Here is a 111829-nt window from a genome sequence, read left to right as displayed (position 1 = left end):
CCGGCGATGAACAGGAAGATCATCGAGTGGTCCATCCGGCGCATGACCGCGTACCCGCGCGTCGTCCACACCCGGCGGTGATAGAGCGCGCTGGTGCCGAAGAGACCACAGACGGTGAGGCTGTAGACCGCCGCGCTGATCAGGGGTGTCCAGCCGGGGCGGGTGGCGGCGATCGAGCAGAGCACGATGCCGCAGACCAGGGCGACGAAGAACGCGTACGTGTGCAGCCAGCCGCGCATCCGGGGTTTCCCGATGTCGACCGGCTTGAGCCGGGGGCGTGCTGAGGTGGTCACACCCTCAGGTTACGGCACCGTAGGTTACTTTCGGGTAGTGCAACAGGTCACGCTGTCCGACCAGCGGACGACGCGCACGTGTCCCTTGGTCGGAGAGGATGACAGGATGCGGATCAGACCGGCCGGCACGCACGCCCTGTTGCTCGACTTCGCCGGCACCCAGCCCGAACCTGTGGCTTCCGGGCCTGTGGCTTCCGAACCTGTGGCTTCCGGGCCTGCGGGAGGGGCCGGGGCGGACGTCGCCGCGCTGGTGCAGGCGTGGCGGGTGGAGCTCTGGCGTCGTCGGGATCAGGGTGAGCTAATCGCCACCGAGATTGTGCCGGCGGCCAGCACAGTCCTGCTGGACGGCGTGCTGGATCCGGCGGCCACAGCCGCCCGGATCGAAGGCTGGTTGCCGGTGTCCCCCATGGAGCCCGGCAAATCCGGCACCGACCTGGTCGAGGTGCCGGTGTGGTACGACGGGGAGGACCTGTCCCGGGTCGCCGAGTACTGGCAGGTGGACGTGCCGGCCGTCGTACGCCGCCTGCGGCAGACCGAGTTCCGGGTGGCTTTCTGCGGCTTCGCACCGGGCTTCGGCTACCTGACCGGCCTGCCCGCCGCGTTGGCCGTGCCCCGCTTGGCCACACCACGCCCTCGGGTGCCGGCAGGCTCGGTCGCCCTGGCCGACCAGTACGCGGGGATCTACCCGACCGCGTCGCCCGGCGGCTGGCTCCTGGTCGGGCGCACCGCGATGACGCTGTTCGACGTACACGCCGATCCACCCGCCCGGCTGACCCCTGGCACCCAAGTCCGCCTGGTACCCGCGTGACCGCCCTCACCCCCCGCGTCGCCCCCACCCCCACACGCGCCGATCTAGGGAGAATCGCTGCCGGGGGAGATCAACTCATGACGATAGGCCCTAGATCGACGGGTGGGGTGGTGACGGGTGGGGTGGTGGAGGTGCTTCGGGCGGGGGTGTTGACGACGGTGCAGGATCTGGGGCGGCCGGGCTGGGCGCACCTGGGGGTACCACGATCCGGTGCGCTCGATCCGGCGGCGCTCCGGCTGGCCAACCGGCTGGTCGGCAACCCGGAGTCCGCCGCCGGACTGGAGATCACGTTGACCGGCTGCGACCTGCGGCCGACCCGGGCCACCACGGTCGCCGTGGTGGGGGCCGAGGCCGACGTGTGGGTCGGGCAACGGCCCGGCGACACCGGCCGCCCGGTGGCCGTACCGGGCGGGGCGGTGCTCCGGATCGGCCCCGCCCGACGGGGCGTGCGCTGCTGGCTCGCGGTGGCCGGCGGAATCGCCGTCGCCCCGGTGCTGGGCAGCCGGGCCACCGACACTCTCGCCGGGCTCGGGCCGGCACCGCTGCGCGACGGCGACCTGCTTCCGCTGGGTGACCCAGCCGGCCCACCCGCCCCGGTCGATCTCACCGTGCCGGGCACACTTCCGACGGCGCTTCACCTCGCCGTGCGGCTGGGCCCACGGCACGACTGGTTCACTCCGACCGCGCTGGACCGGTTGCTCGGCACGGCGTACCAGGCGAGCCCGCTCAGTAACCGGGTCGGTGTGCGACTCACCGGCGCACCGCTGCCCCGCGCGGTCGCCGGGGAACTGCCCAGCGAAGGGCTTGTCCTCGGCGCGGTGCAGGTGCCGGCCGACAGCCAGCCGTTGATCTTCCTGGCTGACCATCCCACCACCGGTGGTTACCCGGTCATCGCGGTACTGGACGACGTGACCCCGCTCGCACAGGCCCGCCCAGGCACTACGGTGAGATTTCATGGACCTCAACGCTGACCTCGGCGAGGGATTCGGCAGCTGGCGTCTCGGCGACGACGAGGCGCTGCTGGAGCTGGTCACCTCCGCCAACGTCGCCTGCGGCTTCCACGCCGGCGACCCGTCCATCATGCGCCGGGTCTGCGCCGCCGCCGCCGAGCGGGGAGTCGCGCTCGGGGCCCAGGTCGGCTACCGGGACCTTGCCGGCTTCGGTCGGCGGCACATCGCGTACGACTTCGCAGACCTGCGTGACGACGTCCTGTACCAGCTCGGCGCGCTCGACGGGTTCTGCCGTGCGTACCGCACCCGGGTCCGCTACCTCAAGCCGCACGGCGCGCTCTACCACGCCGCGGCCTGCGACGAGACGCAGGCGGCGGCCCTCGTGGCCGCGCTCGACGACTACGATCGGGACCTGCCGGTGCTCTGCCCGCCCGGCTCGGTGCTGGCCCAACTTGCCCAGGGCGCCGGAATCCGGGTGGTGGCCGAGGGCTTTGCCGACCGCAACTACCTGTCCAACGGCCGACTGGTGCCGCGTAGCGCGCCCGACGCGCTGGTAGCCGACCCGCAGGTGGTGGCCAGTCGGGCGGTGCGGATGGCCACCGAACGGGTGGCGGTCACCGTCGACGGCAGCGCCATCCCGTGCCCGGTCGAGTCGATCTGCCTGCACGGCGACAGCCCTGGCGCGGTCGCCGCCGCAGAACTGGTCCGTGCGGCCCTTATCGACGCCGGCATCACCCCCACCGCGTTCACCTGAGGTGTAAGGAGGGGCGCCCTGTCAACGTCTGGTGCAGGTGACGGGCCCCTAAAAGCACTCCGCCGGTTGACCGGCGATCGTCAGCCGGCGTCGAGGCCACGCAGGATCAGCGGTAGACGGGCCAAGCCGCCGTCTACGACGTGTACCGGCACTCCCCAGTCCTGCCGGGTCAGGTGGCAGGCAGCGTGCTCAATGCCGGCATCGCAGGTTGCCGCCTGGGCGGTGACCTGGAGCACCCCGTCGGTCACCGAGCCGTCGAGCACCAGGCGACGGGACAGCTCGGTGCCGGTGCCCGCCCCCTCGACCAGCAACTCCGGCGGGGACGCGGAGACCACCAGCCGGGTGGACGGCCCGTACGTCTCGTCCAGCTTCTGGCCGGGCGCCGGCGTGAAGACGACGTCCAGCACGACCTCGCCGGCGGCCAGATCGGTCGGCGTGCGTTCGGTGCGGTGCCGTGGGCCGTCCACGGTGTCCGCGCCGGCCGCCGAGAGGCTACCCGGGGCCAGCCGGGTGATCCGGTGCGCTGCGGACTCCACCACCAGCACCGAGCCGTCCGCAGTGAGCACCAGGTCGCTCGGCTCGGCCAGGCCCGTGGCCACAGTGGCGACCCGGTCGGTCGTTGGATCGAAACGGCGCACGGCACCGTTGTACGTGTCGGCGATCAGCACCGAGCCGTCGGGCAGCGCACAGACGCCGAGCGGGTGCTGTAGCAGTGCCTGCGCCGCCGGCCCGTCCACGTGGCCGAAGTCGAACAGGCCCTGACCGACGGCGGTACCCAGGACGCTGTTCTCGACGTACCGGATGGCGCTGGTCTCGCTGTCGGCGACCCAGAGCCGGGTGCCGTCGGTGGAGACGGCGAGGCCGGACGGCTGGGCCAGCCACGCCTGCGCCAGCGGCCCGTCCCGCAGCGCCTCCACGGTCGTACCGGCGTACATGCCGGCGGTGCGCTTGATCGGGTCGAACCACCACAACTGGTGGATGCCCGCCATGGCAATAATGATCTTCCCGTCGTACCAGGCGAGGTCCCAGGGGGAGGAGAGGTCGACGGAGAGCGCGTCGTGCGGGTGGTCGTCCACGGTGGACCGCCACTGCCGTCCGGTGCCGGCAACGGTGACCACCTCGCCTGTGGCGAGCCGCACCCCGCGCAGCAGATGGTTCACGGTGTCGGCGACCACCAGGTCGTAGCCGGCGACCTCGGCGACGTGCGACGGGAGCAGGCTCAACCCCTGCGGCTCGGAGAAGCTCGCGGCACCGGCAGGTCCGTCGGTCCGGCCCCGTCCGCCGGTACCGATCGCCCGGACGACGGTCTCACCGTCGGCGGCCAACTCGACCACCCGGTGCCGGGCCGAGTCGGACACCAGTAGCCCGCCGTCGGACAGGGCCACGGCCTTACCCGGAAAACGCAGCGTGGTCTGCGGCTCGTCCGGTGGAACGTAGGGGCCGTCGCCGCGGTGCAGGGTGCCCTTGGCCTCGTGGGTGGCGATCAGGTCGTCGACGAGCCGGGCCAGCCCTTCGGCATGACCCTCACCGGCCATCGTGGCGACCACGTAGCCCTCCGGGTCGATCACCGCGAGGGTCGGCCAGGCGCGGGCCGCGTACTGCTGCCACATGTCCAGCTCGGGGTCGTCCAGTACGGGATGGTGTACGCCGTACCGCTCGACGGCGGCGGCCAACGCAGCCGGGTCCTTCTCGTGCTCGAACTTGGGTGAGTGCACGCCGATCACCACGAGGATGTCGGCGTACTTCTCCTCCAGTGGGCGCAGCTCGTCCAGCACATGCAGACAGTTGATGCAGCAGAAGGTCCAGAAATCCGCTATGACGATCTTGCCCCGCAGATCAGCCAGCCGGATGGCCTTGCCGCCCGTGTTCAACCAGGCCCGGCCGCGAAGCTCGGGCGCCCGCACGCGTGCACTCATTCCCCCATCGTGCCCTACCGCCGGACGCCAGCCGGCCGGACGGGGAGGTGAGAGGTGTACGTGACACTGCCTCCGCCGGTGCCGTCCCGCTACCGACCAACCCCGTGAAGCGCACGTGCAGGCGCGCCGGGCGTTCACCGGAGTCCAGCCTGGCGAGGTGTTCAGCGGCCTCCTCGCGAAGCGTCACGAGGTAGACCATGAGCCCCGGCATGTTGCCCTGATACTCGGCGAGCAGGCGCAGCTTCGCAGCGGAGCAGGGCCACGCCGCCCCGCATGCCGAGCAGCGCCACGACGGGCGACACGCCACGTGCCCGGGATCCCTGTTCACCCGCCGACCCTGACGCCGCCGGAGTTGGCCGGAGAACGACGCCGCCCGGCGTACGGGACCGGCGCGACGGTCACCGGACGCATCCCCGCCGGCATCAGGAACAGCCCCCGCCGCCGCGTCGCGTCCCCGTGCCGGTCGAGCTGGTACACGTCCACCCACGCCCACCCGTCGTACGTGGTCCGGTCCAACCGCCGGATCACCCGGACCAGAATGGGTTGGCAGAACTGTGGGGACGCTTCCCGGGTCAGCAGGTACACGCCGGGGCAGACCTGTGGGGTCCCGTCCGCCCTGCGGCTCACCGGACATCGTGCCGGTCGGGACGGCCGGACCAGCGTGAGGCAGGTGCGGCGTTCGCGGGCTTCTGCATGGGCACGGCTGGCCTCCTCCATCGAAGTTGGAAGGGATCGCCCCGAAGGTGCTCGCCGATGAGGGCGACACCGACGGCAGGGCAGTGGCCATCCAGGGGCCCAATCGGCCGTGCCGTCCAGTGACACTCTGATGGGGGGACGGTTACTCTCGGAAGGTGCTCCCGTGGTCCGGGCGGAGCTGGCGGAACAGCATGGGATCCGCTGCGCTGCGGGTAGTCGCTCTCAGATTTGGGGAGCCCTGAATGCCCGATGTACCAGACCCCGTAGCGGCCTTCATCGTTGGCGAGATCCGCCGTGCGCGGGGTGCTGGCGGCATGACGCAAGAGGCATTCGGCCGCGGTGCTGGCTTCAGCGCGTCCCATGTCAGCGCCGTCGAAAGCGGCACGCGGGCACTGACGGGCGACTTCATCCGAGGGGCTGATCGCGCGTTGAGCAATGGTGGCCTGTTCGAGCGCCTCGCGACGAAGCTCGGCGCGCCCTCCTGGTTCCTGCCGTGGCTCGATGCTGAACGTGGTGCGACTCAGCTCCGGTACTTCGAGCCGAACCTGATTCCGGGCCTGTTGCAGAGTGAGGCATACGCTCGCGCAACCAATGGACCTGAACGGCGCGCGGTGGCGAAAGGCCACCCGTAGCGGCACCAGCGGCGGCAACTGCGTCGAGGTCGCCGACAACCTCCCCGGCGTCGTCGGCGTGCGGGACTCGAAGAACCCGACCGGCCCGGCGCTGGTCTTCGCCCCGGCCGCCTGGCAGGCGTTCGTCGCCGAGGTGGCCGAGCGGGACTGACCCGGACGCGCGACAGCGCCCATCCGACGTGGGACGGGCGCTGTCGCGGCGGTACGTGGGCGGATCAGCCGCCGGTTGCCTGCTTGAGGCAGAGAACCGGGTTGGCGGAGGCGCCGCGAAGGTCCACGTGCGGCATGACCGGGTCGGGGCACTTGTCCTTCGACTCGACCTTCGACACCACGGTGAAGGCCTCTACCTCGGTGCATTCGGCGGCTACCGCACTGTCGCCGGAGCGCTTGACACAGGAGCCGACCGGCGGGTCGAAAGCGTTCGTCTCGTTCGATTCGCCGACCATGCCGAGGAGCATGAGCAGGCCGAGCGGAATTGCCAGGATGAGCACGGCGGCAACCAGCACGGCGGCGAGCACCCGACCGTTGCGTACCTTCGGCACCGGGGCCTCTGCGGCCGGCTCGGCGACCGGCTTGAACGCGTCGAAGCGTCCCTGCTCCGGCTCGGTGCTGGACGGTCCCGGGCTCCACGGCGGAGCCGACTGCGGGGGCGGCGGGAACGCCGAGTTGTGCTCGGCACCAGCTTCCGGACGGGCGGGAGCACCGTAGGTGCCGCCCGGTCGCGCCGGCGGGTCGTTGCCCGGGCCGCCGTACGGGTCGGCCGGTCGTTCGGGCTCGGCGTGCGGCCGTACCCCGTTGAGCGGGCGGTTGGTCGGCGGTGCGTCGACGAAGGACGGCACCCCAGGCGGGAAGGCCGGTGGTGCCGCCAGCGAGGCGGGGGCGGCCGGGCCCGCGAACGCATCCCGCCCGCCAGCCGGCGGCTGAGGTTCGTTGAAGCGCGGCTCCGGGCCCTCGTCGAACCGTTCCGGCCCCTGGTCGAACCGGGGCACCAGAGGTTGCTCGTCCCGCTCCTGAGGCGGTTCCTCGGCCTGTTCCGAGCGGGCCGGCCGGCCGTACACCCGTGGCTGTGGTGCCACCGAACCGGTCGGCCCCAATGGGTGGTCGGCCGGGGGCATCACCCGGCTGGCCACGGGCACCGAGGCGCTCGCGGTGACGCCGCCACCGGTCGGTGGGGTGGGCCGGCCCTCGGCCTCGGGGGAGATACGGGGCGCGGGGATGACCGGCCCGGCGGGCGGCTGCGGTTCGTCGTGCCGCGACTCGGGCTGGCCCCAGCCGGTCGCCCCGGCCGCCTGGTCGGTGCCCGGCCGGGCACCCTGCCCAGCCTGGTCATCGGTGAACGAAGGCGGTTGGCCGTAGTCGGTGGGCGGCGCTCCGCCCAGGCTGGCGCCCGGTACCCGCTGTTCCTGTGGCGGCAGCGGCACCATGTTGGCCGGTGAGATGCCCGGAGCGGGGGCGGGCTGGTAGACCGGGACCTCCTCGGCCCGAGCTGCCTCGGGTTCGGCCTCGGCCCTTGGCGGGGTCGTCTCCGCGGCCCCGGCCCGGCCCCACGCCTCACCGGCCGACCACGGTTCGATGTCGGGCAGCGAGCGATCGGCTGCGCTACGGGACGGCAGCGGCTCTGCGTTCGGACTCCAGGTCGGCGGCGGCCCGGCAGCCGGATTGCCGCCAGCCCAGCCAGTGGGCTCGCCCGACGCGGGAGTGGCCCAGTCGGGTTGTGCCGGCCGGTCGCCGCTGGTCTGCCGGCCCTCGGCCGGCTGCTGCTCGGGGGCCCAGCCGTTGACGGCGGGTTCCCGCCGCTGGCCGGTTGCCCAGCCCGGCTGTTCCTGCTGCTCGGCCTGCCAGGCGTCGGCACCGGCCGCGCTCTCGGTGCCGGGCCGGTGCGGCAGCGCGGGGTCCGCCTGCGGCACCTGGGCGGTGGCCCGCGCCGCCGGTTCGTTGCGGACGGGCATCGGCGGTTCGACGTGGGCCCAGTCCGGCTGCGGTGACTCGGGCTGGCCTGCGGGCGTGGCCCAACCGGGAGCCTGGTCATCGTTGCGCGGCGCGGGAGTCCACTCCGGCTGCTGGCCGCCACCCCAACCGCCGGGCTGGCCGGAGGTGGGCTTGCTGGTGGCCCAGTCGGGTTGTCCGGAGGCGGGTTGGTTGGGCGTCCACTCTGCTGGCTTTCCGGCGTCCGCCGGTGCCGGCTCGGTGGCCCAGGCCGGGCTGGTCTGGGCGCCGTTTGCCCAACTGGGCTGCTCCGAAGTGGACGGGGCAGCCGGGGCCCAGCCCTGGGCGGGCTGCTGCGACTGGTCTTCCTGTGCCAGCCAGGACGGCCGGTTCGCGGCGGGCTGTTCCCAGTTGCCGGGGGTCGGCGGTTCCGCCTGCCTGGTCGCCTGGGCGTTGCTCCACGCGGCACCCTGCTGGTTGGCCCAGCCTGGTGTCGAGGCGTCGGGGCGGGCCGGCGGGGGTGGTGCCCAACCCAGATCGGGGGCGGGCGCGCCGTACCCGTTGTCCTGCTGAGCCGGTCGGTCGCCGTACGGCGCCGGTCCGCCGCCGCCCGGCGGCACCTCGTCCGGCTCCTGGCCGGGGCGGTGCGGGCCCTCGGACGTCATGCGTGCGCCTCCTCCATCACATGTCGGCCGCCGTCGCCGATGTCTCGGCAGGGCAGCCGGCGGTGCCGGCATACCGGCCATGCCGGCTCCCCGCACCGTATCCCGGTGGCCGCCGGGGGGCTTCCGGGGAGCTTCGATCGTCACTGTCCGTCGCAGGTTGGTGTCGAGGTGCTTCTATCGCCCCGACCTGTCCGAGCATGGAGGACGACGACCGAACCCCACCGTACCGGGCGCTGCGCCGGGGCGGTATCCCGGTGTCAGCGCCCGGTCGTAACGCCGACGACCCGCCCGGGTTGCCCGGGCGGGTCGTCGATCTGGAGGAGGCGAATAACGTCTGGTGGCGTCAGTACATGTGACGCTGGGCGATGGCGAGGATCTCGTCGCGGACCGCGGGCGAATTGGCGGAGCGTAGGGCCCGCTCGATGGCGCGGGTGCGGCGGCTGGCGTCGCGGCGGTTGCGGATTCGCTCGATCATGCTCATGGTTCTCCTGCTGGGCTATTCGGTTGTTGTCCCGTCGTTGTCTCTATTGAAGCGCAGGCACACCCAGAATCCCAGCGATTATTAGGTGAGCTGGGCCACCAGCCTAAGAATCTTAGGCAAGCCATGTCTTCCAGCTGGATTTCTTCGTCCAATGGCAACGGCCGGTGTGTCGGGCGTTAACCCGTGACACACCGGCCGTTGCCGTCGTCCGACCGCGTCGTCAGGTCCAGCCGAGCAGCGCCGCCTCCGGATCGGTGAGGAAGTCGCCCACGTCGCGCAGGAACTTCGAGCCCAGTTCACCGTCGACTATCCGGTGGTCGAAGGAGAGCCCGAGCGTCGTGACCAGGCGCGGCTTGACCTTCCCCTTGTGTACCCAGGGCATCTCCCGGACCGCGCCGAAGACCAGGATCGCCGACTCGCCCGGAGGCAGGATTGGCGTACCGGTGTCCACCCCGAACACCCCCACGTTGGTGATTGTCATGGTGCCGCCCGACATGTCGGCCGGTGAGGTCTTCCCGGCCTTGGCCGTCTGCACCAGGCCCGTCAACGCCTCCGCCAACTCGCGCATGGTCAACCGGCCGGCGTCCTTGACGTTCGGCACGATCAGGCCGCGCTCGGTGGCCGCCGCGATACCCAGGTTGACGTACTCCTTGACGACGATCTCGTCGCCGGCCCAGGCCGAGTTGACCATCGGGTGCCGCTGCACCGCCAGCAGCACCGCCTTGGCGACCAGCAGCAACGGCGAGACGCGCACGTCCCGCCACTCCCGCCGCTCGCGCAACCGATCCAGGGCCTTCATCGCGCGGGTCACGTCGACGGTCAGGAACTCCGTCACGTGCGGAGCCGTGAAGGCCGAGCGGGACATGTTCTCGGCGGTGAGCTTGCGTACCCCCTTGACCGGGACCCGCCGCTCACGGTCCGCGCCGAAGCTCGCGGCCGAGGTGGCCGACGCGGCCACCGTCAGCGGCTCGACCGCCACCGGGGCCGCCGCCCGCTGCACGTCCTCCCGGGTGATCGAGCCCAACGGTCCCGATCCGGCCAACGTACCCAGCTCGACGCCGAGGTCCTTGGCGAGCTTGCGTACCGGTGGCTTGGCCAGGACCGGCCCGCCCACCCGGCCGTTGCCGTTGACCGCCGGAGCGGCCGGCGGAGCCTGGACCGGAGCCGGAGCCGGAGCCGGAGCCGGAGCCGGTGTCGGAGCGGCCGGCGACGCAGCGGCAGCCGATGCCGGCGCGGCACCCTTGCGGGGCCGGCGCTTGGCCGCGGTGGTACGCGGGCCGTAGCCGACCAGGACCGCCGTACGGCCACCCGGGGCCGGACCGCCGATCAGGCCCGGCTCCACCGCGCCCTCGGCCGGTGCGACCTCGACCGCGGCCAGCGAGGCGGCCGACGGAGTTGGCAGGTCGGTGGCGGGCGCACCGGTGGTCGAGGTCTCGACCGGCCCGGCGCCCGGATCGGTGTCGATCGCGATGATCGGCGTGCCGACCTCGACGGTGGTGCCCTCCGGGTGGAAGATCGCCTGCACCTGGCCGGCCCACTTGGCCGGGATCTCCACGGCAGCCTTGGCCGTCTCCACCTCGACGATCGGCTGGTTCAGCTCGATGGTGTCGCCCACCTTGACGAGCCAGCTGAGGATCTCGCCCTCGGTCAGCCCCTCACCCAGGTCGGGCAGGTTGAACTCCTTGATCCGAGACATGCCGCTCACCACCCGAAGGAGCGGTCGACGGCGTCGAGCACCCGGTCGAGGTCGGGCAGGTACTCCTCCTCCACCCGGGAGGCCGGGTAGGGCGTGTCGAATCCGGTCACCCGCAGCACCGGGGACTCCAGCGAGTAGAAGCACTCCTCGGTGATTCGAGCCGCGATCTCCGCGCCCATGCCCAGGTTGCCCGGTGCCTCGTGCACCACCACCGCCCGGCCGGTGCGCCGCACCGACTCGTAGACCACACCGAGATCCAGCGGGGAGAGCGTACGCAGGTCGATGACCTCCAGGTTCCGGCCGTCCTCGGCGGCGGCGGTGGCCGCGTCGAGGCAGGTACGCACCATCGGACCGTACGCCAGCAGGGTGACGTCGCTGCCGGCCCGAGCAACCCGGGCGGCGTGCAGCGGGTACGCCTGCGACAGCGGGGCGTCCAGGTCGACCTGCCCCTTCTCCCAGTAGCGCCGTTTCGGCTCCAGGAACACGATCGGGTCGTCCGACGCGATCGCCTGCTGAATCATCACGTGCGCGTCCTGCGGGCTGGAGCAGGAGACGACCTTCAGGCCGGCGGTGTGCGCGAAGTACGCCTCCGGCGACTCCGAGTGGTGCTCCACCGCGCCGATGCCGCCACCGAACGGGATTCGGATGACCATGGGGATGTTCAGGTTGCCCCGCGAGCGGTAGTGCATTTTCGCCACCTGCGACACGATCTGGTCGTAGGCCGGATAGACGAAACCGTCGAACTGGATTTCGCAGACCGGACGATAGCCGCGGATGGCCAGGCCGACCGCGGTGCCGATGATGCCGGACTCGGCGAGTGGCGTGTCGATCACCCGCTGGTCACCGAAGTCCTTCTGGAGGCCGTCGGTGATCCGGAAGACGCCGCCGAGCTTGCCGACGTCCTCGCCCATGATGACGACCTTCGGGTCGTTCTCCAGGGCCCTGCGCAGGCCGACATTGAGGGCCTTGCCGAGAGTGAGCGTCTCTGTGGCCATCAGTGGGCGCTCCCCTCGAACGACTCCAGGTAACGGCTGAACTTTGTGCGCTGCTCGTCCAGCAGCGGCGACCCGTTGGGGTAGACGTGGTCGAACATCGTGACCGGCTCCGGATTCGGCATGGCCAGCACCCGCTCGCGCAGATCCACCGCCTCCCGACGGGCCTGCTCGTCGACCTCGGTGAAGAAGCCGGCGTCGGCGATCTTCTCCCGGTCCAGGAACGCCTTCATCCGGGCGATCGGATCCTTGGCCTGCCAGGCCTCGACCTCGCTGGCGATGCGGTAGCGGGTCGGGTCGTCGGAGGTGGTGTGCGCACCCATCCGGTAGGTGTACGCCTCGATCAGGCTCGGGCCCTGCCCGTGCCGGGCGTTGTCCAGCGCGTGCCTGGTCACCGCGTACGTGGCCAGCACGTCGTTGCCGTCGACCCGGATGCCGGGAAAACCGAAGCCGGCCGCGCGCCGGTAGAGCGGGATGCGGGTCTGGCGCTCCAGCGGCTCGGAGATGGCGTACTGGTTGTTCTGGCAGAAGAACACCAGCGGGGAGTTGAACACACCGGCCCAGACGAACGCCTCGTTTACGTCGCCCTGGCTGGTGGCGCCGTCCCCGAAGTAGGCGATCACCGCCTCGCCGTCGTCGGTGCCGGTCTTGCCGTCCATCGCGACGCCCATGGCGTAGCCGGTCGCGTGCAGGGTCTGTGCCCCGATCACGATCGTGTACATGTTGAACTTGAACTCGTTCGGGTCCCAGCCGCCCTGGTCGACCCCGCGGAACAGGCCCAGCGGCATGATCGGGTCGATGCCGCGGCAGTAGAGCACCCCGTGCTCGCGGTAGGTGGGGAAGGCCATGTCCTGCGTACGCAGCGCCCGGCCCGAGCCGACCTGGGCCGCCTCCTGGCCGAGCAGGCTCGCCCAGATGCCCAGCTCACCCTGGCGTTGCAGGGCCGTCGCCTCGGCGTCCAGCTTCCGCACCAGCACCAGATCGCGATAGAGGCCGCGGTACTCCTCGTCGGTGAAGTCGACGCGGTACTCGATGCCGTCCGGGCCGGTCACGCTCTCGATCCGCTCACCGTCGGGGGTGAGTAGCTGCACCAGCTCCGGATCGCCGGTCGTGGCCTTCCTGGATCGGGGTGCGGCGCGCCGGCCGCGTGTGGGGCCCCCGGGGTCGCCCTTTGCCATCCGTCTCTCCCTGTCGTGTCTGCGTCGGCACCGGGGGGTCACCCGGCCGCGCGACTCGTGCGCCCGATCCCGGCTGGTGCCGGGGTCGGTTACTGGCGACCGCGCCTAGCCCCGGTGGGGGTTGCCGCGCGGCGTGAGCCGGATTCATGGCCGAACCCGGTTCGGGAGCGCCGGTGCCCAGTCGCGCCCTACCGCGTGGGTGCGCGGAGGTCGCGGCTGCGCTGCCGCCGTGGCTCCATACTCGCATCAGAGGTGAGTCGTCCCACACTCCACCTGCCCCGGATCCCTGGGTCGGTCCGCTTCGTTACCTGAATCACCCGAGTTTCCACGCACGCGACGCGCGACCGATCCGGTCAGGTTCACCACCATTCAGCCAGATACGCGTGTCGACACGCGGTGTGGGGTTGGCTGACGCAGAGTTACTGGCCCAGGCTGATCGCGGACCCCCGACGCAGCTGGCGGAGGTCCGCCGGGCCGCACCGAGGCGGTCGGAGTCCAGGGCGACGACGAGGAGTACGTGGTGTCCGAACCAGGTGAAGGTCCCGGACCGCCGATCCTCGGCCGGCACCGAGCATCCGGCGGCTACCGCCGCGTGGTGGGTGCCCACCGGGCGGCGCGCACCACCGGGCCGAGCCGGGGCTACCTGCTGACGGTGGCGCTGCTCGCCGGCACGGCCTCGATGCCGGTCCTGGCGGCGATCAGCACCGGCTCGGCGACGGTCGGCAGCACCGCACTACCGGACGGCAGCACCCCGTTCATCCCGGCGCCCTCGGTGGGCCCGGTGGTGATCCCCCTGCCACCCACCGGTGCCCCGACGGAGACCGTGACGGCGGTACCGTCGGTCGGACCGGTGGTCCCGCCGGTCGACCTGGTGGCGAGTCCGCCGCACCCCATGCCGGCCGCCCCGCGCGGACGGCAGGTGCCGGAACGGCGCCCAGCGACGCCGGTGACGGTCCCCGCGCCCCGGCCGCCCACCACAACGCCTGCCCCGACGCCGGCGCCCACCCCGACGCGTACCGCCACACCCTCACCGGCCCCGACCGGCTACCCGTCGCAGACCGGCGAGCCCACCCCGCCGACGGCCTCGGCCGATCCGAGCGGCCCGGCCGATCCGACCACGTCGGCCGATCCGTCGACGGAGCCGACCGCGTCTACCCATCCGTCCGCGTCTACCCATCCGTCCGCGTCGACGGGCCCGTCCGCTTCAGCCGGCCCGTCCGCGTCGGTCGAGCCGTCCGCGTCCGCCGGTCCGACCGGCAGCGTCCCCGCACCGGCACCCCCTACCGGCATCACCACGGAACCCGTGCTGCCCGGCACGCCAGAGCGCAGCGGCAGCGCCCGTTCCCGGGCGCGAATCCGGCTGCGGGACCGCCGCGGATCCGACGGCAGGTGCTGACCTGCCGACCGCCGCTGAGGCCCGGCCGCTCGTACTCGGGCGGCCGGGCGGACGGCGTCCGCGCGCAGGTCAGCCGTCGTCGGCGAGGCGGTTCCGGTTGGCCTCGATCCAGGCGTCCAGAGCGGCCGGGTCGTCCGGGTCGACGCCGTCGGCCATCAACTGCGCGACGGCGGCGGTGGCCGGGCTGCGCCGCTCACCGGTCGCGTAGAGCCGGACGAACTCCGGCACCATCTCCTCGATCGCGCTGTCCGTCGCCACCACCGCCGACTCGGGCAGCCCGCGTCGGCGGCCCGCGTACCCGGCGAAGGCGCGCAGCACCCGGGGCATCATTGCCGCGTCGTCCATGTCCAGCACGGCCCGGCGGTGCACCCAGTCGAGCAGGAAGAGCCCGGCGACGGTGGGGCTCCACCGCAGTGGATCAGCGTCCGGGAAGGTGGCCGCGTGGTCGAGCAGCAGCCCCAGGCAGAAGTGCAGGGAGGCCAACTCGGCGCCGTCCAGAGTCTCCAGCCCGGCCCGGGTGGCGTCCGGCGAGGCCAGGAAGCGCCGAATCTCCGCGCTCCGCTCGGCGTCCGGCAGTGGCTCGTCGGCCATCCGGGGCGGTGGCGCGGTCGCGGCCGGCAGCACCGCGAGCCGGGCACCGACGAGCGCGCGGTCGGTGGCCAGCGAGGAGGCGCCGGGCAGTTGGCCCAGGTCGTCGGTGACCGCCAGGTGCCGGCTCACCTCGGCGCGCATCCGGGTCGGGCTCTCCTCCCGGAACCAGGTCAACTCGTCGTCGGCACACAACTGCCGGACCTGCTCCAGGATCCGACTGGCCGGCCCGCCGACGAAGACGTCCTTGGTGATGCCGATGTTGTGGTCGACCAGCGCCACCAGCGCGTGTTCCGGCCCTCCGACGGCCTCGTCGTAGGCGAAGGTGGCCAGGTAGGAGGTCTGGTCGCCGTACACGTCGCCGTACGCCCAGGCGCCGGTGACGTGCACCTTGCCGAGCTGCCCGGACCAGGCCGGCGCGGTCGCGCCGGGACGGACCCGGTCCGCGCCCGCCGCATCCGGCACCAGGGCGGCGAAGACCGCCCGGACCGTGGTCGCCGCGGCAGCCCGCCGTCGCGAGGTCGCGGCGAGGAAACCGGCCACGAACTCGCGTACCGCTGCCTCTCGATCCGTCTCCGCGATCTCGTACACGCTGCCCAGCAGGGCCGCGCCGAGCATCTCCGCGTCCAGCGCCGAGTCGAGCTTGGTCACGTCGCGTGCGGCGTGCAGCACCGCGTCGTAGGGGGTCTGTGGCGTGGCCATGACCCGACCCTACGCCGCTCGCCGCTCGATGACGCGGTCGGCGACCGCCGGTGCGGCACACGATCGCGCGGATCTGGCCCGATCCGTCGACGTACCCACCCGTGAGGGCCCGCTACCGGTGCCGGGCTACCTCCAGCACGGTACGCGCATCGGCGTGTGCGGCGATCACCGTACGCACCGGGTCGAGCACGTGCTCTTCGCCGACCTGGGCGACTGCCCTGGTCAGCTGTGCCTCAGCCCGCTGGCCGGTCCACCGCGCGGCCCAACGGATGACCGGGCGGGTCAGGGCGGCCACCAGCAGCCCGGTCAGCAGTCCGCCGAGCAGCAGCAGGGTTGGCACCGGTACCTCACCGACCATCGGGTGCCGTAGCTCCGGCAACCCCAGGGCCCGCATCGCGTAGCCGAGGACCAGCCAGCCCAGCCCGGCCGCTGCGGCGACCGTCACCAGCCACTGCACCGCGCCGACGAGCTGCCACCAGCGACGGGGGCGGCTCATGCCGAGGTCGGTGCTGGCGAGCGCGCCGTCCAGGGCGTCCGGCAGGTCGGCCAGGCGGGACCGGGCCGCTGCGGTCATCGCGGCCGGCCAGGCGTTCGGCAGCCCGGCACCGGCCCGCTCGGCCACGGTACGCAGCGCCAATGCCAGAGCGGACTTGTCCGCCGCGCTGGGTTCGGGCACGGACGTGGCTGCGACCAGGCTTTCCGCCGGGTCGTTCGGGGCGCCCTGCGGCAGGTGCAACCGGCGCAGCGGATCGGAGCGCAGCCGTCGCAGGAGCCGGAACAGCGGCCAGTCGGTCGCCGCCGCCGCGCGGTGCCGGTATGCCTGCTCGACCGCCGCCACGACCGTCGGTACCCCGGCGGCGGTGCCCAGCGCGCGGTCCAGCGTGGCGACCGCCGGATCGTCCGCGGCGAGCGCCGTCCGGGGCTCGCCGACCATGGTGTCCAGGGCGACGACTACCGAGTCCAGGTCTCCGGAGAGCCGGCGTAGCGCGGCCTGCCGCTCGGCGACGGCTCGCTCCAGTGCTGCCCGCAGGCCATCCGGGCCGGCCGGCTCGGTGATCGTGGTGGTCACCAGGGGCACCCCGTCGAGGCCGTCCGCGTCGAGCAGGCGGCGCAGGTCGGCGAGCACCCGGGGCACCTCGGCCGGCGAGAGCCGGTCGGTCTGGTTGAGCACGACCACGGTGACGTCCCGGTGCCGGCGGAACTCGCGGAGGTATCTGCGGTGCATCACCCGGTCGGCGTACTTCTGCGGGTCGACCACCCAGACCACGAGGTCCACCAGGCCGAGTAGCCGGTCCACCTCCATCCGGTGCGCGTGCTGCACGGAGTCGAAATCCGGCAGGTCGAGCAGGATCAGCCCGTGCATCGTGGACTCGTCCTGGCCGTCCAGCAGGCTCTCCCGGACGAAGCGGTGCCGCGGCAGCACACCGAGCCAGTCGAGCAGCCGGGTGCCGCCGTCGAGCGGCCCCCAGACACAGGCGTGGGTCATCCCGGTGGTGGGCCGGCGGACCCCGACGGGTGAGAGGTCCATCCGGGCCATAGCGTTGAACAGGCTCGACTTGCCGCTGCCGGTCGCGCCGGCCAGCGCTACGACAGTGTGGTTCCGGGAGAGCGCCAGCCGAGTGCCGGCCCGTTCGACCAGGGTGCGGGCCGGCACCAGTGGCGTGTCCGGCAGGTGGCCGTCGACGATGCCCAGAAACCGGTGCACCGCCTCCAGCCGGGCGACCAGCTGGTCGGGGTCCACCCGGCTGTCGGCGATCCGCAGCGCCTCGCGGAGGCGGCCACCCATGCCGGTCACGCGCGTTCCCGACCGGTGACCGGGGAGTCCGCGCCCGCCGCCGGCGCGCGGATGCCCGATGTCGCCTCGGCGAATCCGCTGTTCAGTCGCGCCACCTCCACCCGTTCGGCTGCCTGACGCAGCGCATTCGCGGTTCCGGCCGCGGGCCGGGCCTTTTCGGTCCGGTCCAGGAATCGGGCGGCCTCGGCGTCCAGCAGGGTCCGCACCCGCTCCAGCAGGTCCTCCCGGGCCTTGTTGGCCAGCGTACGCACGGCCTGGTCGCCGAAGATGGCCTGGAGCACCGCCTGACCGGCGATGGTGGTGCCGGCCCCGGTGGCGACCTCCAGCCCGGTCGGGATGAACGCGGTCGAGGCGAAGACCGCGATCATCACCACCAGTCCGGTGGCGTTGACCGCGTATGCCGCCGTGCGGGCCACGAAGCGCCGGTCGCCGCCCTCGACCCGGACCAGCTCGAGCACGCCCCGCTGCCAGTCCCGGACCAGCCGCTCGGCCTGTCCGGGCAGGCCGGCGGAGTGGTGGGCAAGGTCGGGTTCGACGAGTGCGGCGCCGGCCGGATGCGACTTCCAGCCGGTGTACGCGTGTTCGGCTGCTTCTGCGGCCACGCCCCGCAGCAGGGTCACCAGCTGGGACTCGATCGCGTCGCGTAGTTCGGTGGCCGGGGCGGGGCGCCCGGTGAACGCGGCCACGACCCGGTCCCGCAGCTGGCCGATCCGGGCCTCCATCGTGCGAAAGAACTCGCCGGTCCCGATGAACTCCTGCCACCGGGCGAGCACCTCGCCCCGGAGTAGCCGCCCGTCGCGTAGCCCCTGCTCGACCGTCCGGTTCGCGGCCCGGTATGCCGCGCGTACCCGTTCGTCCAGCGCGTCGGTGGCGGCAAGCTGCTCGTCGGCGGCCACGGCGAGGGTCTCCACCGATGGTTGCAGGGCGGCCAGCGCGCCACCCAGCGTCTGCCGGACGACCGCGGACCGGGCGTCCGCGTCGACGGCGAGCTGGGCGAACCAGTCCGCCAGCGGTGCCGTGACCCGGCCGGGCAGCAGGCCCTGCCCGTCGACCCAGGTCTCCGGCAGCACGAACAGTGGTGCCGCGCCGAGGCCCTGTTCGGCGAGCATCTCGGCGAGGTGGGCGGCGACCTCGTCGGTCGCCTCGACCGGCACACGGTCGAGCACCAGGGCGATCACCGCGCCCCGGGCCCGAGCGCCGTGCAGCAGTTCCCAGGGGACGGCGTCGGCGTACCGGGCGGCGGTCGTGACGAAGAGCCAGAGGTCGGCGGCGGCGAGCAGTTGGCCGGCCAGCGCCCGGTTGGCGTCGACCACCGAGTCGATGTCGGGTGCGTCCAGGAACGCCAGCCCGGGAGGCAGCGCGGGGGCGCTGACCAGGTGCAGGGTGCGGGGGTCCCCGTCGGGCTGGTTGGTGCGGGTCAGCCCGGGCAGCAAATGGCCGCGGCGGAACCATGCCGAGTCGGCCGGGTTGCAGACCAGGACCGGGGACCGGGTGGTGGGCCGCAGCACTCCCGCCGTGCTGACCCTGGCCTGCACCAGACTGTTGACCAGGGTCGACTTGCCGGCACCGGTGGAACCGCCGACCACCACGAGCAGTGGGGCGTCGAGACGGGAGAGCCGGGGCAGCAGGTAGTCGTCGAGTTGGTCGGCGAGCGTGGCGCTGATCCGTCCGGCCGATTCGGCCGAGGCCAGGGCCAACGGGAACCGGGCAGCCCCGATCGCGGCACGCAGGCCGGTCAGGGCGTCGGGCAGGGCATCGTCCCCGGTGGCCGCGGGCCGGTCCGTGCCGGCGCCGGTGAAGCCGGTGCGGGCTGCGACGGCGGGCGTCCCGGACGCTGAGGCGTTGTCGCCATTCGTCGTCACCGCTAAAGCCTGCCCGACCGACACAAGGTAAGACAACCGATCGCTAGCGACTGGTGAGTTGCGCCAATCTGACTCAACCCTGACTTGACGATCGACGGTGGCGTGGCACTATTGAGCCAAGTTCACTCAACTTGAGGTGGGGTCGCCACGCGCGGCACCCGCTGACCAGGGCGGCAGGGCAGCCTGTCACCTGCTCAACGTTACGAAGCGAGGAAGCGAAGATGGCACGTGCGGTCGGTATCGACCTCGGCACGACGAACTCCTGCGTCAGCGTTCTGGAGGGCGGTGAGCCCACCGTCATCGCCAACGCAGAGGGCTCGCGGACGACCCCGTCGATCGTCGCGTTCGCCCGCAACGGCGAGGTGCTCGTCGGCGAGGTGGCCAAGCGTCAGGCGGTGACGAACCCGGACCGGACGATCCGCTCCGTGAAGCGGGAGATCGGCACCAACTGGTCCGTCGACATCGACGGCAAGAAGTACACCCCGCAGGAGATCTCGGCCCGCACGCTGATGAAGCTCAAGCGTGACGCGGAGGCCTACCTGGGCGAGCAGATCTCCGACGCGGTGATCACCGTCCCGGCCTACTTCAACGACGGCCAGCGCCAGGCCACCAAGGAGGCCGGTGAGATCGCCGGCTTCAACGTCCTGCGGATCGTCAACGAGCCGACCGCGGCCGCCCTGGCGTACGGGCTGGACAAGGGCTCCAAGGAGCAGACCGTCCTGGTCTTCGACCTCGGCGGCGGCACCTTCGACGTGTCGCTACTGGAGCTGGCCGAGGGCGTCATCGAGGTCAAGTCGACCAGCGGCGACAACCTGCTCGGTGGCGACGACTGGGACCAGCGGATCATCGACCACCTGGTGAAGACCTTCCGCGGCGAGCACGGCATCGACCTGGCGCAGGACAAGATGGCGATGCAGCGGCTCAGGGAAGCGGCCGAAAAGGCCAAGATCGAGCTGTCCGCCGCCACCACCTCCAACATCAACCTGCCGTACATCACCGCCGGCGCGGCCGGACCGCTGCACCTGGACGTGACCCTCAGCCGGGCCGAGTTCCAGCGGATGACGCAGGACCTGCTGGACCGCTGCAAGGGCCCGTTCGAGCAGGCCGTGAAGGACGCGGGCATCAAGGTCGCCGACGTCGAGCACGTGATCCTGGTCGGCGGATCGACCCGGATGCCGGCGGTGACCGACCTGGTCAAGCAGCTCACCGGCCGCGAGCCCAACAAGGGCGTCAACCCGGACGAGGTCGTCGCCGTCGGTGCCGCCCTCCAGGCCGGTGTGCTCAAGGGCGAGGTCAAGGACGTACTGCTGCTCGACGTCACCCCGCTGAGCCTCGGCATCGAGACCAAGGGCGGCATCTTCACCAAACTGATCGAGCGGAACACCACCATCCCGACCAAGCGCTCCGAGGTGTTCACCACCGCTGACGACAACCAGCCGTCGGTGCTGATCCAGGTGTTCCAGGGTGAGCGCGACATCGCCGCGTACAACAAGAAGCTCGGCACCTTCGAGCTGACCGGCCTGCCGCCGGCCCCGCGTGGGGTGCCGCAGATCGAGGTCACCTTCGACATCGACGCCAACGGCATCGTCAACGTCCACGCCAAGGACCTGGGCACCGGCAAGGAGCAGAAGATGACCATCACCGGCGGCTCCTCGCTGCCGAAGGATGACATCGAGCGGATGCGCCGGGACGCCGAGGAGCACGCGGAGGAGGACAAGCGTCGCCGCGACGAGGCCGAGAGCCGCAACGTGGCCGAGGCCCTGCAGTGGCAGACCGAGAAGTTCGTGGCCGAGAACGGTGACAAGCTCCCGGCGGAGAACCGCGACAAACTGAACGAGGCCCTCGGCGAGCTGCGCGGTGCGCTGGGTGGCAGCGACATCGAAAAAATCAAGTCGTCGCACGAGAAGCTCGCGCAGGTGTCGCAGGAGGCGGGCTCGCTGCTCTACGCCCAGCAGGCCGAGCAGACCCAGCCGGAGGGCGGTGCTGGTGCGAGCGGTGCCGGTGCTGCCGATGGTGCGGGTACGGCCGGCCCCGGCGCGGCCGGTGGCGCGCGGCCCGGGACGGACGACGTGGTCGACGCGGAGATCGTGGACGAGGACAAGAAGTGACGGTCCTGGCGACACGAGCTCACGGGCAGAGGGATGAGGTAGTCGTATGACGGAGAAGCCACGAGCCGCCGACCCGGGTCGCACCGGGTCGGCGCCGGGTGGCTCGGCGTCCGAGCCGGCCACCGGCGACGCGCCGCGGGTCGTCGTCCGCAACAACCGCAAGATCAGCCAGATCAGCGAGCCGGCGGGTACCGCAGCCGACGCCGGGCCGAACGTGCCGGCGGAGGGCCTGGTCGAGGACGCCGAGGTGGTGGTCGACTCGATCGAGGTCGAGACCAGCGCGCTCAGCGAATCGTCGGCCAGCGAGGACGCGCCGGTGGTGGACTCACCGGCGCAGCCCGTCGGGGAGCCGTCGGAGCCGACCGACGGCGGGCCCGCCGAGCTGGCGGCGCTTCGCGCCGAGCTTGAGGAGCGGACCCGGGACGTGCAGCGGGTGTCGGCCGAGTACGCCAACTACCGCAAGCGGGTCGAGCGGGACCGCGGCCTGGTCACCGAGCAGGCGACCGGTTCGGTGCTCGCAGCCCTGCTACCCATCCTGGACGACTTCGACCGGGCCAGGGAGCACGGCGATCTCGTCGGCCCGTTCGGATCGGTGGCCGAGCAGCTGACCACCGCGCTGGGCAAGTTCGGGTTGACTCCGTTCGGCGTGCAGGGTGACCCGTTCGACCCGACGCGACACGAGGCGGTGGCCCATCAGACCTCGGCCGACGTGACCGAGCCGACCTGCGTGCAGGTGATGCGTCGGGGCTACCAGATCGGTGAGCGACTGCTGCGGCCCGCGATGGTCGCGGTGGCCGAACCGGAATAGTGCGCGACGGTCACCTGGCCGCCCCGCTCGCCGACACCCGGCGGGCGGGGCGACTCGGGCCCGGGGCGGGGAGGAGGTGCACGGGTGAGTTCCAAGGACTGGATCGAGAAGGACTTCTACGCAGTCCTGGGGGTGGCGAAGACCACTCCCGGTGACGACATCAAGAAGGCGTACCGGAAGCTGGCGCGCGAGTCGCACCCGGACCACAATCCTGGCGACCAGCGGGCCGAGGAACGCTTCAAGGCGGTCTCCGAGGCGTACGCGGTGCTCGGCGACGACGTGAAGCGCCGCGAGTACGACGAGTTGCGTTCGCTCTTCGGCTCGGGTGCGTTCCGGCGCGGCGCCCGCCAGCCGGGTCAGCCGGGCGGCGTGCCGTTCGATGTCTCCGACCTGTTCGGCGGCGGCGCACAGGCCGCCGGTGGCCGTTTCGCCGGCGGTGGCATCTCCGACCTCTTCAGCTCGATGTTCTCCGGTGGTGGGGGTGGTGCGGGCGCCCCCGGCCCGGCCCGGGGGCGCGACGTCGAGACCGAGGTGGCGCTCGACTTCAACGATGCCGTCCGGGGCGTCACCCTGCCGTTGACGCTGCGGGCGCCGGGTGTCTGCGACACCTGCCACGGCAACGGCGCCAAGCCCGGTACCCAGCCACGGGCCTGCCCGGTCTGTCACGGTGTCGGCAGGACCAACCGGAACCAGGGTGCGTTCAGCTTCTCCGAGCCGTGCCGTAACTGTCAGGGCGTCGGCACCGTGGTGGACGAGAAGTGCCCGGAGTGCCAGGGCAGCGGCGGGGTCACCAGGACTCGGACGCTCAACGTCCGCTTCCCCGGCGGGGTGGCTGACGGCCAGCGGATCCGGCTGACCGGTCGGGGCGAGCCGGGCGAGCGCGGCGGCCCGGCGGGTGACCTGTTCGTGCTCGTGAGGGTCCGGCCGGACGACCTGTTCGGGCGCGCCGGCGACGACCTGACCCTGACCGTCCCGATCACCTTCACGGAGGCGGTGCTCGGCACCGACCTGCGGGTGCCGACTCTCGACGGCGTGGTGACGCTGCGGGTGCCGCCGGGCACGCCGAGCGGGCGGATCCTGCGGGCCCGGGGCAAGGGGGTCAGCCGCCGGGACGGCCAGGCCGGCGACCTGCTGGTCACCCTCGACGTGGTGGTGCCGGCGAAGGTCTCCGACGAGGCGCGGGCGGCGCTGAAGACGTTTGCCGAGCAGACCCCGCCGGCGGCCCGGGAACATCTCGACGCACGGATGCGTCGGGTCGGTTGATCGGTGAAGCGGTGCGGAGGTGAGCGGGATGAGCGGGTTTCTCGGCTCGGACGACCCTACCTACGAGGCCAAGGTGCTGATGATCTCGGTTGCGGCGCGGATGGCGGGGATGCACCCGCAGACGCTGCGTCAGTACGACCGGCTCGGTCTGGTGCAGGCCGGCCGGGCGGCGGGCGGCGGGCGGCGGTACAGCGTCCGGGACGTGGTGCTGCTGCGTGAGGTGCAGCGGCTCAGTCAGGACGACGGGGTCAACCTCGCCGGGATCAAGCGGATCATTGGGCTGGAGCAGTTGCTGGAGCAGGCGCAGCAGCGGGTCGCCCAGCTGGAGGCCGAGCTGGAGGCCGCGTACCGTCGGATGGCCGAGCTGGAGTCGTTGGCCCGCTTTCCCGGACGGGATCTGGTCCCGACCAACCAGACCTCGACCGCCCTGGTGGTTTGGCGGCCCCGCCGCGGCCCTGGCCGGTGACCCGGGTCGCTCCGGCGGCCGTGCCCACACTTGACGGAAACTCGAGCGCGAGCCAGGTTGGCTCCGTTAGCCTGATGAAATCAGGTTTAACCACCTGAATCCGGACTCCGAGTTGGCGGGGGAGTTATGGCGGAATCGGCGAGGACGGTGGCCGAAGAGGCGGAGCATCGGCTCGACAACCTGGCCGACAACGTCCGGCAGCGATTCGACCGGATCTCCGGCGGACGCTTCTCCGACCAGGTGAAGTCCGGCAGGTTCAGAGGCTCGGGCGACTCGGGTGAAGCCCGCAGGAGCGTCCACGTCGGCCACGGCGCCGGCCGGGCGCGTAGCGAGCAGCATCGTCGCCCGCGGGGCGGACCGGCCCGCTGAGGACCTGCTGACGTGCGGGCCGGGAGCCACGGGGGGTCCCGGCCCGTTCGCCGTCAGACCGCCACGGCTTCGACCGGACCGGAGCTGGGACCTCAGAGCCGGCGGTTCTCCCGCACCAGCCCACCCTCGCACCACTCCCGGTAGACGAACAGCTCCGGCCGGGACAGCAGCACCCGGCTGTTGTGCGCCCACGCCCGCATCATCTCGTCACCACTGCGCTCGGCCTGGTCGACGAGCTTGCGGAAGCGCCGCTTCGGGTGGGCCCGGAAGTTCGTCCGGATCCCGTCCGCGGCGTAGATGTAGAGGCAGTGCAGTGCGAAGCGGCGGGCCGGGCAGCGCGCGTCCATCGCCAGTTCGAACAGCGTCATCACCAGCCGGTCGCCGGAGACCAGCAGGTCCCAGTCGGGCGGCATGGACGTCAACGGGACGGAATCCGGGTGGTACGCCCAGGCCCGCAACTCCGCCGGGGTCGGATCGACGGGGTTGGCAAAGCCGTGGAACGTTGACTCCTGCACGCTCACCGGCCAACCTTCCGCTCTCCACCTGCGGGGGCGTCTGCCCGCCACGAACCCTGGCTGCTGGGGCGAAACGTTAACGCGTACTGGTGAGTCACGGGTAGTCCCGCGGGCGGCAATTCGGCATCTGTCCGCCATCCGGGAGCGGCTGACGCCCGAAAACGTCGGCCGGGTTCATTCGGACACCGGCGCCGGGCGCGCCCGCTGGGCCCTGGCCCGTCCGCGGAGCCACTGCTTGAACCAGTCCAGGTCCGGCAACCGGGCGAGCATCGGCCCGGTCACCACCGTGATGAGCACGTACGCCGTGGCGAGCGCCGCCAACTGAGGCTCGACGCTGCCGGCGGCCACCGCCAGCCCGGCGATGACGATGGAGAACTCTCCCCGGGGTATGAGTGCCAGCCCGGCGCGCCAGCGTCCCGGCTCGGCGATGCCGGCCCGCCGGGCCGCCAGGTAGCCGGTCAGCGTCTTCGTTCCCATCGTCACCAGTGCGAGCAGCAGCGCCGGCAGCAGCACCGGTGGGATGTCCCGCGGGTCGGTGACCAGACCGAAAAAGACGAAGAAGACGGCGGCGAACAAGTCCCGCAGCGGCGTCAACAGTTCCGTGGCGTGGTGGGCGACCGGCCCGGAGAGCGCGATGCCGACCAGGAAAGCACCGACCGCCGCCGACACCTGGAGTTTTGCCGCGATCCCGGCCACCAGCAGGGTCAGGCCGAGCACCCCGAGCAGCAGCGCCTCGGCGTCGTCGGCAGACATCAACTGGGAGATGACCTTGCCGTACCGGACGGCGACCACCAGCACCGCGATCACGGTCAGCACCGCGATGCCCAGGCCGAGGCCGCCCTCGGCCAGACCGACGCCAGCCAGCAGGGCGGTCACCAGGGGCAGGTAGAACGCCATCGCCAGATCCTCGATCACCAGCACCGAGAGGACCACCGGCGTCTCCCGGTTACCGAGCCGGCCCAGGTCGGCAAGGACCTTGGCGATCACGCCGGAGGAGGAGATCCAGGTGATCCCGGCGAGCACCACCGCGGCCACCCAACCCCAGCCGAGCAGCAGCGCGAAGGCCGCTCCCGGCAGTGCGTTGAGCAGTACGTCGATCAGCCCGGCCGGCGCGGACGCTCGGAGGTTGCCGATCAGTTCGGTGGCCGAGTACTCCAGGCCGAGCATCACCAGCAGCAGGATCACGCCGATCTCCGCGCCGACGGCGAAGAACTCCTCGCTGGCGTTGAGTTCCACGATGCCGCCGTGGCCGAAGGCGAGTCCGGCGAGCAGGTACAGCGGGATCGGCGACAGGCCGATCCGGCGGCTCAGCCGGCCGAGCAGACCGAGCAGGAACAGCAGCGCGCCGACTTCGACAAGCAGGGTCGTGGTTTCGTGCATCCGCGTCTCAGCCGTCCGGATCGCCGTCGGCGAAGATGGCCGTCACAGCGTCGAGACCGTGGCGGGTCCCGACGACGACCACCACGTCGCCGGCGATGAACCGGTACGAGGGAGCCGGAGAGACATTCACCTCGCCGTCGCGCAGCACGGCCACGATCGAGGCGCCGGTGCGCGTCCGGGCTTTCGTGTCCCCCAGCTGCCGATTGACGTACGGCGAGCTGGCCGGAATCGCGACCTGCTCGGTGAGCAGCCCGGCGGCCTGCTCCCGCAGCCCGGAGAGCTGGCCGAGCATCAGCGACGCGCCGAGGATGTCGGCCAGCGCCTCCGCCTCGTCATCGGTGAGCGGAATGTCCGCCGAGCAGGCATCCGGGTCATCCGGGTCGTAGAGGACGAGGTCCCGCCGGCCGCTGCGGTGGGAGACGACGCCGAGGCGGCGACCCGACTCCGTCACCATGTCGTGGCGGACACCGATCCCCGGCAAGGCAGTCTGTTCGACACGTACTCGCACCTGGCCAACGCTACCGGCACGGTAGCGGGCACGACCTGTGGGCCACCTGACACGGACGGCTGAGGGGCAGCTCAGGCGAGTTGGGTGAGGCGACAGGTCAGCGCGGGTCGGCCACTCCTGTTGCCGGCCGGAATCAAGCCTGGTATCCGGTCGGTGGCCGATCTGGGTGACCCAGCTCACACCGCAGGACTTGAGTGGAATAGGCTCAAGTCTGGTTGTGTCGGTACCAGTGGACACACCGATCCAGGGGAGCCCATGAACACCGAACGCCTCACCACCAAGAGCCGCGAGACCATTACCGGCGCCGTGGCCCTGGCGAACCAGCGCGGGCACGCCACCGTCGAACCGTGGCACCTGCTGCTGTCGCTGCTGGAAACCGAGGGCTCGACCGCTGCCGGCCTGCTGCGCGCCGTCGGGGCCGACCCCGCCGAGCTGCGCCGGGCCGCGCAACGGGCGGTCGACGCGCTGCCCGCCGCCCGGGGTTCGAGCATCGCGGAGCCGACCCTGGCTCGCGAGTTCGTCAACGCCATCGGCGCCGCTGAGCAGATCGCCCGCCCGCTGGGCGACGAGTACATCTCCACCGAGCACCTGCTCGCCGGCCTGGCCAGGGTCGGTGGTGCCGTCTCCGGAGCGCTCCGGGCCGCCGGTGCCACCGAGGAGAGCCTGGTCGCCGCCTTCCCACAGGTGCGTGGCGGCGACCGTCGGGTCACCACCGCCGACCCGGAGCAGACCTTCCAGGCGCTGGCCAAGTACGGCGTCGACCTGACCGCGAGCGCGCGGGACGGCAAGATCGACCCGGTGATCGGCCGAGACTCCGAGATCCGTCGGGTGATCCAGGTGCTCTCCCGGCGTACCAAGAACAACCCGGTGCTGATCGGCGAGCCCGGCGTCGGCAAGACCGCGATCGTCGAGGGCCTGGCCCAGCGGATCGTCGCCGGTGACGTGCCCGAGTCGCTGCGCGACAAGAAGCTGGTGTCGCTCGACCTCGGCTCCATGGTCGCCGGTGCGTCGTACCGGGGCCAGTTCGAGGAGCGGTTGAAGTCCGTGCTGGAGGAGATCAAGAACTCCGACGGTCAGGTCATCACCTTCCTCGACGAGCTGCACACCGTGGTCGGCGCCGGCAAGGGCGAGGGCTCGATGGACGCCGGCAACATGCTCAAGCCGATGCTGGCCCGTGGTGAGCTGCGCATGGTCGGTGCGACCACGCTGGACGAGTACCGCGGGCACATCGAGAAGGACCCGGCCCTGGAACGCCGCTTCCAGCCGGTGCTGGTCGGTGAGCCCACCGTGGAGGACACCATCGGCATCCTGCGCGGGCTCAAGGAGCGCTACGAGGTGCACCACGGCGTACGCATCACCGACGCCGCGCTGGTCGCCGCCGCAACCCTCTCCGACCGGTACATCACCGACCGGTTCCTGCCGGACAAGGCGATCGACCTCGTCGACGAGTCGGCGTCCCGGCTCCGGATGGAGATCGACTCGCGACCGGTCGAGGTGGACGAGATCGAGCGGGCGGTCCGCCGGCTGGAGATCGAGGAGATGGCGTTGGCCAAGGAGCCGGACGCCGCCTCAGCCGAGCGCCTGGCACGGCTGCGCAAGGAGTTGGCCGACAAGCGTGAGCAGCTCACCGTCCTATCCGAGCGCTGGCAGACCGAGAAGAGCCACATCACCAAGCTCTCCACCGCGAAGGAGGAGTTGGAGCGGCTCGGCGGCGAGGCCGAGCGGGCCGAACGCGACGGCGAACTGGAACGCGCCGCCGAGCTGCGGTACGGCCGGATTCCCGCGCTCAAGGTCGAGCTGGCCAACGCCGAGGAGGAGCTGGCCCGGCTCCAGTCCGCCGGTGCGATGCTCAAGGAGGAGGTCGGCGCGGACGACATCGCCGCCGTGGTCGCCTCCTGGACCGGCATCCCCGCCGGTCGACTGCTGGAAGGCGAGACCGCCAAGTTGCTGCGGATGGAGGAGTCGCTGCGCAAGCGCGTGGTCGGCCAGGCCGAAGCGGTCGGCGCGGTCTCCGACGCGGTACGCCGGGCCCGGGCCGGCGTCGCCGACCCGGACCGCCCGACCGGCAGCTTCCTCTTCCTCGGCCCGACCGGTGTCGGCAAGACCGAGCTGGCCAAGGTGCTCGCCGAGTTCCTCTTCGACGACGAGCGGGCCATGGTCCGCATCGACATGAGCGAGTACGGTGAGAAGCACACGGTGGCCCGCCTGGTCGGTGCTCCGCCCGGCTACATCGGCTACGAGGAGGGCGGTCAGCTCACCGAGGCGGTCCGCCGCAGGCCGTACTCGGTGATCCTGCTGGACGAGGTGGAGAAGGCGCACCCGGACGTCTTCGACATCCTGCTCCAGGTGCTCGACGACGGCCGGCTGACCGACGGCCAGGGGCGTACGGTCGACTTCCGAAACGTGATCCTGATCCTCACCTCGAACCTCGGCTCGGCGCTGATCAGTGACCTGATGCTGGCCGAGGAGCAGCGCCGCGAGGGCGTCCTCGCGATGGTCCGGTCCCATTTCAAGCCGGAGTTCCTCAACCGGCTCGACGACATCGTGGTCTTCGCCGCGCTGCTCGGCGACGACCTGCGGGCCATCGTGGACATCCAGCTGGCCCGGTTGCGCCGCCGGCTCGCCGACCGTCGCCTGTCACTCGACATCACCGACGCCGCCGGTGGCTGGCTCGCCGAGCACGGGTACGACCCGATCTACGGCGCCCGCCCGCTACGCCGCCTGGTCCAGTCCGCGATCGGCGACCAGCTCGCCAGGGCACTGCTCGCCGGCCAGATCCGCGACGGCGACACGGTGCGGGTCGATCTCGCCGACGGCAAGGACGGCCTGTCGGTGACGGCCGCCCGTTCACCGAGCGGGAACGGCCGGCCCGGGTGAGGATGGAGGCATGTTCGGCATGCGGCGCAAGGAGGAGTCGGAGCTGGCGAGGGCGGTATCGGAACTCGCCCACGCCGGCACCCTCGCGTTCGGCGGGGTGGGGATCGCGGGTTCGGTGCTGGCGGAGACGGAGGCGTACCAGCGGATCGTCGCGGCACTGACCGACCAGCCCGACGAGGTACGCGACCTGCTCGACCGCCTGCTCACGACCGGCACCCCGGCCGGCCGGGTGTACGCCGCCAGCCTGCTGGAGCGACTCGACCCGGTGAGAGGGCGGGCGGCCTGGACGGTGCTGCGTGGCGATACTACGCAGCTGAGCACGGCCACCGGCTGCGTCATGGGGAGCACCACCGTCGGCGAGTACGCCACCGAGCGGATCGCCACGGCCTGATCCGTCCGCCCGGTCAGGCCGTCCGGTCGACAGTGCCGGGGCTCGCGGTCGGACGCCGATCGGGGCGAGTGCGATCGGTAGTCCGATGGCGGGACGTCCGCGTCGCGCGGATCATGGTTAGCGTATCCGCGACCTGTCTCGGAGGTGACCGGGTGGACGGTGCATCGGGATACCTGGTGGCGCTCGGGTGCCTGGCCGGGTTGGTCGTGGTCGTGGTCGTGGTCGTGGTCGTGCTGCGGTGGCGGCGGCGCGACCGTTCGCGGCGACCGGTCGGCCGGCGGCAGCCGTACGGCGGCCCGCGACGTGATCCGCGTCGGATCGCGGTCGGTGACATCGTCGAGATCGGCGACCTCGCCTACCGGGTGCGTGGCTCGATCCGGCTGGTCGAGGGCGGATGGAGCTGGGCACAGCATCTCTTCGACGACGTCGACGGCCGGCACCGGCTGTCCGTGGCGGAGGATCCCGGCTTCGACCTGGTGCTGTGGGAGCCCGCGTCGCGCACCGTCGCCGTCGATCCGGGCGCTCCGGTCGTGGAGCTCAATGGCCGCCGGTACAGCTGGCACGAGTCCGGCCAGGCGCGCTACACCGCCTCCGGCGGCACCGGCCTCGCGCCGAGCGGCACCATGCGCTATCACGACTACCGGGCACCGGGTGGGGCGCGGCTCACTTTCGAGGCGTACGGCGAGGCCGGCTGGGAGATGGCCCGTGGGGAGCGGCTCGATCGCGGCGACGTGACCGTCCATCCGCAGAACGGCTCCTGACGCTGCCGAAAATCCGTTCCGCCACTTGGCCAGCCCGGATGGCCGATGACGCGCCGACCAGTCGGCGTCCTGTCATGCCAGGACGGCCTGTTGCAGATACGGTGAAGCGCACTTGAGGGAAGGAAAAAAGTGGTCGATCCCCAGAACACGCCCACCCGGTCCCGGCCGGGCGTGGTCACGATATCCACCTACCTGCTGTTGCTGTTCGCGATCTGCCAACTGATCAGCATGGTCATCTCGCTGGCCACCATCGGCACCGTCCGCGAGGTGATGGAGGAGGCATACGAGGGCTCCACCGTAGAAGGAGCGGAGAACGTCGCCGGTCTGACGGTCGCCCTCGGCGTGGGCTCCGCCATCTTCCTGCTGGCGGTGTCGTTCGCACTGTTCGGCCTGGGTCTGCTGAACCTTCGGGGCAAGAACGGCTCCCGGATCGCCACCTGGATCGTCGGCGGCATTCTGTTCTGCTGCGTGGGCCTCAGCCTGCTCAGCGGGGTGGCCGGCGGCTTCAGCGCGCCGGGCGGAACCAGCGGCGACATGCCCAGCGGCGAGGAGATCCAGCGTCAGCTGGAGGAGGCGCTGCCGGGCTGGGTCACTCCGGTCAGCATCCTACTCGGCGTGATCAGTCTGATCTCGCTGCTGGTCGCGCTGATCCTGCTGGCACTGCCGAAGGCCAACGAGTTCTTCCGCAAGCCGACCGCGCAGTGGGAGCCGCCCGCGCCCGGCGGCACCTACCCGGGCCAGCCCGGCTACCCGGCGGCACCGGGTCACCCGGGCGCCACGCCCATCGTGCCCGGCTATCCGGGCACCTCGCAGCCACCGGCCGAACCGGTTCACCCGGCCTCCGGTGGCCAGCCACCGGCCGGCGACCCGGGCAGCCAGCCTGGCGGGTTGAGCGGGCAGACCCCTCCGGCCAGCGGCCCAGAGCAGTCCGGTGAGCAGCCACCCACCGATCGCCCTGGCTGACCGCCGGTGATTTAGGCACGACTGCGGCGGTCCCTCCGAGTAGGTTGCTTCCGAACGCCTACCGGAGGGACTCGTCGTGTCGTACCCAGAACAGACACCGGTCCGCCGGCCGGCCGTGGTCGTGCTGGCCGTGGCGGTGCTGGCGGTGCTGGCGCTCGGCGCCCTCGGGTACGCGGTGGCCGGCCTGAGCGCCGTCGGCGGCACCGTCAATCGCTTCCGGGAGGCGGCCGCCGGCATCTCGGCCCCCGCCCCCGACGTCGACGCGATGGTCGCTCTGCTGTGGGCGTCGTTCATGCTGTCGGCGGTGGTGAGCGTGCTCGCCGGTGTCCTACTGGTCGGCCTGGCGCTGGGCCTCGCCGCCCGCCGCCCCGCAGTTCGGGTGGGCACCTGGGTGGTCGCCGGGTTGGGTGTGTGCTGCGGCTGCGGCAGTGTCGCCGCGCTGGGCGTGCAGCGCGCCACGCCGCTGGACTTCGGTGAGGACCGGACCACGGCCGAGTTGCTCGACCTGGTTTCGCAGGCCCACCCGTCGTGGTGGATTGCCCTCACCGCAACCCTTTCGGTCGGTCAGGTGCTCGGTTACCTTGTGGTAGCCGTGCTGCTGGCGATGCCCGGAGCCAACGCCTGGTTCCGTCGCCGCCCCGCACCACACCCGCCCACACCTGGGCACCAGCCACCCGCATCGCCGTACCAGCACTACCCGCCGTACCAGCACTACCCGCCGCCGCCCGGGGCGCCGACGTCGTCCCCGTACCCGCCGAGGTGAGCAAGCCCGTGCCGTCCGACCAGCCGAGCACCGAGCGATGGGCGTTGATCACAGGGGCAACCGCAGGAATTGGTGCCGCCTTCGCCGGGCGGCTGGCCGCCGACGGCTGGCACTTGGTGCTCGTCGCCCGCGACACGGACCGGCTGGCCGCGCAGGCCGCCGAGTTGACCGGCCGGCACGGCATCGAGACGGAGACGGTCGCGGCCGACCTGTCCACCGACGACGGATGTGCGGCGGTCGAGCGGCGACTGGCCGACGATCCTGCCGTCGAGTTGCTGGTCAACAACGCCGGGATCAGCCTGAACAGTCCGTTCCTCCGGTCGTCGCCGCAGGATGAGGCCCGGCTGTTGCGGCTCAACGTGCACGCGGTGATGCGGCTGACCCTCGTCGCGCTGCAATCGATGACCGAACGGCGCAGCGGGGCAGTGATTAATGTCTCTTCCGTCGCCGGTTTCGGTGCGGTGATGCCGGGTTCGACGTACTCGGCCAGCAAGGCGTGGGTCACAAATTTCAGCGAGTCCGTCGGTCAGTCCGCCCGCCCGTTCAGCGTACGCGTGATGGCGCTCTGCCCCGGTTACACGCGGACCGAGTTCCACCAGCGGGCCGGCATCGACATATCCGGAACTCCTGGGTGGATGTGGCTCGACGCGTCCACAGTGGTCGATGAAGCTCTGCGTGACCTGGGGAAAGGCCGACTGGTCAGCGTTCCGTCGTGGAAGTACAAGCTGGCCGGGGCGGGCCTTCGGCACGCCCCGCGCCGGCTGCTGGACGTTATCGCCCGCGACACCCGGGGACGCATCGGCCGTGATCGCGGCTGACTGGCGACCGACGACGGCGGTCCGGTGGATTGCGCGGGTCAGCGCGACTGTCGACGTAGCGTGATCGGGCATCGCCACTCATCGGTTCCCCTGAAGGGTTGACCCAGGCGGCCCGCACAGTCGCCAGATAGATTCGCGCAGTACGCTCTATCGCCATGGGGGACCATGACGACCTGCGTAAATTCATCTCCGACCTGGCTGTGGTCCATGGCCGGGTGGTGCTCTCCTCCGGGCGGGAGGCTGACTGGTACGTCGATCTGCGACGCGTCACGCTCCATCACCGGGCGGCACCGTTGGTGGGTCGGGTGATGCGGGAACTGACCGCTGACTGGTCCTACGATGCGGTGGGTGGTCTGACATTGGGTGCCGACCCGATTGCCCTGGCGATGCTGCACGAAGGCGGACGTCCGCTGGATGCGTTCGTGGTCCGCAAGGCGGGCAAGGCGCACGGGCTGCAGCGACGGATCGAGGGACCTGATGTGGCCGGTTGTCGAGTGCTGGTGGTGGAGGACACCTCCACCACCGGAGCAAGTGTGTTGACCGCCGTCGAAGCCCTTGGCGAGGCCGGGGCCGAGATCGTGGGGGTGGCGGTTATCGTTGATCGTGGCGCCGGCGACGCGGTGCGAGCCGCCGGAGTGCCGTATCGGGCGGCCTATACGTTGGCTGACCTCGGCCTTGTGGCGTAAAAGTCTGCCGATTCGTACCTGCTGATATGCAGGCGGATCGATGCTGCTGGTGGAAGGATGGAATACGTGGGAACTGCGTTGGCCGAAATGACTATGCCTCAGATCTCGCCGCTTGCCGGCGAGCCGATCGAACGCGCCGACGCCGAGCGGCTGGCGGGGGTCCTAAAGGCCCTTGCCGACCCTGCTCGGCTGCGGCTACTCAGCCTGATCCAGTCGGCGCCCGAGGGCGAGGCGTGTGTGTGTGACCTCACCGCACCGCTTGGCCTCTCGCAGCCGACGGTCAGCCACCATCTGCGCATCCTGACCGAGGCCGGTCTGCTGGAGCGGGAGAAGCGCGGTGTGTGGGCCTACTACCGGCTGGTGCCGAGTGCGATCGCTACGATCGCCGACCTGCTGACCCCTCCGCGTAAGCGGGCCACCAAAAAGGCTCGTTGAACCGGAACCGCTTGGTGGCCGCCCAGAGTCGGCAGCCACCAAGCGGTGGGCGTTAGCGGACGTGTGGCGTCTCGTATGTCTCCTCGGTGAGATCCCGGGCGGCCCGGCGCAACCGACGACGCTCGGCGATGATCATTGCCGTGACCATGACGACGCCGAGTAGGAACAGCGCGACGATGGACGGGATGCTCTCGCCCGGTGCGTGCAGGGCGCGATCCTCGGACTGCCACGGCCACAGCGCTCGTAGGCTGCCCAGGATCACTCCGGCCATCACCGCCAGAGTCACCCGGCGATGCTCTTCGAGCAGCCACTGAAGCAGCTTGACGAAGAGCGCCAGGCCGATGACCATGCCCGTCGCGAAAATCGCGAGATAGCCGAAGTCGCGGTCGTTGACGGCGCTGATGGTCGGCTCGTACAGGCCGACGGTCAGCAGCAGGAACGATCCGGACACGCCCGGCAGGACCAGCGCGCAGACCGCGACCGCCGCCGCGACCAACACGATCAGCGGATGCGGTTCGATGGTGGCCTGCGGAAGCCCGGTCAGCACGAACGCGGCCACCGCGGCGGCCACCAGGGCGAACACCTCAAGCCCGCGCCACGGCTTGCCGACCATCGAGATCGGCACCAGCACCGAGGCGAGTACCAGCCCGAGGAAGAGCCCTCTGGTCTGCTCCGGATGGTCGGCCAGCAGCGGTTCCAGCACCTTCGCCGCGATCAGCAGGCCGGGCAGCATGCCGATCAGCAGCGGGAGCACCACCTCCCAGTGCACCTGCCGGAACTGGTGCCCGGCGCGGGTCCAGCCGCGCCCGCGTGGTACGTCGGAAGCCGCGTACCGGACGGTGTTCACCAGATGCCCGGCAGATGCGATGACCCGCTCGTACACGCCGGTGACCAGCGCGATGGTCCCGCCGCTGACGCCCGGTACAGCCTCGGCCACGCCGATGGCCGCGCCGCGCAGGACGTGGCCTACCCGTTCGCCCAATGCCATGAAAGTTCCGTTTCGTGAATCGTTCGACCAGTCGCGTGTGGCGTCCGCCACGGCCATTGAGGCTACCGGTGTGTCCACTGCCGGCCCGGTCAGGTCATGGTGGTGCCCCCGCCGCTTGCGCGACGGGGGCACCACGAAAAGGTCGGGCTGCGCCCGGGTCAGACCGTGAAGTGGGTACGGCGACGGCGGGCCAGCACGAAGCCGGCCACCCCGGCGGCGAGCAACACGCCGCCGACGCCAGCGATCAGGGCGGCGTTGGCGCCGGTGATCGGCAGTTCTGAGCCGTCGCCCCCGTCGCCCTGGCCGCCCCCGTCGCCCTGGCCGCCACTCGCGTTGACGACGAGCTTGGCGACGTCGTTGGCGGGCTTCAGGTCGGCATAGAAACCACCGTCACACTGACACGGCACGTTGACCTTGACATCGCCGGCGGAGTCTGGGACGACCTTGTCGATGCGGAGACCGAAGTCCATAAGCTCCTCGTCGCCCGCCTTGATGAAGGTCCCGGCATAGCAGCGGTAGGTGCGGCCACCGGCCTCGCCCGGCCCACCCCACTCGTCCTCGCCCTTGATCGGGGAGCAGTTGTCCGGGGCCGTGACGGCACTCGTGCCGGTGGGGATCTGGATCTGCAGGTAGGTGACCGAGGAGCCGCTGCGGCCGTGGTCCAGGGTGGCCGGACCGTTGTTGCGGAAGCCAACCGTCGCGACGACCTCGTCACCGGCCGCGCCGGAGACCTTGGCGCCGATCGCTTCGAGGTCCGTGCTGTTCTTGCCGGTCACCGTCAATCTGAGGCTCGACCAGTTGTTGTCCGGCTCGGTGTCTGCCTGGAAGCCGCGCGCCGCGATGCTCGCGCCGACCTCGCTCAGCGTCAACTCGTCGCCGGTTCCCGGCTCACCGACCGTGGCACCCCGACTCTTCAGGTACGCCTCGAAGTCCTCGAACTCGGCCGGCGTCATCCAGCCGATCTCGCCGTAGTCGAAGCCCGGGGCGAACGCGTCCTTGGCGACCTGGTAGGCGAGGGTGGCGCTGTAACTGGCACCCGGCGCGAGATCGTCGGCAAAATGGCAGGTGCGCAGCTCGGTACCGACGTAAGTGCAATTGCGGTACTTCTTGCCGGCCCGGATGCCGTAGTCGTTGTAGAAGATCACGGTGACGCCCTTGGCGACCGTGGTGCCGGCATTGCTGACCTTCAGCGGTGCGGTGAACGCCTTGCCCGGAGCGGCGGACCGCTCGGTGGAGGGGCCGGCAGCCAGGTCGACGCCCTCGCCGACGCGTACCCGCGCCTCGTGGGAGACCGGGGCGAACCCGGCGGCGCTGAGACTGACCTTGATGGTGCCCTCGTCGCCGTCCTTCGCGTCCGCGGCCGGCTCGATGATCACCGGGAAGATGCCGCCGTAGCCCCACTCGTCGAGGTCCACCTCCCACGGGTAGGCGCAGATCAGCACGCTCGGCTCGGGCGTCTCACATGAGCTGGGGCTCTCCGGGCTGACCGTCGCCGTGTCGGCCAGGCCGGCGAAGTCGTACCGCACGGTGAGGTCGCGCAGGACGACCGGCGACGAGGCGTACCCGATGGCGCCTTCGATCTTTCCGGTGGAGCCGGCGGCGATGGTGGTGTCGCCGAAGTAGACGCCCAGCGAGATCTCGGCCTGCTCGGCCGAGGCAGGGTTGGCGGGTATGGCGATGGCGGCGACGAGCGCGCCGGCCACGCCCAGCCCGGCTAGCCGGCGCCGGGTGCGGTGGGTTGGCATGAAGGGGGTCCTCCCGTGAGGTCGCAGGTGAAGCCCCCGGATATTAAGGAACGCCTAAGTCTTTCGCTGCCCGGGTCGAATGTGCTGGCCGAAGATCAGCCGAACGGTTGGTAGATGGACCGATGCGGTAGGGGGCGCAGCCCGCCGACGCCGCCGGTCAGCGGTAGTCGTCCTCGTCGGCACTCACGACGCGGGCCTGCTCCATCGCGTCCCAGTCGTCGACCTCCAAGCCGCGGTGCGGCTCGGCATCCAGCCCGGTTGGGTTGACCACGGCGGCCTGCTCGACCGCGTCGGCCGGTTCGGCCTCCGGGTCGCGCTCCTCCGGACTGAGGTGGTCGCCGGGGGCGAAATCCTCGTCGGGCTGGCCCATTCGGTGCCTCCGGGTAGTCGGTGGACGGTACCCACCCACGGTACGGTCTGTGTCGCTGTCTCGCTGGGAAGCGGGTGGGCCGCCGGCCCGGCGATGGCCCGGCGCGAGCGTTGCCGAGTCGGGCCGAACCACACACCGGCGCCAGCGACCGGTGCCAAACTGGTGCCGTGGGCTTTCTCATCCGGTTGGCGGTGACCGCCGTCGCCCTGTGGATCACCACGCTTGTCGTACCCGGGGTCGAGGTGACCGGCCGGACCGGCTACGACACGGCGTTCACCCTGATCGTCGTAGCGTTGATCTTCGGTGTGGTCAACGCGGTGCTGAAGCCGCTCATCAAGGTGGTGGGCTGCGTCTTCTACCTGTTGACGCTCGGCCTGTTCGCGCTGGTGGTCAACGCCCTGTTGTTCCTGCTGACCGACCGGATCGCCCGGGCCCTCGATCTGCCGTTCGAGGTGGACGGCTTCTGGGCGGCCTTCTGGGGCGCCATCGTGATGGCGGTGGTGACCTGGCTGATCAGCGTCGTGCTACCGGACTCCGCGGACCGACGGTGAACCGGCCCGGTTGTGCCCGGCCGGCTCAGCTACGGGATACTGCCCGCGGAGGACAGCGCGGTCCGGCGTACCCAGGGGAGCTGGCGGCTATCCGGCCGGCTCCCCGGCGAGACCAGCCGGCCGCGCGGCCGGCCCCTCAAGGGTGACCAGTCGGTCGCACGGCCGGCACCAGCCGGCCACCCGGCCGGCCACCACGGAGAACAGCGGCCGCACGGCCGACAGCGGCAAGTAAGGAGCGTTCGACATGCCCATCGCTTCCCCCGAGGCTTACGCCGAGATGCTGGACCGCGCCAAGGACGGCCGGTACGCGTACCCGGCGATCAACGTGACGTCCTCACAGACGCTGAACGCGGCGCTCAAGGGCTTCGCCGACGCGGAGAGCGACGGCATCGTCCAGGTCTCGACCGGTGGTGCCGAATACCTTTCCGGCCCGTCGATCAAGGACATGGTCACCGGCGCCGTGGCGTTCGCCGCGTACGCGCACGAGGTGGCCAAGAAGTACCCGGTGAACATCGCGCTGCACACCGACCACTGCCCCAAGGACAAGCTGGACAAGTTCGTCCGGCCGTTGATGGCCATCTCGCAGGAGCGGGTCAAGCGCGGCGAGCAGCCGCTGTACCAGTCGCACATGTGGGACGGCTCGGCCGTACCGGTGGCGGAGAACCTGGAGATCGCCGCCCAACTGCTCGACGAGGCGGCCAAGGGCAAGATCGTCCTGGAGATCGAGGTCGGTGTCGTCGGTGGCGAGGAGGACGGCGTCGAGAACGCCATCAACGACAAGCTCTACACGACCGTCGACGACGGCCTGGCCATGGTCGAGGCGCTCGGTCTGGGTGAGAAGGGTCGCTACATGGCGGCGCTGACCTTCGGCAACGTGCACGGCGTATACAAGCCGGGCAACGTCAAGCTCCGGCCGGAAATCCTCAACCAGATCCAGGAGGCGGTCGGCGCCAAGCACGGCAAGGACAAGCCGCTCAGCCTGGTCTTCCACGGAGGCTCCGGCTCGCTGCTCTCGGAGATCCGCGAGGCGCTCGACTACGGCGTGGTGAAGATGAACATCGACACCGACACCCAGTACACCTTCTCCCGCCCGGTCGCCGACCACATGCTCCGCAACTACGACGGCGTACTGAAGGTCGACGGTGAGGTCGGCAACAAGAAGATGTACGACCCGCGGGTGTGGGGCAAAGCCGCCGAAACCGGCATGGCCGCCCGGGTGGCGGAGGCCTGCGAGCACCTACGCTCGACCGGCACCACGATGACCAAGTGACCCACTCACGCTGATCATCCGGCGGCCGGTCCCCACCAGGGGGCCGGCCGCCGCGCTGTGCCGGGCATTGATAGGGGACCCTCCTCCACCGGAGGCGTTGACAGGGGCCCTTCCTTACTCGGTCAGCAGGCGGACGGCCTCGTGGACGTCATCGGTCAGGTGCACCGTGCCCGACAGGTCGCCGAACGGCGAGCCGACCAGCAGCGGGCGCAACAGCGACTCCACCGGCAGCTCCTTCGTCCAGTACGCGCGGTCCAGGAAAACGTACGCGCCGCTGATCCCGTCGGTGCCGTAGTAGGTCTTGGTGGCCGCCTGGAACACCTCCTGCACGGTGCCGGCCCCGCCGGGAGCGAAGACGATGCCACCCCGGGCGAGCCGCAGGATGGTGTCCTCACGGATCGCGTTCGAGAAGTACTTGGCGATCCGGCCGGCGAACAGGTTCGCCGGTTCGTGACCGTAGAGCCAGGTCGGGATGGCCAGTCCGCCGCAGCTCGCCCAGTCCAGCCCGCCGGTGGTCAGCGCGGTCGAGTCCGCCCGGTAGGCGGCGACGGGTTCGGTCTCGTTTCCGGGCGGCAGCACCGACCGGCCGAAGGACTCCCTTACCCGCAGCGCCGCCGCCGTGTAGCGGTCGTGGTCGGTGAAGTCCGGTGCGGTGGAGAGCACATCGATGGCGGCGGTGAGATCCTCGGCCGGCCGGGTCGACAGGTACGCGCCGAGGTTCGCTGCCTCCATCACCCCGGGCCCGCCGCCGGTCACCACCAGCCGGTGGGCCCGCGCCAGCTCCCGCCCGAGCACCGCCGCCATCCGGTACGGAGCGCTGCCCCGACGTACCGCGTGGCCACCCATCACTCCGACCACGGACTGCGGCCCGTGGGTGGCCAGCCAGGCCCGGGTGGCGTCGGCTAGCGCATTGTCGATGCCGTGGTCGTGCAGGCGCTGGCCGAGTGCCTCCCGGACGTCCGGCAGCGCCCCGCCGTGGGCGCGAAAATGCGCGTACACCCGGGTGTCGTACATGGCGGCGGAGCCGCCCTCGGTGAAGCCGGCGGCCAGATCCTGCGGGGTGTAGAGGTGAGACGGCTGGGTCGGGTACGGGAGCCCGGAGAACGGCGGCACCACGTTGGCGCCGCGCCGGACCAGGTCGGCGCCGACCTGCCGGGAGGCGAAGCGGCAACCGACGAAAAGCGTCCCGGTAACCGCTACGTCGGTGAAGTCGGGAAACGGGTCCAGATCCAGCCGGAGCCCCTGGACGGTGAGCCCGACCAGGCTGCCGGTGGCCAGCCGCCGGTCGAACTCGGCCCTGGTCTGAATCTCGTCTGTCCAGGTGTGCGGCTCGATGACGTCCGCAGGGGGTGGAGTCGGCACCCGATCATCCTGCCCGGCCGGCGTGGCCACGCCGGACGCGGCCCGGCGGGTAGGAAACGGAGTTGGAGAGTCGGGCGGGAGCCCGGCGGCCTGGCCGGGCTCCCGCATCCGGTTCCTGGGGAGGCTCCGGATCCACAGTTGTAGTGGAAACGGTCCGATTCCGGCATGGGCCGCAGGCGTGACAGGCCTCTCGGCCGTTCAGCCGACCCGGTTACCCGCCCCGCGCGCGGGCCCGCCAGCGAAGCGGGTTGAATGAGACGATGCAGAACCTCTTGCCTGAGCCGCCCGCCACCCTCCTGCCCGCCCACGTCGAGGCCGACGACGCTCTGGCCGCGGCCGAGCAGGACGGCAGCGAGGAGGCATTCGCCTCGGTGGCAGCCCGATTTCCTACGAACAGTGCGGCCTGGGCCGCGCTGGCCACTCGGGCCTTCGCCCAGGGGCAGGTCGTCGCGGCGTACGCGTACGCCCGCACCGGCTACCACCGAGGTCTGGACCAGTTGCGCCGTAGCGGCTGGAAGGGACACGGGCCGGTGCCGTGGTCGCACGAGCCGAACCGCGGCTTCCTGCGCTGTCTCTACGTGCTGTCCCGGGCGGCCGACGCGATCGCCGAGGCGGACGAGGCGGCCCGCTGTGCCCAGTTCCTCCGCGACTGCGACCCGGCTGCCGCCGATGCGCTGGCCAGCAGCTGACCCACCCGGCGGCGGTCCCGGCCGGCCGAGGAAGCCGGCCGGCCGCGCCGCCCCTCCGGCCAGCGTCACAGTCCCTCGGCCACCGCCGCGGCAATCTTGAGCCACGCGTCCCGGGTCGCCGCCGAGAGTTGGGCGTACCGGAGCGGCTCGCCGGTGTCGATGAGCCGTTCGTACGGAGCCAGCAGCACCGCCCGGGTGCGGGCGGCGAAGTGTTCCTGGATCGCCGGCAGGTCGATCTCCTTGCGGGACGGCGGCATGGAGACCACGGTGACCGCCTGCCGGACCAACCGGTGCCGCCCGCTCTGCTCCAGGTGGTCGAGCATCCGCGCGGCGGTCTCGGCCGAGTCGTTACGGGCCGACATGGTGACCAGCAGTTGGTCGGTCGCGTCCATCGCGGCCTGCCAGTTCTGCGCCCGGACGTTGTTGCCGGTGTCCACGAAGATCAGCTTGTAGAAGCGGCTGACCACCTCGCGGATCTCCCCGAAGGCGGCGGCGGTGAGCATCTCACCGCCGGTGGCCGACTCGTCGGAGGCGAGGACGTCGAACATCCCCTCGCCCTGCGAGCGGACGTACTGCGACAGGTCGCCGACCCGCCCCTGTGCGCCGTGGAACTGGCCGAGATCCCGGAGCAGATCACGCACCGTACGTGAATGGAAGTCCTGCTGGGCGCGCATACCGAGGGTGCCCTGGGTCTCGTTGTTGTCCCAGGCCAACACGTAGCCGCCGCGATTCTGACCGAAGGTCATCGCCAGCAGCAGGATGGCGACGGTCTTGCCGGCGCCGCCCTTCGGGTTGACCACGGTCACCTGCCGTAGCCCACCGAAGTTGCGGCGGACCATCTCGATGTCCCGCTTGCGTTCCAGCTCGTACCGCCCCGGCGGGAGCTTCACCAGTCCCGTCTTGTTGACAACGGCGCGGAGCCCGGTCGTGGCGACCGGATCGGCCGGGCGCACCTGCCGTCGGCGGGCGAAGTCCTCCGCGGTGGGCGCGGCACCGGTCTCCGGGCTCCAGGCTGGCTCGGCGTACCCCGGGGGTACCCGGGACGTCGGGTTCGCCGGCTGGTGGGGCTGTGGCGGCACCGGTTGGTTGACCGGCGGCGGCGCGTTCTGCTGCCAGGGTGCCGGTTGCCAGGCCGGCTGCGGCGGGAACGGACCGGGCGGTGTCGCCGCGTACGGCGGCTCGGCCTGCGGCGGCATCGGCTCCGGATACTGCGGCGCAGGTGGGCCCGCGTCCGGCGGTGGCGCGTGGGGGTTCGGCGGTAGCACAGTCGGCTGGCTCCCGGGACCGTGCTGCGGTACGGGCGGACTGCCGTGCTGCTGCGGGGGCAGGAAGGGGGGTGGGCCGGCCGGCTGGGGAGTCGGCGTTTTGGCAACCGGCCGGGGCATCGGTGGCAGCGGCTGGGCCGGCCCGGCCCAGCCGGGGCGCGCGGGGCGGTCGGTGTCCTCGACGGGTGCGGGTGTGTCGGAGACGGTACGCTGCGGCGGGTAGGCCCACGGCGACTCCGTCTGCGGTCGGGCCGCCGCGGGTGCGTCGCCCTCGCAGTTCTCTGTGCCGTCGGAGCCGCTCGGGCCGGTGGCTGCCGCAGCGTCTGCCACGGTGCCGGGCTCTTCGTCGGCCGCTGAGCGGAGCGACCCGGTCCCGGGCACCCCCACGTCGCGGGCGGGGGCGAGCGAGGTGGGCCGGTCCAGGGTGAAGGGTAGGTCGAGGTCGACCCGGCCGGACGCCGGCCGCGGTGCGGGCGGGCCAGGCGGGGTCGACACCCCGACGGCTGACTCCGGCGAATCCGGCTTCCGGACGGGGGTGGTGTCCGGCTCCCAACCGGTGACGGGCGGTCCACCACCGGTCAACGACGGATAGTCGGCTGGTGACGGCGGGTAGCCAGTCGACTGGTGGTGGCCGGCCGACGGGGCAGGCGGAACCGGCGGCGGCGCACCCCAGGCCGGCGGTTCGGAGCCGTCGATCTGGTCCGGTGGCCAGAGTGGTTCGATGTCCCGCTCCGGCACCGCATGCTGGCCGGGCATGTTCACCCGGTCGGCGTTCTCGTCCACCACGGATCCTCCCCATTCCTCCTGCCGAGGATAGGCCCACCGGCCGATCCCGGCCGCCGGCGCGTCGGCGGGGGGTCAGACCTGCCAGACCGCCCAGGCGCCCGGCTCGGTCCACCAGGACCGCTTACGTGTCAACTGCCCCTGCACCCCGTCGTCCAGGTACGGCAGCGGGGCCGCGTCCCGGGGCAGTACCGATACCGCCCGACCGCGTGCCCGACGGACCTCCAGCCGGATCCGGCGTCGCCCGAAACGCGACCGGGTGACCACCGGCACGGCCACCGCCACCTCGACCAGCCCGTCGGTCGGGTCAGGTGCGGCTAGCAGGGTCACGTCGTCGAGCCGGGCGTACCTGCCCGCGTTGCCGATCGCACAGGCCAGCAGCGGATCGTCGCCGGCGGAGAGGATCACGTCGTCCACCTCCACCCGGCCGCGCCAGTGCAGCGGGCGGCCGTCCTCGGCGGCGGCGCCGAGCAGCGCACCGTCCATGGTCACCGAGCCGCCGTCGTTGCGCAGCAGGTCGAGCCGGCGCGCGGCGCCGTCGAGCACCGCGGCGGCCACCGCGGCCGGATCCCGGGGCAGCCCGAGCTGCGCGGCGAGGTCGCTGCGCGCCGCGCTGCGCGCCGGGTCGAGCGGCAGTACGCCGATCGGGGGCAGGTCCGGCACCGTTCGGTTGTCGGCCAGGTCAGCCGGGCGGCGGCTGGGCGGCGGCGCGTATCGCCGGACCAGTCGGCGTAGCACGGCCCGCAACTGTGCGTCACCGGCCACGGCGAGCACGAGGCGGGTCTTGGAGTCGGGGTCGGGCCAGGTGAGGCCGTCCGGTCGGGGCGGTCCGTCCAGCCGGGCCAACACCTCGTCAATTTCCGCATCTGAGCGGGCGGTCAGCGTCTCGACTCGTGCACCACGGGCGGTTAGCGCGTCCGAGCAGGCCAGTACGGGCACGCGCGGCGTCTCGCAACGCTCGTCCCGGGCGTGGGCGGCCTCGGTCGCACCGCCGCAGCAGGCATCGCCGCTGCCACACCCGGCTCCTGGAGCGTCGCGCTCCGCGCCCAGGGTGAGCAGCACCACGTCGTACACGGGTAGCTCCCTCTGCTCCTCTCGACGCGACCCCTGCCGGTCGTGCCGTCACTACTTGTTAACCTGACACCCCGGGCTCGCTGACCGGTCGCCACCTGGCACCCGAGCCTTCTGGAGGCGAGAAGATGCCAGCGATCGTGCTCATCGGCGCTCAGTGGGGCGATGAGGGCAAGGGCAAGGTTACCGACCAGCTGGGTGAGCGGGTCGACTACGTCGTCCGCTACTCCGGCGGCAACAACGCCGGCCACACGGTGATCACCCCGGACGGGCAGAAGTACGCCCTGCACCTGATGCCGTCGGGCGCGCTGTCCCCGAACGCCGTGATCGTCATCGGCAACGGTGTGGTGGTCGACCCGAAGGTGCTGCTCAGCGAGATCGACGGGTTGGCCGAGCGCGGGGTCGACGTGTCCCGGCTGCGCATCTCCGGTGACGCGCACCTGATCATGCCGCATCACCGGGCGCTGGACCGGGTGGTCGAGCGGTACCTCGGCAGCTCTCGGATCGGCACCACCGGCCGGGGCATCGGCCCGGCCTACGGCGACAAGGTGGCCCGGATGGGCATCCGGGTGCAGGACCTGCTCGACCCGGGCATCCTGCGCAAGAAGCTGGAGCTCGCGCTGCGCGAGAAGAACCAGGTGCTGTTCAAGGTCTACAACCGCAAGGCCATCGACGTCGACGCGACCATCGAGGAGTACCTGGAGTACGCGGAGCGGCTGCGGCCGTACATCGCGGAGACCAGGGCGATGCTCTGGGACGCGTTGGACCGTGGCGACACCGTGCTGCTGGAGGGTGCCCAGGCCACCATGCTCGACATGGACCACGGCACCTACCCTTTCGTCACCTCGTCGAACCCGACGGCCGGTGGGGCGTGCGTGGGCGCGGGCATCCCGCCGACCGCGATCACGAAGGTGATCGCGGTGAGCAAGGCGTACACCACGCGGGTTGGTTCCGGCCCGTTTCCCACCGAGCTGTTCGATGACAACGGCCAGCACCTTCGCAAGGTCGGCCACGAGTACGGCACCACGACCGGACGGGAACGCCGGTGCGGCTGGTTCGACGCGGTCGTCGCCCGGTACGCCTGCCGTCTGAACGGGGTCACCGACCTGGTGATCACCAAGCTGGACGTGCTCACCGGCCTGGCCACGGTACCGATCTGCGTCGGCTACGAGATCAACGGCAAGCGGGTCGACGACATGCCCATGACCCAGACCGACTTCCACCACGCCACCCCGATCTACGAGGAGCACGACGGCTGGTGGGAGGACATCACCAAGGCGAGGACCGAGGCCGAGCTTCCCGAGAACGCCCGCCGCTACATCGCCAGAATCGAGCAACTCTGCGCCACCCGCGTCAGCGTGGTCGGTGTGGGCCCCGGCCGAGAAGAGAACGTGACCCGCCACCCTCTCCTCCCCTGAATCCTCCACCCACGGCCAACCTCATGATCAACAGAGTGGGGGAGGGGGTGGGTAGGATGCCGGGTTGTGCGGGTTCTTTTGCTTGGTGGTGGAGGGCGGGAGCATGCGCTCGCGCTGAGGCTGGCCGACGATCCGTCCGTCGAGGTGCTGATCGCGGCACCGGGTAATCCGGGGATCGGGGCAGTGGCGGAGTTGCGGGCCGTCGATCCGGCCGATCCGGCGGCGGTGGCCGGGCTGGCGGTCGAGGTGGGCGCGGATCTGGTCGTGGTCGGGCCGGAGGCGCCACTGGTCGCCGGAGTGGCCGACGCGGTCCGGGCCAAGGGCGTCGCGGTCTTCGGGCCGTCCGCCGAGGCGGCCCGTCTGGAGGGCTCCAAGACGTTCGCCAAACAGGTGATGTCGGCTGCCGGTGTTCCCACGGCTCGGGCGTACACCTGTGTCGACGAGGCGAGCACGGCCGCCGCGTTGGACGAGTTCGACCCGCCGTACGTGGTCAAGAACGACGGGCTCGCCGCCGGCAAGGGCGTGGTGGTCACCGATGACCGCGGTGCGGCCGAGGCACACTCGCGGGAGTGCGGCCGGGTGGTCATCGAGGAGTACCTCGCCGGGCCCGAAGTGTCGCTGTTCGTGGTGACCGACGGCGAGGCGGCGGTGCCGCTGCTGCCGGCGCAGGACTTCAAGCGGGTGGGCGACGGCGACACCGGCCCGAACACCGGCGGCATGGGGGCGTACGCACCGCTGCCGTGGGCGCCGCCCGGATTGGTCGACGAGGTCATGCGCGACGTGGTGTACCCGACGCTGGCCGAGATGCGCCGCCGGGGCACGCCGTTCGCCGGCCTGCTCTACGTCGGCTTGGCGATCACCGCCGACGGGCCCAGGGTGATCGAGTTCAACGCCCGCTTCGGTGACCCCGAGACCCAGGTGGTGCTCGCCCTGCTGGAGACGCCGCTGGGCGGCCTGCTGAACGCCGCGGCCACCGGCACGCTCGCCGACCACCCGCCGCTGCGGTGGCGTGCCGGTGCCGCAGTGACCGTCGTCGTCGCCGCCGAGGGCTATCCGGCGAAGCCGCGTACCGGTGATGTGATCATCGGCGCGGAGCAGCCGGGCGTCATCCACGCGGGTACCGCACGCCGGGGCACCGACGGCGCCCTGCTTTCCGCCGGCGGCCGGGTCCTCTGTGGCACGGCGACCGGTGCTGACCTGGCCGCCGCCCGGGACGCGGCGTACCAACTGGTGCGCGACATCACGCTGGCTGGCTCACACCACCGTGGCGACATCGCCGCCGCCGCGATCGACGACCGGATCACCGTCCCCGGCTGACTGGTGACACGGTCGCCGTCACCGCCACGACCAGCGGATCCAGCACCTCCGCACCGGCCCGCCTGATCTTCGCCAGGCCGCCGCTGGCCGTCGCGGCGTCCACCTCCATTCCTGTCGTGACTCGCTCCCGCCCCAGCGATGGACCAACGTCGACCAAACTTTTGGGCGGCAACGCAACGGGACGCACCTCCTCCAGCGTCTTATCGCCGAGGGAGGTGGGATGGACACCGACAAGGTTTGCACCGTCGATCCCGGATATTCGGGCCGGGATCCGCTGCCGGCGGTGCGGGTCCGTCTACGTCGCCGTCGGCGGATCCGGACCACCGCCGCCGTTGTGGCGCTCTGCTCCGTCGTCGGTACGGCGATGTTCGCGGTCGCGACGGCGCAGCACGGCGACCCGCCCGCCCTCCTCGCCGGCCCGGTGGCGCCCGAGCTGCGCGGGCTGCCGTCCTACCTACGCCCGGTGGATCCCACCGAAGCGGTGCTGCGGATGGCCCGACCGCAGATCGTGCCGATCGGGGCGAGGACGGCGTACGAGGGTGTCGGCCCGGTGGCCCGGGTGGTCGTGGTGTTCGACTTCGAGGCACCGCTGGGCCTGCCCGGAACGCCGCGCGAGGCACGTGCCCCGACCGGTGCCCAGGTGCTGGCCACGGACGACGCGGTGACGTCCACCGGGTACCTGTCGGCGTGGGCGCCGGACGGGCGAAGCTGGTTCATGGCGGTGACAGCGGACGAATCCGAGGTCCGGTCATCGACGTTGGACCTGCTCGTCGAGACCAATCTCGGCTGAGGCTGGTCGGTCAGGTCGGCGGGACGAGCCGGCCGGTGGGGGTCGCCGTCGTTCCTTCGACACCGGCCGTTCCGTGGGGTGCCCGGCGACGGCTCCGATCGCGACCGCCGGGCGGGCAGCGACCGCCGTCAGCCGTGGTAGCGGCGTAGTTCGCGGGTGAGCACCTTGCCGGTGGCGTTGCGCGGCAGGTACCTGACGAAGACGACGGTCCCGATCAGGTCGGGGTGGTTGCGGCAGAGCACCGCGACCCGGTCACCAGGCTGGACACCGAGGCCCGTACGCATCGCGCGGGCCAGCCGCGTCGAACGGTCCAGCCGTTCGGCGTACGTCAGTTCGGTGTCCTGGTCGTCGATGACGGCGACCCGCCCAGGATCCCGGGCCGCGGCCTGGCGCAGTTCGCCGGCGAGGCTCCAGCCCCACTTCCGCAGAGCGTTGAGCTGCGACGCGACGCGGATCGGGCGGCCCGGGGTGAGTAGTCCCCCGTCGGGTCAGCGTGGCAACGATGAACGGCAGGTCCATGCCCGCGGGCCTCCTGCGGTCAGCGGATCTGCATCCCCGAGATCGCCCGGGAGATGACCAGCCGCTGGATCTCCGACGTGCCCTCGAAGATGGTGTAGATCTTGGCATCCCGGTACCAGCGTTCGACCGGGTGGTCGCGTAGGAAGCCGGCCCCGCCGAGCAGTTGGACGGCCTTGTCGGTGACCGAGACGGCCACCTCGCCGGCCTTGAGCTTGGACATCGAGCCCTCCCCGGCGGTGAACGGCCGGTTGTTGCGGCCCATCCAGGAGGCCCGCCAGACCAGCAGCCGGGCCGCGTCGATCTCCATCTTCATGTCGGCCAGCGCGAAGGCGACCGCCTGGTTGGTGATGATCGGCCGGCCGAACTGGACACGCTGGGACGCATAGTCCAGGGCGTACTCGTAGGCGGCTCGGGCCACGCCGAGCGCCTGCGCGCCGACGGTGGGTCGGGACAGCTCGAACGTACGCATCGCCGCCTGGCCGGTGGCGCGCTGCCCGGAGCGGGCGCGGGCCAGGCGCTCGTCCAGCGCCTCCTTGCCGCCGAGCAGGCACCGACCCGGTACCCGGACGTCGTCGAGGAAGACGTCGGCCGTGTGCGAGGCCCGCAGGCCCAGCTTGCGCAGTTTGCGGGTGGCGTCGAGCCCGGACGTGCCGGGCGGTACGACGAACGCGGCCTGCCCTCGCGAGCCCAGCTCGGGCTCTACCGAGGCGGTCACCACGTGCACCCCGGCGATTCCGCCGTTGGTGGCGTACGCCTTCTGCCCGCGTAGCACCCACTCGTCGGTGGCCTCGTGGTAGCTGGCGCGGGTGCGCATGGCGGCGACGTCGGAACCTGCCTCCGGTTCGGATGTGCAGAACGCGGCGACGGTGGGCGAGTCGACGTCGCCGAAGCACTGCGGAACCCACTCGACGAGCTGGTCGGGGGTGCCGGCGCCGTAGATGGCGGCGACCGCGAGGGAGGTGCCGAAGATGCTCAGGCCGATGCCAGCGTCACCCCAGAACAACTCCTCGCTGGCGATCGGCAGCGACAGGCCGGAGGGGTCGGCCCAACAGGTGGCGAGGAACTCGAAGCCGTACAGGCCGACCTTCGCCGCCTCCTGGATGATCGGCCAGGGCGTCTCCTCGCGGGTGTCCCACTCTGCCGCGGCCGGGCGCACGACCTCGCTGGCGAAGCCGTGCACCCAGTCGCGTAGATCCCGCTGTTCCTCGTTCAGGTCGAGCGAGAACTCACCCATGTCAGGCCTTGGGGATGTCGAAGAGGTTCGCGATGTTCGCGGCCAGGCCCAGGTCACCCTTTGCCTTGAGCTTGCCGGTCATGAACATCATGACCGGGTTGGCGCCACCGGAAACGATCTTCAGGAATTCGACCGGCCCCAGGGTCAGGCTCAGTCGAGGGTCGTGCTGCGGGGTCTCGTTGACCGTGCAGGCGCCGTCGGCGACGACCACCTCGTAGGTGTCGGTGCCGCCGTCCGGGGCGCCGGTGATGTTCCAGTGGATGACCGCGTTTGTCGATCCGGCCCGGTCTGCGCGGAACAACTGCGGCATCCGCCCGAAGACCTCGCCGAGAATCTTGCCGCGCAGGTCGCCCGACATCACCTCGGTGAGCTTGTTCTCCGGGGTGTTCTTGACGAGCTGGGCGAACTCCTTCGGGCCGACGTTGGCGAATGTGGCCGGGTCGAAGTCAGTCATGGGAAGCACCTCTCGGACAGTGGTTACTCTGGCGTAACCTTACGCACGAGTAGGTATGCTTGCAAGGTGTCCACCGGTCCTGCCTTCAAGCGCCTTCCCCGCGCCGTACGCGAGCAGCAGATGCTCGACTCCGCCGTACGAACCTTCTCCCGGCGCGGCTACCACGGCGCCAGCATGGACGAGATCGCCGAGGTCGCCGGGATCTCCAAACCCATGGTGTACGCGTACCTGGGACACAAGGAAGACCTCTTCGTCGCCTGCCTGCACCGCGAGGGCACCCGGATGATGGAGGCCATCGCCGGGGCCGCCGCCCCACACCTGCCGGCCGACGAGCGACTCTGGCGCGGACTGCGGGCGTTCTTCGGTTTCGTCGGCGCACACCGCGACGGCTGGGCGGTGCTCTACCGGCAGGCCCGCGGCGAACAGCGGTTCAACCACGAACTGGCCGTCATGCGGGCACGACTGATCGAGGTTGTCTCCGGCATGCTCGACCACGCGCTGCGCGCCGAGGGGCGTGAGGTGGCCGATACCGAGCTGGAGGTCGTCGCGTACGCCCTGGTCGGCGCGACCGAGTCCCTCGCCGACTGGCTGGCCGACCGGCCCGACGCCGACCCGGAGAAGACCGCCACCCGGATGATGAACGCCGCCTGGCTCGGCGCGGGCCAGCTGCTGACCGGCGTCACCTGGCATCCGCCTGCGGCGTAGGGAGGGGCGCCCTGTCAACGCCTGAGGTAGAGCAGGGGCCCCTCCTAACGCCGATGGCGACGCGGCGCCGGTGACTCGGTGGCACCGGAGGGCGCGGCGGTGCGGCGGTGCGCGCGGCGTCGCAGCCGGCGTCCCAACCCCAACAGCGCGGTCACCACGACCGACAGGCCGATCCCGGCCAGGATGCCGCGCAGCGGGTCGCGTTCGAAGGCCAGCCCGCCGACGGTGCCCAGCAGCACGCAGTACAACGACCAGGAGGCGGCACCGATCAGGTCGTACAGCAGGAACGGCCGCAGCGGGTAGCGGACCGCGCCCATGGTCAGGGTCACCGCCGTCCGCCCGCCGGGAATGTAGCGGGCGGCGGTCAGGATCAGGCCGCCCCGCTGATCCACCGCCCGGCGGGCCCACTGCGACCCGGCCCGCCGCCGGCTGTCCTGCGGAGATCGGTCCAGCCGCCCCGACCCGCCGCCACGCCCGATCGCGTACGAGACGTGGTCGCCGACGGTGGCACCGAGCATGGCAGCCAGTACCACCAGCACCACGTTCGGTTCACCGCCGGTGGCCAGCACGGTGACCGTGATGACCGCCGCCTCGGCCGGCACCAGCGGGAAGATCGCGTCGACTGCGGTGAGCCCGATCAGCAGCAGATAGACCCACGGTGAGGTGAGGGTGTGCCGGATCAGATCCAGGGCGGCCTCCATGACTCCATGCTCGGGGCACCGGCTGTCATGAGGTGGCCCTTCCCCTACACCGAGGCCAACTACTCGGCGTGGACGCGACGCAGTGGCTCGCCGAGACCGGTCCCTCTCGGCCGGGTGGGCGCGTGGGTCGTAGGCGGCGACCCCGCTCAGCGGATCGTGCCCGTCAGATGTGGACGCCCACGCTGGTCGTGCAGGCTGAAGTCCCAGCCCGACCCCGACTTCCTGGTGCTGAAGGCCACCGTGCCGGGCAGCGGGACCGGCAGCTTGAACGCCACGTCCACGGTGTAGGTCTCGGGCAGCCGGTTCTCCAGCGCGGCGAGACAACGGGCCTTGCTCCACATCCCGTGCGCGATCGGCCGGGGGAAGCCGAGCAGCCGGGCCCCGAGCTTCGAGGTGTGGATCGGGTTGTGGTCGCCGGAAACCCTGGCGTAGTCCGTACCCACCCGGGGTGCCACCCGCCAACTGCCGGTGGTGGCCGGCGGCGCGGACCGCTCACCCCGGTCGCGCCGCTCGCCGTCGCCGGGGGTGCCCTGCCGGCCGAGATACGTCGAGACGCCGCGCCACACCTCCTTCCCGCCCACCGACGCCACAAGCACCACATCCACCTGCCGCCCCCGGTCGTGCGGACGCAGGTTCTCCGCCCAGGTGGTGAAATTCAGCCGGTCGGCGACGGTGACCGGCCGGTGCACGGAGATCCGGTTGCCGACGTGCACCACCCCGGTCAGTGGGATCGGGAACTCCGGCGCGGTGATCAGGCGCAGCGCCAGCGGAAAGCCCATGACGTGCGGAAAGGTCCCGGGCAGTTGATCGGCGAGCCGGAATCCGCACACCCGGTCGTAGGCGGCCAGCCGCTCCGGGTCCACCGGCTCGCCGCCGACGGCCAACTCGACCGCCGGCACTCCGTCGCTGCGCCGACCGCCCAGCCCCGGCAGTGCGTTCAGCAGGGCCCGCCGGTACAGCGGCCCGGCCGCCGGCATCCGGGACAGCTCCACCCGGGCCCGCGTGGCCGGGACGGGCTGGCCGGTCGCCGTCCGAGACGGGTCTTCGCCCGCCCGCCGCTCGCCGGTCAGGGCGGCGCCCGGGCCGGACAGGTCGCGGGTCGCCTCCGGATCCGGGTCGGCGGGCACGGCGGCCCGGATCACCGGCGTCAGGGCCTGGGTCGGCCCGTCGATCAGCTCACCGACCGACAGGTCGTCGGCTGGGTCGTCACTGCGGCTGCGCCTGGCCATCACGCCCCCAACAGGCTCTGGCCGCAGACCCGGACCACGTTGCCGCTGACCGCACCCGACGCCGGCCAGGCCAGCCAGCCGATGGTTTCCGCGACGTCCACCGGCAGCCCGCCCTGGGACAGGCTGTTCATCCGGCGGCCCGCCTCACGCAGCATCAGCGGGATCCGTGCGGTCAGCCGGGTCTCGATGAAACCGGGAGCGACGGCGTTGACGCTGATCTGCCGTTCACGTAGCGCCGGAGCGAGCGACTCGACCAGCCCGATCACCCCCGCCTTGCTGGTGGCGTAGTTCGCCTGGCCCCGGTTGCCGGCGATCCCGGCGATCGAGGAGACGCCGACGATCCGGCCGCCGGCCGGGATCAAGCCCCGCTCCAGCAGCACCGCGTTGATCCGTTCCTGGCTGGACAGGTTGACGTCGATGACCTGGTCCCACCGGTCGGCGTCCATACGGCCGAGGGTTCTGTCCCGGGTGATACCGGCGTTGTGCACCACCACGTCCACCCGGCCGTGCCGGCTCTCCAGGTACTCGGCGAGCCGGGCCGGCGCGTCGGCGGCGGTCAGGTCGAGCTGCACGGCGCTGCCGCCGATCTCGTTGGCCACGCCAGCCAACTCGTCTCCGGCGGCCGGGACGTCCAGTGCCACCACGGTCGCGCCGTCGCGGGCCAGCACCCGGGCCAGCGCCGCACCGATACCCCGGGCCGCCCCGGTGACCAGCACGACCTGTCCGTCGAGCGGGCGGTCCCAGTCGACCGGCGCGGTCGCCTGGCCGGCGCCGACCCGAATCACCTGACCCGAGACGTACGCGGACCGTCCGGAGAGCAGGAATCGCAGGGTCGCCTCCAGGCTGGTCCAGGTACCCGCGTCGGCCTCGCGGGTGACGTGGGCGAGTTGGGCGGTGATGCCCCGGCCGAGCTCCTTGCCGATGCTGCGGGTCAGTCCTTCCAGGGCCCGTTGGGCGGTCGCCTCGCGTGGCGTGGCGCACTCGGCGGGCGGGGTGCCCAGCACGATCACTCGCCCGCTGGACTGCACGGCTCGGGCCTGCGGGTGGAAGAAGTCGTAGAGCTGCCGCAGTCCGGACGAGTCGGTGATGCCGGTAGCGTCGAAGACGAGGGCGGCGCTCTCCGGCGTTCGGCCGGTGGTCGGGTCCGGCACGGCGGTGGCCGGATCACGCATGGCGAGCCCGGCGGCGGCCAGCATCTTGCCGACCGGATCGGCGAGCCGGCCCCCGGCGGCGGCGCCGAGCAGGGCCAGCCCGGGCAGGATCGACTCGCCGGGCGCGTGCCGGCGCAGTCGAGGCGGATCGGGCAGCCCGAGGCGCTTGACCAGCGCCCGCCCGGCGCCCGACTGGACGAAGCTCGCATACCTGTCGCTCATAGGCGTAGCCTACTGGTGAGTAAGGTGTGGGCAACACATTCGAGGAGGCGGGATCGTGCAGAACGTTCGACGAGTGGCGGTCATCGGCGGCAACCGGATCCCCTTCGCCCGCTCCAACTCACGTTACGCCAGCGCCACCAACTCCGACATGCTCGGCGCCGCCCTGGACGGGCTGGTCGCCCGGTTCGGACTGGCCGGACAGCAGGTCGGCGAGGTGGTCGCCGGCGCGGTGCTCAAGCACTCGAAGGACTTCAACCTCACCCGCGAGGTGGTGCTCGGCTCGAAGCTTGATCCGCGTACCGCCGCATACGACATCCAGCAGGCCTGCGGCACCGGCCTGGAAGCGGCGATCCTGGTGGCCAACAAGATCGCCCTCGGCCAGCTCGACGTCGGGATCGCCGGCGGCGTCGACACCACCTCCGACGCCCCGCTCGCGGTCAACGAGGACATGCGCCGCACGCTGCTCCAGCTCAACTCCGCCCGTACCCTCGGCGAGCGGCTGCGGATCGCCGCCAGGCTGCGCCCGGCACAGCCCTTCAAGCCGGAGGTGCCACGCAACGCCGAACCTCGAACCGGACTTTCCATGGGTGAGCACGCCGCACAGACGGCGCTGCGCTGGAACATCGACCGGCAGGCCCAGGACGAGCTGGCGCTGCGCTCGCACCAGCGGCTCGCCGCCGCGTACGACAAGGGGTTCTTCGACGACCTGATGACCCCCTACCTCGGGCTGACCCGCGACGCGAACCTCCGCCCCGACACCACGCTGGAAAAGCTCGGCGCGCTCAGGCCGGTGTTCGGCGCCAGGGGGCCGGATGCCGAGCGGGCCACCATGACTGCCGGCAACTCCTCGCCGCTGACCGACGGTGCCTCGACCGTGCTGCTGGCCAGCGAGGAGTGGGCGCGCGAACACAGTTTGCCGGTGCTGGCCTGGTTCTCCTGGTCGGAGACGGCCGCGGTGGACTTCGTGCACGGCGACGAGGGCCTGCTGATGGCCCCCGCGTACGCGGTGCCCCGGCTGCTCGCCCGGGCCGGGCTCACCCTTCAGGACTTCGACTACTACGAGATCCACGAGGCCTTCGCCTCGCAGGTGCTGGCCACCCTGGACGCCTGGGACTCGAAGGAGTTCTGCGTCGACCGGCTGGGCCTGGACGCCCCGCTCGGCACCATCGACACCGACCGGCTCAACGTGAACGGTTCGTCGCTGGCCGCCGGGCACCCGTTCGCCGCCACCGGCGGCCGCATCGTGGCCACCCTGGCCAAGCTGCTCGCGTCCAGGGGCAGCGGGCGCGGACTCATCTCGATCTGCGCGGCCGGCGGCCAGGGCGTCACCGCCATCCTGGAACGCTGACTTTCCGGACGGCCCTCCAGGTCACCGAGGGCGGGCCCTCGTCATTGCGTGCCGGGCGGCGTCTCGCCGTGTCGACTCTCACCAGGCAGCGCGCTGGCCGAGGCAGCTGCGGTTGTCGGCTGCCGTCACGCACCGGCGGCAACCGCGGTGACAGCCCTGCCGACCAGGGTATGCACATAAGTGAGCAGACGCCTACTTGCGTGGCAGACATCGTTGTCCTGCCAGATATCGCGAGGAGGTGATCTCATGAAGAAGCTCACGGTTCGCCGGCTGGAGTCGGTGAAGACCAGCGCTGTCGCTGCTGCGTGTGTCGTCTCCTGACGGTGACGCCACCAACCTGAAGGCCGGCACCCGGACGGCAACGCCGGGTGCCGGCCTTCATCGAACCGCCTGCGAAATGAGCGAAAAGGACGACGATCCATGGCCGGCTACCCGTCAGACACACTTGTCAGAGTGCGCCCCTTCGACCACCGACCGGAGGGCGACACCGTCATCATCGGCGATGTCGAACGGCAGGTGTTCCTGTCGATCCCCGCCGAGGGGCTGGACCTCCTCCAGTCGCTGGCCGCCGGCAAATCGGTGGGCGAGGCGGTCCGCCAGTACGAACAGAAGTACGCCGAGACGCCCGACATCACCGATTTCCTGGACGCCCTCGGCGACGAGGGCTTCATCGAGATCGACGAGAAGGTCGCGGCTGCCGTCGCCGGTCCGGTCGCCGCCGCGGATCCGACTCGCCGGCCCCGGCGTAGTTTCGGCCTGAACTGGCTCAGCCCCACCGTCGCCCGCCGCCTGGTCAGCCTCCCGGTGCTGATCGCCTGCGTCCTGATCATCGCGACCGGTGTGTACCTCGCCACGGACGATCCGGACGTGCTGCCGACGCCGGGCGAGACGCTGCTGTTCCCCATTCACTTCGCTGCCCTGACCTGGGCGACGTTCATCCTGACACTGGCCGGGGTCGCCGTCCACGAAGCTGCTCACATGGTCGCGGCGCGTGCGGCCGGAGTGCCGTCGAGGCTCGTCATCGGCAACCAGCTTTACGTGTTGGTGGTCCAGACCGACATGAGCGGCATCTGGATGGCACCGAGGCGCCAGCGCTTCGTCGCGTTCATCTCCGGCACGCTCATCGACGGGGTGCTGGCCTCGTCCTTCGTGCTCGCCCTGTGGGGAAATAGGCACGGCTACCTTCAGCTGCCGGAGTGGGCCGCGCTACTACTGACGGCGCTGCTGTTCACGTACCTGGTCCGGATCATCTGGCAGTCGTTCCTGTTCATGCGGACCGACGGCTACTACATCGTCGCCACGGCGCTCGGGTGCCGCAATCTTATGGCGGACACCGAGAATTTCCTGCGCAACGCGGTCGCGTGGACGCTGCGGCGCAAGACCCGGGTGGACCAGTCGGGCGTGCCCAAGCGCGAGATGCGGATAGTCCGGTTGTACTCGCTGGCCTGGCTGAGCGGGCGTCTGATAGCGCTCATGATGCTGATCTTCGTTGGTATCCCGCTGCTGTGGGGTTTCCTCTACCAGTTCATCCTCTTCGCCTCCGGCCAGGATTCCCTGATGGGTTCCCTGGACTTCGCCACCATTGCGATCATCGGCGTGCTCCTCGACGGTGGCGGTCTGCTGCTGTGGGGTCGCAGCCTCTACCGGGGTGCCCAGGAGCGGCGTCGCCGGCAGGCCATCCTGTCGGCCCGGGCCACGGCCCGAGCGGCAGAGCCCGTAGCGCCGGCGACTACCACCGGGGCGCTCGCGGCGCCGGTCGTGGAGCCGAGCGGCCAGCAGTGAACCTCGCCGACTCCGCTTGCGGCCCGTCGTGGTCGCAAGCGGAGGCCGGGGGGCGTGGCCGGGCAGGTCGGTCGGCCGGACGCAGGCCCATCCGTTCCATGATGTACCCGACGATGAGGCGGGGGTTGACGACGATCGCCCCGCACGACGCCCGCCGGATCATCTTGCGATCGGTGAAGCGCTGGAGGAACAGGCCGACCCGGGAACGGGTCGTGCCGATCATCGCGGCGTAGTCCTCGTGGCGGAGTTTCAAACCGATCTGAATGTCCTGGCCGGTTCTCGTGCCGAAGCTCTGGGTCAAGTCGAGCAGGCGCATCGCCAGTCGGGCCTCGCTGTCGGAGGTGACATGCTGTAACAGCAGTGACCGGTGACGGCGGGCTTTCAATATTTGACTGTGCTGCCACACGTCGAGGACATTTGCCTCACGCAGAAGGCTATGTAGGACGCTGCTCTCGATCGCGATCAATATGGTGGGTGTGATCGCGGCGGGGGTATACTGGCTTGGCATGCCTGGAAGCGAATCCTCGCCGAAGTACTCGTTTGCCGACAGCACGTCAAGAATGGTCCGCCGCCCGGTCGGGGAATAATGTTCCAGGCAGATCGCACCGTTCTCGATGAGATAAACGCGGCCATCGGTCGCCCCCGGCTGGTGGAGTAATTCACCGTCGGCGAGTTCGATCCGGCGGGTCGGGACGGGCCACGTGTAGAGGGTGGACTTTATGCCCCTCATCAGCCGAGAAGAGAGCTCCGATCCTCGCGGAACGAGCATGTCGTCGAGGACGCTCGTGGTGGTCTCCGTGCTGGCCATGGTCATCGCTTCTTCACCGTCCAGACATGTCGTCAGCTCGGAACCGGTAGCGAGAAGGCTGCCCCACGGCGGGCGGTGGGGCCGTGCGGGAGGAATCGGCGGAGGGATCGGGGAGTTTCTGTGCAGCGACAGGTGCCATCGACCCCGATTCGGTTTCATCGATTCCGCTGCGGCTACTAGTGGCTGCTAACATACTGCGACGGTGAATGCCGCCACATCGGTTGGTTGGTGTGTTCGGTGTCAGACGCACAGCGGTCCCCTCAGGCATCCATGCCGGACAGCTAAGTGATCTTCACCCCGTTCCCGTAACGCTAGCGAGTTGATCGCCTGTCCGTCTGTCGCGCGTTTAACCTGCTCCGCCGGGCCGAACGGTTCCCGAAATGTGTCCGCCCGGTCAGAATCAGTCGAACTCTGTGGATTGTCTCATGCGCGATTGATGCCGTAATGCCCCGACTTGTCGGCGGGGTCAGCCAGCCCAGGTGTCCGGTGTCGCTTCTGCCGTGTCGCTTCTTCGGTGTAGAATCTTGGGTGTCTCGGGTGTGAGGTCTTCGGTGTCGCTTCCTGGGTGTCGGGCCCTTGGTTGTCCGGCAGTGGTGGGCCGCATCCGGCAGCCGTACCCGAACGGGGGGGCCGGACGCCGGTGCCGGAGAATGGGCGGGTGACGACGATCCCGAACGTGCTCGCCCACCGGTACGCCTCGCCCGAGTTGGTCGCCCTCTGGTCGCCAGAGGAGAAGGTCCGCCTGGAGCGGCGGCTCTGGCTGGCCGTACTCCGGTCCCAGCAGGACCTTGGCGTGCCGGTTCCCGACGGGGTGGTCGAGGCGTACGAGCGGGTGCTCGACGACGTGGACCTGGCCTCCATCGCGGAGCGGGAGCGGGTCACCCGGCACGACGTGAAGGCCCGGATAGAGGAGTTCAGCGAGCTCGCCGGGCACGAGCACGTGCACAAGGGGATGACCTCTCGTGACCTCACCGAGAACGTCGAGCAGTTGCAGGTACGCAGGTCGCTGGAGCTGATCCGGGACCGGGCGGTGGCGACGCTTGCCCGGCTGGCCTGGCACGCCCACGAGTACTCCGGCGTGGTGATGGCCGGCCGGTCGCACAACGTGGTGGCGCAGGCCACCACCCTGGGCAAGCGCTTCGCGTCGGCCGCCGAGGAGCTGATGATCGCCTACGAGCGGCTGGAAGACCTGATCGCCCGGTACCCGCTGCGGGGCATCAAGGGTCCGGTGGGCACCGCCGCCGACCAACTGGACCTCTTCGACGGTGACGCCGACAAGGTCGCCGAGTTGGAGCGCCGGGTCGCCGAGCACCTGGGCTTCAGCCGGGTGCTGGGCAGCGTCGGGCAGGTCTACCCGCGCTCACTCGACTTCGACGTGCTCTCCGCGCTGGCGCAGGTGGCGGCGGCACCCTCGTCGCTGGCCACCACGATCCGGCTGATGGTCGGTCAGGAGTTGGCCACCGAGGGCTTCAAGCCCGGCCAGGTCGGTTCCAGCGCCATGCCGCACAAGATGAACACCCGCTCGTCCGAGCGGGTCAACGGCTTCGCGGTGATCATCCGCGGCTACCTGTCGATGGTCGGCGAGTTGGTCGGCGACCAGTGGAACGAGGGGGACGTGTCCTGTTCGGTGGTGCGCAGGGTGGCCCTGCCGGACGCGTTCTTCGCGGCCGACGGGCTGTTCCAGACGTTCCTCACCGTGCTGGACGAGTTCGGGGCGTACCCGGCGGTGATCAACCGGGAGTTGGAACGTTTTCTGCCGTTCCTGGCCACCACCAAGATCCTCGTGGCGGCTGTCCGTAGGGGCGTCGGCCGGGAAACCGCGCACGAGGCGATCAAGGAACACGCGGTCGCGGTGGCGCTGGCCATGCGCGAAAAGGGCGCCTCCGAGAACGACCTCTTCGACCGCCTGGCCACCGACACCCGCCTCGCTCTCACCCGTTCGGAGATCGACGCCCTGGTAGCCGACCGCGCCGCCTTCGTGGGCGCCGCCCCCACCCAGATCCAGGCGGTAACCGCAGGAATCACCAAAATAGTCCAATCCCACCCCAACGCTGCCACCTACACTCCACCTCCGATCCTTTAACTCACCTCCGGCCACAGCTTCGGTATTCCGATATTGGGCAGAATCCCTTCCGATCTCGCCCAAGGCCGCGATCGATCGGGACGAGATCGGGTGGGGGTGGTCAGGTGTCGCGGGTGGGGGTATCGACAGAGGATGAGAGGTTGGGGGCGCTGCCCGGCTCCGCGATGCCGCCGGGTTCCTGCGCGAAGGCCGGCTCCTGGGCTGTCTCGGCCGCGACCAGGGGTTGGTCGGCCGGCATGACGTCGGGGACCTTGGGCACCACGATCACCGCCGTGCCGTAGGCGCAGATCTCCATCCACATCTCGCCGCAGTCGCGGCTGTCGAACCTCATCCCGATCACGGCGTTGGCGCCGAGGCGCTGGGCCTCCTCGCCGAGCCGGGCCACCGAGTCGGTACGCCACCGGGTGAGGTTGTCCGGCGCCATCGGGTCGTACGCGCCGCCGCGCAGGTTTTTCACCCCTTCGCGATAGGGGTTGCGGGTTCTGGCCATGGAGGAAACCACCTCACCGAGGATCTGGCGGATCTCGTAGCCGGGAAGTTGATCCGTCGTCACGACCAGCACGGTTCCGATGCTGTCAGTCGATCGTGTCCCACATCGGTGGGCCTGTTCACCTGGCCGGATGCTGCAAAACGACGCGGCACGGACGGCGGGCGCGTAGCCCACCATCCGCGCCGCGCGGGCGCTAACCGTCAGACACCGGCCACCGAGGCGATCCAGGCCCGGTTGTACGCGACACTGCCGTAGTTCTGGATGCTCTGGCCGTCGGCGGTGGAAGCCACCCCGACCTGCGCGCCGTTGTAGAACTGCGGGCCGCCCGAGTCGCCGCGCCAGGCGTTGCCGTTGATGCGGGTGCTCCGGATCGCCTGGCCGCCGTACGCATCGGTAACGCTGTTGCTGGTCACCCGGACCGACGCGGTCTTCAACTGGGTCGAGGCGGAGCAGCCGCTGTAGCAGGTCATGCCCCAGCCGTAGATCGAGTTGGTCGAGTTGATCGGCGGGTTGCTGCTGGCCAGGGTCACGTAGCTGGTGCTGACTGAGCTGGACAGCCGCATCAGGGCCAGGTCGTAGCGGCCGTAGGTGGCGCTGACCGTGCGGGTGACGCCGCCGGAGGTGCGGTTGACGCTGCCCACCCGGACGGACATCGTGCCGCCGAGGCAGTGCCGCGCGGTGAGCACCCACTGCGGCGCGATGATCGTGCCGGAGCAGGTGAACGAGCCGTTGCTCAGTACCGCGGCGGCCCACGGGGCCGAGGAGACGGTCCCGCCGCCGATGATGTACGGGCTGACGGGTGAGGCGACGGCGCCGGAACTGGCGCCCATCACGCCGGCCAGGGCTGCGGCGAAGACAGCGATCAGGGGTCGGATGCGCATCGGTGTGGCTCCTTCGGAGTACGCGGGACCCGGGTTTGCCGGGCCGACCTGCGGTGGCGGACGGGGGTGTTCCGCCACCGCGACGCCAATAAATCGACGTATGACGATGTACCGTAGGGGCTCATGAGGTGTTTCACAAGAGGTTCATTGAAACATCCCGATGTAACAGCCGGATCGCCCGGAGTGACCGTCGGACCCGACCCGTCACCGACTCCGGCAACGAACCCATATCGGGATCGCAACAAACCCATATCGGTCCCGAACGGGCCCGCAGGGGGCGCGGAGCGCTACCCGCACAGCCTCCGACCGGTGCGTCCCGCGAGGTATCTGCCAGGTAGGCTGGCTGCGCTCGCCCGTTGTGGGTCGGCACCCAACTGCGTACACAGTCAGGAGTGCCCAGTGCCTCGCGTCGTCGTCGACGTCATGCTCAAGCCCGAGATCCTCGATCCTCAGGGTCAGGCCGTCGCAAACGCGCTGCCCCGGCTCGGCGTCAACGACGTCGCCTCGGTACGGATCGGCAGGCGAATCGAGATCGACTTCACCGGTGAACCGGATTTGGACCGGGCCCGGGAGATTGCCGACAAGCTCCTCGCCAACCCGGTCATCGAGGACTTCACCGTCCGCCTGGTGGAGGCCGACGAGCCCGCGGACGCCCGGTCGTGACCGCACGGGTCGGTGTGGTGACGTTTCCCGGCTCGCTCGACGACGGGGACGCGGCCAGGGCCGCCCGGGTCGCCGGCGCGGAGCCGGTCCGCCTCTGGCACGGTGATCCCGAGCTGCACGGGGTGGACGCCGTCGTCCTGCCCGGCGGTTTCTCGTACGGCGACTACCTGCGCTGCGGTGCCATCGCCCGGTTCGCGCCGGTGATGGAGAAGATCATCGACGCCGCTGCCGGTGGCCTGCCCGTGCTGGGCATCTGCAACGGCTTCCAGATCCTCTGCGAGGCCCACCTGCTGCCCGGCGCACTCACCCGTAACCAGCACCTGCACTTCCGCAACCGCGACCAGATCCTGCGCATCGAGGCGACCGGCACCGCCTGGACGAACACGTTCCAGCCCGGCCAGGAGGTGCTGATTCCGGTGAAGAACGGCGAGGGCTGCTACGTCGCCGACACCGCGACGCTGGACGAGCTCGAGGCCGAGGGGCGGGTTGTCGCCCGCTACCTGGGTGGTAACCCCAACGGCTCGCAGCGGGACATCGCCGCCATCACCAACCCTGCCGGCAACGTGGTCGGCATCATGCCGCATCCCGAGCACGCGGTGGAGGAGCTCACCGGCCCCTCTCTCGATGGTCTCGGCTTCTTCACCTCGGTGCTCAAGCACCTGGTGGGGACGCCGGCGTGACCGTTCGCGGCGGGACCACCGGTCGGCTCACCCGCCAGCTCGGCGGCGAGCGCAACGAGGAGAGGTCATGACCACGCATCCGGATCCGGTACGGGAGGCCCCGGAGGCATTCTCGGCGCAGCCGCCCCCGGCTGCCGCGCCCCCGGCTGCCGCGGCCCGGCACGCCGCTGCGTCGAAGGCCACCGACTGGACCGACGGGGTGGACACGGTGCCGCGTGCCGATGGCACGCCGGAGGAGCTTCAGCCGTACACCGAACTGGGGCTCGCCGACGACGAGTACGAGCGCATCCGGCACCTCCTGGATCGTCGGCCGACCCAGTCCGAGCTGGCGATGTACTCGATCATGTGGAGCGAGCACTGCTCGTACAAGTCCAGCAAGGTGCACCTTCGGCAGTTCACCGAGAAGGCCCCACCCAGCGACCGGCTGCTCGCCGGCATCGGTGAGAACGCGGGCGTGGTGCAGGTCTCCGACGAGTTGGCGGTGACCTTCAAGGTCGAGTCGCACAATCATCCGAGCTTCGTCGAGCCGTACCAGGGCGCGGCGACCGGCGTCGGCGGCATCGTCCGGGACATCCTCGCCATGGGTGCCCGCCCGGTCGCGGTGATGGACCCGCTGCGCTTCGGTGCCGCCGATCACCCCGACACCGCCCGGGTGCTCCCCGGCGTGGTCGCCGGTGTCGGCGGGTACGGCAACTGCCTCGGTCTGCCCAACATCGGTGGCGAGGTGGTCTTCGACCCCTGCTACCAGGGCAACCCCCTGGTGAACGCACTCTGCCTCGGCGTACTGCCGGTGAGCCGGCTGCAGAACAAGGCGGCGGTCGGCCCGGGCAACGTCGTGGTGCTGATGGGCGCGAAAACCGGCCGGGACGGTATCGGCGGCGTGTCGGTGCTGGCCAGCGCCAGCTTCGACGAGGGCAGCGAGCAGCGTCGCCCATCGGTGCAGGTCGGCGACCCGTTCATCGAGAAGTTGCTGATCGAAGCGTGTCTGGAGCTGTACGACGCGCAGTTGATCGCCGGCATCCAGGACCTCGGCGGTGCCGGGCTCACCTGTGCGCTCACCGAGACCGCCGCAGCTGCCGGCACCGGGATGCGTGTCTGGCTGGAGCGCGTGCCGCTGCGGGAGCCGTCAATGCGGCCGCACGAGATCCTCGCCAGCGAGTCGCAGGAGCGGATGCTCCTGATCGTCGAGCCGACCAAGCTCGACGCGGTTCTCAAGACCTGCGAGAAGTGGGGCGTGCTGGCCACCGCCATCGGCGAGGTCACCGCGCCGGAGCCGGACGGCCAGCCGGGTCGGCTACTGATCACCTGGCGTGATCACGTGGTGGTGGATGTGCCGCCGGGCTCGCTGGTGGACGACGGCCCGGTCTACGCCCGGCCGATGCGCGAGCCGGCCGACCTGATCCTGCTCCAGGCCGACCGGGCCGAGACGCTGCCCCGACCGAGCGACCCGGACACGCTGCGCGAGACCGTGCTGCGCATGATCGCCTCGCCCAACCTCGCCGACAAGACCTGGGTCACCGAGCAGTACGACCGCTATGTGCTGGGCAACACCGTGCTCGCCCAGCCCGAGGATTCGGGCGTGATCCGGATCGACGAGCGGACCGGCCTGGGCGTGGCGCTGTCGGTGGACGGCAACGGCCGGTTTGCCCGACTCGACCCGTATCACGGTGCGAAGCTGGCACTGGCCGAGGCGTACCGGAACGTGGCCGTCACCGGCGCGACGCCGATCGCCGTCACCAACTGCCTGAACTTCGGCTCGCCGGAGGACCCGGGCGTGATGTGGCAGTTCGCCGAGGCCGTACGCGGGCTGGCTGATGGCTGTGCAGAGCTGGGCATTCCGGTCACCGGCGGCAACGTCAGCTTCTACAACCAGACCGGGGCGGCGGCGATCCATCCGACGCCAGTCGTCGGCGTGCTCGGCCTCCTGACCAACGTCGCCGACCGGGTGGCGTCGGGATTCGTCCCGCGTCCCGGTGGTGAGCACGAGCAGCTCTTCCTGCTCGGCGAGACGAAGGTGGAGCTCTCCGGCTCGGAATGGGCCTGGGTGACCCACGAGCACCTGGGTGGCGTACCTCCGCAGGTCGACCTGGCGCGCGAGAAGCAGCTCGCCGGGCTGCTTGCCGAGGCGGCGCGGGTCGGGCATCTCAGCTCCGCGCACGACCTCTCCGACGGTGGGCTCGCACAGAGCCTGGCGGAGTCCTGCCTGCGGCACGGCGTCGGGGCGCGGATCGCGGTGCCGGAGCGCTTCGAGGGCGGCTCGATGCCGTTCGTCTTCATGTTCAGCGAGTCCGCCGGCCGCGTGCTGGCCTCGGTGCCGCGCGGCCACGAGAAGGCGTTCACCGCACTCTGCGCCGAGCACGGCGTGCCGTGGGAGCTGATTGGGGTCACCGACCAGGCCGGCGGGGCGCTGGAGGTGCACGGCCAGTTCCGGATCGGCCTGGACGAGCTGGGGGAGGCGCACACCGGCACGTTGCCCAGCCTCTTCGGTGGCGTGCAGCCGTTCGAGGTGACCGCCCCCGAGTCCGTCGAGGTGAACGCGGTTGGTGTCGAGGCCGAGGCATCCGGTGCCGGCGAGGTGCCGTTGGCAGAGCCGGTCGCTACGGCACTCGTCGACCCCGCACCGGCTGCTCCGGCTCCGGCAAGCGAGCCGACCGGGAGGCAGCCGGCCGAAACTGAGCCGGCCGAAATCGGGAAGGTCGCGGATCCTGCCGCCGAGGTGCCCGATCGGCCGGCCGACCGGGCGACGCCGCCGGTGCGTACCGGCCGTCCCAAGGCCGTCACGCCACCGGCCGGGGCCACCGGCCAGTCAGCCGATCCGACCGGTGACGACACCGGGGCAGCGGCCCCGCAACCCGGTGCCACCGAGCAGCCCTCCGCGCCTGACGAGCGCTGAGGCGTTGGCCGCGGCCGTCTACGCCCAACCTGGATCGGGAGCCCGGTTCGACTGGGGGTGCTCGGGAGCGGCCGAACTCGGCCGGGTATGCGCGGTACTGGTGGTGGTGGACGTCCTGTCGTTCACCACCACCGTCGAGGTGGCGGTAGGCCGGGGCATGCGGGTACACCCGTTTCCCTGGAACGAGCAGGCCGCCGACCATGCGCGGCGGGTCGGCGCGGTCGCCGCGACCGGCCGCAGGCAGGTCACCGCGGAACACCCGTGGTCGCTGTCGCCGGCCGCGCTGAGTCGGGCGCCGGCCGTACCCGATCTGGTGCTTCCCTCGCCGAACGGCTCGGCGATCAGCGCGGTCGCCAGCGCTACCGGGCTACCGGTGGTCGCGGCCAATTTGCGCAACTCCCGCGCCGTCGGTCGCTGGCTGATCCGTCATGGGTACGGCTCGAACGGCGCCCCCATCGGTGTGGTGGCTGCTGGCGAGCGCTGGCCGGACGGCTCGCTAGGTCCAGCAGTTGAAGATCAACTCGGTGCGGCCAGCGTGCTGGACGCGCTCTCCGGAGTGCCCGGTGGCCTGTCGGTGGAGGCGGCCATGGCGTTCGCCGCGCTGGCCAGTACTCCGAACATGCCGGCGGCGGTCCGGGGCTGTGTGTCCGGCCGTGAACTGATTCAGGACGGCTTCGCTGAGGACGTCGAGATCGCGGTGCGTGTCGCCAGTTCCGAGGTGGTCCCCCCTACTCCGCCAGGGTGTCTTCGCCGCGGCGTGACCGCGCCGGTGAGGCCGGGTGCGGATTGTGGCGTCGAAGTCACGCCTACTCAGGAGACGTGGGTCGCCAGCCAGCCAGGCGGCGGCATGTCCGGCTGGAGACGGCGGGTCAGTCGGCGCGAGGCTGGACGGCGCGAGGCCCTAGTCGTCCAGCCAGTCCAACCGGCGACCGCCCCGGTCCTGGGCGGGGCCGTCGGGTAGGCCGCGTCCGGCCTGCGCCGGGTCGCCATAGCCGCCCTGCTCGTGGCCGCCACGCTGGCGCGGGGGTTCCTGGCCGTAACCGGCACCGGGCTGACCGTACCCGCCCGACGGCGGTGGTTCCTGACCGTAGCCGCCCGACAGCGGCGGCTCCTGACCATAGCCACCACCCTGACCATAGCCGCCGCCCTGGCTGTAGCCGCCCGGCTCGTAGGCGCTTTCGTAGCCGCCACGCTGGTGTGCCGGCCCCTGGCCGTATGCACCGGCCGGGTCCTGACCGTAACCACCGGCCGGCTCCTGCCCGTAGCCGGCAGGCTCACCTTGCCCGTAGCCACCAGGCTGGCCATAGCCCCGAGTCGGGTCACTCTGGCCGTAGCCACCGCCGGGCGCCTCGTTGCGGCCGTAGCTGCCGACGGGCTCACCCTGACCGTAACCAGCGGGCTCACCCTGACCGTAACCAGCGGGCTCACCCTGACCGTAGCCCCGGGTGGACTCGCTCTGGCCGTAGCCGCCGGGCTCGCTCTGGCCGTAGCCCGGGTTCGCCTCTGGCTGGTAAAGGCCGGTCGCATACGGGTCGGCGGGAGCTGGGTACCGGGTTTCCTCACCCCTGTAGCGGCCGGTCGGCTCGTCGTACCGCTCGCCATAGCCGGCACCGGCACCCGCTGGCGGATAGTCCGCCGACCCGCCGCTGCTGGCACCGTAGTCCCGGCTGCCGTAGCCGGCGGCCGGTGGCGGGCCGCTGCCGTAGCCGCTGCCGGAGGAAGGGGCGCTGCCGTAGCCGCTGCCGGAGGAAGGGGCGCTGCCGTAGCCGGGGGCACCGTAGCCGGGCGGCTCGTCGCCGTAGCCGGCACTGTTCCAGGCGCCGGATCCACCTGGCGCGCCGTACGGCTGGGGCGGAGCGCCGTAGGGATCCGGCGGGATGTCGTCCAGCACCGGTTTGTGCATCATCGTCGGGGCGTTGCTCAGCGCAGGTCCGCCCAACATGGTCGGGTCGGGCCCGGCGCCGACCCGGTTCACCACCCGGGTATGGTCGTCCGCGCCGCCGAAGGAGCCACGGGCAGCCGGAACAGCGCCGGCCGGCACGCCGTCGGGTAGGTCACCGTCGGCCTCAGGGTCCTCGTTCTCCTTGCGCTTCATCCAGAGCAGCACGATGGTGCCGACGCCGACGGCTACGAAGAGGCCGCCGAGCAGGATCAGCAGCCAGCTGCCGAAGCCACCGGAGTCCTCGTTGGAGGCCGGAGCCTGAGCGGCGGCGCTCTCGCCCGGAGTCTCCTCCTCCTCGGTGAGTTCGTCTTCGAACGGGTCCTCCGTGGCTACCACCGACTCGCTCGCCGACGGGGTCGGGCTCGGGCTGGCCGAGGCCGCGATCGGCAGGGTGAGCCGCCGTTCGGTGACGTTCTGTCCCGCATTGGCGGTGAAGCTGATTACCGCGTTCTTGTCGTCCTTGCTCGCGCCGAGATCCATCCGACCCGGGGTGATCGGGTTGTCGCTGCTACCGGTGAACCGGAAGTTGCCGTTGCCGTCGGTGGTGCCGTCCCGCTGCTTGCCGGCGCTGTCCTTCAGCAGCACGTACGCGCCCGGCACGGCGTCACCGCCCTGGTCCACGACCTTGCCGGCGATCGACCGCACCGTCTGCGGCGCCTGCGTGGTCGGCGGCGGTGGAGGCGCCTGCGCCTTGACCGCGAGTTGAAAGGTGTCGACGGCGGGATCGGAATTGTCCGGCTGAACTCGGACGGTCACCGACACGCTGGCATCACGCGCGTTGTTGTTCGCGCGAAGTGTTAGCAACTGGGTCTTTGGTGACAGCGGTGAACCGGTGAACTCGAAGCTGCCGCAGCCACTGGCGCAGGTCACGCCCGATGGCAGACCGGTCAGGCTGATCTCGCCACTCTCATCGTTGACGCCTGGTGTGACTTGCACGGTCACCGTGGCGTCACTGCCGGCGTTGACGTTCACCGATTTTGGCGAAACGGAGACGTTAGCGGCGAAGGCTGGTGTGGCGGGGACGGCGAGCAGGGCGCCGACAATCAGCGCCACGACCACACCGGCCCGCTCTTGCCAGGCTCGTCGGTGTGTTGACACGTCCACCGCCTTCCGGACTGACCTCCCCTGACCGACCGGTGCCGGTTCAGCGAACATCACGGTACGAATACGCCGTCGGCAACTATGCCTTGTCGGGCCGGATCGGCGCGACCCAGGGCCAGAGTGACGCACAGCGCGGTCACGCCGTATCGTCCCGTCGTGTCCTCTCCGTACATTAAGTCCGCCGCGGTGGCGACGGCACTGGCGGCGCTCGATGAGGGGCGTGCCGCCGAACGTCCGGTGCTCAGACAGGCGGTCAGGGCCCTCTTGGTCATCCTCGCGGACCGCGCCCCCGGCCGATCGGTGGAGGTGCGTGTCCCACCTTACGGCGCAGTTCAGTGTGTTCCGGGGCCACGACACACCCGCGGTGCTCCCCCGAACACGGTGGAGATGGATCCGGAAACCTGGCTCGGGTTGGCCGCGGGGCGACTCGACTGGACGCGGGCGGTTACGGAGGGTCGCGTGCGGGCTAGCGGGATCCGCGCGGACCTGTCCGCGTACCTGCCGCTGGAACTGGGATGATGTTGCCGCCCGATGAACCCAAAGCAGCGGTGCTGTGACTGTATGTGGCGACATGGATTCGCGTACACTGTCGTCCGACAACAGTGTGGTCCCGGCCGAGCAGTGCGGAGCAGCCCCCCGTGGTTCCGCCAGGCCAGTCCAGACCAGCAAGAGGGAGCGGCAGGTGCCCCGAGGCGACGGCCGGCTGAGCCACGACCTTGATCCCCAGCGACCCGGCCCCCAGGACGCGTGTGGCGTCTTCGGCGTCTGGGCCCCGGGGGAGGAGGTTGCCAACCTGACCTACTTCGGGCTGTACGCGTTGCAGCACCGGGGGCAGGAGGCGGCCGGCATAGCGGTCAGTGACGGCTCCGGCGTGGTGGTCTACAAGGATCTCGGTCTGGTGGCCCAGGTCTTCGACGAGCCGACGCTGGCCAGCCTTCGTGGTCATGTCGCGATCGGGCACGCCCGCTATTCGACTACTGGCGCGTCGACCTGGGAGAATGCCCAACCGACCATCCGCGCGACCAGTTCCGGCACGACGATCGCGCTGGCTCACAACGGCAATCTCGTCAACACCGCGGAGTTGCAGCGTGAGGTTGCCGAGCGTGGGCTGGGTACGGGCACGGACGGCTCCACCAACGACACCTCGCTGGTCACAATGCTGCTGGCCAGCCGGCCGGATCTCTCTGTCGAAGCCGCCGCCCTGGAGGTGCTGCCGCAACTGCGGGGTGCGTTCAGCTTCGTCTTCATGGACGAGTCGACGCTCTACGCCGCGCGTGACGCGCACGGGGTGCGCCCGCTGGTGCTCGGCCGGCTGGATCGGGGCTGGGTGGTGGCCAGCGAGACCGCCGCGCTGGATATCGTCGGCGCGAGCGTGGTCCGCGAGGTCGAGCCCGGCGAACTGATCGCCATCGACGCCGACGGGCTGCGGTCCGCCCGGTTCGCCGCGCCCGAACCCAAGGGCTGCCTCTTCGAGTACGTGTACATCGCCCGACCGGACGCGACCATCGCCGGCCGCAACGTGCACGCTGCCCGGGTGCAGATCGGTCGCCGGTTGGCCAAAGAGCACCCGGTCGAGGCCGACATGGTGATCCCGGTGCCGGAGTCGGGCACCCCGGCGGCGATCGGTTACGCCGAGGAGTCCGGTATCACCTACGGCGCTGGCCTGATGAAGAATCCCTATGTTGGACGCACCTTCATCCAGCCGTCGCAGACGCTACGTCAGCTCGGGATCCGGCTCAAGCTCAACCCGCTGCGGCAGAACGTCCGGGGTAAGCGTCTGGTCGTGGTCGACGACTCCATCGTGCGGGGCAACACCCAGCGCGCCATCGTGCGGATGCTGCGCGAGGCCGGCGCGGTGGAGGTGCATGTACGTATCTCCTCGCCGCCGGTCTCCTGGCCCTGCTTCTACGGCATCGACTTCGCCACCCGCGCCGAGCTGCTCGCCAACGGCCTCGACAACGAGGGCATCCGGCGGTCGATCGGCGCGGACACGCTGGGCTACGTCTCGTTGACGGGCCTGATCGCCGCGACCGAGCAGCCGAAGACCCGGCTGTGCCGGGCCTGCTTCGACGGGGAGTACCCGATCGAGCTTCCCGTCGGCAACCTGATCGGCAAGCATGTGCTCGAAGGGATCGGTCGTCGGGTCGCGAATAGCGCGGTCGACGACACCGACGACAGCGAGCAGTTCCCTCCGCTCGTCGCCACTCCGAGTGGCGACAGCTTCAAATCGTCGGCGACCACACACCGCCCGTAGCACCACCCGTCTGCCGTGTCGGTCACCGTCGACGTGGCAGACGAGGATCACAAAGGGGAGAAACGTGACGCACGTGTCCGAGCGCAGCGGTGCAGGAAGCAGCCCGAGCGGCGCCGGCGGCGACCGTCAGCCCTGGACGGCCGGGGCCGGCCGTTCGGCTCGCAAACGCTCGGTCTCCTACGCGGACGCCGGCGTTTCGATCGAGGCGGGTGACCGCGCCGTGGAACTGCTCAAGTCCAAGGTGAAGCAGACCCGTCGTCCCGAGGTTATGGGTGACCTCGGTGGCTTCGCCGGCCTGTTCCGGCTGGACACCACCAAGTTCAAGAACCCGATCCTGGCGTCGTCCACGGACGGCGTCGGCACCAAGCTGGTGATCGCCCAGCAGATGAACATCCACGACACCGTCGGTATCGACCTGGTCGCGATGGTCGTCGACGACCTGGTCGCGTGCGGCGCCGAGCCGCTGTTCCTGCTGGACTACATCGCGACCGGCGAGGTCGTGCCGGACAAGGTCGCCGAGATCGGCGCCGGCATCGCCGACGGCTGCCGGTACGCCGGCTGCGCGCTGCTCGGAGGCGAGACCGCTGAGCACCCGGGCGTGCTGCGGCCCGACGAGTACGACATCTCTGCCACCGGTGTCGGTGTCGTGGAGGAGAGCAAGATTCTCAGTTCGGAGCGGGTCGAGGTTGGCGACGTGGTGATCGCCATGCGCTCGTCCGGACTTCACTCGAACGGCTACTCGCTGGTCCGGCACGTGCTTCTCGGTGCCGGCCGGATGCGGTTGGACGTGGTGATCGACGACTTCGGCCGGCAGCGCACCCTGGGTGAGGAGCTGCTCACCCCTACCAAGATCTACGCTCAGGATTGCCTGAAGCTGATCACCGAGGCCGAGGTGCGGGCCTTGGCCCATGTCACCGGCGGTGGCATCCCCGGCAACCTGGTCCGGATCTTGCCGGAGCACGTGGATGCCGTGGTCAACCGCTCGACCTGGAAGCCGCAGCCGGTTTTCGACCTGATCCAGTCCAAGGGGCGGATCGAGGACCCGGAAATGGAGGCGACCTTCAACCTGGGCGTCGGCATGTTCGCCATCGTCTCGGCCGAGGACGCCGACCGCGCGTTGGCCACGCTGACCGGACGTGGCGTGGACGCCTGGCAGGTCGGCGAGATCATCGAGGGCACCGGTGAGGTGCGAATGGTCGGCCAGCACACCCGCGGATGATGATCACACTGCGCTGATCCGCTAGCCACCTGATCAGGGGTTCACCCGAGTAGCCATCTCCGCCTAGCCTGAAGGGCACCCTCAGAGCTGTGGGGCGTGCCCGCTGCCGGGGTGCCCGGCAGCCTTCAACCGCTACGGAGGAGGGCGATGGCTGCGCGGGGACGGTCATTGCGCGGGATGCGGGGCCTGTCCAGCGTCCCGTCGTACGTCGTCATGCAGCCCACCACTCTGTGTAACCTCGACTGCGCATACTGCTATCTTCCGTTCCGGGCGGCCGACCGGCGGATGCCGGTCGGGGTGGCTGAGGCGGTGGCCGAGACGGTGAACCACTGGGCCTCCACGGCGAGGTTCTCGGTGGTCTGGCACGGCGGCGAGCCGCTGGCCGCCGGTCGGGAGCAGTTGGCGGCGCTGATGGCGCCGTTCGCGCCCGGGGTGGAGCACCATGTCCAGACCAACGCGACGTTGATTGACGACACCTGGTGCGAGTTCTTCGTCGCGCACCGGATGCGGGTGAGCGTCAGCGTGGACGGGCCGCGGGAGCGCAACGGCGAGCGGGTGACCCGGGCTGGCCAGCCGGCGTACGACCGGATTGTCCGTGGGGTGGCGGCGCTGCGCCGGCACGGGCTGCCGTTCTCGGCGCTCGCGGTGGTCAACGACCCGTCGCCGGGGCGGGCCACCGAGCTGTACGACTACTTCCTCGACCTCGGCTGCGAGGTGCTCGGCGTGAACATCGAGGAGACCGAGGGCGTCAACATCCGGGCCAACGCCCACGACGCGGCGGCCGTGACCGGGTTCTGGGCCGAGTTGGTGTCGGCCTGGCGGCGTGATCCCCGAATCCATCTGCGGGAGGTCGAGTGGTCGCTGCGGTACGCCGGGGCGGTGCTGGACGGCACTGCGGACGCCCTGCTGCCCGGCCGGCTCGACCCGATCCCGACCGTGGCGTACGACGGGTCGGTCGTCGTGCTCTCTCCCGAGCTGGCGGGCTTCACCGATCCGCGCTACGGCGATTTCACCAGCGGAAACGTGCTCACCACTCCGTTGCACACGATCCTGGCCGGCGCTGATCGGACGGCGTGGGTGGGCGAGTTCGTAGACGGCGTGGAGGCGTGTCGCGCGTCCTGCCCGTACTTCGGCTTCTGTGGTGGAGGTCATGCCGCCAACCGCTACTTCGAGCTGGGGCGTTTTGACGGTACGGAGACCGAGCACTGTCGCAACAGCAAGATCCGCCTACTGGAGGGAGTGTTGGAGCATGCCCGAGACCACCAGTCACCGGGAGCCTGAGACTGTGGCGGGAGACGAGCCGGATCGGGTCGCCGACCGGGTGCGCGAGGCGGCCGACGGGCTTACCGCCCTGCTCCGCGAGGCCGAGGCCGCGCGCCAGTTGCGGGCGGAGGTGGCGGGTGGAGACGGTGCGAGCGCTGTCTGCGCCTGGAACCACTTCGAGAACATCCCGACGTTCTACAACTGGAACAACCGTCCCCGCTGAGGTGTAGCTGCCGTGGGCCCGCCAGGCCGCCGGAGCATTGTCCGGGTATGGCGGGCCCACGGCTCGTCGGTGGTACGCCGCCCGGCGAACACATGCGTGAGCACGCGGGGGGTTACCGCGTGCTCAGATGCGACCAGGGGTCAGCGGGTTGGACGGACCCAGGTGTCTGGATCGTCCCCGGCGTGGTCCTCGTCGTCGTCGTCGACGTACTCTTTGTAGTCGTCGTCGAAGTTGTGGTCCGACTTACCGCTGCCGCCGAGTTCTCGCTGCAAGGCGGCGAGGTCGGTGGTCGGGGAGTGGTACTTCAACTCCCGGGCCACCTTTGTCTGCTTGGCCTTAGCACGGCCGCGCCCCATGGCTCGACCCCCTCGCACAGAATGCGGGGCAGCCCGAAGGCGGGCCCCGATGACGTCAGGCATCTCTCGTGGCTCTTACGGTACATGGGGATGCCACCGTTCGGCACCTCGGGTTACCACCGACCGGGACCGCGCGTTCCAGTCGTACGCTCGTCACCCATTGTACCGGGTAAGGACCGAGGCCGGGAACGGTCGTGACACGGGGTAAATCTCCATGAACGCGTCGTATCTTCAGCTTAATCGGGAATGACCGTCGGGGGCGGGACCAGCCCACCCGCGCCCCGACGGCGCGTCGTCAGCGCAGGTGGATTGCGCGCAACCGGCCGATCTCGGCCATCCGTCGTTCGGCCAGTCGGTCCGCAGCCACCGCCGGAGGCACGCCGTCCGCATCGGCGAGCCGGAGGATCTCCCGGGTGGTGTCGTAGATCCGGGTGGCCCGCAGCTTGGCCCGCTCGAAATCGAAGCCTTCGATCTCGTCCGCGACCTGGATCACGCCGCCTGCGTTCACCACGTAGTCCGGGGCGTAGAGGATGCCCCGGTCGGCGAGCAGCTTCTCGACGCCGGAGTGGGCAAGCTGGTTGTTGGCCGCCCCGGCAACCACCTTCGCCCGCAGTGCGGCCACCGTGTCGTCGTTCAGAGCGCCCCCCAGGGCACACGGGGCGTACACATCGATGTCGGCGGCGACCAGCCCGGTCACGTCCTCGACCAGCGTGATCGCGGGGTGGCTGGTGCGCGCCCACTCCAACGCCCGCGGGTCGACGTCGGCGGCGACCACCTCGGCACCGTCGTCGACCAGATGACCGACGAGGTACCGGCCGACCTTGCCCAGGCCCGCGACGCCGATTCGCCGGCCGTGCAGTGTCGGTACGCCCCACACGTGCTCGGCCGCCGCCCGCATGCCCTGGAAGACGCCCCAGGCGGTGAGGACCGAGGAGTCACCGGCGCCGCCGTGCTCGACGCTGCGCCCGGTGACGTACCGGGTCTCGCGGGAGATGACATCCATGTCGGGCACGTAGGTGCCGACATCGCAGGCGGTGTAGTAGCGCCCGCCGAGCGACTCCACGAAGCGGCCGTACGCGCGTAGCAGCGCCTCGCTCTTGATCTGCTCGGGGTCGCCCCAGATGACCGCCTTGCCGCCGCCCAGGTCCAGGCCGGCGAGCGCGTTCTTGTAGGCCATGCCGCGGGAGAGGTCCAGCACGTCGGCGAGGGCGGCCTCCTCGTCGGCGTACGGGTAGAACCGGGTGCCGCCGAGCGCGGGGCCCAGCGCGGTGGAGTAGATGCCGATGATCGCCTTAAGGCCGGTCTGCTTGTCCTGGCAGAACACGACCTGTTCGTGACCTGTGGACTCCGGGTCGTCCGTGCTGGCGAATACGCCCATGACTGGCTCCTGTGTCGGCGGGCGCCCTTGTGGGGCGCGGACCTGGTCAGCACCGGCGGGATGCCGCCGGTGCTGCGAGCCTAGTATCGGCCGACCTCGCACCGCCCTCCCCGGCGCCGCCGTCCCGACCTCCGGGCGGCCGCGACGCCGTCGCTCCCGGCCCAGCAGGGCCCGTCGCCAGCCGACCGAGGTGGCCCGCCCGGTCCCCTGGAGCGCGCCGCGCACTGTTGCGGAGTGACGCCGAGCAACGCTCGGCTTGCGGTTCGTGGGAGGATCGCGCCGTGCCGTCGCTCTTCGCCTCATACCTGCGCGTGTACGAGCCGCTGACCGCCTTCGACCGCGACCGCCAGTCGTACTGGCGGCGTTACGTCGAGCAGGGGCGGGCGGTGGCGCCGGTGGAGGGGCCCGGCCGGCAGCGCACATCGGTCATCGAGGCGCTCGGCGCCGGCTGGACGCGGCTGCCCGACCTGCCGGACGAGGCGTACGTGCTGGAGACCGACGAGACCCTGCTGGTGTGCCCGTGGAACCTGCGGATCCGGGTGGCCGAGGCGGCGTTGAGCGCGCGGGACGGGGTGCCGCCGGTGCTGGCCGACGCCTTCGTCCCGCCGGTGCTGGCGGGCCAGGCCAAGGCGGTCGTGGAGGACTGGCGCAGCGGGGCGCGGGTGCTGGAGCACGGCGTGCCTCGGGTGCACGAGCAGGTCGCCACCTGGGGTGTGCCGCTGCGCTGGTTCGTGCTCTTCGAGGCGCAGGAGCGTCACCATGTGACCGCGCCCGCCCGCCGCTCGCTGCGCTTCCGGACCGAGATATCCAAGGCCCGCCGGCGGTCGTCGCGCGCGCTCGTCGTGTTGCGCAAGTCGGTCGGTGACGCGCCGATCACGGAGGCGGTCGAGGAGGCCGCCCGCTGGTTGGAGGAGTTCCATCCGCGTTCGGTCGTCGAGCTGGACTACGGGGGGCTGGTCGATCTGCTCTCGGACGAGACGTTGGCCGAGGACGACTCGCCGGAGCTGGTCGCGGCAGGGCTTGCCGGGCTGTCCCGCAGCGAGGCGGAGGAGGCGTCGGAGGCGTACGACAAGCTTGTTGCCCGGTGGCGTGCGGTGCAACTCCTAGAGCGCTGCAATTAGTCCGTTATAAGCCTAATTTGAGGGCGTAACGCGAGGCTGCTTCGTAGTTGACGCATCACGAACCGTGATCATGAGTCCGATTAAGGTAGTTTCTGGAGTATAAAAGTCGTATAAATCGGGCATGGTTCATCCGTCCGTCTAGGGACGTTCGGCCGTTCGGCCCATGTCGGACATCGGGGACTAGCCGGACCATGGGAGACGCGTCGGCCGGCGGGACCCCGGCCGATGTCTATACATGTGGAGGAGTGACCGATGGCATCGCGAACGCATGAACCAGAGCCGCTACTCACCCCGGCCGAGGTGGCGTCGATGTTCCGTGTCGACCCGAAGACGGTGACCCGCTGGGCGAAGGCTGGCAAACTGAGCGCCATCCGAACCCTCGGTGGCCACCGACGGTACCGCGAGTCCGAGGTCAGGGCGTTGCTGCAGGGGCAGATCCCACAGCAGCGTCAGGGGGACTGACTGGGTCGGTATAGATAGCAGAAGCACATGGAAGGCGGCGGATTTTTCGCCGCCTTCCGTCATGCCCGGGGTCGGTGCGGCCTGCGACCGACGCCCGCAGGCGGCTGTCCCAGGGCAGCGGTTCACTCGATGAGCTGGACCCGTATGCCCACCGTGCCGCCCTCGCCCCGCCGCAGCCGGCTGCCGAGCAGGGTCAGTCGGCCGATCACCCGGTACTTCTGTTTGATCAGGTTGCGGATCCGCCGGGTCGCTCCGGGATCGTAGAGACTCGCCCGGGCCGGCACGGCCTCGCCGTGCGGCCGGCCGCGCACGTCGCAGGGGGCGACCGTGGCGTTTCCGCTGCGCCGGATCCGCTTCACCTTGCCGGCATCGGCCGCTGACCACACCGCCAGGGCATCACCGTCGAGGACCGCCCAGACCGGGGTCGGCACTGCGCTGCCGTCCTTACGGAAGGTCGTCAGGAGTACGTACTTTTCGGCCGAGAGGCGGTCCAACGTCGTCACGCCGCCAGGATACGGGCGTCGCGGCAGGCTGGGCAGCCCGTTAGCGTTAAGGTCGTGACGGGGGAACCACGGATCGGTGACGTCTTCGGTGAACTGCTGCGCGACGCGCTGGCGGTGGCGACCGGAATCGGCCCTCGGCCGCTGGCCGGCGGTCGGTTACCCCGCCCGGTCATCGAGATCATCGAGCGGGACGACGGGCTCGTCAACGGCGCACCGGCCGCCCAATACCTCGACGGGCCGCAGGACTGGCAACCGCACGACCATCGGGCGGTGGACCGGGTACGCGGCGCGACGCTGGACATCGGTGTCGGCGCCGGCCGGATCGCATTGCTGCTCCAGGAACGCGGCACGCCGGTCACCGGGCTGGACGTCTCGCCGGGTGCGTTGCAGGTGTGCCGTCGTCGGGGCGTCCGGGAACTTGTGAACGGCACGGTCGACGAGCACGCCGCGAGCGGTCGCCGCTACGACACCTTTCTGCTGCTCGGCAACAACTTGGGACTGGTCGAGGGCCGGGAAAGGGCCTCGACCTTTCTTGCGGCACTGGCCGCGATGGCCCGTCCCGGGGCTCAGTTGATCGCCCAGGGGACCAACCCCTATGGCACCCGTGACCCCGTGCACACCGGCTATCACGAGCAAAACCGCCAGCGGGGGCGCCTCGGCGGGCAGTTGCGCCTGCGGCTGCGTTACCGCGAGCTGGGTACGCCATGGTTCGACTACCTGGTCTGCTCGCCAACCGAGCTGGCCGAGCTGGTCTGTGGTTCCGGGTGGCAGCTGACCGACGTGGACGACCACGACGCCCCGTACTACCTCGCCACCCTGCGGCTGGCCGGCTGAGCCGGCGGCTGGGCTGCCGGGCTCAGCCGGCGTGAAGAAGGGCCCCCTCGCTATACCGCAGGTGTTAACAGGGGCCCTCCTCACATCTCAGACCTGGACGGTCGGGGGGAACTGCTCCGGGGGAAGTCCGCCGTCGCCGTCGACGATCTCGTCGGGCTGGCCGTCCTCGTCGATGTCGACCATGGTGACGTCGACCTTGCCGTCCCCGTCGGTGTCGAACTGGAACAGGTCGGCCTTCCCGTCACCGTCGGTGTCAACCACCCACACGTCGGTACGGCCGTCGTTGTTGGTGTCGGCGCGCAGCAGCTCGACGCGTTCGTCACCGCGCGTCTCCACGGTTTCCTGGGTGCCCGTGCCGTCCACCGTCTCCGGTGCCTGACTCATCTGCTCGTCCTTCCCTCGGTTGTCGGCGATCTGTACCCGATCCCGTCCGCCCCCACGCATCGGACCGGGGCTGGCGCTGCATAGGGTCGCAGCATGACTGAGCGGAGCGTACGGCCTGAATCCGGCGCGGCGGCGATCCCGCATGCCGGCGGCGTCAGCGAGCGATCCACCGTCACTGTCCGGTGGAGTCGTCATGACTGAACGATTCGTGGTGGTGGGCGCCGGCACGATGGGCGTCGGCATCGCATACGTGGCGGCCGGCAGCGGTCACGCGGTGGAACTGGTCGAGGTGGACCGGGAGCGCGGCGGTGCGGCGGTGCGGCAGCTGACCCAGCTCTGGGACCGGGCCGTGCAGCGCGGCAAGCTGAGCGCCGAGCAGGCCGGGGCCAGCCGGGAGCGGCTCGCGCTGCGGGCGGGCCTCGCCGAGGTGGCCGAGGCGCCGGACGTCCTCGTGGAGGCGGTACCGGAACGGCTGGACCTCAAGCGGGCCGTGCTGGCCGAGGCGGAGGCGCTGCGCCCCGGGCTGCTGGGCAGTAACACCTCCAGCATTCCGATCGCCGACCTCGCCGCAGCGCTGGCGCGGCCGGAGCGCTTCTGCGGGCTGCACTTCTTCAACCCGGTCTGGGCGATGGCGCTGCTGGAGATCGTGGTCGGGTCGGCCACCGCGCCGGAGACCACGGACGCGGCCGTCGCGCTCGCCGGACGGCTCGGCAAGGACCCCGTCGTGGTACGCGACATGCCAGGTTTCGCCACCTCCCGGCTGGGCGTGACTCTGGGGCTGGAGGCCATCCGGATGGTCGCCGACGGGGTGGCCAGCCCCGCCGACGTCGACAAGGCGATGGTGCTCGGGTACCGGCACCCGATCGGGCCGCTGGAGCTGACCGACCTGGTGGGTCTGGACGTGCGCCTCGACATCGCGCGCACCCTGCAGGCCGCGTACGGCGACCGGTTCGCCGCACCGCCGCTGCTGGCGGAATTGGTGTCCGAGGGCCGGCTGGGCAGAAAGGTTGGACGGGGTTTCTACGACTGGACCGACGGCATCCGCTCAGGAGGCACCGAGATACTGGGGACGGCCGGCGGAGCGTCGGATGGTGCCGGGAGTGCAGCGGGAGCGGCACGATGAGCGGGCTGCGTGTCGAGGAGCAGCCCGACCGGCTCGTCGTGACGCTGGACCGGCCGGAGAAGAGCAACGCCATCGACGCCGACCTGATCGCCGCGCTGCACGAGGTCTGCGCCGAGTTGGAGACCCGACCCCGGATGCTGCTGCTGACCGGCGGCACGGAGGGGATCTTCGCCGGTGGGGCCGACATCGCCCAGCTGCGCGAGCGGGGGCGGCTGGAAGCCCTGGCCGCGATCAACTCGGCCGCGTTCGCCCGGGTCCGGGCGCTGCCGATGCCGAGCGTGGCAGCTGTCGACGGCCCGGCGCTGGGTGGCGGCGCCGAGCTTGCGTACGCCTGCGACCTTCGGGTCTGCACCGGCCGGGCCGTGTTCGGCCAGCCCGAGGTGCGGCTGGGCATCCTGGCCGGCGCCGGCGCGACACACCGGCTGCCGGCGCTGGTCGGGGAGGCCCGGGCCAAGGAACTGCTGTTCACGGGCCGCCGGGTGGGCTCAGCGGAGGCGCTGCGGATCGGACTGGTCAACCGGGTGGTGGCGGCTGCCGACGAGCTGCTGCCCACCGCGCACGGCCTGATCGACGAGATGGTTAAGGGCTCGGCGCTGGCGCTGCGGTTGACCAAGCTCGCGGTCGACGCACCGGCCGCCGCGCACCCGCACCTGGATTTGGTCAGCCAGGCGGTGCTCTTCGCCGACGAGGAGAAGCACCGACGGATGACGGAGTTCCTCCAGCGGCGGCGCGGCGGCTGACCAGAGCTCGCGGACGGGCAGCCGGAGACACGGCTCGGAAACGACGACGGCCGCACCGGACTCTGGTGCGGCCGTCGTTGGTCCGGCCGGTCAGCTGCCCAGGGCCGTCAGCGGTACGTCGGCCTCGGCGAGCGCCCGGATCACCGCGGCGGACTCGCCGAAGCCGACGATCAGCACGGCGTCGGCCCCGAAGTCCTTGATCTGCTTGGCGCCGTCGGTGAAGTCGATCGGCGCCGCCTCGGCGTCCTCACCGGGCGCGTAGCCGAGCAGCTGCACGGTGTCGCCGCCGAAACCGGCTCGTTCCAGCTCGGCCCGGACGGCCTCCTGGAGGCCCTCGCCGTAGGAGTCCTTACGAGCCACGATCGCGATCTTGTGTGGGCCGTCCCGGAGGATCACGTCGGCCAGGGCCCGACCCTGGAGGCTGTCCGGCGGTGCGGTCCGGAAGTAGAGCCCGTCGTCGTTCGCCTCGGTCAGGGTCGCGGCCGTGTTCGACGGCGAGAAGAGGATCAGGCCGGCCGCCACCACGTCCTCCAGCACGGCGGTGGAGATCCCGGAGGCGCCAGCGCCGATGATCACGTGCACGCCGGCGGCCACGTGGCTGGCCACGGTGGCCTTGGCCACCGCCGGGTTGGTGCCGTCGTCGCCGTCGATCCAGACCACGTCCTCGGCAAGCACCCCACCGGCCGCGTTGATCTCCTTGATCGCCAACTCGGCGCCGGCGGCAATCGGCGGGTAGGCCAGCGCTAGGTCGCCGGTCCTGGGCAGCAGACCGCCCAGGACGAGCGGGGCGCCGCTCGCCGGGTCGGGGAAGTTGCCGGTCTGCCGCTTACCCGCCGGTGGTTTCTTGGTGCTGGCGGTGGATTCGTCACCGGCACCGACGAACTCCGTCTTGGCGTCGTTGAGCTGCTGGCCGTCGAAGTGCAGCGTGGCGTAACTGGCGGTGGCCGGCTCACCCGCGTCGGTGAAGCCGGCCCGGGTGATCGAGACGCTGCGGTACTCGATGTCCGTCCCCTCGCGGGCCAGGCGCAGGCACTGGTTCACGGTGCCGCATCGGGTGCCGTCGTTGGTGACGCCGACGATCTGCTTGGCGATGTCCGCCGGATCGGTGCTACCGGCGAGCTGTGCCGCCAGCGCGCTGATCACCACGGCGTCGTACGCCTCGGCGGCGTAGAGGTAGTCGGTCAGCTTTGAGTCCACGGACCGTAGCCGGTTCTTGAAGTCTTCCGGCAGGGGCGTGAGCGGTGTGGTGCCTTTCATCCCGTCGACCAGGTTGGCGCGATCCTTCAACTCTTCCGGGTACGAGTTGAGCATGTTGCCGTCCGTGCCGTAGAGGCGCACCTGTTGGGTGGTCGCCTCTTCGGGCTGGTCATCCCCGCACGCGCTGGTGGCGAGCAGGACCGTGGCACAGACTGCCAGAATGGCTGTCCGCGAGCCGCGTGACATGTACATGGTCGTCCTTCCTCGGGCGAAGGTCCGCTGCGCAGACTAGCGTGCCGCGCCGGGCCGCGGGACCGTGGAGGGCGGTCTATCCGCAGGTCGCCTCCACCATGTGCGGAGAGTAACCAGCGGTGGTGCCTTGACCGGCACCCCTACCGTGCGGTGGGTGACCGACTCGCCACAGCAAATGTTCGACGACGCCGCCGCCATCCTCAGCTCGGCGCTCGACGGAGACTCCGACGCGGTGGCGGGGACCTTCGATGCAGTCGTCGACCGGGCCGGCCTCACCGGGGCGTACGACGTGGCGTGGTGTCTGGCCGCGACCATGATCGGTGATCCCGTACCGCCGGGAGCGTGTGCGCTCGACTTTCCCGGCATCGAGCAGGCCGGATACGACGCCCGGTGGGTGGCCCGCTTCGTCAGCGCGTACGCCAACGCAGACCTCGACACCGCCCGGGCGCTGTTCGGTGCGGCGGTCGCCGACGGCCTGCTGCCCGAGTGTCTGCTCACCCTCGCCGGTTCGACCGTGGCGACGCTGCGGCACCGGGCCGCCTGACCGTACCCACCGGTCGCGGCAGCCGTCGGGCCGATGCTCATGCCGGTTCGTGCAGCAGTGTCGCGGCATAGCGGGAGAGCAGCTCGTGCCAGCCGGCGGTCAGCGCCCGCCGGTATCCCTCCGCAGCCGTGCCATGCCGATCGAAATGCCGGTGGGCGACCTCGACCAGGGTGCCGGAGCCGTCCGGAGTGAACAGCACCTCGACCTCGCTGGCTCGCGCCGGATCGGGCACGGGCGCCCGATCCGCGCCGATCTGCCAGGTGAAGACCAGCCGGCGGGGCGGATCCCAGGTCAGCACTCGTCCCCAGTCGCTGCGGAAACCGTAGGGGCCGATCTCGTAGAGCATCCCGCCCGCCCGGGGCTCCATGCCCAACTCGGCCAGCAGGTTCGGGCCGGACCAGGTGTACTCGGTGACCCACCAGTCGGCGAGCCGCTCGGTGAACACCCGGTACGCCCACTCGGCCGACACCGGGACGAGCAGGGTGTTGTGGAGCGTGAACCGTTCGTGGTCCTGACGGATGTCGGTCGGCTCGGCCATCCCCTGTCCCATAGGCCCGGACCATACCGGCTGATGCCTGGGTGCGCAGCTTCCACCGATGCCTGTCCCGCCTGATGAACGCCGTTCAGGGGGGCGGTAGCCGATCAAGGAGTGTCGATGCCGCCCCGGCTTCGCAGACAACGCGAACAAGCAAAGCGCCGACCTGCGTTTCCGCTGATCGGCGCTGCAATAGCCCGGCGAAAGGCTATGTGGCCAGGGGCGGGGTCGAACCGCCGACCTTCCGATTTTCAGTCGGACGCTCGTACCAACTGAGCTACCTGGCCGTGGTGCTCGGGCTCATGATACCCGGCCCGCCGGATCACCGCCGAGAGGGTCCCATGCCCCGATAGGCAGAACGCCGCGCAAATCGCGCGGCGTCAGCACTTGCGGTCCTGACGGGACTTGAACCCGCGACCTCCGCCTTGACAGGGCGGCGAGCACTCCAACTGCTCCACAGGACCTTGCTGTTGTTGCACCCGGCCAGAGCCGGACCGTGCCCCCAACGGGATTCGAACCCGTGCTACCGCCTTGAAAGGGCGGCGTCCTGGGCCACTAGACGATGAGGGCGGCCCCGCCATCATTGCACACTCGCAACGTTGAAACGGACTTGCTCCCATCCGGCCCCGCCGGAGGCTCCGAAAGCATACGTGATGTCGCAGCGGTCGACCAAACCGGTATCGCTCCGGCTGGCTGGCCTGGAAGAACCCCAGCTCAGCAGCGCCTCAGGTGAGTCTGGCGATGCCGTGGTCACGCTTGAGTGCGGCGATCAACTTCGGGCAGGCCGCGAGGGTGGCCGCCCGGTTGCCACCCCCGTCGTGCAGCAGGACGACGCTGCCGGGCCGGGCGGCCCGCTGCACCCGCTTCTGGATCACGGAGGCGGTCGGCCTGGCCCAGTCCTGCGGGTCGACCGACCAGTGCAGCGACCGCATGCCGAGCTGCCTGGCGACTGTCACCACATGGGCAGTCCACCGGCCGCCGGGCTGTCGGTAGAACGGCACCTCCGCGTCGGGTACCGCCCGTCGAATCTCCTTGTCGGTCCGTACCAGATCTGCGCGGATCACAGCGACCGGCCGGCGGCCCAGATCGAGGTCGTGGTTCCAGCTGTGGTTGCAGAGCTGGTGCCCCTCCCGGACGATCCGCCGTAGTAGCCCCGGGTGCTTGCGGACCTGGATGCCCAGCACACAGAAGGTGGCGGTCACCTTGGCCGCCTTGAGGCGGTCGAGTAGCTGGGGGGTCCAGGCCGCATCCGGGCCGTCGTCGAAGGTGAGGGCCACCCGCCCGGTGCCGGTCGTGCGGACCAGACCGGCCGGAAGCTTGGCCGGCAGCGGGCGCAGTGCGGGCTCCGGCGGCACCGTGCGGGTCGGCGACGGTGTCGCCTCCGGCGGTAGGGCGGCCGACGGTGGTGGACTGGAGGGCGCGTTGGCCTCCGGCGGGCCGTCACTGCCTCCGCAACCGGCGGCGAGCAGGACGACCAGGCAGAGCAGGTACCCGAGCGGGGCACGAGGACGCATCGTTCGCTCCCGAGAGGGGTTCGGGGCACCCGGACTCCCCAGACGCTAGCTCACCCGCTTCGGGTGCACCGACTGCGGGTCAGGACGCGACCGCCGTGCGTGCCCGCCGGAGGTCAGGACGCGGCGGAGCGAGCTGCCGAGTGCTGGGCGGCGACGGCGAGCGAAACCGCCTCGGAAAGGTCGGCCGGGCGCGTCACCCCGGCGGGCAGTGTGTCCACCCGCCAACCCGGGCCGGCGGCGAGCACCAGCAGCGGTCGCCGCGGCGTGGCGAGCAGGGCGGAGAGCTGGGTCGGATCGCCCGTGGCCCGGCTGTGTGCCCAGAGCACCACGGCGGCCGGCCCGGTCCTCTCGACCGTGGCCAGCAGCGCCGCCACCGGCACCCGGGCGCCGAGCATCCGGGCGCCGACACCGGCCTCGGCGAGAGCAGCGTCCAGCGCCTCCAGCGGCAGGCTGTGCTGCTCCTCGTCCGCACAGGAGAGCAGGATGCGGGGTGGCCCGGTGGCGGTGCGGGCGCTGGCGACCTGGGTGAACGCCGCTGAGACACACCGGGACACCAGGTGCTCCACCTCGATCAGCGCCCCGGTTGCGGCGTGTCGGTCACCGATACCGGCGAGCACCGGGCGCAGCAGCCGGTCCCAACTGCCGACGACCCCATCGGCGGCGATGGCCCGGGATATCGCTTCGCTGATCGCCGCACCATCCAGCCGCATGGCGGCCCGGGCCAGGCCGCGGGCGGCCGGTCCGGCCCGGCCGACCGGGATGGTGTTGCCGCCACCGTCGCGGGCCCTCCGGCGGGGCCGGGAGCCGCGGTCGGTGGGCAGGGTGTCGGGCGGCTGCCGGGCCCAGCGGGCCGCGTCGGCTGGGCTGAGCCCTTCGGCGGTGAGCCGCCGCATGACCTCCAGCCGGGCCAGGTCCGTCGGACCGTAGCGTCGGTGGTGGCCCGGGACGTGCTGGCTGGGCCCGAGGCCGTACCGCTGATGCCAGGTGCGCAGCGTGGTCACCGCGACTCCCAGCCGCCGGGCGACGGCCCCTGCGCTCAGCGCCTCATCGACCACCCGGCCGCTCCGACGCGTCGCTGGCGGGCTGCCCTGCCGGTTCGGACGGGTGCAGCAGCCGGTCCAGCACGCCGCTCAGCCACGGCGCGTACGCGTCGGGTTCGCGGTCGAGCGCATTGGTCAGCTGCGCCGGGTCGACCCAGCGCACTTCGGCGACCTCCGTGGGTTCCGGGCTCAGCGGCTCACCGGTGCCGAACTCGCCGAGCAGGATGTGGTCGTACTCGACCTCGACCCGCCCGGTGGCCGGATCCTCGGCACGGTAGACGTACACCCCGATCTCGGTCAGCGACACCGGGCCGGCGCCCAACTCCTCCGACAGCCGCCGGTTGGCCGCCTCGGCCAGGGACTCGCCGGGCAACGGATGCCCGCAGCAGGAATTGGCCCAGCGCAGCGGAAAACGGGTCTTCACCGCGGCGCGACGCTGGAGCAGCACCCGGCGGTCGGGTGCGACGAGCAGCACGGAGAACGCCCGGTGCAGTTGGCCAGGGGGCTGGTGGGCGGCGGCCACCGTGGCCGTACCGATCGGCCGGCCCACGTTGTCGACCAGCTCGACCAGGTGGCCTTCCCGCGACTGCGGCATCAGCGCCGTCCTTCGTTCGTCACCGCAGGCTCCTGCTGCGTCGCACCACCCGCGTTCACCGATCCTCCCCGGTGATCCGGCCGGCGGCGAGCTTTCCGGAGATGAGCACCATCGGAACTCCGACACCCGGCTGGGTGCCCGATCCGACGAACACCACGTTGGACAGTGACCGGTGCAGGTTGGACGGGCGGAACGGTCCGGTCTGGAAGAGGGTGTGCGCGGCGGCGAACGGTGTGCCGGCCGCCATGCCCTGTTCGACCCACTCCGCTGGGGTGACCGCGCGCAGCACCTCGACGCCCGCGCCGAAGCCGACGTACCCGCGGGCTTCCAGGGTGGTGACGAGTTGGTCGGTGTAGCGGGCGGTGAGGTCGCCGCGCCAGTCGAACGGTGCCCGGTCGAGGTTGGGCACCGGGGCCAGCACGTAGTAGGTGTGCCGATCGGCGGGGGCCACCGCCGGATCCGTCCGGCTCGGGTTGGTTACCAGCAGTGACGGGTCGGACATCAGGTTGCCGCGTCGGATGACCTCGTCGAACGTGCCCTTCCAGGCCCGCCCGAAGTGGATGTTGTGGTGGGCGATGCGGCGGTATCCCTGGGTCGAGCCGACGTGCAGGACGACGCAGGAGGGCGAGTAGGTGAGCCGGCGGGGACGGGTCGGCGGGAGCAGGTCGCGGTAGGCCACCGGCAGATCGGGGTTGAGCACCACCACGTCGGCCGGGACGAACTCGCCGTCGGCGGTCACCACCCCGGTGGCGCGGCCGTTCGCGGTCTCCACCCGGGTCACCGTGGTGCCGTACTGGATCTTCACGCCGTGCTTCTCGGCGGCGCCGGCCAGCCCCCGGGAGACCGCGTGCATGCCGCCACGCGGGAAGAAGACCCCGGCGACCGAGTCGAGGTACGCGATGACCGCGTAGATGGCCAGCGCATCGTGTGGGGCGAGGCCTGCGTACATCGCCTGGAAGGAGAAGATGCGGCGGGTGCGTGGATCTCGGAAGAATTGGTCGATCTTGGTTTGGAGGCGCCGGAAAGCACCGGTGGCGACCAGCTTGAGCAGGTTGGCGGTGAGCAGATCGGTGGGCGCGTCGAGGTTGCGTTCGATGAAGTCGACCCGCTCCATCCGCCAGAGGTCGCGGGCGAAGTCGACGAACCGGAGGTAGCCGTCGGCCTCCCGGGGTCCGCACACCCGGGAGATTTCCGCCGCCATCGCCGCGGTGTCGGTGATCACGTCCAGGGTGGACCCGTCCGGGTAGTAGGCCCGGTAGGCCGGGTCGAGCGGTACCAGGTCGAGCCAGTCGGTCATCTCCTCACCGACCGCGGCGAGCGCCTCGGCGATGAGGTCGGGCATGGTGAGCACGGTCGGGCCCGTGTCGAACTCGTAACCCTCCACGCTGAGCCGGCCGGCCCGGCCACCGGGCACCGGCTCGCGTTCCAGCACGGTCACCTGCCGCCCGGTGCCGGCCAGATGCAACGCGCAGGCCAGCCCACCGAGTCCGGCCCCGACGACCACCACCCGATCTGTACGTCCGTCAACGGTCCGCACCGACGACCACCTCTCTGCGCAGGGAGCCCATCATGCCCTCCGGTGAGTGGCGGCGCTCGCGAGGCCGGCCAGCGCGCTGCGGGCGGTCTCGTCGATGCCGGCCGTGTCGAGCGCGGTCAGCGCGTCCTCGACCCGATCGTCGATCATCCGCTCGATCCGCCCGACCGCGCCGGTGTCGGCCATGACCTCGGCGACCTGGGTGAAATCCGGCACGGCGGCCAGGCGGTCGGCGCGATCGAGCACCCGTAGCTGCGCCGGGGTGGCCAGTTCCCGGGCCAGCATGAGCAGCGCGGTCGGTTTGCCGGTGCGCAGGTCGTCACCGGCCGGCTTGCCGGTGGTGGTCGGGTCGCCGTAGACGCCGAGCAGATCGTCGCAGAGCTGGAACGCCTCGCCCACGGCCAGCCCGTAGCGGGTGTAGGCGGTGACCAGCCGGCTGTCGTCGCCGACGCCGGCCAGGCTGGCGCCGAAGAGCAGTGGGCGCTGGACGGTGTAACTGGCGGTCTTGTAGCGGGCCACCCGAAGGGCCCGGTCGACCGACCAACTTTCCGGGTCGGTTTCGCTGAGGACGTCGAGGTACTGCCCGGCGACGGTCTCCACCCGCATCCGGTCGTAGCCTCGGCGGACGTCGAGCAGCCGGTCCGCCGGCAGGTCGGCGCGGGCCAGCAGCTGGTCGGCCCAGACCATGCAGAGGTCGCCGATGAGCACCGCGACCGCCTCGCCGAAGCGGCCGGAGTCGCCGTTGCGGCCGGCCGCGGCGTGCTGGGCGGCCATCGCCACATGGGCGGTGGGTCGGCCGCGCCGGGTGTCGGAGGCGTCCATCACGTCGTCTTGGACCAGCGCGAAGGTGTGCAGCAACTCCAGGGTGGCCAGTGCGGGAAGCACCGGGGTGACCGGCGCGTTGCCGCGGACGGCGCCATGCCATCCCCAGTAGGCAAACGTCGGACGGACCCGCTTGCCGCCTGCCAGGACGCAGTCGCGCGCTGTCGCGGCGAAAGCGCCCATCGCCGTGTCTATCTCGGTCAGTGCGGCGACCTCGGTGGCCAGGAAATCGGCGAGGGTCCGGTCGACGGCCGAGACGAGGCCCCGGGTGAAGGCGGCCAGCACGGCGCGGATCGGGTCGTCCCCGTCGACCGGCTGCTCAGGCGCCACCCGAAGGAGGTTACCCGTTGGTCGGTCGCTGGCCATGGTGTCGAGCGTACCCTAAGGTTGCAAGTTGCGTCGATTGGTGAGTCGATCTGGAGGAGGGTCGGTGGACCTGGATCTCGCCGCTGCCTACCTGAGGTGTCGTGAGCTGCACAGACGCCATGGCCGCACCTACTATCTCGCCACCCGACTGCTGCCCGCATGGAAACGGCGGCATGTGCACGCCTTATATGGATTCACCCGGTACGCCGATGAGATAGTCGACCAGACCGATGCGCTGCCACCGACCGAGCGTGCGGCGCGGCTCGACGACTGGGGCGGGCGGTTCGTCGCCGGGCTGCACGGCGAGCGGGTCCCCGACCCGCTGCTTCCGGCGGTGCTGCACACCATCGCCGTCTTCGACCTCGACCGGGAGGACTTCGCCTCGTTCCTCAAGAGCATGGCGATGGACCTGACGGTCACCTCATACCGCACCTACACCCACCTGCTGGACTACATGGAAGGCTCAGCCGCGGTCATCGGCACGATGATGCTGCCCGTCCTGGGCAGCTCCGACCCGCTGGTGGCCCGCGAGCCGGCCCGCCAGCTCGGCTTCGCGTTCCAACTCACCAACTTCATCCGGGACGTCGCCGAGGACCTCGACCGAGGCCGGACCTACCTGCCGGACGAGGACCTGGCCGCCTTCGGTGTGAGTCGCGACGACCTGGCGGCCTGCCGTGCCGCCAGCCGGGCCAGCGAGCCGGTGCGGGACCTGATCCGGTACGAGGTGACCCGAGCACAGGCGCACTACGCCGCCGCAGCAGCGGGCGTCGTCCTGCTCGACGGCACCTCGCAGGCCTGCATCCGCACCGCCTACCTGCTCTACGGCGGCATCCTCGACGAGGTGGCCGCCCAGCGTTACGACGTCTTCGCCCGGCGGGCCACGGTGCCGCAGCGTCGCCGCCTGGCAGTAGCCGCCCGTGCGCTGCTCACTCCGGCAGGCAGCCCGGTAGCCGTCCCCGGCCCCCCGCCGCCGCGGTGAGCGGGCGTACCGCCGTCGTGCTGTTCACCCGCGACCTGCGGGTGCACGACCACCCCGCGCTGGCGACCAGCTGCGCCGCCTTCGACCGCGTGGTGCCGCTGTACGTGCTGGATCCGGCGCTGGCCAGGCTGTCGCCCAACCGCACCCGCTTCCTGCACCAGAGCCTCGCCGCGCTCCGTGCGGCGCTGCGTGGGCTCGGCGGTGACCTGGTCGTGCGGCAGGGCGACCCGGTGGTGGAGACGATCCGGCTGGCCGGTGAGGTGGGCGCCGAGGCTGTCGCCCTCTCGGCCGACGTCTCCGGCTTCGCCGGGCGCCGGGCCCGGCGGTTGCGTACCGAATGCGAGCGGCAACGCCTGCACCTGCGGTTCTTTCCCGGGCTCACCGTGGTCGAGCCGGGGGCGCTGCAGCCCGGTGGCGGCGACCACTACCGGGTGTTCAGCCCGTACCACCGGGCGTGGAGCGGGCAGCGGTGGCGAGACGAACTGGTCCGGCCGGCGCGAGTGGTGCTGCCGGTCGGGGTGGCCGTCGGACGCCTGCCGGCGCTGCCGGCCGGCGACTCGCCGGACGTCGTCACCGGCGGTGAGGACGAGGCGCGGCGGCGGCTGACCTGGTGGCTGCCCAAGGTGGCGGACTACGCCGACCGGCACGACGACCTGGCGGGGGATGGGACCTCCCGGCTCAGCTCCTACCTGCGCTTCGGCTGCGTGTCACCGCTGACCGTGGTCAACCAGGTCGGTGACCGTGATTCGTCCTTCGTCCGTCAGGTCTGCTGGCGGGACTTCTACTACCAGGTGACCGCCGCCTTTCCCGACATTTCCCGTACGGCGTACCGGCGGGGCGCCGACGAGCAGTGGCGGTACGACGGTGACGCCCTCACAGCCTGGTCACAGGGGCGCACCGGGCTGCCCGTGGTGGACGCCGGGATGCGCCAGCTGCGGGCACAGGGGTGGCTGCACAACCGGGCCCGCCTGATCACCGCCGGCTACCTGACCAAGACGCTCGGCCTGGACTGGCGGGATGGGTTGGCGGTCTACTCCCGGTGGCTGCTCGACGGCGACGTGGCCAACAACCCGGGCAACTGGCAGTGGGTCGCCGGCACCGGCAACGACACCAAGCCGTACCGGGGGTTCAACCCGGCACGGCAAGCCGAACGGTACGACCCGGACGGGGCCTACGTGCGGCGGTGGGTGCCCGAGCTGGCATCGGTGGCGGGCAAGGCGGTGCACCAGCCGTGGCGGCTACCCGGCGCGGTACGCGGCGCTCTCGACTACCCGCCGCCGCTGGAGATGCCGGGGCCGCCGCCGGTCTGGCTGCGATGAATCTGCATCCGCGTGGCCGAGTGGCCGGCGGCCGGACGGTGCGCGATGCTGACGGCATGGTGGAGCCGGAAAGCGTGGACGTGGTGGTGCTCGGGCTCGGGGTCGGCGGCGAGGAGGTGGCCGAGCGGCTCGCCGAGGCCGGCCTGACCGTGGTCGGGATCGAGCGCAACCTGGTCGGCGGTGAGTGCCCGTACTGGGGGTGCATCCCCAGCAAGATGATGATCCGGGCGGCGAACACGATCGCCGAGGCGCGCCGGGTCGACGTTCTGGCCGGAACCGCCCGGGTCAGTCCGGACTGGACGCCGGTCGCGAAGCGGATACGCGAGGAGGCCACCGACGGGTGGGACGACCGGGTCGCGGTGCGGCGTTTCACCGACAAGGGCGGGCGGCTCGTCCGGGGCAGTGGCCGGCTCGACGGGCCGGGCCGGGTCCGCGTGGGCGAGCAGGTCTTCCAGGCCCGGCACGGCGTCGTGCTGGGCACTGGCACGAGCCCGTCGGTGCCGCCGGTAGACGGGCTCGCCGGCACCCCCTACTGGACCAACCGGCAGGCCATCGAGGTCGAGGAGCTGCCCGGGTCGCTGCTGGTGCTCGGCGGCGGGGCGATCGGGCTGGAGCTGGCGCAGGTCTTCGCCCGTTTCGGCGTACGGGTCACCGTGGTCGAGGCATCCGACCGGGTGCTGGCCGTCGAGGAGCCGGAGGCCTCCGAGGCCGCCGCCGCGGCGCTGCGAGCCGACGGGGTGGAGATCCGCACCGGGGTCAAGATTGCCCGGGTCGAGCACGGCACCGAAGGCTTCACCCTGTCGGACGCCGAGGGCGAGGCGTTCACCGCCGAGCGGCTGCTGGTGGTGACCGGCCGTCGCGCGCACCTCGACGAGCTGGGGCTGGACACGGCAGGTGTGGATGCCGGACAGCGGTACCTCGCGGTCGACGACCGGTTGCACGTGACCGACGGGATCTGGGCGGTCGGTGACGTGACCGGCGAGGGTGCGTTCACCCACATCGCCATGTACCAGGCGTCCATCGTCGTCGCCGACGTGCTCGACCACGTGCGGCGGGCCCAGGGCGGCGCGGATCCGAGCGGCACCGCCAGCGTGGTCGGCGGCGCGGTTGGCGTGGCCAGCTCGCTGGCGGTCACCGGGTCGAGCGGTTCGGCGGGTTCGGTGCCCCGCGCCGACTACCGGGCGCTGCCCCGGGTCACCTTCACCGATCCGGAGATCGGCGCGGTGGGCCTGACCGAGCAGCAGGCCAGAGTGCGCGGCATCAACGTGCAGGTCGGCTTCACCCGGCTCGCCTCGTCCACCCGGGGCTGGATCAACAAGACCGACGAGGTGGGGTTCATCAAACTCGTCGCCGACGCCGACCAGGGGGTGCTGATCGGCGCCACGTCTGCCGGCCCGGCCGGCGGTGAGGTGCTGTCCGGTCTGGTGGTGGCCGTGCACGCGGCGGTGCCGCTGGCCCAACTCCGCCACATGATCTACGCGTATCCCACGTTCCACCGGGCGATCTCCGAAGCGCTGCGGGCGCTGCACTGAGGTTCGGGCACCTGGTCGCCTACCCGAGGTGGTCGGACCGGAGCGGCAGGGGTTAGATGGCGTCCGCCTCCTGCGCCGGTACGGCCCGCCCGGTGAGGATCACGTCCATCGCCCGGCTCTCGCCGATCAGTCGGGGCAGCCGGACCGTGCCGCCGTCGATCAGCGGCACTCCCCAGCGTCGGCAGAACACCCCGAGCACCGCGTCTGACTCCGCGACCCGCACACGTCAGCGAGCCCGGCCGGCCATTCGTCACCGACGACCGGTTTGGGTCGACGTACGGCGGGAAGTCGGTGTCCGTGCGAGCGTTCTTGACGAAGATCGAGCAAGCCTCCGGCCTGGACGGGTTCGGTGACCGGTTGCAGCGTGCCGTGCAGGGCACCCTCAGTGGGCAGCGGGTCCGGGACCTGCTGCACGGTGTCTGGTTGGGCCACCCGCTGCACCCGGCGATGGTGCAGGTGCCGGTCGGTGCCTGGATGAGCGCGGCCGTGCTGGACCTGATGCCCGGTCAGCGGAGGGCCGCCACCACGCTCACCGCACTCGGCACGCTGAGCGCGGTGCCGGCGGCGGTCGCCGGGCTCAACGACTGGGCGGCGCTCGCCCGTGACCAGCGCCGGGTCGGCCTGGTGCACGCCGCGTCCAACACGGTCGGCTTGGCGTTGTACGGCGGCTCACTGGCCGCCCGGCTGTCCGGCCGGCACGGCGTCGGCCGTGCCTTGGGCTGGCTCGGGCTCAGCGCCGTCAGCGCCGGGGCGTACCTCGGCGGACACCTGGCATACAAGGAGGGCGCTCAGGTCAACGTGAGCGTCTCCGACCTGCACCTGATCAGCGACGGTTGGCACTCGCTGGCCGAGTTGGCCACGCTGCCACAACGGGAGCTGGTCACCCGCGAGGTGGACCAGGTCTCGCTGATCCTCTACCGGCACGGCGACGAGGTCACCGTGATGCTGGAGCGCTGCCCGCACCAGAGCGGCCCGCTGGGCGCGGGCGAGGTACGTGAGATCGACGGCCACGCGTGCGTGGTGTGCCCCTGGCACGGCAGCACTTTCCGGCTCAACGGCGGCGAGGTGGTGCACGGACCGTCTGCGAACGACCAGCAGATCCTGCCCACCCGGATCGTCGACGGCGTGCTGGAGACCCGGCTGCCCTGACTCGTGTCGGGAGACGTGTTCGCCCTTCCCGGCGGCCGTGCTGCTGCACCCCCGAACGTTCGTCAGTCCTTGCGGTGTCGGCCCGTCGGCAACCCGCGAGGCAGGTTGACCTGCGGGTGCTGGCCCGTCCCGGCGCGTGCCACCGTCGGCCGACGGCGCAGGCCGAGGACCGCGCCGATCTGTGCGCCGACGATGCTGGCCACGGCCAGTACGGCAGAGACGGCGAGCGGACGGTTCACCCGGTCGGGATCGCCGGCCCGGGCCGCACCCACTGTCACCACCGGTGGATGGTCGTCCGGCGTTCCTCCTCGTGGCGGTGCCGACTGTGGTCCGTCGGGCGTGGCCTGCTCGGGTGCGGGCGTGACCGTGCCCGGCTGTTCCGTCGTGCCGCCCGGTGTCGGACGGGTGTCGCCGGCCCGCTCCGGTGTGCCCGGTCCGGGTGCGGGCCGAACCTTCGGTGCGACCAGACGGCCGGTGGCGTGTCGCCGGGAGCCCTGGTCCTGTGCCTGGGCCGGCAGGCTGATCAGTTGTCCGGGGTGGATCTGATCCGGGTCGCGGAGCTTGTTGAGCGCGGCCAGCTTCCGGTAGTCGTCGAAGTCGTCGAGGTACCGGTCGGCGACCCCACCGAGGTAGTCGCCCTTGGCGACCTGGTACACCGGCGCGTCGGTCGGTGTCGGGGCCCGGTCCGCCCGCGCCGCAGCCACGGGTGCCGTAGCCGGTGCGAGCGCGACGTCCGCAGTGGCCGGAGACGCATACGTCGGGCCGGCGTATGCCGTGCTGGCGGCGGTGGCGGCCGGACTGGCGGCGAGGATCAGCGTGACCGCCCCGACCAGCGCGGCGGCGACCCGTTGCTGCCGGCCCATGCCGGGCAGCCGGGGAACCGGCCGGCGTACCGACTGGGCACCGAACTCCACCAGGACGGAGAGGGCGAAGGTGGCCCAGCCGAACCAGCCGACGATCGCCAGTGCCCGCAGGAAGAGCTGCCCGTCGTCGCGGCTGGTCAGCGTCGTGCCGATCTCCGCCAGCGTCGGTACGTGGTCGGGGAGCGGGTTGCCGGCGAAGGCCAGTAGCGCGATCGGTCCGCCGGCCAGCAGCCCGATCAGTACGACCAGCGCACCGAACCCGGTCAGCATCCGACCGGCCCGTCGTACGGCGGTACCACCCGATGCGGCCATGGCTACCTTCCTTTCCCTAGGAGACCCCGGTCAGCGCCCGTGCGGTCGCCTCGCCGGAAACGGTGACGGTGTTGGAGAAGCCGAAGAGGCCGAGCATGGCCCGGTCGTAGGTGACCGAGACCCGTACCCGGATGAGGGTTTCGCCGTCGACCACCGGGAAGTTGACCGTATGGCCGCTGGCCCCGGCGGCCGCGAGGTAGTCCCGGACGGCGCGGCGGGCCTGGCGCTGGTCGATCCGCTTGGGGCCGCCCTCGATCGCGGTCGCCCGGTCGATGGCCTGGCCGCCCGCGCGGGCCGCCTCGGCGGCCAGGTTCTCGGCGCGTTGCAGCGTCCGGAGCTGCCCAGCGCCGTCGAAAGCCATGCCGATGACGGCGAGTACGCCGACCATGGCGACGGCGAGGAAGATGCTCACCCGCCCGGCGTCGCCGCCCCCGGCCTTCATCCCCGACTCCGGTAGCGGTCCAGCGGCGAGGTGAACGACGCGGAGATCCGGTTTCCGTCCTTCATCGTCAGCGCGGGCAGTTTGATGTCGGCGTAGGAGACGACGCAGGCGATCTCGACGGTGACTGTGGCGTCCTGCCCGACCTGGCTGCTGAAGGCCCGGTTCAAGGTGGTGGACCGGCCGTCGACCGAGCCACGGAAGGTCACCGCCGGGGTGCCGGAGCAGGACACGCCCCGCCAGTCGAGCTGTTCGCGGGCCGCTTGACGGGCCTCTCGGCGGGCGGTGGGGGCGTCCCGGGAGATCGAGGCGGCCCGGGCCGCGTCGTGCGCGGCGGCCTCCAACGCCTCGGTGGCGACCGCGGTACGCCCGGCGACGCCGGCCAGCACCATCATCGCCACGAAGGCCGGCGCCAGCACCGCGACCTCGATCGAGACCGAGCCTCGGCTCATGGTGCGGTCCACCGTTCCACCGTTCCGTGTGCCGTCTGTCGGACGGAGAAGCTGACACCCGGCACGACCGAGAGGGACCGGCCGGTCACCGTACAGGTCACGTCGGTGGCCGTGGCGACGCAGCTCGGGCCCGGCTCGTCCCAGTCGACCAGCCAGTCACCGGCGGCCTGGAGGAACTCGGCGGCGCGGTCCTCGCCGGCACCCGTCGGGGCCTGGTGCAGCCGCTGGGCGTTGACTCCGCTCTGCGCAGCGTTCAGCGCGGTGGACCGGGCGACGAACACGACGGCGACCTGGATCGAGGCGAAGAGCATCACCAGGATCGTCGGTAGTGTCACCGCCAGCTCGACCGGATTGCCGCCCCGCTCCCCGCTACCGGCCAGCCGCAGGTGCCGGATGGCGGCGGCCATCCGGCACCAGCCGGTGGAGAGTGTGGGCAGCATCGGTCAGTCGGCCACGGGGTCCTGGTGGGTCGGGATGTTGTCCATCCAGTCGTTGGCCGCGCCGAGCGCGGCGGCGGTCACCGCCATCGCCACCGCCACCAGGCCGAAGATGATCACAGCGGTCGGTACGGGGCTGTCGCCGCGATCGCCGCGCAGCTCGGCAAACCGCACGCGCAGCGCAACGTGCACTCTGGTCAGTCGCGCCATCGGCGCGCCGTGCAGGTGGGTCAGGACGGACATCGGGGGTGCTCCTTCACTCGGGGTCGGCCTAGAGGCGGGCCAGGAACGGATAGATGGCGAAGCCGAGCAGGACGAAGACCAGCAGCGCCCCGGGGATGTCCAGCCGGCTGGTCACTCCCTCGGCGCGGGCCAGGTTGTCGGTGCGGATCTGGTCGCGCAGCGAGTCGGCCCGGCTGCGCAGCGTCTCGTGTACCTGCGCGCCCTCGCTTCCAGAGGAGCGCATGATCGCGCCCACGTCACCCAGCTCCGGGATGCCGATCCGGTCGGCGAGATCGCGCAACTCGTCCCACGGGGAGTGCATCTGCATCTGGGCCATCCGCAGCGCCTCCGAGATCCGGTCAAAGACCCAGCCCTCGCAGACGGCCGCCGCCCGCTCCAGCGACTGCACCGGGCCGTGCGCCGCGGACAGCTGGAGCGCGACGAGGTCCAGGTAGGTGCAGACCGCCTGGCGGAACTCGTCCCGCGCGGAGTCGGCCCTGGTCAGCACCGCCCGGTGGGCAACCAGCGCGCAGAGCAGCGCCAGGCCGACGCTGCCGAGGACCGGCACGGCCAGCGGCATCGAGATGCCGACGGCGAGGAGCGTGACGCTGAGCAGGGCCGGTGCGGACAGCCCGATCAGGGCCGACAGCAGCAGGGAGAGCGCGTACTGCTCGGGCGTGCGGTCGAGTAGGGCCAGTTGCCGATGCGGTGGGCGTAGCCAGCGGGCCAGCTCGGTGAGCCACTCCAGGCCCCTGTTCGCTGGACCGGTCTGGGCGGCTCCGGGCGGCTGGTGCAGCCGGCGCAACGCCGGGCCGAGCGCCGGCGTCGCCGGTACCAGCTCGCGGACCACCAGGAACACGCCCAGCCCGACCGCGGCTCCGGCGACGACGGCGAGAGTCAGATGCAGGTTCACGCCACCACCTCACCGTGATCGGGTGCGGGCAGGAACCGGGCCGGCCGGGGCGGCTGGCTCATCGAGCGCACCCAGGCCAGCAGGCCCACGAAGGCGGCGCCGAGCACCGCCATCACCAGCTGACCGAACGGCGTGGCGTACGGCTGGACGTACTCGCGGTTGAGTAGCCCGTACGCGATCGTCGCCAGCGTCATCCCGGTGAGGAAGCGGACCGCGAACCTGGGTTGGGTGCGCTTGGCCTCGATCTCCCGCCGGGTGGCCACCTCGGCCGCGGCGGCCGAAGCGATGGAGCCCAGTACGTCGCCGAGCCGTTCACCCCGGTCGCTGAGGTGGAGGATGAGTGCCGCGACCACCTGGTCGCAGACCGGGTCGCCGATCTCGTCGGCAAAGGCCAGCAGGGCGGGGCGGGCCAACCAGCCGGCCTGGAGCCGGGCGGCGAGCAGGCGTACCTCCTCCTGGATCTCCTCCGGCGCGGTGACGACCGTGCCGATGATCGCCTGCTGAAGCCCCTGGCCGGTGGCGGAGACGTCCTTGAGTCGGCGGGTCCACTCGCCGACCGCCTCGATTCGGGCGATCGCCCGCTGCTCGGCCCGGCCCACCGAGAACAGCCACGGGGTGCCGGGCACCGCCACCGCCACCAGTAGCCCGACCACGGGCAGACCGGTCAGCAGGAACGCCAGCGCGCCGGCGACCACCGCGCCGAGTAGCAGCGCCTGGTGTGCCCGCCGCTCGCGCTCGGTGCTGCCGGAGCCGTGCCAGAGCCGCCCGATCCCGGGGCCGGCACCGGGTGCCGGGCCGGGCGGGCGGCGGGTGCCGAGCAGCGCGACGATCGCCAGTACCACACCGGCCGCGCAGGCCGCCCCGGAGACCACGGCGATCAGCTCGATGTTCGTACCCATCGCCTCCTCACCGCCGACCGAGGCGGGTCTGCCGGGGTCGACGCCAGGCACCCTGGCCGGCTTCGATCCACCGGCTCAGCAGCCGGGCGTCGTAGCCCACCCGCAACAGCTGGTCCCGGACCCGTTCGGGCAGGTGCCGGGGCACCGCCCGGCCGTCCGGCCCGGGGCCGAACACCTGCGTGGTGGTGATCCGGCTGCTCTCGCCGATGCCCAGCACCTCCTCGACGTGCGAGACGAAGCGGTGCTTGCGCCCACCGATGCCGGTCTCGTCGTCGACGGTGACGTAGACGATGAGGTCGAGTGCGTTGCCGGCCATCCGGCGGGCCTGGTCGACCGTCATCTCCCGGCCGTGCGCCAGCGCCAACTCGATGATCCGCTCGTTCACCCCGGCCGGCGTACGCGCGTGGATCGTGCACATCGATCCGCGGCTGGTGGTCATCGCCTGGAGCATCGGCACGATCTCCCGGGAGCGGACCTCACCGACGATGATCCGCAGTACGCCCATCCGCAGCGAGACCGGGATCAGGTCGGCGATGCTCACCTCGCCGGCCGGGCGGCCGTCCGGCCCACGTTCGCCGTGCCCCTCCCGGGACTCGAAGCTCATCACGGCCCGGTGCCGGTCGCTCCGGCGGGCCGGCAGCAGCTCGCGGCTCTCCTCCAGCAGCACGTACGGCTCGTCGGGCGGGATCTCGCTCATCAGTGCCCGGATCACGGTGGTCTTACCGGCACCGGCCAGTCCGGCGACCATGATGTTCAGCCCGGCCCGCATGGACGCCCGGAGGAAGTCGCGCAGCAGGGGGTCGACCATCTCGTCGAGGTCGCCTCGGGCGCCGGCCAGGTCGTCCAGGGTCACCTCAAGCGTGTTGTGCTTGCGGATCACCGCGTACGGGCGGTGGCTGACCAGGAACACCGCGGCCAGCCGGCTACCGTCGGGCAGTTGCAGGTCGAGGGTGGGTTTCGAGGTGGACAGGGAGCGTTCCGTCGCGCCGGCCCGGCGGGCCGCCGCCTGGAGAATCTCCACCAGCTCGTCGTCGCTGTCGGCGATCGGTTCGGCCCAGTCGACGCCGCCGCCGTGCCGGGTGATGCGTACCTGGTCGCAGCCGAGGATGTGCACCTCCTCGATGGTGCCGTCGACGAGCAGCGTCTGGAGCCGCCCGAGGCCGGCCAACTCGGCGGTGACCTGGTCGAGCAGCACGCGTTCCTCGCCGGCGGCCATCGGCGTGCCGGCCCGGCGTACCGAGTCGGCGTACTCCGCGACCATCTCCACCGCGAGCCGGGCCCGCTCGATGTCCTCCTCGTCGACGCTGAACTCCCGGCCACGCTGCCAGCGGGTCAGCCGCTCGCTGAGCTGCCGGCGAAGCTCGCGGACCACCTGGAAGTCCACCCGGGGCCGTGGCGGTGGTGCCGGTGCCGGTGGCGTCGCCACCTCGGGTACGGGTGCCGGCGCGGGATGGTGCCGGCCGTTGGTGGGCGGCAACGGTGGTGCCGTGGAGGTGGCTCCGTTCGGTTGCCGACGGGGGTCGGACGAGACTGCTTCAAATCGCATCCGACACCTCCGGCGCGACCGGCCACGCCAGCCGTGCCCGGCGGCGCTCCAGCAGCGTTCCGACCGGCACCTCCAGCCCACGGGCCGCGCGCAGCAACGGCCGTCCGGCCCGCACGGTGCCGCCGAGGCTGAGCACCCCGGCGGTACGCGAGTCATGCGGCAGCCGGCCGATCACCGGTGTCCGGAGCGCCTTGCTGATCTCGCTCTTGCCGTGGCCGTCGCCGACCAGCAGCAGTCGTAGCGTGCCCGGCGGCACCCGATGCTCGGCGAAGTCGCGTTCGATGCTCCGGAGCATGGCCCGGGTGCCGGAGAGGTCGGGCAGTTGTGCCCGGGTCACCACCAGCACCACCGAGGCGGCGCGCAGCAGCGGCCAGGGTGGGCCGAGGACCTGGAGACGGCCACAGTCGACGATCACGTCGTACGGCGGGTCGCCGCGTTCCAGGCCGGTGAAGAAGTCGGCGAACCGCTGCCAGAGTGGGGTGACGCTGCCAGCCTGGGCCGGGTCGATCACGCCGGGCAGCAGCAGCCGCTCGCGTCTGGGTGCGTCCAGGTCGACCAGCTGCGACCAGAAGGCGCTTTCCAGGTTGCCGTCGCGCAGCTCGCCGACGGCCAGTTCGCCGATGCCCCGCGGGCCGTCCAGCGCGCCGCCGAGGTAGCCGGCGAGGACCGAGCCGCCCGCCGGGTCGCACTCGGCGAGGATCAGGCGCCGGTGCCAGCTCATCGCGCAGGCCAGCGCGGTGGTGGTGACGCCGGGCGAGCCCTTGGCCGAAACCAGGGCGACGATCGCCATACTCAGGCCGCCCTGGTCAGCACGACCGCGATCCGGTCCTGGGCGGCCAGCGCCACCACGGCCGGTACGTCGCGGACGGCCAGCGCCAGGTAGACCACGACCTCGTCCCGGCCGTCGGTGGAGACGGCGTCGGTGACGGTCGCGGTGAACCGGGTGGCGCCGGAGGCGGGCCCGCTGTCGTCGTTGCTCGGGGTGCTGACCAGCAGCACCTCGTCGCCGGGACGCAGCTTCGGCGCCGGCACCTGAGCCGCGCGCAGCCCGAGGGCGAGCTGCTGCTGCCCGGGGCCGAGCAGCGGGTCGTTGGTGAGCTGGGCCATGGTCAGCAGTGTTCCGGGGGCGAGCGCGACGGCGGCCCGCATGCCGACCACGTCGGCCAGTCGGCCGGCCGGCACCGGGGCGAGCCCCTGACCACCGGCCACCTGTACCGACACCAGGTCGTCGGCGCGTACCACGCTGCCGACCTCGACCGCGTGGGCGACCGCCAGGTAGCTGCCGGTCGCCCGGACCGAGGTGACCGCGAACGCGGAACCGAGCCCACCCAGGGCGATCAGCAGGACGGCGAGGCCGAGCAGTCCGGGACGTACCCGGCGCTGCCGCACCACCCGGGGCGGGGCGACCGGTGCGTCCACCGAAGGGTTTGCGTCACGGGTCGCCACACTCATCGGTTCTCACCTTTCGTTCCCGACTGCGGGACTCGCCGGAGCGACTCACTCCTCGCGCTCATCGGGTCACCACCTGAAGTTCGTCGATCTGGATTTCGACGGTGCCGGTGGTGCGGGTGACCCCCGGGATGTCGCCGCTCTGGCCACCGGTGCCGGTCCAGGTGACGGACCAGTGCGTGGTCGCCTGCACCCGGTACGTCCCGGCCTGCGGGTAGCCGTTGGGGTAGCCGCAGTCCGGCGAGGGCCGGCCGGCGTGCCGCCCTCCGGGGTTGTACGGGGTGCCGGGCCCGGTGCAGGTGACCATGTCGCCGTTGCCCATGTCCCAGACCGCCCGGTCGACCTCGGCCCGGATCGTGACGGTCAGGCCTCGATCCGAGGCGGAGGCGCTCAGTGGGCCGAAGTAGTTCTCGCCCTGACTGGCCCACATCCAGACCGGCAGGCCGACCAGCCCGGGGCCGACGGATTTGCGGGGCGCGACCGCGGCGCGGGGCGCCAACAGGGTGATCGAGGCGAATGCCCGGCGGGCCAACTCCTCGGGGTCGGGCGGGGCGCCGAAGCCGGGCGGCGGCGCGTCCAGCAGCATGGTCCGGCTGTCGCCGAGGGCGCCGTCGACGCAACTGCGTACGTACCACTGTTGGCCCTCGGGCGCCTCCGGCTGGGGCTCGGCGAGCTTGTAGTAGCAGCCGTTGTCGTTGTTGAACCAGCCGAGTACGTCGTCGTAGCAGGGCAGAGTGCGGCCGTTCCACTGGCAGCCACCGCCGCCGCCCCCACCGTTGTCGCCGCCACCGTTGTCCCCGCCGCCGTTGTCGCCACCACCGGGGGTGCCCGGGTCGTCGTCCCACACGTTGCAGTTCGGCTGAGCCGGTGGGCATTCGGCGCCGGGGTCGGCGGCCGTCGCCGGCACCGCTCCGGTGGTCGCCAGCAGCACCGCCAGGGTGCCGCCGAGCAGTGCCCGCCGCGCGGTACGGGCACCCCGCCGGCCGTCCGGGCGGTGCCGCGTCGCGGCCCGGGTCAGCACGGCTGGTCCTGGTGGGCCGCGCCCGTGCTGATCAGCCAGCGGCCGTCGGGATAGCGGGTGGCGGTGGCGGTGGCGAGGTGGCGGGAGCCGCGGGTGCCAGGCACCACCTTCTCGTCGTCGAGATAGACCAGCCGGTAGCCGCTGGCGTCGACGCAGTCCTGAATCTCCACCGTGGGCGGCTCGGCGTCCAGGTCCACCGAGACCACGGTGGGGTCCTCGGATCGCAGGGTGCCAGTACTGACCGCGCCGTGCTCGCGGGCCTGACGAAGGTTCAGCCGGACCCGGGTCAGCAGTGGGTCGGCGAGGAACCGGGTCAGCTCGGGCTCCTGCGGGTCGCTGCGCCGGCTCGCCGAGCGGGACGCCGTGAGGTAACCGGCGTAGGCCGCCAGGGCCGCCTTCTCCGCCGCCTCGTCGGCGGCCCGATGGGCGCCGACGGGTCTGCTCCGTTCGGTCCCGACAGGGGTGGACGCCTCCTGCGTACCGCCGCAGGCGGTGGTCGTGCCGACCGTGGCCACCGCGACCAGACCGGCCGTCCAGCGGCTCAGCTGCCGTGCTCGCACCCTCGTGCCCTCCTCGGTGCCGACCCGGCGACCGCCGTCACCGGCGTTTCCGGGCGTGCGGCAGCACGACCGGAAGACGATCTCCGGTCCTCTCCAACACGCGGCCGCATTTACCTCGATGGATCATCTACAAATGCACTGCCCTGGTTGGTCGTGGGCCGTGGACGTGGGTTGCGTCACATCCAAGGGGCGAGCATAGGCTGACGACGGCAAATGCAACAGAGGCAATCCAACCGAATACTCTGAGTTATGAACGGTGGTGGCGCCGGATGGTTACCGGAGGGTTGCGGGGGTCGATCGGCAGGGGGTGGCGGCCGGTGGGGTGCCGGTGGCCTAGCGGCCAGGGTCGGCGCCGGTTGGGCATTGGAGCGGGCGGCCGTGATGAGGTGGGAAATGGCAATCGGTCCGATCCGTCCCCCCGGAAAAGGGTGCCAATCGGGCGTCAATTGCATTCTATGGGAATTGCGTCTACCTGTTCGGTCCATCCCGGCTGGTGCCGTCTGGACAGGACGGCGGCTTCCGGGCAACATTCGGTCCACCACCCGAAACGACCGGACAGACTACCGTCCGTGTTGGCGACAGGCGAGGGGCAGCCGGCGTGAGCCGACCCGACCTCCCGCATTCGGTGCGGGACCTCGCCGAGGCCGGCCACCCGTCACCGGAGATCGCCCCGCCGACCCGTCGACCGTGGCACCGTGCCGTGACCCTGCTGACGCTCACCCCGCTGCTGCGGTACGCCGTCGCCCGGCACGCCGTACCCCCGGGAACCGACCGCCGGACCGGCTGCGACGCCTGCGGCGCACCGATCGGCCCCGACCGGCCGTGGCCGGCGTTGGGCCCGACCGCACGCTGCGCCGGATGCGGCGCCCGGGTCGGCGCACCGCCGGCCTCCGTCGAACTGGTCGCCATGGCGGCCCTGGCCGCGCTGCTGCTGGCCCGTCCGCCCGGCGTCGAACTGGTCGTCGCCGCCTGGTGGTTGGTCTTCGCGGTGCCGCTGATCTTCGTCGATTTCGCCGTGCACCGGCTGCCCGACCGGCTCACCTGGCCCGCCGCCGCCGGCACCTGGCTGCTGCTCGGTGGCGCCGCGCTCGCCGGCGCCGGACCGGCACCGTGGCTGCGCGCCACGGCGGCCGGTGTCGGGCTGGCGCTCTTCTTCGCCGCGAGCACGCTGCTGCTCGGCGCGCGGGGCTTCGGCATCGGCGACGCCAAGCTCGCGCTGAGCGCCGGTACCCTGCTCGGCTGGTACGGCTGGAGCGTGTCCGTGCTCGGATTGGTGCTCGCGCTGACGCTGTCCGGAGTGGTCGCCCTGGGCCTGCTGCTCAGCGGTCGAGCCCGCTGGTCGAGCCACCTGCCGTTCGGGCCCTACCTGGTCCTCGGCGCCATCGGCGCGTTGCTGCTGGTGTGGTGAGCCGGTCGGCGGGGAAATGTCAGCCCGCAGGGACGTCTTAGTCTTCTGGAGGCGCTGTGCATCCCACCCCCGATCGGCCGGCCCGGCAGCCCGACGAGCGCTGGCGGATCCGGCGGACCCGGGACGACCTGGACCGGCTCGGCGAGACCGAGTCGATCTTCGCGTTGAGCAACGGCTGGCTGGGCTGGCGCGGCACCCTCGACGAGGGCGCGCCGTGCGAGATGCCCGGCAGCTACCTCAACGGGTTGCACGAACGGCGCGAGCTGACCTACGGGTTGCACCTCGCCTCCCTGGGCGGGGAGTGGCTGGCCCTGGTGCAGGGCTTCGGCGGCCTGCGCGACGATCGGGAGCTGCTGTCCTTCGACCCCCGGCTGCCCCGCCGGATCGACCGGCTGGCGTTCAGTCTGCGCTGGCACGGCCATCGGCTGCTGGTCATGCTGACCGCCGACGAGGTCCGCTACGAGCTACCGGACGCCGCACCCGGCGCCGCCATGGAGCTGTGGCACCACGGCGAGCGGGTGCGGGTGACCGCCGGTGGCCCGGTGGGACGGCCGATGCCCACCCTGCCCGCCTTAGGCGACGAGCCGCCCTCGCCGCCCGGCCGCCGCCCCACCCGTCGCTGAGGGGAAGGAGGGGCCCCTTGTTAACGCCTGGGGTAGAGCAGGGGCCCCCTTTTAACAAAGATCACGCCGCCTCGTCGGCGGTGCTGCGGCGCACCGGGTTCACACCGGTCGGTGAGGTGTCACTCGACGGCCGACCCGGGCCGCGGTACGCGCTCACGCTGGTCGCCGAGGACTGAGCCGCCGGACATCCGCTGCCGCACGGACTCCAGCTCCTCGAAGGCGTACGCCCAGTTGTGGCATTTGAAGCTGCGTAGTCCCTCGATCGGCGAGCGGCAGTCGGCGCAGCGCACTCCGGGGATCGCGTCGGGCAGGCCGGTGTTGACGTACCGGCGGTCGCCGAGGATCACCGTGGCGATCGTCATCGGGTCGTGTACGCCCTTCAGCGCCGAGGCGACGATGTCGTACCAGGTGATCCGGCGACCGCACTTCGGGCAGTCCGGCTGGTCGCCGCTGACCCACAGGGGTGCGCCGATGGTGCGCGACGGCATGCCCAGCAGCTTCTCGATCCGCCGTACGTCGGGCGCCGGTGTCGTCCAGCGGTGCCGGCCGGGTAGCGAGGCGGGTGAGTCGTAGACGGCTTGGAACAGGGTGGAGTCGACCTCGACGGTCTCGCGTTCGCTGGTCATCGGCGTCCTTCCCGGCTTCTCGGTGCCCCCACCGTGGTCACCGGCGGGTTGCGGGCACAACCGGATCAACGACATGGCAGGGCCGCCGGCCCCGGGTCAGGCGTAACTCCGGCGTGGCGCGCGTCCTGGCCGGGGCCGGCGGGGACGTCACGAGGGTGACGGGACAGCGGTCGGCGTGGCCTGCGGGGTCCCGGCGAGCGCCGGGCTGCGTACCCCAAAGATGATCAGGTAGCCGAGGATCCACAACTCGCCCACGGTGGCGGGGACCACCAGCAGGTCGACGACCACGCCGGCGCTCGGGGCGAGGTACCCGAGGAAGGCGCTGAGCACGTAGCCGGGGCCGCCGACGAGGAGGATCCAGCCGAGGGCGCGGGGCAGCCAGCCCGACCGGAGCACGCACCAGCCCATCGGTACGAGCCAGAGGCCGAAGAACAGCCCGCCCACCTGCCACAGATTCTCGCTGACGAGGTAGAGGAGCTGGACGGTGTCGGCCGGGTCGCCGTGCCGGCCGGTCGCCACCTCGACGGCGGTCCCGAGCATGGCGGCGCTGCCCAGGATCGCGACGGCGTTGACGATGCCGAAGGCGGCGATGCTGCCGGCGGCGATGCTGTCGATGGTGCGGAACAGACGGTAGAACCACACGGCGGTGAGCGTCTGGGCCAGCACCACGAGCAGTTCGAGGGCGACCCCGACGCGCGCGAGCGTCTCGTGGGCCACCAGGTTGGCGGTGGTCGCGCCGGCGTCACCGGCTACGAAGAGCATCGAACGGATGGTGAGGAAGCCCAGTGCGCCGGCGATGCCGAGCCCGAGGTAGAACAGCCCGGTCGTTCGGGCGGTGCGGATCAGGGGATGCATTTTCGCTCCTTCGGTCACGTCAGTCTTGGCCGACGCTCCACCCATCGATGGGCATAGTGTCGCCTTACGTCGTAAGGCCAACCATACGTTGTAAGGTCAAGGGGATGGTGAGTCGAATGGGCGCGAAGAAGCCGCGGGAGCCGCTCAGTCGTGATCGGGCGCTGGCCGCCGCGATCGGCCTGGTGGACGCGGAGGGGATGTCGGCGCTGACGATGCGCCGGCTCGCCGCCGAGCTTGGCGTCGAGGCGATGTCGCTCTACCACCACCTGCCCGGCAAGGAAGGCCTGCTCGACGGCCTCGTCGACGCCGTCGTCGCCGAGGTCGCGGCGGCCGGCGACCTGGCCGAGGCGGGCGTGGCCGGCGGAGACTGGCGTAGCCGTCTGCGGCTGCGTTTCCTCGCCGCTCGTGCGGTCATGCTGCGGCACCCGTGGGCACCCGCGCTGCTCAGCTCCCGCCAGACCATCCCCGCCGACGTGTACGGGTACTACGAGGGCATCCTCGCCGCCCTGATCGACGGCGGATTCTCGTACCGGATCGCGCACCAAGCCCTGCACGCGTTCGGCAGCCTGGCGCTCGGCTTCGCCCAGGAGGTCTTCCGGCCGGCGTCGGCGGGCGGGGAGGACGACGTCGAGGCGGCCGAGGCGCAGTTGGCCGCAGTGGCCGAGCGGCTGCCCCATCTGGCCTCGATGGTGGCTGCCGAGATGCACGACGCCGAGGACCCGACGCTGGGCTGGTGCGACGGCCAGGTCGAGTTCGAGTTCACCCTCGACCTGCTCTTCGACGGCCTCGAACGCGCACGGGAGTGACGATACTGCTTGCATATTGCAACCAAGATGCCTACGGTCTTGGCTACTGCTTGTGAGACGCAGACGGTTGAGCGGTCGAGAAGACGGAGGAGCGGCATGGGGCGGGTCCTGCTGAACATGAGCGTCTCCCTCGATGGCTTCGCGGCCGGGCCTGACATCAGCGCCGAACACCCGATGGGCCGAGGCGGTGAACGGCTGCACGAGTGGCTGTTCCCGGACGACGCCGACCGGGCGGTCGCTGCCGATGGCATCCGGCCGGCGTCGACGCCGAGCAGGCACGGGAACTGCATGTGAGCACGGGTGCCGCGGTGATCGGCAAGCGGATGTTCGACATCGGCGTAGATCTGTGGCAGGACACGCCCTACCCGGCGCCGACCTTTGTGGTCACCCACAACCCCCGCGAGCCGCTGGCCATGCACAGTGCCGCCTTCACCTTCGTCACCGGCGGCATCGGGGAGGCGCTCCGGCAGGCGCGTCGCGCGGCAGGTGACCGCAACGTCCTGGTGATGGGCGGCCCGACGATCGCGCAGCAGTACCTGCGGGCCGGGCTGGTGGACGAGATCCGGCTCCAACTCGTCCCGGTGCTGCTCGGGGCCGGCACCAGACTCTTCGCCCACCTCGGCACCGACCACGTCGAGCTCGAACGGACCCTGGTGCTTGAGCCGTCGCACGTCGTCCATCTACGGTTCGAGCTGTCGGCGGGCCGGCCTGTGCGGGAGATCCAGGGCTGAGATCGGCCGTTCGGACCGCCATGATTCGCCGTTCGGACCTCGACAGTCCCGCGTTGTTGTTGGCGACCGTGTGGCATTCAGATCGCTTTCCAGTATTTCGCCCTGCCGGCGGGGTGAAACCGGCCGATTCGCCGCCAGGGTGCACCGATCAGGGAATTCCTCGACCTAATACTCCCGAATCAGTCGAAGTGCCGGCGCATCGACACGACTAGGGTCGTACGTCGACGCGGTGACCGGTTTGATCGCTTGCTGCAACGCATCCCCCCTGCTAGAGTGGCGCTTCGGGAGCGCTCCCATGAAACATTGCCGTAATCGAATCCGTTCACATGAGAACGTGGTTCGAAATATCTAATCCCTATCAGTGGAAACGAATACGAATCCGGGGACGGCGTGGGTCATCACTCGCACACGAATGTCGAGCTGGCCGAGGAGATCTTCCGTGAGCACTACCGGCGGCTGGAGTCCGCCTCGGTCGCGTTGACCGGCAATGCTCCGGTGCTCAGCCAATTGCGGCGCAACGTCCACGCGATCGTCACCGACGTGACGGAACAGCTCGATCTGCCGGCGTCGTCCGCCCAGCCCGTCGGCGACATCGACGAGGTGGTCGACGACGCACTGCTGTCCACCGAGATCGGCGTGGACCGGGCGCTGCGCAACATCCATCCGATCGAGTCGCTCCGCGCCGCCGCGCTGCTCTTCGAGGTCGCGCTCCCGATCATCCTGCGCCGGCACGCCATCACCGATCCGGCGCGGGTTGCCGCCGTCAGCCTCTCCCTGCACGATGCCATCGCCCGGCGGGTGTCGCTCTCCTCGCTGGCCTACGTCAACTACCTCATCGAGAAGTTGCAGGCTTCGCGCCGCGAGGAGCGCCGCCGGATCGCCCGCGACCTGCACGACCGGCTGGGCCACTCGATCGGCCTCGCCCTGCAGAACCTCGACCTCTCCCGGCACTACGGCACGCAGGAACCGCAGCGGGCCGCCGTCAAGGTCGACGCGGCGATGGACGACATGCGCGAGGCGATGCGGACCGTGCAGGAGTTGACCGCGGAGCTGCGCCGCTCGTTCGGCGCGGACGGCATCGAGCCGGCCCTGCGCGGCTACCTTTCGTCCAGCGTGCCGGTCACCATCCGGACCGGGCTCACCGTCACCGGAGACGTCAAGGTCATTCCCCGCGAGGTGGGCGAGGAGCTTTACCTCATCCTGCGGGAGGCCGCCCGCAACGCGGTGCGGCACGGCGAGGCCACCGACCTGCGCGTCACGATCGTCGCCACTGAGGAGGCGATCAACGCCGAGGTGGTCGACGACGGCCGTGGGTTCGACCTGATCACCGCCCAGAACGCGGGTTTCGGACTGCGATCCATGGCGGAGCGCGCCGACCTGCTCAACGGCCGGCTCACCATCAACTCCGCACCCGGCAGCGGCACGATCGTCGCGGTCGAGGTGCCGTTGTACGGCACGGAAGGATGAAGCGCCCCGGCCCCATCCGGGTGGTGCTGGTCGACGACCACACCCTGTTCCGGGAGGGCCTCAAGGAGGTCCTCGGCACCGCCTCGGACATCGAGATCGTCGGTGCGGGCGGCAGCGGCCCGGAGGCGGTCGAACTGGCCGCCGAGTACGAGCCGGACGTGCTGCTGCTCGACGTGGAGATGCCCGGAGCGGGGGTGACGGCGACGATTCGGCAGGTCCTCGGGCAGCGGTCGGACATCCAGATCATCGTGCTCACCATGCACGACGACGCCGAGCTGGTGCGCGAGGTGCTCGAGGCGGGGGCCAGCGCGTACCTGCTGAAGACGATCCTGCGGGACGAACTGCTGGCGGCGGTCCGGTCGGTCCGCTCGTCGGCGAACATCCTGCTGGCGGTCTCGCGGAGCACCGTCGAGCAGCTCGATCGGCGGCCACTCGGCTCGGGTGGACCGGTCGAGGCGCTGACACAGCGGGAACAGGAAGTCATGATCCTCGCGTCGGACGCGTTGAGCAACCAGCAAATCGCGTCCCGCCTGCACATTACCGAGGCCACCGTGAAACGGCATCTCACCAACGCGTACGCGAAACTCAACGCCGTCTCCCGGGTGGACGCCATCCGCAAGGCCGTGGCCCGCCGGATCATCCCCGACGGTCGCCGGCTCTCCCGCTGACTCAGATCGCGAGGCACTGGGCGATCGCGGTCAGGTGCACGGCGTACTGGGTCAGCATGAAAGCTCGGTAGGGCCGGCGTCGGCGGCTGCGGTTCCCGTCGCTGATCCGGGTCAGCACGCAGCAGCTCAGCAGGACCGCGCCGGTGAGTAGCAGTCCGGCCAGTGGCAGCAGGGTCGGTTCGGCCGCGCTGACCACGGCCAATCCGCCCGCGACGATCAGCGCGCCCAGAGCCAGCAGGATTCGCGCGGTGCGCTCGGGCAGCACGATCGGCAGGGTGTGCCGGCCGGCCAGCCGGTCGCCCGCCACGTCCGGCAGATCCTTGGTCATCCCGACCAGGCCCATCCAGAACGACAGCGCCACGGCCACCGCCAGCATCCGCGGATCCGGCACGCCACCCCCCGCCGCGTGCCAGCCGGCCAGATAGGTGACCAAACCGCCGGCCACCACCACGCCGACGAACCCCGACAGGCTGGCCTTCTGCGGGCGGGGGGCCGCCGAGTACAGCCAACCGAGTGCCAGCATGACGACCACCAGCATCGCGAAGCCGGCGGAGACCAGCGCGCCGAGGGCCACCGCCGCCACGCTCAGGGCCGTCGCGATCGTACGGGCGGCGGAGGCCGGCAATGCGCCCGTGGCGACCGGCCGGCCGGAGCCGTTGCGCCGGTCCTCGGTGCGGTCGCAGAGGCCGTTGAGTAGGTAGACCTGCCAGGTGGCGCAGAGCCAGGCCAGCGCACCGAGGGTCAGGTCCCGCACCGCGGTGGCCTGTGACGGCGGGGCGGCCAGCAGCCCGCCGGTCAGGAAGCGGAGCTGGAAGACGACCTGCACCACCGGCCGGCTTTCCGAGAACGAGAGACCGACGATGCGCGAGAAGGATCCGATCGGTACGGGTTGCGTAATTGATGGACTCGACATCTCCGACCCCCAGATGGTGGCGCGAATTCGTTGAGTCTATTCTGGGTGTCGCAGGTGGCATTTGGCTCCGACAATAACGGGAGATCTGCCTGCTACTTTCGTCGTACACCTTCTTCCACCTTCCGTTCAGTAGTGCTCGACCTCTGGGTCTACCACTACTTTCGAGCGCGCCGAGTGTTTAGGGTGGTCCCGGGACGCAATTTTCTATTCGAGGGGGAGTGTGGCGGGGGAGATGACGGCTCTTCGAACTTAAGCGGGGTGCGTTGATCGGCCCGCCCCGAAGACCAGGGCTCGCAGCCCTTCGGTGATCATCTGAGTGTCTAGATCGGATGGTCACAAGTAAAGAGCTGCGAGCATGGTCAACGATACGACCCGGCTGCTGGGCCTGAACGGCCTGGTAGCCGATCGGGTCGAGCTGCACCCGGACGGTTCCCC

At 71.1% G+C, this 111829-nt stretch carries 110 protein-coding genes, 3 tRNA genes and 3 pseudogenes (1 of these 116 cut by a window edge); 56 read left to right on the top strand and 60 right to left on the bottom strand.

The features are described from left to right. Positions 1 to 293, bottom strand: partial view of a PAQR family membrane homeostasis protein TrhA gene (gene trhA / locus ACFHWY_RS16125; protein WP_416581002.1) — the 5' end (the start) only. 385 nt of this gene lie to the left of the window's left edge; only the first 293 of its 678 coding nucleotides appear in the window; its start codon is at positions 291 to 293; its stop codon lies beyond the left edge, outside the window. A gap of 106 nt (positions 294 to 399) precedes the next feature. On the opposite strand from trhA, the gene ACFHWY_RS16120 reads away from it, so the two are divergent. The 3 genes from ACFHWY_RS16120 (at position 400) to ACFHWY_RS16110 (ending at position 2805) form a co-directional block, all read left to right on the top strand. After that, positions 400 to 1101, top strand: a complete 702-nt coding sequence (locus tag ACFHWY_RS16120) for a 5-oxoprolinase subunit B family protein (RefSeq protein ID WP_416581001.1) — start codon at positions 400 to 402, stop codon at positions 1099 to 1101. Between the two features lie 77 nt (positions 1102 to 1178). Next, positions 1179 to 2072 carry a biotin-dependent carboxyltransferase family protein gene (locus tag ACFHWY_RS16115; RefSeq protein ID WP_416581000.1) on the top strand — a complete coding sequence of 298 codons (894 nt, stop codon included), beginning with the start codon at positions 1179 to 1181 and terminating at the stop codon, positions 2070 to 2072. Continuing rightward, complete coding sequence (locus ACFHWY_RS16110) at positions 2056 to 2805, top strand: LamB/YcsF family protein (protein ID WP_416580999.1); 750 nt, start codon at positions 2056 to 2058, stop codon at positions 2803 to 2805. Before ACFHWY_RS16115 ends, ACFHWY_RS16110 begins: the two co-directional genes overlap by 17 nt. Before the next feature lie 80 nt (positions 2806 to 2885). Here ACFHWY_RS16110 and ACFHWY_RS16105 read toward each other — a convergent pair whose 3' ends face one another. Further along, positions 2886 to 4721, bottom strand: coding sequence for an NHL domain-containing thioredoxin family protein (locus tag ACFHWY_RS16105; RefSeq protein WP_416580998.1), 1836 nt, complete (start codon positions 4719 to 4721; stop codon positions 2886 to 2888). A gap of 324 nt (positions 4722 to 5045) precedes the next feature. Next, a complete protein-coding gene (locus tag ACFHWY_RS16100) occupies positions 5046 to 5348 on the bottom strand; it encodes a hypothetical protein (protein WP_416580997.1) in 303 nt (100 codons plus the stop codon). 311 nt (positions 5349 to 5659) lie between these two features. Here ACFHWY_RS16100 and ACFHWY_RS16095 point away from each other — a divergent pair. Both ACFHWY_RS16095 and ACFHWY_RS16090 read left to right on the top strand, forming a co-directional pair. Next, positions 5660 to 6001 (top strand): annotated as a pseudogene (locus ACFHWY_RS16095) (Scr1 family TA system antitoxin-like transcriptional regulator); the annotation flags it as partial. Between the two features lie 7 nt (positions 6002 to 6008). Further along, positions 6009 to 6200 carry a DUF397 domain-containing protein gene (locus ACFHWY_RS16090; protein WP_416580996.1) on the top strand — a complete coding sequence of 64 codons (192 nt, stop codon included), beginning with the start codon at positions 6009 to 6011 and terminating at the stop codon, positions 6198 to 6200. 64 nt (positions 6201 to 6264) lie between these two features. Here the strand turns inward: ACFHWY_RS16090 and ACFHWY_RS16085 are convergent, their stop codons facing one another. Further along, on the bottom strand, positions 6265 to 8640 hold the full coding sequence (locus tag ACFHWY_RS16085) for a hypothetical protein (RefSeq protein WP_416580995.1): 2376 nt from the start codon (positions 8638 to 8640) through the stop codon (positions 6265 to 6267). A gap of 197 nt (positions 8641 to 8837) precedes the next feature. Between ACFHWY_RS16085 and ACFHWY_RS16080 the strand changes: the two genes are divergently transcribed. Then, positions 8838 to 8996 (top strand): hypothetical protein, encoded by a 159-nt coding sequence (locus ACFHWY_RS16080; RefSeq protein ID WP_416580994.1) that lies wholly within the window; start codon positions 8838 to 8840, stop codon positions 8994 to 8996. On the opposite strand, the gene ACFHWY_RS16075 is transcribed toward ACFHWY_RS16080, so the two are convergent. From ACFHWY_RS16075 to pdhA, 4 genes are all read right to left on the bottom strand, one after another. After that, positions 8984 to 9121 carry a hypothetical protein gene (locus tag ACFHWY_RS16075; protein WP_416580993.1) on the bottom strand — a complete coding sequence of 46 codons (138 nt, stop codon included), beginning with the start codon at positions 9119 to 9121 and terminating at the stop codon, positions 8984 to 8986. The genes ACFHWY_RS16080 and ACFHWY_RS16075 overlap by 13 nt on opposite strands. Positions 9122 to 9341: 220 nt before the next feature. Next, positions 9342 to 10817 carry a dihydrolipoamide acetyltransferase family protein gene (locus tag ACFHWY_RS16070; RefSeq protein ID WP_416580992.1) on the bottom strand — a complete coding sequence of 492 codons (1476 nt, stop codon included), beginning with the start codon at positions 10815 to 10817 and terminating at the stop codon, positions 9342 to 9344. Between the two features lie 5 nt (positions 10818 to 10822). Next, entirely contained in the window at positions 10823 to 11812 is a 990-nt protein-coding gene (locus tag ACFHWY_RS16065) for an alpha-ketoacid dehydrogenase subunit beta (protein ID WP_416580991.1), read from the bottom strand. Continuing rightward, positions 11812 to 12987: a pyruvate dehydrogenase (acetyl-transferring) E1 component subunit alpha gene (pdhA, locus tag ACFHWY_RS16060; protein ID WP_416580990.1), complete on the bottom strand. Its 1176-nt coding sequence runs from the start codon at positions 12985 to 12987 to the stop codon at positions 11812 to 11814. Before pdhA ends, ACFHWY_RS16065 begins: the two co-directional genes overlap by 1 nt. Positions 12988 to 13507: 520 nt before the next feature. Here pdhA and ACFHWY_RS16055 point away from each other — a divergent pair. Next, positions 13508 to 14383 (top strand): hypothetical protein, encoded by an 876-nt coding sequence (locus ACFHWY_RS16055; RefSeq protein WP_416580989.1) that lies wholly within the window; start codon positions 13508 to 13510, stop codon positions 14381 to 14383. Positions 14384 to 14452: 69 nt separating this feature from the next. Here the strand turns inward: ACFHWY_RS16055 and ACFHWY_RS16050 are convergent, their stop codons facing one another. The 3 genes from ACFHWY_RS16050 to ACFHWY_RS16040 all read right to left on the bottom strand — a co-directional run bounded on the left by ACFHWY_RS16050 (position 14453) and on the right by ACFHWY_RS16040 (position 19330). Further along, positions 14453 to 15673, bottom strand: coding sequence for a hypothetical protein (locus ACFHWY_RS16050; RefSeq protein ID WP_416580988.1), 1221 nt, complete (start codon positions 15671 to 15673; stop codon positions 14453 to 14455). A 112-nt stretch (positions 15674 to 15785) separates the two neighbouring features. Beyond that, positions 15786 to 17459: a GTPase gene (locus ACFHWY_RS16045; protein WP_416581024.1), complete on the bottom strand. Its 1674-nt coding sequence runs from the start codon at positions 17457 to 17459 to the stop codon at positions 15786 to 15788. A gap of 5 nt (positions 17460 to 17464) precedes the next feature. Next, complete coding sequence (locus tag ACFHWY_RS16040; protein ID WP_416580987.1) at positions 17465 to 19330, bottom strand: ABC transporter; 1866 nt, start codon at positions 19328 to 19330, stop codon at positions 17465 to 17467. Between the two features lie 221 nt (positions 19331 to 19551). On the opposite strand from ACFHWY_RS16040, the gene dnaK reads away from it, so the two are divergent. The 5 genes from dnaK (at position 19552) to ACFHWY_RS16015 (ending at position 24344) form a co-directional block, all read left to right on the top strand. Further along, a complete protein-coding gene (gene dnaK / locus ACFHWY_RS16035; protein ID WP_416580986.1) occupies positions 19552 to 21438 on the top strand; it encodes a molecular chaperone DnaK in 1887 nt (628 codons plus the stop codon). Positions 21439 to 21484: 46 nt separating this feature from the next. Further along, positions 21485 to 22246, top strand: coding sequence for a nucleotide exchange factor GrpE (gene grpE / locus ACFHWY_RS16030; protein WP_416580985.1), 762 nt, complete (start codon positions 21485 to 21487; stop codon positions 22244 to 22246). An 84-nt stretch (positions 22247 to 22330) separates the two neighbouring features. Beyond that, positions 22331 to 23509 carry a molecular chaperone DnaJ gene (gene dnaJ, locus ACFHWY_RS16025; RefSeq protein ID WP_416580984.1) on the top strand — a complete coding sequence of 393 codons (1179 nt, stop codon included), beginning with the start codon at positions 22331 to 22333 and terminating at the stop codon, positions 23507 to 23509. A 28-nt stretch (positions 23510 to 23537) separates the two neighbouring features. Beyond that, the gene (locus ACFHWY_RS16020; RefSeq protein ID WP_416580983.1) at positions 23538 to 23975 is read left to right on the top strand and encodes a heat shock protein transcriptional repressor HspR; all 438 of its coding nucleotides are present in this window, start codon (positions 23538 to 23540) and stop codon (positions 23973 to 23975) included. A gap of 126 nt (positions 23976 to 24101) precedes the next feature. Further along, entirely contained in the window at positions 24102 to 24344 is a 243-nt protein-coding gene (locus ACFHWY_RS16015) for a hypothetical protein (protein WP_416580982.1), read from the top strand. Positions 24345 to 24436: 92 nt separating this feature from the next. On the opposite strand, the gene ACFHWY_RS16010 is transcribed toward ACFHWY_RS16015, so the two are convergent. From ACFHWY_RS16010 to ACFHWY_RS16000, 3 genes are all read right to left on the bottom strand, one after another. Continuing rightward, positions 24437 to 24865 (bottom strand): hypothetical protein, encoded by a 429-nt coding sequence (locus ACFHWY_RS16010; protein ID WP_416580981.1) that lies wholly within the window; start codon positions 24863 to 24865, stop codon positions 24437 to 24439. 168 nt (positions 24866 to 25033) lie between these two features. Beyond that, the gene (locus ACFHWY_RS16005) at positions 25034 to 26239 is read right to left on the bottom strand and encodes a cation:proton antiporter (RefSeq protein ID WP_416580980.1); all 1206 of its coding nucleotides are present in this window, start codon (positions 26237 to 26239) and stop codon (positions 25034 to 25036) included. A gap of 7 nt (positions 26240 to 26246) precedes the next feature. After that, entirely contained in the window at positions 26247 to 26747 is a 501-nt protein-coding gene (locus tag ACFHWY_RS16000; RefSeq protein WP_416580979.1) for a cation:proton antiporter regulatory subunit, read from the bottom strand. 255 nt (positions 26748 to 27002) lie between these two features. On the opposite strand from ACFHWY_RS16000, the gene clpB reads away from it, so the two are divergent. From clpB to ACFHWY_RS15960, 8 genes are all read left to right on the top strand, one after another. Beyond that, a complete protein-coding gene (clpB, locus tag ACFHWY_RS15995) occupies positions 27003 to 29624 on the top strand; it encodes an ATP-dependent chaperone ClpB (protein WP_416580978.1) in 2622 nt (873 codons plus the stop codon). 10 nt (positions 29625 to 29634) lie between these two features. Next, positions 29635 to 30015 (top strand): hypothetical protein, encoded by a 381-nt coding sequence (locus ACFHWY_RS15990; RefSeq protein ID WP_416580977.1) that lies wholly within the window; start codon positions 29635 to 29637, stop codon positions 30013 to 30015. 152 nt (positions 30016 to 30167) lie between these two features. Continuing rightward, a complete protein-coding gene (locus ACFHWY_RS15985; RefSeq protein WP_416580976.1) occupies positions 30168 to 30776 on the top strand; it encodes a DUF4178 domain-containing protein in 609 nt (202 codons plus the stop codon). A 129-nt stretch (positions 30777 to 30905) separates the two neighbouring features. After that, entirely contained in the window at positions 30906 to 31739 is an 834-nt protein-coding gene (locus ACFHWY_RS15980) for a hypothetical protein (protein WP_416580975.1), read from the top strand. Positions 31740 to 31815: 76 nt separating this feature from the next. After that, a complete protein-coding gene (locus tag ACFHWY_RS15975) occupies positions 31816 to 32502 on the top strand; it encodes a hypothetical protein (RefSeq protein WP_416580974.1) in 687 nt (228 codons plus the stop codon). A gap of 8 nt (positions 32503 to 32510) precedes the next feature. After that, positions 32511 to 33320, top strand: coding sequence for an SDR family NAD(P)-dependent oxidoreductase (locus tag ACFHWY_RS15970; protein WP_416581023.1), 810 nt, complete (start codon positions 32511 to 32513; stop codon positions 33318 to 33320). A 155-nt stretch (positions 33321 to 33475) separates the two neighbouring features. Beyond that, positions 33476 to 34006, top strand: a complete 531-nt coding sequence (locus ACFHWY_RS15965) for an orotate phosphoribosyltransferase (protein WP_416580973.1) — start codon at positions 33476 to 33478, stop codon at positions 34004 to 34006. 57 nt (positions 34007 to 34063) lie between these two features. Next, positions 34064 to 34441, top strand: coding sequence for an ArsR/SmtB family transcription factor (locus ACFHWY_RS15960; protein ID WP_007454255.1), 378 nt, complete (start codon positions 34064 to 34066; stop codon positions 34439 to 34441). A 52-nt stretch (positions 34442 to 34493) separates the two neighbouring features. Here ACFHWY_RS15960 and ACFHWY_RS15955 read toward each other — a convergent pair whose 3' ends face one another. From ACFHWY_RS15955 to ACFHWY_RS15945, 3 genes are all read right to left on the bottom strand, one after another. Beyond that, a complete protein-coding gene (locus ACFHWY_RS15955; RefSeq protein WP_416580972.1) occupies positions 34494 to 35429 on the bottom strand; it encodes a DUF368 domain-containing protein in 936 nt (311 codons plus the stop codon). 158 nt (positions 35430 to 35587) lie between these two features. Continuing rightward, on the bottom strand, positions 35588 to 37174 hold the full coding sequence (locus ACFHWY_RS15950) for an LPXTG cell wall anchor domain-containing protein (protein ID WP_416580971.1): 1587 nt from the start codon (positions 37172 to 37174) through the stop codon (positions 35588 to 35590). Positions 37175 to 37331: 157 nt separating this feature from the next. Next, positions 37332 to 37544: a hypothetical protein gene (locus tag ACFHWY_RS15945; RefSeq protein WP_416580970.1), complete on the bottom strand. Its 213-nt coding sequence runs from the start codon at positions 37542 to 37544 to the stop codon at positions 37332 to 37334. A 167-nt stretch (positions 37545 to 37711) separates the two neighbouring features. Here ACFHWY_RS15945 and ACFHWY_RS15940 point away from each other — a divergent pair, with 167 nt between their 5' ends. After that, the gene (locus ACFHWY_RS15940) at positions 37712 to 38095 is read left to right on the top strand and encodes a phage holin family protein (protein WP_416580969.1); all 384 of its coding nucleotides are present in this window, start codon (positions 37712 to 37714) and stop codon (positions 38093 to 38095) included. A 244-nt stretch (positions 38096 to 38339) separates the two neighbouring features. Continuing rightward, the gene (fbaA, locus tag ACFHWY_RS15935) at positions 38340 to 39365 is read left to right on the top strand and encodes a class II fructose-bisphosphate aldolase (protein ID WP_416580968.1); all 1026 of its coding nucleotides are present in this window, start codon (positions 38340 to 38342) and stop codon (positions 39363 to 39365) included. A 114-nt stretch (positions 39366 to 39479) separates the two neighbouring features. Here the strand turns inward: fbaA and ACFHWY_RS15930 are convergent, their stop codons facing one another. After that, complete coding sequence (locus tag ACFHWY_RS15930) at positions 39480 to 40727, bottom strand: LOG family protein (protein ID WP_416580967.1); 1248 nt, start codon at positions 40725 to 40727, stop codon at positions 39480 to 39482. 260 nt (positions 40728 to 40987) lie between these two features. Here ACFHWY_RS15930 and ACFHWY_RS15925 point away from each other — a divergent pair, with 260 nt between their 5' ends. Further along, a complete protein-coding gene (locus ACFHWY_RS15925; protein ID WP_416580966.1) occupies positions 40988 to 41416 on the top strand; it encodes a DUF3151 domain-containing protein in 429 nt (142 codons plus the stop codon). Positions 41417 to 41481: 65 nt separating this feature from the next. Here the strand turns inward: ACFHWY_RS15925 and ACFHWY_RS15920 are convergent, their stop codons facing one another. Continuing rightward, positions 41482 to 43464, bottom strand: a complete 1983-nt coding sequence (locus tag ACFHWY_RS15920; RefSeq protein WP_416580965.1) for a chromosome partitioning protein — start codon at positions 43462 to 43464, stop codon at positions 41482 to 41484. Between the two features lie 75 nt (positions 43465 to 43539). Then, the gene (locus ACFHWY_RS15915; protein ID WP_416580964.1) at positions 43540 to 44538 is read right to left on the bottom strand and encodes a hypothetical protein; all 999 of its coding nucleotides are present in this window, start codon (positions 44536 to 44538) and stop codon (positions 43540 to 43542) included. Between the two features lie 125 nt (positions 44539 to 44663). Between ACFHWY_RS15915 and ACFHWY_RS15910 the strand changes: the two genes are divergently transcribed. From ACFHWY_RS15910 to ACFHWY_RS15900, 3 genes are all read left to right on the top strand, one after another. Further along, on the top strand, positions 44664 to 45953 hold the full coding sequence (locus ACFHWY_RS15910) for an adenylosuccinate synthase (protein WP_416580963.1): 1290 nt from the start codon (positions 44664 to 44666) through the stop codon (positions 45951 to 45953). A gap of 66 nt (positions 45954 to 46019) precedes the next feature. Further along, positions 46020 to 47270 (top strand): phosphoribosylamine--glycine ligase, encoded by a 1251-nt coding sequence (gene purD / locus ACFHWY_RS15905; protein ID WP_416580962.1) that lies wholly within the window; start codon positions 46020 to 46022, stop codon positions 47268 to 47270. 220 nt (positions 47271 to 47490) lie between these two features. Next, on the top strand, positions 47491 to 48060 hold the full coding sequence (locus ACFHWY_RS15900; RefSeq protein ID WP_416580961.1) for a hypothetical protein: 570 nt from the start codon (positions 47491 to 47493) through the stop codon (positions 48058 to 48060). A 128-nt stretch (positions 48061 to 48188) separates the two neighbouring features. On the opposite strand, the gene ACFHWY_RS15895 is transcribed toward ACFHWY_RS15900, so the two are convergent. From ACFHWY_RS15895 to ACFHWY_RS15885, 3 genes are all read right to left on the bottom strand, one after another. Next, positions 48189 to 48392 carry an AMP-binding protein gene (locus tag ACFHWY_RS15895; RefSeq protein ID WP_416581022.1) on the bottom strand — a complete coding sequence of 68 codons (204 nt, stop codon included), beginning with the start codon at positions 48390 to 48392 and terminating at the stop codon, positions 48189 to 48191. A gap of 206 nt (positions 48393 to 48598) precedes the next feature. Continuing rightward, positions 48599 to 49813 (bottom strand): acyl-CoA dehydrogenase family protein, encoded by a 1215-nt coding sequence (locus ACFHWY_RS15890; RefSeq protein WP_416580960.1) that lies wholly within the window; start codon positions 49811 to 49813, stop codon positions 48599 to 48601. A gap of 1 nt (position 49814) precedes the next feature. Then, complete coding sequence (locus tag ACFHWY_RS15885; protein WP_416580959.1) at positions 49815 to 50267, bottom strand: SCP2 sterol-binding domain-containing protein; 453 nt, start codon at positions 50265 to 50267, stop codon at positions 49815 to 49817. Between the two features lie 66 nt (positions 50268 to 50333). On the opposite strand from ACFHWY_RS15885, the gene ACFHWY_RS15880 reads away from it, so the two are divergent. After that, positions 50334 to 50972, top strand: coding sequence for a TetR/AcrR family transcriptional regulator (locus ACFHWY_RS15880; RefSeq protein WP_416580958.1), 639 nt, complete (start codon positions 50334 to 50336; stop codon positions 50970 to 50972). 44 nt (positions 50973 to 51016) lie between these two features. On the opposite strand, the gene ACFHWY_RS15875 is transcribed toward ACFHWY_RS15880, so the two are convergent. The 3 genes from ACFHWY_RS15875 to ACFHWY_RS15865 all read right to left on the bottom strand — a co-directional run bounded on the left by ACFHWY_RS15875 (position 51017) and on the right by ACFHWY_RS15865 (position 54275). Then, positions 51017 to 51673: a DedA family protein gene (locus ACFHWY_RS15875; RefSeq protein ID WP_416580957.1), complete on the bottom strand. Its 657-nt coding sequence runs from the start codon at positions 51671 to 51673 to the stop codon at positions 51017 to 51019. 146 nt (positions 51674 to 51819) lie between these two features. Beyond that, positions 51820 to 52902, bottom strand: a complete 1083-nt coding sequence (locus tag ACFHWY_RS15870) for a MaoC/PaaZ C-terminal domain-containing protein (RefSeq protein ID WP_416580956.1) — start codon at positions 52900 to 52902, stop codon at positions 51820 to 51822. Continuing rightward, positions 52902 to 54275: a 3-oxoacyl-ACP reductase gene (locus tag ACFHWY_RS15865; RefSeq protein WP_416580955.1), complete on the bottom strand. Its 1374-nt coding sequence runs from the start codon at positions 54273 to 54275 to the stop codon at positions 52902 to 52904. Before ACFHWY_RS15865 ends, ACFHWY_RS15870 begins: the two co-directional genes overlap by 1 nt. A 55-nt stretch (positions 54276 to 54330) precedes the next feature. Here ACFHWY_RS15865 and ACFHWY_RS15860 point away from each other — a divergent pair, with 55 nt between their 5' ends. Continuing rightward, a complete protein-coding gene (locus tag ACFHWY_RS15860; protein ID WP_416580954.1) occupies positions 54331 to 55623 on the top strand; it encodes an acetyl-CoA C-acetyltransferase in 1293 nt (430 codons plus the stop codon). Positions 55624 to 56076: 453 nt separating this feature from the next. Beyond that, on the top strand, positions 56077 to 57405 hold the full coding sequence (locus ACFHWY_RS15855; protein WP_416580953.1) for a hypothetical protein: 1329 nt from the start codon (positions 56077 to 56079) through the stop codon (positions 57403 to 57405). Here ACFHWY_RS15855 and ACFHWY_RS15850 read toward each other — a convergent pair. Continuing rightward, positions 57353 to 58213 (bottom strand): Crp/Fnr family transcriptional regulator, encoded by an 861-nt coding sequence (locus ACFHWY_RS15850; RefSeq protein ID WP_416580952.1) that lies wholly within the window; start codon positions 58211 to 58213, stop codon positions 57353 to 57355. The two genes, ACFHWY_RS15855 and ACFHWY_RS15850, sit on opposite strands and share 53 nt — an antisense overlap. 658 nt (positions 58214 to 58871) lie before the next feature. Between ACFHWY_RS15850 and purB the strand changes: the two genes are divergently transcribed. Further along, on the top strand, positions 58872 to 60296 hold the full coding sequence (purB, locus tag ACFHWY_RS15845; protein WP_416580951.1) for an adenylosuccinate lyase: 1425 nt from the start codon (positions 58872 to 58874) through the stop codon (positions 60294 to 60296). Positions 60297 to 60396: 100 nt separating this feature from the next. Here the strand turns inward: purB and ACFHWY_RS15840 are convergent, their stop codons facing one another. Together ACFHWY_RS15840 and ACFHWY_RS15835 are read right to left on the bottom strand one after the other, a co-directional pair. Next, positions 60397 to 60963, bottom strand: a complete 567-nt coding sequence (locus tag ACFHWY_RS15840; RefSeq protein WP_416580950.1) for a YbjQ family protein — start codon at positions 60961 to 60963, stop codon at positions 60397 to 60399. Positions 60964 to 60986: 23 nt separating this feature from the next. Further along, entirely contained in the window at positions 60987 to 61667 is a 681-nt protein-coding gene (locus tag ACFHWY_RS15835) for a S1 family peptidase (protein ID WP_416580949.1), read from the bottom strand. 399 nt (positions 61668 to 62066) lie between these two features. On the opposite strand from ACFHWY_RS15835, the gene purS reads away from it, so the two are divergent. The 4 genes and pseudogenes from purS to ACFHWY_RS15815 all read left to right on the top strand — a co-directional run bounded on the left by purS (position 62067) and on the right by ACFHWY_RS15815 (position 66664). Further along, complete coding sequence (purS, locus tag ACFHWY_RS15830) at positions 62067 to 62330, top strand: phosphoribosylformylglycinamidine synthase subunit PurS (RefSeq protein WP_092381490.1); 264 nt, start codon at positions 62067 to 62069, stop codon at positions 62328 to 62330. Further along, the gene (gene purQ, locus ACFHWY_RS15825) at positions 62327 to 63010 is read left to right on the top strand and encodes a phosphoribosylformylglycinamidine synthase subunit PurQ (RefSeq protein WP_416580948.1); all 684 of its coding nucleotides are present in this window, start codon (positions 62327 to 62329) and stop codon (positions 63008 to 63010) included. The genes purS and purQ overlap by 4 nt, the downstream gene beginning before the upstream one ends. A gap of 67 nt (positions 63011 to 63077) precedes the next feature. Beyond that, positions 63078 to 65903 (top strand): phosphoribosylformylglycinamidine synthase subunit PurL, encoded by a 2826-nt coding sequence (purL, locus tag ACFHWY_RS15820; RefSeq protein ID WP_416580947.1) that lies wholly within the window; start codon positions 63078 to 63080, stop codon positions 65901 to 65903. Positions 65904 to 65907: 4 nt separating this feature from the next. Continuing rightward, positions 65908 to 66664 (top strand): annotated as a pseudogene (locus tag ACFHWY_RS15815) (2-phosphosulfolactate phosphatase). 140 nt (positions 66665 to 66804) lie between these two features. On the opposite strand, the gene ACFHWY_RS15810 reads toward ACFHWY_RS15815, so the two are convergent. Continuing rightward, entirely contained in the window at positions 66805 to 69000 is a 2196-nt protein-coding gene (locus ACFHWY_RS15810) for a carboxypeptidase regulatory-like domain-containing protein (RefSeq protein ID WP_416580946.1), read from the bottom strand. Between the two features lie 132 nt (positions 69001 to 69132). On the opposite strand from ACFHWY_RS15810, the gene ACFHWY_RS15805 reads away from it, so the two are divergent. The 5 genes from ACFHWY_RS15805 to amcA all read left to right on the top strand — a co-directional run bounded on the left by ACFHWY_RS15805 (position 69133) and on the right by amcA (position 73905). Further along, on the top strand, positions 69133 to 69465 hold the full coding sequence (locus tag ACFHWY_RS15805) for a sterol carrier family protein (RefSeq protein ID WP_416581021.1): 333 nt from the start codon (positions 69133 to 69135) through the stop codon (positions 69463 to 69465). A 163-nt stretch (positions 69466 to 69628) separates the two neighbouring features. Beyond that, positions 69629 to 71200 (top strand): amidophosphoribosyltransferase, encoded by a 1572-nt coding sequence (gene purF, locus ACFHWY_RS15800; RefSeq protein ID WP_416580945.1) that lies wholly within the window; start codon positions 69629 to 69631, stop codon positions 71198 to 71200. Between the two features lie 64 nt (positions 71201 to 71264). Beyond that, complete coding sequence (gene purM / locus ACFHWY_RS15795) at positions 71265 to 72419, top strand: phosphoribosylformylglycinamidine cyclo-ligase (RefSeq protein WP_416580944.1); 1155 nt, start codon at positions 71265 to 71267, stop codon at positions 72417 to 72419. Positions 72420 to 72596: 177 nt separating this feature from the next. Then, complete coding sequence (gene amcB, locus ACFHWY_RS15790) at positions 72597 to 73700, top strand: cyclophane-forming radical SAM peptide maturase AmcB (protein ID WP_416581020.1); 1104 nt, start codon at positions 72597 to 72599, stop codon at positions 73698 to 73700. Beyond that, the gene (amcA, locus tag ACFHWY_RS15785; RefSeq protein WP_416580943.1) at positions 73669 to 73905 is read left to right on the top strand and encodes a multiple cyclophane-containing RiPP AmcA; all 237 of its coding nucleotides are present in this window, start codon (positions 73669 to 73671) and stop codon (positions 73903 to 73905) included. Before amcB ends, amcA begins: the two co-directional genes overlap by 32 nt. 140 nt (positions 73906 to 74045) lie before the next feature. Here amcA and ACFHWY_RS15780 read toward each other — a convergent pair whose 3' ends face one another. Then, positions 74046 to 74261, bottom strand: coding sequence for a DUF3073 domain-containing protein (locus tag ACFHWY_RS15780; protein ID WP_416580942.1), 216 nt, complete (start codon positions 74259 to 74261; stop codon positions 74046 to 74048). 295 nt (positions 74262 to 74556) lie between these two features. Beyond that, the gene (locus ACFHWY_RS15775) at positions 74557 to 75639 is read right to left on the bottom strand and encodes a Glu/Leu/Phe/Val family dehydrogenase (RefSeq protein WP_416580941.1); all 1083 of its coding nucleotides are present in this window, start codon (positions 75637 to 75639) and stop codon (positions 74557 to 74559) included. 281 nt (positions 75640 to 75920) lie between these two features. On the opposite strand from ACFHWY_RS15775, the gene ACFHWY_RS15770 reads away from it, so the two are divergent. Both ACFHWY_RS15770 and ACFHWY_RS15765 read left to right on the top strand, forming a co-directional pair. Further along, positions 75921 to 76760: a hypothetical protein gene (locus tag ACFHWY_RS15770; RefSeq protein ID WP_416580940.1), complete on the top strand. Its 840-nt coding sequence runs from the start codon at positions 75921 to 75923 to the stop codon at positions 76758 to 76760. Positions 76761 to 77012: 252 nt separating this feature from the next. Beyond that, positions 77013 to 77222 carry a BldC family transcriptional regulator gene (locus ACFHWY_RS15765; protein WP_007073996.1) on the top strand — a complete coding sequence of 70 codons (210 nt, stop codon included), beginning with the start codon at positions 77013 to 77015 and terminating at the stop codon, positions 77220 to 77222. A 122-nt stretch (positions 77223 to 77344) separates the two neighbouring features. Here the strand turns inward: ACFHWY_RS15765 and ACFHWY_RS15760 are convergent, their stop codons facing one another. Then, positions 77345 to 77725, bottom strand: coding sequence for a PPOX class F420-dependent oxidoreductase (locus tag ACFHWY_RS15760; RefSeq protein WP_416580939.1), 381 nt, complete (start codon positions 77723 to 77725; stop codon positions 77345 to 77347). Positions 77726 to 77779: 54 nt separating this feature from the next. Here ACFHWY_RS15760 and ACFHWY_RS15755 point away from each other — a divergent pair, with 54 nt between their 5' ends. After that, positions 77780 to 78559, top strand: a complete 780-nt coding sequence (locus ACFHWY_RS15755; RefSeq protein ID WP_416580938.1) for a class I SAM-dependent methyltransferase — start codon at positions 77780 to 77782, stop codon at positions 78557 to 78559. 87 nt (positions 78560 to 78646) lie between these two features. Here ACFHWY_RS15755 and ACFHWY_RS15750 read toward each other — a convergent pair whose 3' ends face one another. Beyond that, a complete protein-coding gene (locus tag ACFHWY_RS15750) occupies positions 78647 to 78943 on the bottom strand; it encodes a hypothetical protein (RefSeq protein ID WP_416580937.1) in 297 nt (98 codons plus the stop codon). 193 nt (positions 78944 to 79136) lie between these two features. Here ACFHWY_RS15750 and ACFHWY_RS15745 point away from each other — a divergent pair, with 193 nt between their 5' ends. Further along, positions 79137 to 80066, top strand: coding sequence for a 3-hydroxyacyl-CoA dehydrogenase family protein (locus tag ACFHWY_RS15745; protein WP_416580936.1), 930 nt, complete (start codon positions 79137 to 79139; stop codon positions 80064 to 80066). Next, a complete protein-coding gene (locus tag ACFHWY_RS15740) occupies positions 80063 to 80806 on the top strand; it encodes an enoyl-CoA hydratase/isomerase family protein (protein WP_416580935.1) in 744 nt (247 codons plus the stop codon). The genes ACFHWY_RS15745 and ACFHWY_RS15740 overlap by 4 nt, the downstream gene beginning before the upstream one ends. A 90-nt stretch (positions 80807 to 80896) precedes the next feature. On the opposite strand, the gene ACFHWY_RS15735 is transcribed toward ACFHWY_RS15740, so the two are convergent. Then, entirely contained in the window at positions 80897 to 82255 is a 1359-nt protein-coding gene (locus ACFHWY_RS15735) for an ABC transporter substrate-binding protein (RefSeq protein WP_416580934.1), read from the bottom strand. 154 nt (positions 82256 to 82409) lie between these two features. Here ACFHWY_RS15735 and ACFHWY_RS15730 point away from each other — a divergent pair, with 154 nt between their 5' ends. Continuing rightward, on the top strand, positions 82410 to 82799 hold the full coding sequence (locus ACFHWY_RS15730) for a hypothetical protein (RefSeq protein WP_416580933.1): 390 nt from the start codon (positions 82410 to 82412) through the stop codon (positions 82797 to 82799). Between the two features lie 37 nt (positions 82800 to 82836). On the opposite strand, the gene ACFHWY_RS15725 is transcribed toward ACFHWY_RS15730, so the two are convergent. From ACFHWY_RS15725 to ACFHWY_RS15685, 9 genes are all read right to left on the bottom strand, one after another. Beyond that, positions 82837 to 83349, bottom strand: coding sequence for an SRPBCC family protein (locus tag ACFHWY_RS15725; protein ID WP_416580932.1), 513 nt, complete (start codon positions 83347 to 83349; stop codon positions 82837 to 82839). 198 nt (positions 83350 to 83547) lie between these two features. Beyond that, positions 83548 to 83621: transfer RNA gene (locus ACFHWY_RS15720), tRNA-Phe, on the bottom strand. Between the two features lie 103 nt (positions 83622 to 83724). Continuing rightward, a tRNA-Asp gene (locus ACFHWY_RS15715) sits at positions 83725 to 83798 on the bottom strand. A gap of 33 nt (positions 83799 to 83831) precedes the next feature. Continuing rightward, a tRNA-Glu gene (locus tag ACFHWY_RS15710) sits at positions 83832 to 83904 on the bottom strand. A gap of 155 nt (positions 83905 to 84059) precedes the next feature. Then, complete coding sequence (locus ACFHWY_RS15705) at positions 84060 to 84848, bottom strand: polysaccharide deacetylase family protein (protein WP_416580931.1); 789 nt, start codon at positions 84846 to 84848, stop codon at positions 84060 to 84062. Positions 84849 to 84961: 113 nt separating this feature from the next. Next, the gene (locus tag ACFHWY_RS15700; protein ID WP_416580930.1) at positions 84962 to 85903 is read right to left on the bottom strand and encodes a MerR family transcriptional regulator; all 942 of its coding nucleotides are present in this window, start codon (positions 85901 to 85903) and stop codon (positions 84962 to 84964) included. Further along, positions 85893 to 86483, bottom strand: a complete 591-nt coding sequence (idi, locus tag ACFHWY_RS15695; RefSeq protein ID WP_416580929.1) for an isopentenyl-diphosphate Delta-isomerase — start codon at positions 86481 to 86483, stop codon at positions 85893 to 85895. Before idi ends, ACFHWY_RS15700 begins: the two co-directional genes overlap by 11 nt. 55 nt (positions 86484 to 86538) lie before the next feature. Further along, the gene (crtI, locus tag ACFHWY_RS15690; RefSeq protein ID WP_416580928.1) at positions 86539 to 88020 is read right to left on the bottom strand and encodes a phytoene desaturase family protein; all 1482 of its coding nucleotides are present in this window, start codon (positions 88018 to 88020) and stop codon (positions 86539 to 86541) included. 30 nt (positions 88021 to 88050) lie between these two features. Beyond that, entirely contained in the window at positions 88051 to 89205 is a 1155-nt protein-coding gene (locus ACFHWY_RS15685) for a polyprenyl synthetase family protein (protein ID WP_416580927.1), read from the bottom strand. 64 nt (positions 89206 to 89269) lie between these two features. On the opposite strand from ACFHWY_RS15685, the gene ACFHWY_RS15680 reads away from it, so the two are divergent. The 3 genes from ACFHWY_RS15680 to ACFHWY_RS15670 are packed head-to-tail and all read left to right on the top strand — an operon-like array spanning position 89270 to position 93035. Continuing rightward, the gene (locus tag ACFHWY_RS15680) at positions 89270 to 90184 is read left to right on the top strand and encodes a phytoene/squalene synthase family protein (RefSeq protein ID WP_416580926.1); all 915 of its coding nucleotides are present in this window, start codon (positions 89270 to 89272) and stop codon (positions 90182 to 90184) included. Beyond that, positions 90181 to 91503 carry a cryptochrome/photolyase family protein gene (locus tag ACFHWY_RS15675; RefSeq protein ID WP_416580925.1) on the top strand — a complete coding sequence of 441 codons (1323 nt, stop codon included), beginning with the start codon at positions 90181 to 90183 and terminating at the stop codon, positions 91501 to 91503. Before ACFHWY_RS15680 ends, ACFHWY_RS15675 begins: the two co-directional genes overlap by 4 nt. A 59-nt stretch (positions 91504 to 91562) precedes the next feature. Next, positions 91563 to 93035: a dihydrolipoyl dehydrogenase family protein gene (locus ACFHWY_RS15670; RefSeq protein ID WP_416581019.1), complete on the top strand. Its 1473-nt coding sequence runs from the start codon at positions 91563 to 91565 to the stop codon at positions 93033 to 93035. A gap of 55 nt (positions 93036 to 93090) precedes the next feature. On the opposite strand, the pseudogene ACFHWY_RS15665 reads toward ACFHWY_RS15670, so the two are convergent. After that, a pseudogene (locus ACFHWY_RS15665) lies at positions 93091 to 93258 on the bottom strand (enoyl-CoA hydratase); the annotation flags it as partial. Positions 93259 to 93332: 74 nt separating this feature from the next. On the opposite strand from ACFHWY_RS15665, the gene ACFHWY_RS15660 reads away from it, so the two are divergent. Continuing rightward, the gene (locus ACFHWY_RS15660; protein WP_416580924.1) at positions 93333 to 94184 is read left to right on the top strand and encodes a Rieske 2Fe-2S domain-containing protein; all 852 of its coding nucleotides are present in this window, start codon (positions 93333 to 93335) and stop codon (positions 94182 to 94184) included. A gap of 62 nt (positions 94185 to 94246) precedes the next feature. Here ACFHWY_RS15660 and ACFHWY_RS15655 read toward each other — a convergent pair whose 3' ends face one another. From ACFHWY_RS15655 to ACFHWY_RS15600, 12 genes are all read right to left on the bottom strand, one after another. After that, positions 94247 to 95359, bottom strand: a complete 1113-nt coding sequence (locus ACFHWY_RS15655; RefSeq protein WP_416580923.1) for a LysM peptidoglycan-binding domain-containing protein — start codon at positions 95357 to 95359, stop codon at positions 94247 to 94249. 16 nt (positions 95360 to 95375) lie between these two features. After that, entirely contained in the window at positions 95376 to 95801 is a 426-nt protein-coding gene (locus ACFHWY_RS15650) for a pilus assembly protein TadG-related protein (protein ID WP_416580922.1), read from the bottom strand. Continuing rightward, positions 95798 to 96250: a TadE/TadG family type IV pilus assembly protein gene (locus ACFHWY_RS15645; RefSeq protein WP_416581018.1), complete on the bottom strand. Its 453-nt coding sequence runs from the start codon at positions 96248 to 96250 to the stop codon at positions 95798 to 95800. The genes ACFHWY_RS15650 and ACFHWY_RS15645 overlap by 4 nt, the downstream gene beginning before the upstream one ends. Then, positions 96247 to 96690: a TadE/TadG family type IV pilus assembly protein gene (locus ACFHWY_RS15640; protein WP_416580921.1), complete on the bottom strand. Its 444-nt coding sequence runs from the start codon at positions 96688 to 96690 to the stop codon at positions 96247 to 96249. Before ACFHWY_RS15640 ends, ACFHWY_RS15645 begins: the two co-directional genes overlap by 4 nt. 3 nt (positions 96691 to 96693) lie before the next feature. Then, positions 96694 to 96897, bottom strand: a complete 204-nt coding sequence (locus ACFHWY_RS15635; protein WP_416581017.1) for a hypothetical protein — start codon at positions 96895 to 96897, stop codon at positions 96694 to 96696. Positions 96898 to 96958: 61 nt separating this feature from the next. Continuing rightward, positions 96959 to 97822 (bottom strand): type II secretion system F family protein, encoded by an 864-nt coding sequence (locus ACFHWY_RS15630; protein WP_416580920.1) that lies wholly within the window; start codon positions 97820 to 97822, stop codon positions 96959 to 96961. Next, positions 97819 to 98721, bottom strand: coding sequence for a type II secretion system F family protein (locus ACFHWY_RS15625; RefSeq protein WP_416580919.1), 903 nt, complete (start codon positions 98719 to 98721; stop codon positions 97819 to 97821). The genes ACFHWY_RS15630 and ACFHWY_RS15625 overlap by 4 nt, the downstream gene beginning before the upstream one ends. 7 nt (positions 98722 to 98728) lie before the next feature. Next, on the bottom strand, positions 98729 to 100267 hold the full coding sequence (locus ACFHWY_RS15620) for a CpaF family protein (RefSeq protein ID WP_416580918.1): 1539 nt from the start codon (positions 100265 to 100267) through the stop codon (positions 98729 to 98731). Then, the gene (locus ACFHWY_RS15615; protein ID WP_416580917.1) at positions 100257 to 101057 is read right to left on the bottom strand and encodes a ParA family protein; all 801 of its coding nucleotides are present in this window, start codon (positions 101055 to 101057) and stop codon (positions 100257 to 100259) included. Before ACFHWY_RS15615 ends, ACFHWY_RS15620 begins: the two co-directional genes overlap by 11 nt. A gap of 2 nt (positions 101058 to 101059) precedes the next feature. Next, complete coding sequence (locus ACFHWY_RS15610) at positions 101060 to 101719, bottom strand: SAF domain-containing protein (protein ID WP_416580916.1); 660 nt, start codon at positions 101717 to 101719, stop codon at positions 101060 to 101062. A gap of 58 nt (positions 101720 to 101777) precedes the next feature. Further along, positions 101778 to 102737, bottom strand: coding sequence for a hypothetical protein (locus ACFHWY_RS15605; RefSeq protein ID WP_416580915.1), 960 nt, complete (start codon positions 102735 to 102737; stop codon positions 101778 to 101780). Continuing rightward, entirely contained in the window at positions 102731 to 103297 is a 567-nt protein-coding gene (locus tag ACFHWY_RS15600) for a hypothetical protein (protein WP_416580914.1), read from the bottom strand. Before ACFHWY_RS15600 ends, ACFHWY_RS15605 begins: the two co-directional genes overlap by 7 nt. Before the next feature lie 664 nt (positions 103298 to 103961). Between ACFHWY_RS15600 and ACFHWY_RS15595 the strand changes: the two genes are divergently transcribed. Together ACFHWY_RS15595 and ACFHWY_RS15590 are read left to right on the top strand one after the other, a co-directional pair. Further along, the gene (locus tag ACFHWY_RS15595; protein WP_416581016.1) at positions 103962 to 104705 is read left to right on the top strand and encodes a prepilin peptidase; all 744 of its coding nucleotides are present in this window, start codon (positions 103962 to 103964) and stop codon (positions 104703 to 104705) included. Between the two features lie 56 nt (positions 104706 to 104761). Beyond that, complete coding sequence (locus ACFHWY_RS15590) at positions 104762 to 105328, top strand: glycosyl hydrolase family 65 protein (RefSeq protein ID WP_416580913.1); 567 nt, start codon at positions 104762 to 104764, stop codon at positions 105326 to 105328. A 119-nt stretch (positions 105329 to 105447) separates the two neighbouring features. Here ACFHWY_RS15590 and ACFHWY_RS15585 read toward each other — a convergent pair whose 3' ends face one another. Both ACFHWY_RS15585 and ACFHWY_RS15580 read right to left on the bottom strand, forming a co-directional pair. Next, positions 105448 to 105954: a hypothetical protein gene (locus ACFHWY_RS15585; protein ID WP_416580912.1), complete on the bottom strand. Its 507-nt coding sequence runs from the start codon at positions 105952 to 105954 to the stop codon at positions 105448 to 105450. A gap of 147 nt (positions 105955 to 106101) precedes the next feature. Further along, positions 106102 to 106809, bottom strand: coding sequence for a DUF4386 domain-containing protein (locus ACFHWY_RS15580; RefSeq protein WP_416580911.1), 708 nt, complete (start codon positions 106807 to 106809; stop codon positions 106102 to 106104). 104 nt (positions 106810 to 106913) lie between these two features. Here ACFHWY_RS15580 and ACFHWY_RS15575 point away from each other — a divergent pair, with 104 nt between their 5' ends. The 5 genes from ACFHWY_RS15575 (at position 106914) to ACFHWY_RS15555 (ending at position 110481) form a co-directional block, all read left to right on the top strand. Beyond that, positions 106914 to 107615 carry a TetR/AcrR family transcriptional regulator gene (locus ACFHWY_RS15575; RefSeq protein ID WP_416580910.1) on the top strand — a complete coding sequence of 234 codons (702 nt, stop codon included), beginning with the start codon at positions 106914 to 106916 and terminating at the stop codon, positions 107613 to 107615. 96 nt (positions 107616 to 107711) lie between these two features. Next, positions 107712 to 107909, top strand: a complete 198-nt coding sequence (locus ACFHWY_RS15570; protein ID WP_416580909.1) for a hypothetical protein — start codon at positions 107712 to 107714, stop codon at positions 107907 to 107909. Next, the gene (locus tag ACFHWY_RS15565; protein ID WP_416580908.1) at positions 107906 to 108346 is read left to right on the top strand and encodes a dihydrofolate reductase family protein; all 441 of its coding nucleotides are present in this window, start codon (positions 107906 to 107908) and stop codon (positions 108344 to 108346) included. The genes ACFHWY_RS15570 and ACFHWY_RS15565 overlap by 4 nt, the downstream gene beginning before the upstream one ends. 390 nt (positions 108347 to 108736) lie before the next feature. Next, positions 108737 to 109813: a sensor histidine kinase gene (locus ACFHWY_RS15560; protein ID WP_416580907.1), complete on the top strand. Its 1077-nt coding sequence runs from the start codon at positions 108737 to 108739 to the stop codon at positions 109811 to 109813. Further along, positions 109810 to 110481, top strand: coding sequence for a response regulator (locus tag ACFHWY_RS15555; RefSeq protein ID WP_416580906.1), 672 nt, complete (start codon positions 109810 to 109812; stop codon positions 110479 to 110481). The genes ACFHWY_RS15560 and ACFHWY_RS15555 overlap by 4 nt, the downstream gene beginning before the upstream one ends. A 1-nt stretch (position 110482) precedes the next feature. Here ACFHWY_RS15555 and ACFHWY_RS15550 read toward each other — a convergent pair whose 3' ends face one another. Then, positions 110483 to 111394, bottom strand: a complete 912-nt coding sequence (locus ACFHWY_RS15550) for a UbiA family prenyltransferase (RefSeq protein ID WP_416580905.1) — start codon at positions 111392 to 111394, stop codon at positions 110483 to 110485. Positions 111395 to 111829 lie beyond the last annotated feature (435 nt).

Origin of the sequence: Micromonospora sp. LOL_024 (assembly GCF_048060415.1) — a bacterium.
Taxonomy (GTDB): Bacteria; Actinomycetota; Actinomycetes; order Mycobacteriales; family Micromonosporaceae; genus Micromonospora.
This window is presented reverse-complemented; position numbering and strand designations above follow the sequence as displayed.

Bases quoted from the DNA above. Each gene is read 5' to 3' on its own strand.
- ACFHWY_RS15570 (WP_416580909.1), top strand. From the start codon at position 107,712: ATGGGGCGGGTCCTGCTGAACATGAGCGTCTCCCTCGATGGCTTCGCG.
- ACFHWY_RS16105 (WP_416580998.1), bottom strand. From the start codon at position 4,721: ATGAGTGCACGCGTGCGGGCGCCCGAGCTTCGCGGCCGGGCCTGGTTG.
- amcA (WP_416580943.1), top strand. From the start codon at position 73,669: ATGCCCGAGACCACCAGTCACCGGGAGCCTGAGACTGTGGCGGGAGAC.
- ACFHWY_RS15850 (WP_416580952.1), bottom strand. From the start codon at position 58,213: ATGGCCAGCACGGAGACCACCACGAGCGTCCTCGACGACATGCTCGTT.
- ACFHWY_RS15735 (WP_416580934.1), bottom strand. From the start codon at position 82,255: ATGTACATGTCACGCGGCTCGCGGACAGCCATTCTGGCAGTCTGTGCC.
- ACFHWY_RS15910 (WP_416580963.1), top strand. From the start codon at position 44,664: ATGCCAGCGATCGTGCTCATCGGCGCTCAGTGGGGCGATGAGGGCAAG.
- ACFHWY_RS16090 (WP_416580996.1), top strand. From the start codon at position 6,009: ATGGACCTGAACGGCGCGCGGTGGCGAAAGGCCACCCGTAGCGGCACC.
- ACFHWY_RS15890 (WP_416580960.1), bottom strand. From the start codon at position 49,813: ATGGGTGAGTTCTCGCTCGACCTGAACGAGGAACAGCGGGATCTACGC.
- ACFHWY_RS15870 (WP_416580956.1), bottom strand. From the start codon at position 52,902: ATGGCCAGGCGCAGCCGCAGTGACGACCCAGCCGACGACCTGTCGGTC.
- ACFHWY_RS15550 (WP_416580905.1), bottom strand. From the start codon at position 111,394: ATGTCGAGTCCATCAATTACGCAACCCGTACCGATCGGATCCTTCTCG.
- ACFHWY_RS15620 (WP_416580918.1), bottom strand. From the start codon at position 100,267: ATGCGATTTGAAGCAGTCTCGTCCGACCCCCGTCGGCAACCGAACGGA.
- ACFHWY_RS16005 (WP_416580980.1), bottom strand. From the start codon at position 26,239: ATGCACGAAACCACGACCCTGCTTGTCGAAGTCGGCGCGCTGCTGTTC.
- ACFHWY_RS16045 (WP_416581024.1), bottom strand. From the start codon at position 17,459: ATGGGTGGCCGCCTCCGCGAGGCGCTGCGGATCGCCGACAGCCGGGTG.
- ACFHWY_RS15955 (WP_416580972.1), bottom strand. From the start codon at position 35,429: ATGGCATTGGGCGAACGGGTAGGCCACGTCCTGCGCGGCGCGGCCATC.
- ACFHWY_RS15740 (WP_416580935.1), top strand. From the start codon at position 80,063: ATGAGCGGGCTGCGTGTCGAGGAGCAGCCCGACCGGCTCGTCGTGACG.
- ACFHWY_RS15615 (WP_416580917.1), bottom strand. From the start codon at position 101,057: ATGGCGATCGTCGCCCTGGTTTCGGCCAAGGGCTCGCCCGGCGTCACC.
- ACFHWY_RS15585 (WP_416580912.1), bottom strand. From the start codon at position 105,954: ATGACCAGCGAACGCGAGACCGTCGAGGTCGACTCCACCCTGTTCCAA.
- ACFHWY_RS15810 (WP_416580946.1), bottom strand. From the start codon at position 69,000: ATGTTCGCTGAACCGGCACCGGTCGGTCAGGGGAGGTCAGTCCGGAAG.
- ACFHWY_RS15765 (WP_007073996.1), top strand. From the start codon at position 77,013: ATGGCATCGCGAACGCATGAACCAGAGCCGCTACTCACCCCGGCCGAG.
- ACFHWY_RS15750 (WP_416580937.1), bottom strand. From the start codon at position 78,943: ATGAGTCAGGCACCGGAGACGGTGGACGGCACGGGCACCCAGGAAACC.
- ACFHWY_RS15575 (WP_416580910.1), top strand. From the start codon at position 106,914: ATGGTGAGTCGAATGGGCGCGAAGAAGCCGCGGGAGCCGCTCAGTCGT.
- ACFHWY_RS16120 (WP_416581001.1), top strand. From the start codon at position 400: ATGCGGATCAGACCGGCCGGCACGCACGCCCTGTTGCTCGACTTCGCC.
- ACFHWY_RS15650 (WP_416580922.1), bottom strand. From the start codon at position 95,801: ATGAAGGCCGGGGGCGGCGACGCCGGGCGGGTGAGCATCTTCCTCGCC.
- ACFHWY_RS15960 (WP_007454255.1), top strand. From the start codon at position 34,064: ATGGAATACGTGGGAACTGCGTTGGCCGAAATGACTATGCCTCAGATC.
- pdhA (WP_416580990.1), bottom strand. From the start codon at position 12,987: ATGGCAAAGGGCGACCCCGGGGGCCCCACACGCGGCCGGCGCGCCGCA.
- ACFHWY_RS15725 (WP_416580932.1), bottom strand. From the start codon at position 83,349: ATGGGACAGGGGATGGCCGAGCCGACCGACATCCGTCAGGACCACGAA.
- ACFHWY_RS15780 (WP_416580942.1), bottom strand. From the start codon at position 74,261: ATGGGGCGCGGCCGTGCTAAGGCCAAGCAGACAAAGGTGGCCCGGGAG.
- ACFHWY_RS16075 (WP_416580993.1), bottom strand. From the start codon at position 9,121: ATGAGCATGATCGAGCGAATCCGCAACCGCCGCGACGCCAGCCGCCGC.
- ACFHWY_RS15745 (WP_416580936.1), top strand. From the start codon at position 79,137: ATGACTGAACGATTCGTGGTGGTGGGCGCCGGCACGATGGGCGTCGGC.
- ACFHWY_RS16020 (WP_416580983.1), top strand. From the start codon at position 23,538: ATGAGCGGGTTTCTCGGCTCGGACGACCCTACCTACGAGGCCAAGGTG.
- ACFHWY_RS16070 (WP_416580992.1), bottom strand. From the start codon at position 10,817: ATGTCTCGGATCAAGGAGTTCAACCTGCCCGACCTGGGTGAGGGGCTG.
- ACFHWY_RS16085 (WP_416580995.1), bottom strand. From the start codon at position 8,640: ATGACGTCCGAGGGCCCGCACCGCCCCGGCCAGGAGCCGGACGAGGTG.
- ACFHWY_RS15625 (WP_416580919.1), bottom strand. From the start codon at position 98,721: ATGGGTACGAACATCGAGCTGATCGCCGTGGTCTCCGGGGCGGCCTGC.
- ACFHWY_RS16080 (WP_416580994.1), top strand. From the start codon at position 8,838: ATGGAGGACGACGACCGAACCCCACCGTACCGGGCGCTGCGCCGGGGC.
- ACFHWY_RS15610 (WP_416580916.1), bottom strand. From the start codon at position 101,719: ATGAGTGTGGCGACCCGTGACGCAAACCCTTCGGTGGACGCACCGGTC.
- ACFHWY_RS15685 (WP_416580927.1), bottom strand. From the start codon at position 89,205: ATGGCCAGCGACCGACCAACGGGTAACCTCCTTCGGGTGGCGCCTGAG.
- ACFHWY_RS15640 (WP_416580921.1), bottom strand. From the start codon at position 96,690: ATGCTGCCCACACTCTCCACCGGCTGGTGCCGGATGGCCGCCGCCATC.
- ACFHWY_RS15835 (WP_416580949.1), bottom strand. From the start codon at position 61,667: ATGCGCATCCGACCCCTGATCGCTGTCTTCGCCGCAGCCCTGGCCGGC.
- ACFHWY_RS15950 (WP_416580971.1), bottom strand. From the start codon at position 37,174: ATGCCAACCCACCGCACCCGGCGCCGGCTAGCCGGGCTGGGCGTGGCC.
- ACFHWY_RS16115 (WP_416581000.1), top strand. From the start codon at position 1,179: ATGACGATAGGCCCTAGATCGACGGGTGGGGTGGTGACGGGTGGGGTG.
- ACFHWY_RS15990 (WP_416580977.1), top strand. From the start codon at position 29,635: ATGTTCGGCATGCGGCGCAAGGAGGAGTCGGAGCTGGCGAGGGCGGTA.
- ACFHWY_RS15635 (WP_416581017.1), bottom strand. From the start codon at position 96,897: ATGGCGCGACTGACCAGAGTGCACGTTGCGCTGCGCGTGCGGTTTGCC.
- ACFHWY_RS16110 (WP_416580999.1), top strand. From the start codon at position 2,056: ATGGACCTCAACGCTGACCTCGGCGAGGGATTCGGCAGCTGGCGTCTC.
- ACFHWY_RS15705 (WP_416580931.1), bottom strand. From the start codon at position 84,848: ATGCGTCCTCGTGCCCCGCTCGGGTACCTGCTCTGCCTGGTCGTCCTG.
- ACFHWY_RS15875 (WP_416580957.1), bottom strand. From the start codon at position 51,673: ATGGAGGCCGCCCTGGATCTGATCCGGCACACCCTCACCTCACCGTGG.
- clpB (WP_416580978.1), top strand. From the start codon at position 27,003: ATGAACACCGAACGCCTCACCACCAAGAGCCGCGAGACCATTACCGGC.
- ACFHWY_RS15945 (WP_416580970.1), bottom strand. From the start codon at position 37,544: ATGGGCCAGCCCGACGAGGATTTCGCCCCCGGCGACCACCTCAGTCCG.
- ACFHWY_RS15580 (WP_416580911.1), bottom strand. From the start codon at position 106,809: ATGCATCCCCTGATCCGCACCGCCCGAACGACCGGGCTGTTCTACCTC.
- ACFHWY_RS15775 (WP_416580941.1), bottom strand. From the start codon at position 75,639: ATGGGCGTATTCGCCAGCACGGACGACCCGGAGTCCACAGGTCACGAA.
- purL (WP_416580947.1), top strand. From the start codon at position 63,078: ATGACCACGCATCCGGATCCGGTACGGGAGGCCCCGGAGGCATTCTCG.
- ACFHWY_RS15645 (WP_416581018.1), bottom strand. From the start codon at position 96,250: ATGAGCCGAGGCTCGGTCTCGATCGAGGTCGCGGTGCTGGCGCCGGCC.
- ACFHWY_RS16015 (WP_416580982.1), top strand. From the start codon at position 24,102: ATGGCGGAATCGGCGAGGACGGTGGCCGAAGAGGCGGAGCATCGGCTC.
- ACFHWY_RS15925 (WP_416580966.1), top strand. From the start codon at position 40,988: ATGCAGAACCTCTTGCCTGAGCCGCCCGCCACCCTCCTGCCCGCCCAC.
- ACFHWY_RS15840 (WP_416580950.1), bottom strand. From the start codon at position 60,963: ATGGTGGGCTACGCGCCCGCCGTCCGTGCCGCGTCGTTTTGCAGCATC.
- fbaA (WP_416580968.1), top strand. From the start codon at position 38,340: ATGCCCATCGCTTCCCCCGAGGCTTACGCCGAGATGCTGGACCGCGCC.
- ACFHWY_RS16050 (WP_416580988.1), bottom strand. From the start codon at position 15,673: ATGGCCACGCCACAGACCCCCTACGACGCGGTGCTGCACGCCGCACGC.
- idi (WP_416580929.1), bottom strand. From the start codon at position 86,483: ATGCCGCAGTCGCGGGAAGGCCACCTGGTCGAGCTGGTCGACAACGTG.
- ACFHWY_RS15865 (WP_416580955.1), bottom strand. From the start codon at position 54,275: ATGAGCGACAGGTATGCGAGCTTCGTCCAGTCGGGCGCCGGGCGGGCG.
- amcB (WP_416581020.1), top strand. From the start codon at position 72,597: ATGCGGGGCCTGTCCAGCGTCCCGTCGTACGTCGTCATGCAGCCCACC.
- ACFHWY_RS15655 (WP_416580923.1), bottom strand. From the start codon at position 95,359: ATGGCCGCATCGGGTGGTACCGCCGTACGACGGGCCGGTCGGATGCTG.
- ACFHWY_RS15900 (WP_416580961.1), top strand. From the start codon at position 47,491: ATGGACACCGACAAGGTTTGCACCGTCGATCCCGGATATTCGGGCCGG.
- ACFHWY_RS15965 (WP_416580973.1), top strand. From the start codon at position 33,476: ATGGGGGACCATGACGACCTGCGTAAATTCATCTCCGACCTGGCTGTG.
- grpE (WP_416580985.1), top strand. From the start codon at position 21,485: ATGACGGAGAAGCCACGAGCCGCCGACCCGGGTCGCACCGGGTCGGCG.
- ACFHWY_RS15555 (WP_416580906.1), top strand. From the start codon at position 109,810: ATGAAGCGCCCCGGCCCCATCCGGGTGGTGCTGGTCGACGACCACACC.
- ACFHWY_RS16065 (WP_416580991.1), bottom strand. From the start codon at position 11,812: ATGGCCACAGAGACGCTCACTCTCGGCAAGGCCCTCAATGTCGGCCTG.
- dnaK (WP_416580986.1), top strand. From the start codon at position 19,552: ATGGCACGTGCGGTCGGTATCGACCTCGGCACGACGAACTCCTGCGTC.
- ACFHWY_RS15885 (WP_416580959.1), bottom strand. From the start codon at position 50,267: ATGACTGACTTCGACCCGGCCACATTCGCCAACGTCGGCCCGAAGGAG.